This is a genomic window from Pseudomonas sp. GD03944, from assembly GCF_029839275.1.
Taxonomy (GTDB): Bacteria; Pseudomonadota; Gammaproteobacteria; order Pseudomonadales; family Pseudomonadaceae; genus Aquipseudomonas.
Window position 1 is genome coordinate 1 of the sequence record NZ_JAOCAH010000004.1, and the last position, 111582, is coordinate 111582.

The following is a 111582-nucleotide window of genomic DNA, read 5'->3' on the forward strand; positions in this document are numbered from 1 at the left end:
GCCAGTGCCCTGCATCAGACCTCCAACGGGACCAGCTCGAACCGCACCGCGTCACCGTCGATATGCAGCTGGGCCACGCTGATCGGCAGCTTGAAGCGTCGCGGGCCGGCGCTTCCGGGGTTCAGGTAGAGCACGCCGTCGCGGGTTTCCTTCAGCGGTTTGTGCGAGTGCCCGGCAATCACCACGTCGATACCTGAAGCTTTGGGGTCGATGCTCAGTTGCTTGAGGTCGTGCAGCACGTACAGGGTGACGCCCTCGAAACGCAGCGTCAGGTTCTCGGGGATGGTGTCGGCCCAGGTGTCCTGGTCGTTGTTGCCACGGACCACCGACAGCGGGGCAATGCGCTCCAGCTCCGCCAGAATCTGCGGGCCGCCGATGTCGCCAGCATGGATCAGGTGATCACAGCCTTGCAGCGCAGCCAACGCTTCGGGGCGCAGCAGGTTGTGGGTGTCGGCGATCAGGCCAATTTTCATGGTTCTCCCGCACAAGGCCGTAGCCTGGGTTGAGCAACGCGATACCCGGGACGGTAGCATGCCGTCGCAGGCCCTTTGCCGCGCCAGAAACGCAAAGCCCGGCACAGGGCCGGGCTTTGCGAACGGTGCGGTCGGGCGATCAGCCGTCCAGCAGCGCCTTGTCGCGTACCGCGCCCTTGTCGGCGCTGGTGGCGAGCAGGGCGTAGGCCTTCAGGGCGGTGGTCACCTTGCGTGGACGCTTCTCGACCGGCTTCCAGCCTTTCTTGTCCTGTTCCACACGGCGGGCCGCCAGCTCTTCGTCGCTGACCAGCAGGTTGATCGAGCGGTTGGGGATGTCGATCAGCACCTTGTCGCCGTCCTGCACCAGGCCGATGGCGCCGCCCGCTGCAGCTTCCGGCGAGGCATGGCCGATGGACAGGCCGCTGGTGCCGCCGGAGAAGCGACCGTCGGTCAGCAGGGCGCAGGCTTTGCCCAGGCCCTTGGACTTCAGGTAGGAGGTCGGGTAGAGCATTTCCTGCATGCCCGGGCCGCCTTTCGGGCCCTCGTAGCGGATGATGACGATGTCGCCTTCCTTCACTTCGTCGGCGAGGATGCCGCGCACCGCGCTGTCCTGGCTCTCGAAGATCTTGGCGTTGCCTTCGAACACGTGGATGGATTCATCCACGCCGGCGGTCTTCACCACGCAGCCGTCCAGGGCGATGTTGCCGTACAGCACGGCCAGGCCGCCTTCCTTGGAATAGGCGTGTTCGACACTGCGGATGCAGCCGTTCTGGCGGTCGTCGTCCAGGGTGTCCCAGCGGGTCGACTGGCTGAACGCGGTCTGGGTCGGGATACCCGCCGGGCCGGCCTTGAAGAAATGGTGCACGGCCTCGTCGTCGGTCTGGGTGATGTCCCACTTGGCGATGGCTTCTTCCAGGCTGCGGCTGTGCACGGTCGGCAGTTCGGTGTGCAGCAGGCCGCCGCGCGCCAGTTCGCCGAGGATGCTGACGATGCCGCCGGCGCGGTGCACGTCTTCCATGTGGTATTTCTGGATGTTCGGCGCGACCTTGCACAGCTGCGGCACCTTGCGCGACAGGCGATCGATGTCGCGCAGGTCGAAATCGACCTCGGCTTCCTGGGCCGCGGCCAGCAGGTGCAGGATGGTGTTGGTCGAGCCGCCCATGGCGATGTCCAGGGTCATGGCGTTCTCGAAGGCCTTGAAGCTGGCAATGTTGCGCGGCAGGACGTTGGCGTCGCCTTCGCCGTAGTAGCGTTTGCACAGCTCGACGATGGTGCGGCCGGCCTGCAGGAACAGCTGTTCACGGTCGGCGTGGGTGGCCAGGGTCGAACCGTTGCCCGGCAGCGCCAGGCCCAGGGCTTCGACCAGGCAGTTCATCGAGTTGGCGGTGAACATGCCGGAGCAGCTGCCGCAGGTCGGGCAGGCGCTGCGCTCGTATTCGGCGACTTTCTCGTCGGAGGCGCTGGAGTCGGCGGCGATGACCATGGCGTCGACCAGGTCCAGGCCATGGCTGGCCAGCTTGGTCTTGCCGGCTTCCATCGGGCCGCCGGAGACGAAGATCACCGGGATGTTCAGGCGCAGGGCGGCCATCAGCATGCCGGGGGTGATCTTGTCGCAGTTGGAGATGCAGACGATGGCGTCGGCGCAGTGGGCGTTGACCATGTACTCCACGGAGTCGGCGATGATCTCGCGGCTCGGCAGCGAATAGAGCATGCCGTCGTGGCCCATGGCGATGCCGTCGTCGACGGCGATGGTGTTGAATTCCTTGGCCACGCCGCCGTGTTTCTCGATCTCGCGGGCGACCAGCTGGCCCAGGTCCTTCAGGTGCACGTGGCCGGGCACGAACTGGGTGAAGGAGTTGGCGATGGCGATGATCGGCTTCTTGAAGTCCTCGTCCTTCATCCCGGTGGCACGCCACAGGGCGCGGGCACCGGCCATGTTGCGGCCGTGGGTGGAGGTTTTCGAACGGTAATCAGGCATGGCGGTCGGTCCTGCTGAGGCTATTCAGGTGGCGGGTTTCGACCCGCTGTATGGGTATGGTGAGCGCGCTGCACGCCGCTGGCAAACGCAAATGGCGGTTTGCCGGGCTTGAAGGCCGGTGGCTGGGCGGGATCACCGCTGGCTCGGCCGGCTCACGAATCCGCCTGGGGTGGGGCAGGAATGGGTCGATTCTATCCCCAGGCAGCGTATGGACGAAAGCGCGAGACGATGGCAGGGCGCCGTGTCAGGTGGGAATCTCGATGCCGCGCAGGCGTTCGGAGCGGCGGCGCAGCAGCTCGATGGTGACCAGCAGGGCGATGGACACCAGGATCAGCAGGGTGGCGATGGCCAGGATGCTCGGGTTGATCTGCTCGCGCAGGCCCGAGAACATCTGCCGGGGAATGGTGCGTTGCTGCGGGCCCGCCATGAACAGGATCACCACCACTTCGTCGAACGAGGTGATGAAGGCGAACAGCGCACCGGAGATCACCCCGGGGCGGATCAGCGGCATGATGATGTCGAAGAATACCCGGATCGGCGTGGCGCCCAGGTTCAGCGCGGCGCGGGCCAGGGAGTAGTCGAAGCCGCTCAGGGTCGCGGTCACGGTGATGATCACGAAGGGCGTGCCCAGGGCGGCGTGCGCCAGGATCACGCCCAGGTAGTTACCGGCCAGGCCCAGGTCCGAGTAGAAGAAGAACATGCCGGCGGCGGTGATGATCAGCGGGACGATCATCGGCGATAGCAGCAGGGCGGTGATCAGCCGGCGGAACGGCATCTCGTCGCGGGCCAGGCCGACGGCGGCGCAGGTGCCGAGCACCGTGGCCAGCAGGGTGGCGAAGATGCCGATGAAGAAGCTGTTCTGGATCGCCAGGACCCATTTCGGGTCGCTGAAGATTTCCCGGTACCAGCGCAGCGAGTAGGCCTCGGGCTGCAGGGTGAGCATGCCTTCGGTGAAGCTGAAGAACGGCTCGGCGTTGAACGACAGCGGCACGATGACCAGGATCGGCAGGATCAGGAACAGCAGCACCAGCCAGGAGCTGGTCTTGAGCAGCCAGTTGCCGAGGCGGTGCCAGAAGCCGTAGTAGCTGGGCAATTTCATCGTTGACTCATCCCAGTTTGATGTTGCTGGCGCCGACGAAGCGGTCGTACACCCAATAGAGCAGCAGGATCAGCGCCAGCAGCAGCGAACCCAGTGCGGCGGCCAGTTCCCAGTTGTTCGAGCGCTGCATGTGGAAGGCGATGATGTTGCTGATCATCTGCCCGTCGGTGCCGCCGACCAGGGCCGGGGTGATGTAGTAGCCGACCGAGATGATGAACACCAGCAGCGCACCGGCACTGAGGCCCGGCAGGGTCATGGGGAAGTAGATACGGGCGAACGCCGGGATCGGCCGTGCCCCCAGGGACAGCGCCGCGCGCAGGTAGCTGGGGTCGATGCCACGCATCACGCTGTACAGCGGCAACACCATGAACGGCAGCAGGATGTGGGTCATCGCCACCACCGTGGCGAACGAGGTGTAGAGCATCTCGAACGGCTGGCCGATCAGGCCCAGGCTGAGCAGGAACGAGTTGATCACGCCGTTGGTCTGCAGCAGCGCGATCCAGGCCGTGGTGCGCACCAGCAGGGACGTCCAGAAGGGCAGCAGCACCAGCACCAGCAGCAGGTTGGCGCGGTTCTCCGGCAGGCTGGCCAGGTAGTAGGACAGCGGGTAGCCCAGCACTGCGCAGAGCAGGGTGATGACCAGGGCCATGCTCAGCGTCTTGCTGTAGAGCTGCAGGTAGATCTGCGTGTCCTGGCGCACCTGAAGCCCCTCTTCGGGGTGCAGTTCCAGGTCCAGGGCCGTCAGGTAGTAATCGTAGGTGTAGACCTGGCCCGCGCGCTGGATGGCGTACCAGAGTTCAGGCTTTTCCCAGTTGCGGTGCGCGGCGAGCAGGGTCTCGACGCCCTTGGCCGGCAGCTCGTCGGTTTCCAGCCGGCCGACCCGGCGTGCCGTGGATTTGACCACGCTGGACATGCCCGTATAGGCGCGGTTGAACTCCTCGGAGAGCTTGCCGGACAGGCGCTGCTCGTTGAGCCCATGCAGTTCGCTGACGAAGACCTGCAGGGTCTGTTCGTCCGGCAGTTGCTTGTGATCTTCCCAGCGCTTGAGCTCGGCCAGGGTCAGCGGAATCATCTCGGCCACGGTCGGGTGGTGCACGCTGCGCCACAACATGCTGCCGATCGGGGCGACGAAGGTCAGCAGGATGAACGCCAGCAACGGCACCACGAACAGAAAGGCGGTGAGGCGTTTTTTGCGGCGGGCGCTGGCGGCCTGGCCGGCTTCGTGGGTGGTCAGGGATGACAAACTGCTTCTCCGGTGCGTTGTAGGGTGGGTTAGCCGCGCGGACCACCGAGCCAACTGGCGCCAGGGTGTCTGGGCGCGGCGTAACCCACCGAGCGGGATCAGGTGCGCCTCATCTGGTGGGTTACGGCGCAGCGGGTATAGCGTTTACCGACCGCTCCGCTTCCTGCGCCTAACCCACCCTACGGGGTGGATACCTTCAGTCGAGCATCAAGCCCCTCTCCCCGCGGAAAGGGGCCGCTCTGAGTTACTTCAGCAGCCACTCGTTGAACTTCTCGCCCAGCGACTCGCCGTAGTCGGCCCAGAACTCGGAGCCGGCCTGGATGCCCTTGTCGAGGTGGGCGGTCGGCAGGTGCGGCGTGGCGGTCTGGTCGGCCAGCGGCATGGACGACTTGCGGGTCGGGCCGTAGGCGACGTCCGGCATGCCGGCCAGCGGCTTGGAGCCCGTGGCGTACTTGATGAACTCCATGGCCAGGTCTTTTTTCTTCGAGCCCTTCACGATGGCCCAGGCGTCGAGGTCATAGACGTGGCCGTCCCAGACGATTTCGAAGGGCTTTTTCTCCTGCACGATGGCGTCGTAGAAGCGGCCGTTGGCCGACTGCACCAGTACCGCGCCACCGTCGTTCAGCAGTTGCGGTGCCTGGGACCAGGAGTCGAACCAGACGATGTCCTTCTTGATGCTGGCCAGTTTGTCGAAGGCGCGCTGCTGGCCTTCCGGCGTGGCCAGGACTTCATAGACGTCCTCAGGCGCTACGCCATCGGCCATCAGGGCCCACTCCATGTTCACCTGCGGGCGTTTGCGCATGGCACGCTTGCCCGGGATCTTGGCGGTGTCGAAGAAGTCTTCGATGCTCGCGGCCTTGGTGTCGCCGATGGTTTTCTGGTTGTAGGCGAACACCACCGACCAGACGATGTTGCCGACCGCGCACTCGCTGGCCAGGGCTTCGGGGATGAAATCCTTGTCGGCCGGGACGCCGTCGATGCCGGCTGGCAGAACGCTGTGGTCGAGGGTTTCCAGCAGGCCTTCGGAGCAGGCGCGTTCGAGGTCGATCACCTCGAAGTCGACCACGTCCCACTGGATGTTGCCGGACTCGACCTGAGCCTTGATCTCGGCCACGCCGCCGGAGTAGTCCTCGAACAGCACCTTGACCCCGGTGTCCTTCTGGTAGGGATCGACAACGTGTTTCTTCTGCGCCGCACCGTAGGAGCCGCCCCATGACACGACGGTCAGGCTGTCCGCCGCGCTGGCGGCGAAGGGCGCCGTGCCCAGCGCCGCAGCCAGTGCGAGGGTGGAAAAGCGGGTGGTCAGTGATCTAGCCATTGCTGTGCTCCATTCCTGTTGTTGTGGTGGTGTTAAGGCGTCGTGGTGACGACGGGCCGGTCCAGGGCCTGGCTGTCTTCGGGCAGCCAGGCCAGGGTGACCTCATCCCTGGCGCTGAATTGCGGGGCTGAACTGTCGTTCAGGTTCTTCACCACCAGTTCGGTGCCGTCGGCGGTTTCGAAGTGGTAGCGGATGTATTCGCCCACGTAGTGGCGGGTGATGAAGCGTGCCTTGACCTGGTTGCCGGTGGCGCCCAGGCGACCGGTGAAGGTGAGCTTTTCCGGGCGCACCGACACGGTGGTGGGCAAGCCAGCTTCGGTGCAGTTGGCCTTCAGGCAACTGACCAGCACGCCGTCGCTCAGGCGCACCGACACGGTGTCGTCGTCGACCGATTCGATGGTGCCGGCGAGTTTGTTGCTCTCGCCGATGAAATCGGCCACGAACAGGTTGGCCGGGCGCTCGTAGAGCACGTGGGGTGGCGCGCATTGCTGGACCACGCCGTTGTTGAACACGGCAATGCGGTCGCTCATGGTCAGGGCTTCGGTCTGGTCGTGGGTGACGTAGATCACCGTGAAGCCGAGCTGGTCATGCAGGCGCTTGATCTCGAACTGCATCTGCTCGCGCAGTTTCTTGTCGAGGGCGCCGAGGGGTTCGTCCATCAGCACGATGTCCGGGGCGAAGATCAGCGCACGGGCCAGGGCCACGCGCTGGCGCTGGCCGCCGGACAACTGCCCGGGGTAGCGGCCGCCAAAGGCCTGCAGCTCGACCAGGGCCAGGTATTCCTCGACCTTGGCGCGGATCTGGTCCTTGGGCAGTTTGCGGATCTTCAGGGGGTAGGCGAGGTTCTCGCGTATGGTCATGTGTGGGAACAGCGCGTACTGCTGGAAAACCATGCCGATGTTGCGGTCGTAGGGCGCGATGCTGGTGACCGAACGGCCGTTGATGAGGATCTCGCCGCTGGTCACGTCCTCGAAGCCGGCGAGCATCATCAGGCAGGTGGTCTTGCCCGAGCCGGAGGGGCCGAGCAGGGTGATGAACTCCCCCTTGGCGACGTCCAGGTTGAAGTTCTTGACCACCAGACTCTTGTGGTCGTAGGTCTTTTTCACATTGGTGAATTGCAGGAACGGTTTGTCCCCAGCCTGATCAGCCATAACCCTCCCCAACTTCCCATCAAACAGGCGCTCGCTTGTGGCGCGGCCTGACTGTCCCCTCAACCGTCTTGCGGTGCGTGCCAGCGGTTGTTATCGAATAGCCAAGAGCAATAAGCACGCCAGCCCTGGAGAAAAACACCGGCAACGGCTCTGCCGTGCCGCTTGAGTCTAGTCAAGGCGTGGATTCGTGCAGGGGCGCGGGTGTGGGCGGGGGTAACACTGGGTGGGAAAGAGGCACCGGTCGACACGCACCTGAGCGGTGCAACCCGGTAGCAATGGGGTGTGATTCGGTGCGAAGGCGAGGTGCGACCGGCGGGTGGAGCGCGGCCGTTGCCGGTGCGCCCGCAGCAGGGCGCACCGGCGTCGGTCATCAGCTGTTGGGCAGCAGGCGGACCGTCAGGCTCTTGATGTAGCGGGTCTCGATGATGGCCGGGTGCACCGGATGGTCCGGGCCCTGGGCGCCGCGCTCGAGCAGCTGGATGTTGCGGTCCAGGTGGCGGGCGCTGGTCAGCAGGATGTTCTGCAGGTTGTCTTCTTCCAGGTGCATGGAGCAACTGGCGCTGAACAGGATGCCGTCCTTGTTCAGCAGGCGCATGGCGGTTTCGTTGAGGCGGCGGTAGGCGGCCTCGCCGTTCTTGATGTCCTTCTTGCGCTTGATGAAGGCAGGCGGGTCGGCCACGATCACGTCGAAGCGCTCTTCGGCGGCCTTGAGCTGCTTGAGGGCTTCGAACACATCGCCTTCGACGCAGGCGACCTGGTCGGTCAGGCCGTTCAGGGCGGCGTTGCGCTCCACGCCGTCGAGGGCGAAGCCGGAAGCGTCCACGCACATCACGTCGCTGGCGCCGAAGGCCGCGGCCTGCACCCCCCAGCCGCCGATGTAGCTGAACAGGTCGAGCACACGCTTGCCCTTGACGTAGGGCGCCAGGCGCGCGCGGTTCATGCGGTGGTCATAGAACCAGCCGGTCTTCTGACCTTCGATCACCGGCGCTTCGAACTTCACGCCGTTCTCTTCCAGGGCGACCCACTCCGGCACCAGGCCGAACGGCGTGTCGACGTAACGCTCCAGGCCTTCGGCGTCACGAGCGGCCGAATCGTTCTTGAGCAGGATGCCGCGGGGCTTGAGCACCTGGACCAGGGCGGCGAGCACGTCGTCCTTGTGCTGCTCCATGGTGGCCGAGGCCAGTTGCACCACCAGGATGTCGAAGAAACGGTCGACCACCAGGCCCGGCAGCAGGTCGGAGTCGCCGTACACCAGGCGGTAGCAGGGCTGGTCGAACAGCCGTTCGCGCAGGCTCAGGGCCACGTTCAGGCGGTGCACCAGCAGGGATTTGTCCAGCACGTGCTTGACGTCACGCGACAGCAGGCGGGCGCAGATCAGGTTGTTCGGGCTGACGGCGACGATGCCCAGCGGCTTGCCGCCGGCGGCTTCGAGCACGGCCTGGGCGCCGGGGACGAAGCCGTTCAGCGGGGTGGCGGCGACGTCGATCTCGTTGCTGTAGACCCACAGGTGGCCGGCGCGCAGGCGTCGATCGGCATTGGCTTTCAGGCGCAAGCTGGGCAGGGACATGGGGACTCTCCGGGAAAAAGAGCGGGATTATAGCCCAGTCGCCTGCCCGAACGGCGGCCCCGCGTGGCGAATACTCAGGCCGCGAGGGATTCGATCAGCTCCTTGTTGAAGGCCGGGAGGTCATCCGGCTTGCGGCTGCTGATCAGCGTGCCGTCCTTGACCACTTCCTTGTCGATCCAGTAGCCGCCGGCGTTGACGATGTCGTCCTTCAGCGAGCTCCAGCTGGTCAGGGTCCGGTCCTTGACCAGGTCGGCCGATACCAGCAGCCAGGCGCCGTGGCAGATCACGGCGATGGTCATGTGGGCCTTGGCCGCCGCCTTGACCAGAGCCTGGGCCTCGGGAACGCTGCGTATCTGGTCGGAATTGAACACGCCACCGGGCAGCACCAGGGCGTCATAATCCTCGATACGGGCCTGCTCGAAGGTCTTGCTCACCTCGAACAGGTCGCCTGGCTTGTCGTGGTGCCAGCCACGGACCTGGCCGGCCTTGTTCGCCAGGATATCCGCCGTGGCGCCGGCCTGTTCCAACGCCTTCTTGGGTTCGGTGAGTTCGACCTGCTCGAAGCCATCGGTGACCAGCAGGGCGATGCGTTTGCCTTTCAGGGACTGTGTCATGGTGATCCTCGTTATCCGCGGACTGTTATAGGTCCGACCGGGCAGGGCCTGAAAGTTCAGACAAAGGAATGACAGCAAGGCCCCCGGCGCTCGGGTTAGACTCCCGGCTCCACCCCGTTCACGCCTCGATCGCCATGTCCAAGCACGTTTCCCCCGAACAGATTCAGAAAGCCCTGCAGGGCATCAGCGTGCCGCCGCAGCCGCAGATCATGGTCGACCTGCAGATGGAGCAGGTCATGCCTAACCCGGACCTGAAGGTCATCGCCCGGCTGATCAGCCAGGACCCGGGGTTGTCCGGTGCGCTGCTGAAGATCGTCAATTCGCCGTTCTTCGGCCTGACCAACCGTATCGCCTCGATCCAGCAGGCGGTGAACCTGCTGGGCTGCGACACGGTGATCAACCTGATCAACGCCCAGTCGATCAAGGGCGAGCTGAGCGACGAGGCGATCGTCACCCTCAACCGCTTCTGGGACACCGCCCAGGACGTGGCCATGACCTGCCTGACCCTGGCCAAGCGCATCGGCTACCACTCGCCGGACGAGGCCTACACCCTGGGCCTGTTCCACAATTGCGGCATCCCGCTGATGGTCAAGCGCTTCCCCAACTACATGGTCGTCCTGGAAGAGGCCTACTACAGCGCCAGCGCCGAGAACCGGGTGGTGGACACGGAAAACCGCCTGCTCAACACCAACCACGCGGTGGTCGGTTACTTCACGGCCAAGTCCTGGAACCTGCCGCTGCACCTGTGCGAGGCCATCGCCAGCCACCACAATGCCCTGTCGATCTTCAGCGACGAGGCCGGGGACGCCCAGCTCAAGACCCTGCTGGCGATCCTGAAAATGGCCGAGCACATCTGTGAAAGCCACCGCATCCTCGGTAACCAGCCCGAAGACCACGAATGGCAGAGCATCGAGCAGCGGGTGCTGGAATACGTGGGCCTGTCCGACTACGACTTCGAGAACCTGCGCGAGAGCATTCGCGAGCTGGGCGCCGCCTAGCGGCTGGCTCGTCGCTCCCGGGCAATCCTGCTAATGTGGCGGCCCGCCGTTGCAACCGATTGACCGTCCATGCCCGAATTGCCAGAAGTCGAAACCACCCGCCGGGGCATTGCCCCCTACCTGGAAGGCCAGCGCGTCAGCCGTGTGGTGGTGCGTGAGCGCCGCCTGCGCTGGCCGATTCCCGAAGACCTCGATATCCGCCTGTCCGGGCAGCGTATCGAGGGCGTGTCGCGCCGGGCCAAGTACCTGCTGATCAAGGCCGAGACCGGCAGCCTGATCAGCCACCTGGGCATGTCCGGCAGCCTGCGCCTGGTCGAATGCGGCCTGCCGGCGGCCAAGCACGAGCACGTGGACATCGAGCTGGAGTCCGGGCTGTCCCTGCGCTACACCGACCCGCGCCGTTTCGGTGCGCTGCTCTGGAGCGCCGACCCGCTGCAGCACGAGCTGCTCAGCAAGCTGGGGCCGGAGCCGCTGACCGCCCTGTTCGATGGCGAGCGGCTGTTTCAGCTGTCCCGCGGCCGTTCCATGGCGATCAAACCGTTCATCATGGACAACGCCGTGGTGGTCGGGGTCGGCAACATCTACGCCACCGAAGCGCTGTTCGCCGCCGGTATCGACCCGCGCCGCGAGGCCAGCTCCGTCTCCCGGGCGCGTTACCTGCGCCTGGCGCTGGAGATCAAACGCATCCTGGCCCATGCCATCGAGCGCGGCGGCACCACCCTGCGCGACTTCGTCGGTGGCGATGGCCTGCCGGGCTACTTCCAGCAGGAGCTGTTCGTCTACGGCCGGGGCGGAGAGTTCTGCAAGGTGTGCGGCAGCACCCTGCGTGAAGTGAAACTGGGCCAGCGCGCCAGCGTGTACTGCCCGCGCTGCCAGCGCTGAGCGCCTGGAACGTCCGATACAACAACAAGAAAATACCGAGGGTGTTCGATGTCCGGTAACTACCTGCCCCGCAGCCCGCTGACCGAGTGGGTCGGGCGCACTGTGCTGAAGGCCATGGGCTGGCGCATCGAGGGCGAACTGCCCCGGCTCGACAAGTTCGTGGCCATCGGCGCGCACCACACCTCCAACTGGGATTTCGTGATCTTTCTCGCGGTGAAATTCGTGCTGCGCCTCAATGCCCGCTGGTTCGGCAAGCACACGATCTTCCAAGGGCCCTTCGGCTCGCTGCTGCGCCGCTGGGGCGGCATCGCCATTCGCCGCGACCAGCAGCGCAACACCGTGGACCAGGCGATCCAGGCCTTCCACGAGCACCGGCAATTCATCCTGGTGCTGTCGCCGGAAGGCACGCGCAAGAAGGTCGAGCGCTGGAAAATGGGCTTCTACCACATCGCCCGTGGGGCGGGCGTGCCCATCGTGCTGGGGGCGCTGGACTTCCAGAATCGGCGCGTGGTGATCGGCCCGGCCTTCTGGCCCACCGGGGACGAGGCGGCCGATCTGCGGGAAATCCTGGCGTTCTACCGGCCATTTATCCCGAAAAAGCCGGAGTACGCCTTTCATGGCGATTGACGGCCGTCACGCTGACAATTGCCAGAGCACTGTTATAGTTAGGTTCACTGCCTCCTAACAACTGCCTCCTAATAGCTGAAGGATCGCCCCATGAAACTGTTTCGCTCAATCGCTGCTGTCCTGGCGCTGACCTCTGGCCTGCTGGCGCTGCCGGCGCAGGCTGAAGTGGTTCAGCAGAACACCAGCGGTGACCCTGTCTACACCGTCAATGCACCGAAGGGCTACGCGATGATCGGCGACCTGCTGATCGCCCGTCCGCTGCTGATCGGTGCCACCGTGATCGGCGCTGCCGCCTTCGTGGTCAGCCTGCCGTTCACCGCATTGGGCGGTAACGTCGGCGAAGCCGGCCAGGCGCTGGTCGTCGAGCCGGGCCGCGAGGCCTTCGTGCGCTGCCTGGGCTGCACCTCGAGCGGCTACAAGCAGGACTGATACCGCCCGTATCCGCTTCACGACGGCCCTTCGCCCCCAACCGGGCGAGGGGCCGTTTGCTTTGAGCCCCGCTAAAAGGACACGGTGGCAATGAAATACCTGCGTACGATGACCCTGCTGGTGGTGACCCTGGGACTGGTCGCCTCCTTCTGGCTGAGTGCCGGCTGGCTGCAGCTCTGCGGTGGCCTGGCGATGTTCCTGTTCGGCATGCAGTGCCTGGAAGAGGGCCTGCGGCAACTGGCCGGCAGCAAGCTGGAACAGGTGCTGGCGCGCAGCACCGCGACGCCGTTCAAGAGCCTGCTGTTTGGCGTGGGCGGCACCCTGCTGCTGCAATCCAGCACCCTGGTGTCGCTGCTCACCATCGCCTTCATCAGCACCGGCCTGATCCAGCTGGCGGGCGGTATCGCCATCCTGTTCGGCGCCAACCTGGGCGCCACCAGCGGCATCTGGTTGCTGGCGCTGGCCGGGCAGAACCTCAGCCTCAGCCCCCTGGCGCTGCCGCTGCTGGTGTTCGGCGTGCTGGCTGGCTTCTTCGGGGCCAAGAGCAAGGCGGCCGGGCGCATCGTGCTGGGCATCGCCTTCATCTTCCTGGGTATCGACCAGATCAAGGACGGCTTCGCCAGCTTCGGCGACGGCCTGGACATGAGTGCGTTGCAGGCAGACGGCGTGATGGGCGCGCTGCTGTTCACCGGCATCGGCATGCTGATTACCGTGGTGCTGCAGTCCAGTCACGCCACGCTGATGCTGACCCTGGCGGCCCTGGCCGGCGGCCAGCTGGAACTGGGGCAGAGCCTGGCCATCGCCATCGGCTCGAACATCGGCAGCAGCGTCACCACCGCCTTCGTCGGTTCCCTGGGCGGCAACCGCAGCGGCCAGCGACTGGCGCTGGCCCACGTGCTGTTCAACGTGCTCACCGGTGTGCTGGCCTTCACCCTGCTCGAACCCCTGGCCTGGCTGGTGCACGCCCTGGCCGAGCCGCTGGGACTGGGTGACAACAGCCTGATCCAGCTGGCGATGTTCCACACCCTGTTCAACGCCATGGGCGTGGCGCTGTTCTGGCCCTGGCAGGGGCGGCTGGCGCGCTACCTGATCCGCTGGCTGCCGGAGCGCCGCGAGCCGACGGTGCTGATCGCCGAACTGGCGCCTACGGTGGCGCAAGCGCCCGAGCCCACCCGGGCGCGTTACCTCAATGAACGGGCGCTGGATTCGGTGGAAGCCGCGTCCGGCGCCGTGGTGCAGGAGCTCAATCACCTCGGCCGCCTGAGCCTGGAGGTGATCTGCCATGCGCTGTACCTGCCGGTGGACCAACTGGACCGGGCCAAGGCCGACGAAGCCGTGCTGCAGGCCCGGCCGGTCCGCGACGGGGTGGATGCCGAGTACCTGTACCGCCAGCACATCAAGGGTGTGTACGGCGACCTGCTGAGCTTCATGGGGCGCATGGAGCAGCCCATGGACGAGGCGCACCAGCAGTTCTGGGTCAGTTGCCAACTGGCGGCGCTGCAACTGGTGGACGCGGTCAAGGATGCCAAGCACCTGCAGAAGAACCTTGGGCATTACCTCGATACGCCGCCATCGCCGGTGCGCGATGCCTACCAGGACCTACGTCGCCACCTGCTGTCGACCCTGCATGAGTTGCGTGAGCTGGCGCGTTCAGAGCTGCCCGAAGAAGCCTGGCAGCAGCGCCTGCGCTGGCTCGACGGCCAGGCGGCGGATTTCGACGGTCAATTCCGCCAGCGCCTGTTCGCCGCGGTGCGCAGCGGCGGACTGGATGGCCTGCAGACCAGCTCGCTGATGAATGACTTGGGGTATGTCAGCCGCATCTTTCAGAGCCTGCGCAACGTGCTGATGCTGGGGGCGGAACAGCCGCTGTTCCGCGAGCTGCGCCACCTGGCGGGCGACGAGGGGAGCCTGATTCAGCTCCCCTGAGGGTGGGTCACGGCGCGGGCGATACCGCGCTGGTGCCAATGCCCCGCGGGTCGCTGGCGGCCTCGACCTGCTGTTTCTGCTTCTGCCAGTACAGCACCTGCTGGTTGCCGTACTGCCGGTCCACCAGCTTGAGCTGATGGCCACGGGCCTGCAAGGCTGCCGCCTGCGCCGGGCTGAAGGTGCCCGGCTCGTGCTCGATCACGTCGGGCAGGAACTGGTGGTGGTAGCGCGCCACGGCGGGCCAACGGGCCACGGGCTGGCCGTCCAGGTACTCGAGAATGGACAGCAGCACCATGCTCGGGATGCGGCTGCCGCCCGGCGTGCCGAAACTGGTGAATTCACTCGGGCTTTCGATGAAGGTCGGGCTCATGCTCGACAGCGGTCGCTTGCCGGCGGCGATGGCGTTGGCGTGGCTGCCAGCCAGGCCATAGGCGTTGCTGCCCTGTACATCGGCGGCGAAATCATCCATTTCATCATTCAGCAGCACGCCGGTGCCCGGCACGGTGAAGGCCGCGCCGAACGGCAGGTTGATCGACAGGGTGGCCGCCACGGCGTTGCCCTCGGCATCCAGCACCGAGAAGTGGGTGGTGTGGTCGCCTTCGTGCCAGGTGCCGGCCGGTGGCAGGCTGGCGCTCGGGGTGGCCCTGTCGGCCTGGATGCCCTGGCGGAACGCGTGCAGGTAGGCCGGCGCGAGCAACCTGTCCAGCGGGTTGGCTACAAAGTCCGGGTCGCCCAGCAGACCCCGGTCGCGGTAGGCGCGGCGCAGGGTTTCCGCGACGTAGTGGGTGCGCTGCACCGCATCGGCCTCGCGCCAGGGCAGGTGCTGCAGGGTCAGCAGGCTCTGAGCCAGGATCAGGCCGCCGGCCGAGGGCGGCGGAGCGCTGATCAACTGGCGTTGGTCGGCCAGCTCGACCTGCAACGGCGCGCGCTCGACGATGCGGTACTCACGCAGGTCGCGCAGGGTCCAGATGCCGCCGGCCGCCTGCACGCCCATCACCAGTTTCTCGGCGGTTTCGCCGCCATAGAACCCGGCGTGGCCGTCGCGGGCCAGGCGTTCCAGGGTGCGCGCCAGGTCGGGTTGGCGCAGCAGGCCGAATTCGTCGGGAATCTCGCCGTCGTCGAGGAAGATGCGTGCGCTTTCCGGGTCATCGCGCAGGGCATCGAGGCGCCATCGCGCCCGTTCCCGGTACACGCGGTCGATGCCGACGCCGTCCCGGGCCAGGCGAATCGCCGGAGCCAGGGAATCGCGCAGCGGCAGGCGACCGAAACGCTGGGCCAGGTCGACCAGGGCGGCGGGCAGGCCGGGGATTGCCGCCGCCAGGGCGCCGTTCAGGGACAGGTGTTTCTGCACCTCGCCATCGCGCCGGTAGAGGTCGGCGTGGGCCTTCAGCGGTGCGCGCTCGCGGGCGTCGATGAAGCGGTAGGTGGGCGTGTCGCCGGCCTCACGCAGCAGGAAGAAGCCGCCACCACCGATGCCCGAGCCATAGGGTTCGACGACTGCCAGGGCTGCGCTGATGGCCACGGCCGCATCGAAGGCATTGCCGCCCAGGGCCAGGGTTTCCTGGCCGGCAACGGTGGCGGCGGGGTGGGCAGTGGCGATGGCCGAGCGGCCAGGGTGTTCGACGGCGTGGGCGTCGAGGGCGAGCAGCAAGAACAGCGAGCCGGCGATCGCTCGCCAGCGGGTGAAACGACGCCCGAGGGTCACCGGCGTCAGGCCTTTCCGGTGATTTTCATGTACTTCTGCATCAGTTGGTCCTTGGTCTCGACGCGGTTTTCATCGAGCGGGATGCAGTCGACCGGGCACACCTGCTGGCACTGCGGCTCATCGTAGTGGCCCACGCATTCGGTGCACAGGTTGGGGTCGATCACGTAGATCTCCTCACCTTGGGAAATCGCCGCATTCGGGCACTCAGGCTCGCAGACGTCGCAGTTGATGCAATCGTCGGTGATGATCAGGGACATGAACTAAACGCTCCTGCCGCGGTGAGTCACCACGGCATCTTACAAACATGGGCAGACAACGCTAGGCGAATTGTGCCGGATTGTCAGGGCAGGCGCCATGCCGCTGGCCAGCCCGGCCAGTGGGAATGCTCAGGCTGGAGGCGGTGTCAGCGTTTGAAGCGCTCGGTCAGGGCGCTGGCCACGGCAGGGTGGACGAACTGCGAGATGTCGCCGCCCAGTGCGGCGATTTCACGCACCAGCGTCGAGGAGATGAAGGAGTATTTCTCCGACGGCGTGAGGAACAGGCTTTCCACGTCCGGCGCCAGTTGGCGGTTCATGTTGGCCAGCTGGAATTCGTATTCGAAGTCCGACACCGCGCGCAGGCCGCGCAGGAAGACATTGGCTCCTTGCTCCTTGGCGAAGTGCGCCAGCAGCGTGGAGAACCCGACCACTTCGACGTTCGGCAGGTGCTTGGTGACTTCACGGGCCAGTTCGACGCGCTGCTCCAGGGAGAACAGGGGGTTTTTCTTGGGGCTGGCGGCTACCGCGATGATCACGCTGTCGAACAGACGCGCGGCGCGTTCGACCAAGTCTCCATGGCCCTTGGTGATGGGGTCGAAGGTGCCTGGGTATAACACTCGATTCATCGTGACGTCCTGGCGGATCGAAAGGGAGTCGGATGGTAGCGCAGCGATCCCCGGCGGCCAAGTCGAGCTGACGTTTCACCGTTCGGCGTGGTCGATGGCATACAGCACAAGGGCCAGCAGCAGACAACCCAGGGCCACCCAGTCGGCGATCACCACCCGGCGTATGGCGTCGTTGTAGCCGGGGCTGGCCCAGGCCACGTAGAGGAACGACAGCACGCTGATCAGGCCGCCGGCGAAGGCCACGGGCTGCAACAGCGGGCGGAACGCGGCGTAGATCAGCAGCGCGCCGAGCAGGCCGAACAGCACCGCGCGGCTGCGCATCAGGATCAGTGTGTTCGGTTCGTCGAACGACAGCCCATAGAGGGTGGCCAGGCGTTCGGCACCGAGCACGCCGCTGAGGGGCAGCAGGTGGATGATGCCGGCGACGATCAGCAGTCCGGCGATGAGTTTGCTCGTCACGGTCGTGTCCTCCGCTCAGGCCAGGCGGTCGGCCAGTGCGGTGGCCAGCTTGGCGGTGAGGCCATACACCGACAGCTGCGGGTTGGCGCCGATGCTGGTGGGAAACAGCGAGCCGTCGTGGATCGACAGGTTGCTGAGCTGATGGTGCCGCCCCAGGCTGTCGGTCACCGCCTGCTGCGGGTCTTCACCCATGGCGCAGCCGCCCATCACATGGGCACTGCCCAGGCGCGTGCGGTACAGCGACAGGTCGAGGCCGTCGATCAGTGCCTTGGCCTCGGCGGCAGTCTTCACGTAGTCGGCGTCGGCGTGCAGCGGCATCACCGCCTTGGCGCCGGCGGCGAGCTGGATCTCGGCCATGCTGTGGAAGGCCCGTTTGACCCCGTCCCAGGTGTAGTCGGTCATCTGGTAATCGAGCACCGGGCTGCCGTCGCCGCGCAGCTCCACCCTGCCTTCGGCGCTGTCCGGGTGGAAGCCGTCGCGCAGCAGCGCCAGCATCACGTTGGTGTGAGGCAACTGTTCCATGCGCAGGGCGTTGTCGATGCCGAAACGGCCGAGCAGGGTGGCGGTCAGGGCTGGCTGCAGGGGTGGCACTTCCAGTTTGTAGGAGAGGCGTCCGGCGGTGCCGTCGTCCCATTGGAAGTGATCGGTGTAGACCGACTGCGGCGCGCCGTGGAACGGGTTGATCACCTGCTCGAACTGCGCCGCGGAGAAATTCACCAGGTGCAGGTAGGTGCGTTTGCCGGTGCGCTGGTAGGGGTCGGGTGCGTCGGAGCGCAGCAGCAGCCCCGGTGTATTGATGCCGCCGCCGGACAGCACGTAGTGCCGGGCCTTGACCGTGATGGTGTGGCCGTTGGGCGCCACGCAGCGTTCATCCATGCCCAGGCACTGCAGGCCGACCACCTTGTCGCCCTCGATCAGCAGCTTGTCGGCGCGGGCGAGGTATAGCAGCTCCCCGCCTTTTTCCAGGGTCGCGGGGATGGTGGTGACCAGCATCGATTGTTTGGCGTTGGTCGGGCAACCCATGCCGCAGTAGCCGAGGTTCCAGCAGCCGCGCACGTTGCGCGGAATCACCTTCCAGTGATAGCCGAGCGCCTCGCAGCCGTTGCGGATCACGTCGTTGTTCGGGTTGGGCGGGATGGCCCAGGGGGCGACGCCCAGGCGCTGCTCCATGCGCTCGAACCAGGGCGCCATCTCGGCCGGGCTGTGGCCCTTGACCCCATGCTCCTTGGCCCAGTGCTCCAGGGTCGGGTCGGGGGTACGAAAGCTCGAGGTCCAGTTGATGAGGGTCGAGCCGCCGACCGCGCGGCCCTGCATGATGGTGATGGCGCCGTCCTTGCTCATGCGACCGATGCCTTCCTGGTACAGGGTGGCGTAGGCCTTGTCTTCGAGCATCTTGAAGTCGCTGCTGGTTTTGAGCGGGCCTTCTTCGATCAGCAGCACCTTGAACCCGGCGGCGCTGAGAATTTCCGCCGTGGTGCCGCCTCCGGCCCCGCTGCCGACGATCGCCACGTCGGCCTCGAGGGTCAGGTTCTTGTCCAGGCGTGAGCCATCGTGGGTCTTCCAACCCCGGGCCAGGCCTTCTTTGAAGCTATCGGGTACAGGCATTTCAAGGCTCTCTTTCTTGTGATTGCGCTGCATTCGAGGCTGAGCGCACCTGCAACGACGCCTGGCTGACGCGCAGCCAGCCGTCAGACCGTAGGCGGGCCGGGGTAGCCGCAGTGCGCCCAGGACTCCGGTCGGCTGTACCAGCTCATCATCACCAGTTGCAGCAGCGAGGCGTGGCCCATTTTCAGCAGGTCGAGGTAACTGTTCTGCCAGCGGTCGAGGAAGGCCTGGATATCGTCGTGCGAGGCGTTTTCCCAGCTGCCCCAGATGCCGGTCAGCGGGCCGCGGGTGATCGGCATGGACAGCACGTCGAACAGTTGCACGGTGAGCTTGAGCATCTCCGGCGACAGGTGGCTGAGGCTGTAGTCGAGGCTGGCGATGGTGTCCTCCACCGCCTTGGGCATGTTCTCCGGCGCCACGGCGCCTTCGAGCAGCACCGGGATCAGGGCACGCAGGAACGGCAGGTCACTGCTGCGCAGGATCAGCATGCCGGTGTGCGGGTGGCTCGCCGAGCAGCCGCTGAGCGTGGCGGTCACGCCGGCGGTGGCGAGGAAGGCCGAGCCGACCAGGCCGACCTTGAGCAGGCTGCGCCGCGACAGGTTCGCGGGTCCAACGGTGGTGTCGATCATTTTTATTATCACCAGCGCCGCGTGGGCGATTGTTGCAGGGGGTGCCGTGAGCCTCACCCCGGCCAGGGCGGGCTCACGGCGTACGGCGGGGTCAGCGCACGAACAGCTTGTAGACCAGTTTCAGCAGGGCCTTGTTGTACGGCGGGTAGATCAGGCGGGCGGCGTTGAAGCGCTGCTTGATGAACACGCCCTTGGCCTTGCTGAAGGTCAGGAACCCTTCGTGGCCGTGGTAGTGCCCCATGCCTGAGGGGCCGACGCCGCCGAAGGGCATGTCGTCCTGGGCCACGTGCAGCAGGGTGTCGTTCAGGCACACGCCGCCGGAGTGGGTTTCGTGCAGCACGCGCTGCTGCTCACCCTTGTCGTAACCGAAGTAGTACAACGCCAACGGCCGGGGGCGCTGGTTGATGTAGGCGAAGGCGTCTTCGATGCGGGTGTAGGGCACGATGGGCAGCAGCGGGCCGAAGATTTCGTCCTGCATGACCTTCATCTCATCGCTGACATTCAGCAGCACGCTGTGGGGCATGCGTCGGCCCTGGGCCTCGCTGAACAGCGGCACGAGGGTCGCGCCCTTGCTCTGCGCGTCACTGACGTAGCCGTCCAGGCGACTCTGCTGGCGCTCGTTGATGATCGCCGTGTAATCGGGGTTGTCCTTGAGCTGCGGGTAGAAGTTCAGCACCGCGCTGCGGTACGCCTCGACGAAGCCGTCGACCCGGTCGTGGGGCACCAGCACGTAGTCCGGAGCGACGCAGGTCTGCCCGGCGTTCAGGGTCTTGCCGAAGGCGATGCGCTCGGCGGCGTCCTGCAGCGGCACATCCTTGGAAACGATGGCCGGCGACTTGCCGCCCAGTTCCAGGGTCACCGGGGTCAGGTTCTCGGCGGCGGCGCGCATCACATGCTTGCCGATGCTGGTGGCGCCGGTGAACAGCAGGTGGTCGAAGGGTAGCTTGGAGAAGGCCATGCCGACTTCCGCTTCGCCGAGCACCACGCTGACCAGGTCCTCCGGAAAGATGCGCGCCAGCAGGTCCTTGACCAGTTGCGAGGTGGCCGGGGTCGATTCGCTCATCTTGATCATCACCCGGTTGCCGGCGGCCAGGGCGCCAGTCAGCGGGCCGATGGCGAGGAACAGCGGGTAGTTCCACGGCACGATCACCCCGACGACCCCGAGCGGCTGGTAGATCACCTTGGCCGAGGCCGGCATGAACTGCATGCCCACGCTGCGCCGCGACGGTTTCATCCATTTGCCCAGGCGTTTGCTGGCGTAGTGGATGCCGTGCAGGCTGGGCATCAGCTCGGCGAGCAGGGTCTCGTCGGCGGAGCGGTTGCTGAAGTCTTTGGAAATTGCCTGGATCAACGCATCGCGCTCGCTGCTCAGCAGCTCGCGCAGGGCCTTGAGCCATTCCCGGCGCTGTTCGGCAGAAGGCATCGGGTTGGCCTGGAAGGCCTGGCGCTGTGCACCGAAGGTCTGTTCCAGCTGGCTGAGCTGGAGTCGGTTCTGTTGCAGGCTTTGTTCCAGAAAAGCGATGTCGGCGACCATGGCGGGCTCCTCGGCAGTCCAGCGGGAAATCCGCTCGGTCCAAAGGGGGACGCCGCGGTTTTCGTGGGGTTGCTGGATTTTTAGAGCAATTACTCTAATGTGTCAAATAGCATGCCGCGGTATGGCCTGGGCCGCACCCCATCGAAAAGTGGGCGCGAGGCTCTGGCGCAAGGTTGGGTAACACCTTGGCCGTCTGCGCGTGTACCTTTGGCGGGCGCCCGTCGGGCGTTCTTCCTTGAGCCGAGTCGAGATCGAGTTGCGTATGGCGCCTCCCCAGAAAACCCGTGAGCGGATCATTCAGGCCAGCCTGGAGCTGTTCAATGCCCAGGGGGAGCGCAGCGTCACCACCAACCACATCGCCGCGCACCTGGGGATTTCCCCAGGCAACCTCTACTACTACTTCCGCAACAAGCAGGCGATCATCGCCGAGCTGTTCAGCCGTTACGAAGGGCATGTCGACGGGTTTCTGCAGGTGCCGCAGGACCGTGCCTTGACCATCGAGGACAAGACCTTCTACCTGGAGGCGCTGCTGGCCGCCATGTGGCATTACCGCTGCCTGCACCGCGACCTGGAGCACCTGCTGGAAAGCGATGCGCAGCTGGCCGAGCGCTACCGGCTGTTCTCCCAGCGCTGCCTGGAAAACGCCCAGCGCATCTACCAGGGCTTCGTCGACGCCGACATCCTGCGCATGACCCCGGGGCAGATCGAGGCACTGACACTGAATGCCTGGATCATCATGACTTCCTGGGTGCGCTTCCTGTGCACCACCCGCGGCGCGGCGGCCGACCTCAGCCAGGACATGCTGCGCCGCGGCATCTACCAGGTGCTGGCGCTGGAAAGCGGCCATGTCACCCCATCGGCCCGGGATGCGGTAGAGGCCCTCACCCACAAGTTGCATGTGCCGCTCAGTCAGGTGCTTTGACCCGGGCATCCTGAAACGCTGACAACAGCCCGCCGCAACGCGACAGTTTCCGTTAACGGCTTGACGATCGGGTCGAGTGAACTACAACAAAGAAAGGGGCGTCGTAATTGCTTGAAGCGAGAAGAAGTGGGCTTCTTAGTTCTGTCGGTTATTCATATTAAGTGTGCTGTTATAAGCACTTAGTTTGAAAATTACATGTCGATATATAAAAGCTAATTAACCCGCCTTTCTGGCGTCAAACTTGACGTCAAGCAATTGTCGTATCTATTTTTATTCAATAGAGGCATTTTGCTTGTACTGGCCATTTGTTTATGAATAATCGCGCAGCATTTCATGGATTTTCCTTTCGTTTCGTGTTGAGACAATCATGCTCGGTGTTACAGCGTTGCGTCATGGGGAAGAGCGTGGAGTTGTCTCGTCTGGATTGAATGTCACCTTCAGGAAGACGGTCATTCGCGCGTTTACCTGGCTTTTCAGCTTGTGTGCTGCACTGTCCGCCGTCGCTTCGCAGGCGGCGGCGTTGAGCCCTGCCGGCCCGCAAAGCGTAGCGTTCTGGTACGCCCCCAATCCTCCGTACTCCGAGTTGGCCCAGTTCGACTGGAGCGTGCTGGAGCCGTCGCACGTCCAGGCCAAGGACGTGGCGTTCCTGCGTGCGCAGGGCAATCAGCCCTTTGCCTACTTGTCGATTGGCGAGTTCGACGGCGACCTGGCCGCTGTCACCGGCAGTGCGTCCAACAGTGGTGCAAGTGCGGTACAGAACAAGGCATGGGGCAGCCAGGTCATGCACTTGTCCTCTCCCGAGTGGCGCGCCTACTTGTTGCGCCGCGCCGGCGAATTGCGCGAAGCCGGGTATGCCGGCCTGTTTCTCGATACATTGGACAGTTTCCAACTTCTGCCCGCCGCGGAACATGAAACTCAGCGCGCGGCCCTGCGTGATTTCCTGAGCGAGCTGAAACGTCAGGAGCCCGGTTTGAAGTTGTTCTTCAACCGCGGCTTCGAGGTGCTGCCGGAATTGCCGGGCGTGGCGGCCGCCGTGGCGGTCGAGTCGATCCATGCCGGCTGGGACGCCCAGCGCCGCACTTACCGGGTCGTGCCCCAGGCGGATCGCGACTGGCTCGACGGTCACCTGCAGCCCCTGCGCGACAAAGGCATTCCGCTGGTCGCCATCGAGTACCTGCCGCCCGACCGTCGCAACGAGGCACCGGCCCTGGTCGCCCGGCTCGTGAGCGAAGGCTTCGTGCCCTATGTCACCGTGCCCAACCTCGATTATCTGGGCGTCAGCACGGTCGACGTGCAGCCGCGCCGCATTGCGATGATCTTCGACCCCCGCGAGGGCACGCTCTACCAGAACCCCGGCCACATGTACGTCGGCGGGCTGCTGGAGTACCTCGGGTACCGCGTCGACTACTTCGAGGCGGATCAACTGCCCAACCGGCCCATGAGCGGGTTGTACGCGGGGGTAGTGGTGTGGATGACCAGTGGCCCGCCCGAGAATGCCCTGGTGTTCAACCAGTGGCTGTCGGCCCGGGCCGACGAGCATGTGCCCCTGGCGTTCCTCGCCGGCCTGCCGGTGGAGAACGACGGTGTGCTGCGCCGCTTCGGCCTGCGCCGTACCTTCACGCCGCTGACCGGCCCGGCCGAAGTGGTCCAGCAGGACGATGCGCTGATCGGCCATTTCGAGGCGCCGGTGGTGGTGCGTACCCGTGACCTGCCGTCCCTGACCACCCTGGACGGTGGCCCGACCCCGGTCCTTGGCCTGCGCGACAGCCAGCAGCGCATCTTCACCCCGGTGGCCATCGGCGACTGGGGCGGCATCGCGCTGTCGCCGTACGTGGTGGAAGAGGGCGCGGACCAGCGCCGCTGGATCATCGACCCCTTTGCCTTCCTGCAGAAAGCCCTGCGCCTGCCGGCCATGCCGCGCCCGGATACCACCACCGAGAACGGTCGGCGGGTGGCGACCGTGCACATCGACGGCGACGGCTTCGTGTCCCGTGCCGAGGCCGTGGGCACGCCGTATTCCGGCGACCTGGTGCTGCGTGACTTCATCAAGCCTTACCCGTTCCTGACCTCTGTCTCGGTGATCGAAGGCGAAGTGGGGCCCCGGGGTGCGTTCCCGCACCTGGCCCGCGAGCTGGAGCCCATCGCCCGCAAGATCTTCGCCGAGCCCAAGGTCGAAGTGGCGACGCACACCTTCAGCCACCCGTTCTTCTGGCAGCCGGAAGTGGCGGAGAAGCGCGAGGGCTTCAACCCCGAATACGGCTACATGATGAAGATCCCGGGCTACGACAAGCTGGACTTCAACCGCGAGATCGCCGGTTCCACGGCCTACATCAACCAGAACCTGACCACGCCGCAGAAGCCGGTGAAAATGGTGTTCTGGTCGGGTGACGCCATGCCGGACGAAGCCACCATCAAGCTGGCGTATGACAACGGGCTGACCAACGTCAACGGCGGCAATACCGCGCTGACCAATGCCTACCCGTCGCTCACCGGCCTGTACCCGCTGATCCGTCCGACCTCCGGCGGCATCCACTACTACGCACCGGTGATCAACGAGAACGTCTACACCAACCTGTGGACCGGCCCGTACTACGGCTTCCGTGGCGTGATGGAAACCTTCGCCCTGACCGACAAACCCCGTCGTCTGCGCGGGCTGCACCTCTATTACCACTTCTACTCTGGGACCAAGCAGGCCTCGATCCGGGTCATGAACGACATCTACAAATCGATGGCGGCCGAGCACCCGATCTCCCTGTGGATGAGCGACTACGTGCCGCGCATGCACGGCCTCTACCAGGCCAGCCTGGCCCGTCGCGCCGACGGTGCCTGGCAGATTCGCGGCCTGGACGGGCTGCGCACCGTGCGCCTCGATGCGGCCATGGGCTGGCCGGACCTCAGCCGCTCCAGCGGCGTGGCCGGGGTGCGTGACCTGCCCCAGGGGCGCTACGTGCACCTGGCCAGCGAACAGGCGGTGCTGGCCCTGCGTGACACCCGCGACCCGCGCCCGGCGCTGGAGGAGGCCAACCTGCCGCTGCTGGCCTGGACCTACCTGGACGACCACCGGGTGAAACTCTCGTTCGCCGGCAACATGCCACTGGAATTCAGCGTTCGGGCGCAGGGCACCTGCCGCCTCGAGATCGCCGGGAAATCGTATTCGGGTACCCGCCAGCAGGATCTATGGCGGTTCAGCTTGCCTATGGAGCGGGTGCTCGATGCACAACTCACCTGTCGTTAAACACACGCGCCTGCTCAGCCCCTGGACATTGCTGCTGGTCGCCCTGCTGATCGGCGCGCTGCTGGTGCTGACCTACAAGAGCGAAGACGTGTTCATGCCGGATGGCAAGACGCCCGACGCCGTGTCCGTCAGCTATGCCGAACTGCTGCTGGAAGCGCACCCGGAAAACCGCGAGCTGCGCCTGACCCTCATCGAACAGCTGATTGGCCTGGGCGACTACGTACGGGCCCGCAAGCATGTGCTGGAACTGACTGGTGCCGACACCGCCAGCCTGCCGTTCTACGAGCTGGAGCTGGACGTGCTGGAAGCCCTGGCCAACCCGGCCGGGATCGAGCCCGCCGCCAGCCAGGCGCTGGTCGAGCGGATGCGCCCGATCGCTGCTAGCGAGCTGTCGGACGAGCAGCGGGTGCGCCTGGCCAAGTACGCCTTGTCCCTGTCCGCCCCGGACATCGCCGCGCCGATCTATGCCGACCTGGCGACGCGCGACAGCGAACGCCATGTGGAGTGGCTGGCCGAAGCCGCCAAGTGGTACCTGGCTGCGGGCGATTCCCAGCGTGCCGCCACCCTCTACCTGCGCCTGATGAGCCTGGTCAAGGAGCCGGAGCAGCGCGTCGAATTCCTCGAGCAGGCGTTCTTCAGCCTGCTGGCTGCCAACCAGCCCGAGCAGGCGGCCGAGCTGATCGACCAGAACCTGGCCGAGCTGCGCGAAAGCGATTCCGACGTGCTGGAAGCCGCGGTGCGGGCGGCCATGGGCGCTCACCGGCTGGATCTGGCGGAGCGCTTCGTGCAGGTGTGGCGCACGTGGCGCCCGGACGACCAGCAAGCCCTGGCCATGCAGTTCCAGCTGCGCCTGGCCGCAGGCGACATCGAGGGCGCCTGGGAAACCAGCCAGCTGATGGTCGCCGCCCGGCCCGACGACGTCGAGCTGCTGAAGCAGGTCGCGCGCCTCGGCGAGTGGACCGGCCGTCCCCGTGAAGCCCTGGATTACTGGATTCGCCTGCTGTCGCTCGGCGAGGACACCGCCACCCGCGAACATGCCTGGCGCCTGGCGGCACAACTGTTCGACTTCGACCGGGCGATCCCGCTGCTGGCGATGCTGGCCGAACAGCGCCGGCTGACCGACGAAGAACTCGACGCCATCGTCTACAGCCACCAGTCCCGGGGCACGCCAGAGCAGGGCGAAGCCTGGCTGCGTGGCTACCTGCGCCAGTACCCGGACCAGAAGATCGCCTGGGTGCGCCTGCAGCAGATCCTCGAGCACACCCTGCAGTACGAGAAGGAAGCCCAGGTCTGGGCCGACATGGACAAGCGTTTCGGGCTGACCATCGCCCAGCGCCTGGATTGGGCCGAGGTGCACTGGAAACTGTTCGACGTGCCTACCGCCTGGAAGGTCCTGAACGACGTCGACAACAGCGACATCGAGGACGCCGGTTACTGGCGCCTGCGCGGCGACCTGGCCTGGGAGCTGGAGCAGGACGACGAGGTCCGCTACTCCTACGAGCGCCTGCTGGCCCTCGACCTGCCGCTGACCAGCGTTGCCGAAGAGCGCCTGATCGCGCTCTACAGCAAGCACGAGCCGGAAAAGGCCCTGGCCCTGCTGACCAAGAGCTGGCAGCGCACCCATGATCCGCGTCGCCTGAGCAGCGCCCTGCAACTTGCCGAGCAGTTGCAGGACTGGCCACGCCTGCAGGCACTGGTCGATGAAGCGAGCAAGCGCCCGGACAGCGCCAAGGTGCCTGCCTTGCTCAGCGCCCGTGGCTTCCTGGCGAGCCGTGCCGGCAATACCGCTGAAGCCGAGCGCCTGTACCAGCAGGGGCTGGTGCAGTTCCCACGGCAGAACATCTTCCGTCAACGCCTGCTGTGGCTGTACATCGATTCCGGCCAGCGCGCCAAGCTGCCGCCGCTGCTGCGCCAGTGGCAAGGCTTGGCCCAGCGCGATGGCGAATTGTGGCTGCCCTACGCCAGTGCCAGCATGCTGCTGAACCGCACCGGCGAAGCCCTGGCCTGGTTCCGCCTGTACCTGAACTCCAACCCCCGCGACTGGCTGGTGCAGTCGGCCTACGCCGACGCCCTGGAGAGCGCCGGGTACGCCGACAAGGCGCTGCGCCTGCGCACCTACCTGGTGGGGCGTATCGCGGCGCAGCCGCAGACCAGGGGCGGCATCGAGCGCTACAACATGTACCTGCGCCTGCTGACCAACACCCAGTCCCTGCGCGCCGCTGACCAGCAGGCCCAGCGCTGGCAGGATGGCTCGACGCCGATGCTGCAGGTCTGGTTCGAGCAGTTCATGGCCCAGCTCGACAGCACCAACCAGCCGGCGCTGAAGGACGAATGGCTGGTATGGGCCCGCCGTCAGGGGTTGGAAATCAGCCAGTACGAACAGCTGCAGGAAGCCCTGCGTAACCACCACCGGGAAAACCTCGAGCGTCTGCTCGCCGAGGGCGGCCTGGATCAGGCGCAGCGCGTCGAAGCCCTGACCCGCCTCGGTCACCGGGGCGAGGCCCTGGGTGAGGGGTTGAGCAGCCTGTCGGACGAGCAGCCCGGGGTCATCCGCCAGCAGCTGCTGCGCCAGACCGTCGAACTGCATGAGCGTACGCCCCAAGGCATCCAGCTGGGCTGGCAAAACCGTGACTTCGGCGGCCTCGACATCGAAGGCCCGCAGCTGCAGGTGGCGCGCTACCTGGGTGACGACTGGTACGCCGACCTGACCCTGGGCCAGGGCCGCTACGATGCCGACACCCTGGATGACAGCGTGATCGGCCGTGAAAACAACGCACGCCTGACCCTGCAGCGCGAATTAAGCGATGGCTTCTATGCCCTGACGCTCGACGGCAGCTGGCGCGATGATGAGGACCGCCTGGGCTTCGGCCTGTCCCGCGCCTGGGCGCTGTCGTCGCGCGACGAACTGCAGGTCAGCCTGGACTGGCACCGCGAAGCCGACCAGACCGGCCTGATGCGCGCCCTGGGCATGCGCGACGGGGTGACCGTCGCCGGGCGCCACAACCTCAGCGCCCGCGACCAGTTCATCTGGTCCCTGGCCCACAACCGCTACAGCACCCGCCAGGGCGATGCCCTGGGCAGCGGCCAGCAGGTGAACCTGGAGTACAACCACGCGCTGTTCTTCGAAGGGCCGACCTGGCTGCTGCGCACCGGGGTCAGCTACCAGAACAACGCGGTCAAGGATCGCCTGGACGATGAGCTGCTGGCGTCGCGGATCGAAGTCGATGCCCTGGGCAACGACGTGGTGGTCCCGCTGGGCGGTGCCCTGCGCCTGGATGGCGCCACGCCGGCCGACCTGCTGCAGGACCGCTTCGGCGAGTTGTACGTGGGCAGCACCTGGCGCCGTGGTTTCCCGGGGGCGCTCAACCGCGGGCGTGCCCAGTACACCTGGCTGGTCGACGTGCTCGCCGGCTGGCAGTGGACCGAACAACAATTCAGCTACGCCATCAACACAGGGGTGGGGCTGGAAGTGCTGGGCGATGACGAATTGGCGTTCACGGTGGGTTATCAGTCGGCGCCGCAAACCGGCGACGGTGAGGCCGGCGGAACGGTCGGTGTGACATACAGTGCCCGTTTCGGTCGCTGATCAAGGATTCAACAGGAGGAACGAACGATGCTATCCATCCGCTGCCTGGCCCTGGTGGCCATTGCCTTGCTGGCTACAGGCTGCTCCAGCTTCACCCGCGAAAGCGGCACGGCGCTGCCCCGGGATGCTCAGTGGGGGCTGGTGCCCCTGGTGAACTACTCGCAGGCGCCCCAGGCCGGCGAGCGCAGCGAGCAGATCCTGCTCAGCGTGCTCTCCGAACAGGGCCTGCGCCCGCGCGTCTACCCGGCGGTGAGCCAGGGCGACATCCCGCTGATCGACGACCGCGAGCGCCTGAACCAGGCGCTGGAATGGGCCCGCGAGCAGAACCTGGACTATGTCGTGGCCGGCAGCGTCGAGGAGTGGCAGTACAAGAGCGGCCTGGACGGCGAGCCGGCGGTGGGCATCAGCCTGCAGGTGATCGAGCTGGCCAGCGGCCGCGTAATGTGGAGCAACAGCGGCGCCCGCGCCGGCTGGTCCCGCGAGAGCCTGGCGGGCACCGCGCAGAAAGTCCTGCGTGAGCTTGTTGGCGACCTGTCGCTCGAGTAATGGCTATGGAATCGGCGCACAAGGATTACACCCTGGCACCCCGTGCCAGTGGGCGCGTGTCGTGGCTGGAAACCCTCCTGGTGAGCGGCCTGGCTATTGGCGTGGGCTACTGGCTGTCGCCGCAGGACCCGCTGCTGGTCGCTGCGTCCTTCCCCTGGGTCGTGCTGGCGCCGATGTTGCTGGGCATGCGTTACGGCTTCATGCAGGGCCTGATCAGTGCCGTGCTGCTGGTGCTGGCGGTCTTCGCCTACCGCGCCATGGGCCTGGAGGCCTACCAGGACATGCCGGCCTCGTTCATCGTCGGGGTGTTGATCACCGGCATGCTGGTGGGCGAGTTCCGTGACATCTGGGAGCGCCGCCTGGAGCGTCTGGACATGGCCAACGACTACCGCCAGTTGCGCCTGGACGAATTCACCCGCGCCCATTACATCCTGCGGATTTCCCATGACCGCCTGGAACAGCGGGTGGCCGGCAACGACCAGAGCCTGCGCAGTTCCCTGCTGGGCCTGCGCAGCCAGCTGCGTTCGCTGCCCCGTGGCGACGACCCTCTGGCAGCCCTGGGCGAGTCGGTGCTGGGCCTGCTGGCGCAGTACGGTTCGTTCCGCGTGGCCGGCCTGTACCGGGTCGATGCCAAGCGCCAGGTGCAGGTTCAACCCCTGAGCACCATCGGCGCCTGCAAGCCCATGCGCACCGACGACCTGCTGGTGCGCATGTGCCTGGAGCGGGGCGAGCTGGTCAGCGTGCGCGAGTCGCTGCTGGAGCGTGGCGAACACCGCCAGCACTCGCAGTTCCAGGTGTGCATCCCGGTGATGGACACCGAAGACCGCATCCTTGCGCTGCTGGCCGTGGAGCAGATGCCGTTCTTCTCGTTCAACGAACGCACCCTGAGCCTGCTGACGATCCTCGCCGGGCACATCGCCGACCTGATGCTCAGCGACCCGCATGCGCTGCAACTGGAAGACGCCGATGCCCAGGTGTTCAGCCAGAACCTCAAGCGCTGCCTGATCGACGCGCAGAACCATTCCCTCGATGCCTGCCTGTTCTCCTTCGAAGTGGGCGCCGAGGCCAACCAGGAAGAGCTGCTGCGCCTGATTGAGGACAGCCAGCGCGGCCTGGACCTGCAACTGCGCCTGAGCAACCCCCGTGGCACCTCGGTGCTGGTGCTGCTGCCGCTGACCTCGGCGGAGGGCGCCCAGGGCTACCTGCAGCGCCTGCAGAACATGCTGAGCGAGCGCTTCGGCCTGGAGCACAACCTCGAGAGCCTGGGCGTACGCACCTACAGCTACGACATCGGGCCTGGCAGCGAGCGCGAAGCCTTGCGCCATTTCCTCTTCAACGAGTGCGCGTTCAATGATCAGCAAGTGGCTATTTAGCGGCGCCTTCGTTTTCGAAGTCGGCAGCTGGGCGGCCCTCTTCGAAAGCATGCCGATCGGCCAGGCGGCGTTGCTGTACGCCACCGCCCACGGCATCAGCAGTGCGATGCTGACCGGCGGCGTGTGGCTGCTGCTGCCCCGGCGCTACAAGTTCCCGCTGCCGTGGAGCCCGCTGTTCATTTTCAGCCTGGCGTTCTTCGTGCCGCTGATCGGCGCGATCGGTGTGGCGGCGGCGGTGTTCCCGGCGCTGTACATGCCGCGCAAGCACCACGAGAAGACCTGGGACTCCATGGGCGTGCCGGACCTGCCATTCCGTCCCCAGGAGAAGCGTCGCGACCTGATGTTCAACGATGGCGGCCTGCAGGACGTGCTGCGTCATGCGCCCAGTGCGGAGAAGCGCGTGACCGCGCTGTTCGCCACGCGGCGCATGCCGGGCAAGGATTCCATCCCGATTCTCAAGCTGGCCCTGCGCGACCCGTCCGACGACGTGCGCCTGCTGGCCTACTCGATGCTCGACCAGCAGGAAAGCAAGATCAACCAGCGTATCGAAACCGCCCTGCAGCAACTGGCGGCCGCCGAAGAGAGCCAGAAAGCCGCGCTGCACGCGACCCTGGCGCGCTGGTACTGGGAGCTGGCCTACCTCGGCCTGGCCCAGGGCAGCGTCCTGAGCCACGTGCTCAACCAGGCCCGTGAGCACGCCGATACCGCCTTGTCCCTGGGCGCCAGCGAAGACACCCACCTGCTGGCCGGGCGCATCGCCATGGAGCTGGGGCAGCTGGACGTGGCCGAGGCGCACCTGTCGAGCGCCGAGGCCGCGGGCATCGACGTCGAGAAGCTGTTGCCGTTCCGCGCTGAAATCGCCTTCGTCCAGGGTCAGTACGAGGCCATTCCCGGCCACCTGGCAGAACTCCCCGAAGAAATACTGCAGCGGCCGCCGTTCGCGGCGCTGGCGAGATACTGGTTATGAACAACACACCCTCCGAGGCACCCGTTGCCGACATCTGCCTGCTGCTCGAGGGGACCTGGCCGTATGTGCGCGGTGGTGTGTCCAGCTGGGTGAACCAGCTGATCCTGGGCCTGCCCGAGCTGACCTTCTCGGTGTTCTTCATTGGCGGCCAGCGCGAGGCCTACGCCAAGCGCCAGTATGCGATTCCGCCGAACGTGGTGCACATCGAAGAACACTTCCTGGAAAGCGCCTGGCGCCCGGGCGATGCCGTGGTGGCAGCCAAGCGCGAAGGTCCGCGCAAGGTGATGCGCGAGATGCACGCGTTTCTCCACCACCCGGACGAACCGACCCTGGAGCAGGGCCAGGTCATGCTCGACCACCTGGCCAACGGCACGATCAGCCTCGACGACGTGCTGCACAGCCGCGCCAACTGGGAGGCCATCACCGATGGCTACGCCCACCATTGCAGCGACCCGTCGTTCATCAACTATTTCTGGACCCTGCGCACCATGCAGGCGCCGCTGGTGATGCTCTCCGAGGCCGCCCGGCGCCTGCCCAAGGCGCGGGTCCTGCACTCGATTTCCACCGGTTACGCGGGCCTGCTGGGTGCGATCCTGCAACGCCGCTGGCAGTGCTCCTACGTGATCAGCGAGCACGGCATCTACACCAAGGAACGCAAGATCGACCTGGCCCAGGCCAACTGGATTTCCGAAAGCCCGGACGAGGCGCTGCGCACCGGGCTGGATGCCGAGGTCAGCTACATCCGCCGGCTGTGGATTCGCTTCTTCGAGCGCATCGGGTTGCTGGCGTACCGCTCGGCCGACCCGATCATCGCCCTGTATGGCGGCAACCGGGAGCGGCAGATCGTCGATGGCGCCGACCCGGCCCGTACCCGGGTGATCCCCAACGGTATCGCCATGGGCGCCTGGTCGGGTGCCATGCAGCAGCGCCCGGAAGGCATTCCCAGGGTGGTGGGGCTGATCGGCCGCGTGGTGCCGATCAAGGACGTGAAGACCTTCATCCGCTCCATGCGTGGTGTGGTCAGCTCGATCCCGGACGCCGAAGGCTGGATCGTCGGACCCGAAGAGGAAGACCCGGAATACGCCAGTGAGTGCCACAACCTGGTGGTCAGCCTGGGCCTGGAAGGCAAGGTCAAGTTCCTCGGCTTCCGCCAGATCCACGACCTGCTGCCGAACCTGGGGCTGATGGTGCTGACCTCGATCAGCGAGGCCCAGCCATTGGTGATCCTCGAAGCCTGGGCCGCCGGTACGCCGGTGGTCAGCAGCGATGTGGGCTCCTGCCGCGAGCTGATCGAAGGCGCGCCAGGCGAGGACCGGGCACTGGGGCTGGCGGGGGAGGTGGTGGCGATCGCCGATCCACAGGCCACGGCCCGTGCCATCGTCGACCTGCTGAACAGCCCGAAACGCTGGCAGTCCGCCCAGGCAGTGGGCCTGGAGCGGGTCAATCGTTACTACACGGAAACGCTGATGCTGGAGCGGTACCGCAACCTGTACCACGAAGCCATGGGGGCAGTCTGAAATGGCGGGTATCGGATTCGAACTGCGCAAGATCCTGTCTCGCGACTCCTACTCGGCGACGCTGCGTGCCTATGTCTACGCCGGGCTGATCAGCTCGGGCCCCTGGGTGCTGTCGATCATCAGCGTGATGCTGATCGGGGTGATGAGCCTCGGGGTGGTGGTGCCGGACATCATCATCCGGCAGTTCCTGGTGACGGTGACCTACCTGATGGCCTGTTCGTTGATCTTCACCGGGGGCGCCCAGCTGTTCTTCACCCGTTTCATCTCCGACCGGCTGTTCGAGAAGAAGAACGACCGCATCCTGCCGAACCTGATCGGCATCCTGCTGCTGGTGACGATCAGCTCGGGCCTGTTGGCGATGCTGGTGATGGGGCTGCTGTTCGACGAGCCGTTCACCTACCGCCTGCTGGTCATGGCCAACTTCGTGGTGCTGTGCAACCTGTGGCTGGTGATCATCTTCCTGTCGGGCATGAAGGCCTACAACCGCATCCTGCTGGTGATGCTGGTGGGCTACACGCTGATGGTGGTCTGCGCCCTGATGCTGCGCTTCATGAAGATGCAGGGCCTGCTGCTGGCCCTGTTGATCGGCCACGCCAGCCTGCTGTTCATGTTCATGTTCGACATCCTGCGCGAGTACCCGGCCAAGCAACTGGTGGCCTTCGACTTCCTCAAGCGCCGCCAGGTGTTCATCAGCCTGCTGGCCACGGGGCTCTGCTACAACCTGGGGATCTGGATCGACAAGTTCATCTTCTGGTTCAACCCCGACACCTCCAGCCAGGTGATCGGCCCGTTGCGCGCCTCGATGCTCTACGACCTGCCGATCTTCCTCGCGTACCTGGCGATCATCCCGGGGATGGCGGTGTTCCTGGTGCGGATCGAGACGGACTTCGCGGAGTGGTACGAACGCCTGTACGCGGCCATTCGTGGTGGTGAGACGCTGCAGCACATCGGCCTGCTGAAGGAGCAGATGATCCTGTCGATCCGCCAGGGCCTGCTGGAAATCTGCAAGGTGCAGGGGCTGACGGTGGTGCTGCTGTTCCTGCTGGCACCGCAGTTGCTGGAATGGCTGGGGATTTCGTCCTACTACCTGCCGCTGTTCTACGTCGACCTGATCGGCGTGAGCATCCAGGTGGTGTTCATGGCGCTGCTGAACGTGTTCTTCTACCTCGACAAACGCACCATCGTGCTGGAGCTGTGCGTGCTGTTCGTGGTGCTCAACGCCGCGCTGACGCTACTCAGCCAGTACATGGGGCCGAGCTTCTTCGGCTATGGCTTCACCCTGTCGCTGCTGGTCTGCGTATTGCTGGGCCTGGTGCGTCTGTCCAACTCCCTGGAAGACCTCGAGTACGAGACCTTCATGCTCAGCCGCTGAGGCCGGGCGCCCGCCGTTCGCGCACCGCCTTAGGTGCGCGTGGCCAGCCAGTGCGGGATGCGCCGCTCCAGGTAGTAGCTGGGGCGCAGCGGCGAACCTTCGACGAAGCCCACATGCCCGCCGTGCTCCAGCAGCTCGAAGGTGATGCTGCCGGACAGCTCATCCGGCTCGGGCAGGCTGTGGCGAAAGACGAAGGGGTCGTCCGCCGCCTGGATCAGCAGCGTGGGCGTTTCGATCCGGCCCAGGAAATAGCGGCTGGAAGAACGCTTGTAGTAGTCCTCGGCGTCGGCGTAGCCATGCAACGGCGCGGTGATCCGCCCATCGAAATCCCAGAAGGTGCGCATGCCGTCCAGCGGGCCCAGGTTGTCGAGCGCCGCCAGGCGATCGGCCAGGCCCTGGTGGGCGAACAGGCGCTGCTTGGTCTTCACGTAGGCCACCATCTCGCGCATGAAGTGCGCCTGGTAGACCTTGGAGAAGCCCTGGCCGATGCGGTCGGCGCACTGGTCCAGGCGGAACGGCACGGAGACCGCCGTCGCGCCCTGCAGCTGGCTGTCCGGGCCGCTTTCCCCCAGGTACTTGAGCAGCACGTTGCCACCCAGCGAATAGCCGACCGCGTACAGCGGCGCCATCGGACGCTTGGCCCGCAGGTGGCGAATGGTTTCGGCCAGGTCTTCGCTGGCCCCGGAGTGGTAGCCCCGGGGCAGCAGGTTGGGCTCGCCCGAGCAGCCGCGCCAGTTCAGCGCCACGCTGGCCCAGCCGCGGGTGGCCAGCGCCTGCTGCAGGCCTACCACATAGTGCGAATCGGACGAACCGGTCAGGCCGTGCAACACCAGCACCAACGGCGCGGTGGCGTCATGCGGGCCGTGCCAGTCAAGGTCGAGAAAGTCCCCGTCTTCCAGCCACAGGCGCTCACGCTCCCGTGCCAGGTGGGCGGGTTTGCGGCACATCGGGTTCCACAGTGTCTGCAGGTGCGGGCCGGGCAGCCACCAGGCGGGCTTGAAGGGGAGGGGCGTCGGTTCTGTCATGGCGGGGGTTCAGGCCGTTCGTTCCCAGAGCGCGTAATGCACCTGGCCGGCCTTCTGCTCGCGGTGCAGGCGCCAGTTGCCGGGCATGCCCAGGCTCGACGGCGGGTTCTCGCTTTCGGTATAGACCCAGGCGTCGGCTGCCAGCCAGCCATTCTGCTCCAGCAGGGTACAGGCCGGCAGCAGCAGGTCCTGGCTGAACGGCGGGTCGAGGAACACCAGGTCGAACGGCGCGGGTGCCTGGGCCTGCAGGTAGGCCAGGGCATCGGTCTGCTGCACCTGGCCGTTGTCGCAGCGCAGGGTCTGCAGGTGGCCGCGCAGGCTGCTCACCGCCGCCGGGTTGAGGTCCAGGGCCAGGGCGCTGCCGGCACCGCGCGACAGCGCCTCGAGAAACAGCGCGCCGCTGCCGGTGAACAGGTCGAGCACCTTGGCCCCTTCGACGTAGGGCGCCAGCCAGTTGAACAGGGTTTCGCGCACCCGGTTGGGGGTCGGACGCAGGCCGGCCGCCATCGGGAAGTTGAACTGACGGCTGCGCCACTCCCCGGCGATGATCCGCAGTTGGCCATCGCCGCCGTGGGCGGGTGCTGCTTTGCTCGGCTTGCGCATCAGTGCTCCGGTACGCCAGATGGAAGCTCGGCGGGCTTGTCGGTGGGCGGCGGCAGTTCCTTCTGCTCGACGGTCGGACCGGCGGTGACGATCACCAGGGCGTCGGGGTCGAGGTGCCGGGCCATGGCGGCTTTCACCTGCTCCACGGTCAGCGCCTGGGTCTGGCTCATGAAGTCTTCCAGGTAAGTCAGGGGCAGGTCGTAGAAGCCCATGGAGCCGAGCTGGCCGACGATCGCCGCGTTGCTCGCGGTGGACAGCGGGAAGCTGCCGGCCAGCTCGCGCTTGGCCTTGTCCAGTTCTTCCTCGGTCGGCCCGTTGGCGATGAAGTCGCGCAGCAGCTCCTTGATCAGTTGCAGGGTACCTGAGCTCATGTCGGCGCGGGTCTGCAGGTTGATCATGAATGGGCCGCGTGCCTGCATGGCGCTGAAGCCGGAGTACACGCCGTAGGTCAGGCCACGCTTCTCGCGCACTTCTTCCATCAGCCGCGCGCCAAAGCCGCCACCGCCGAACACCTGGTTGCCCAGGTACAGGGCGGCGTAGTCCGGGTCGCGACGGTCGATGCCGAGCTGGGCGATCATCAGGTGGGTCTGGTTGGACGGGAACTCGATGTGCGTCGTGCCGGGCTTCGGCTTCTGGGGCTGGGCGATCTTCGGCAGGGCCGGGCCCTTGGGCAGGGAGGCGGACACCTGGGCGACCAGGGCCTCGGCTTCGCTGCGCGAGAGGTCGCCGACCAGGGCGATGACCGCGTTGCCGGCGGCGTAGGCCTTGGCGTGGAAGGCCTTCAGCTGCTCACGGGTGATGGTCGGGATCGACTCCGGGGTGCCGTCGCTGGGCTGGGCGTACGGGTGGTTGCCATACAGCTTCTCGAACAGCGCCAGGCCGGCGAGCTTGCCCGGGTTCTGCTTCTGGTACTCGAAGCCGGCCAGCACCTGGTTCTTGATGCGCGCCAGGGCGTCGGCCGGGAAGGTGGGCTGGCCGAGCACTTCATTGAACAGTTTCAGGGCCGGGTCGCGCTGTTCCTTGGCGCTCAGGCTGCGCAGACTGGCCACGGCCATGTCGCGGTAGGCGCCGTTGCCGAAGTCGGCACCGAGGCTTTCGAAACCGGCGGCGATGGCGCCGACGTCCTTGCCGGGCACGCCTTCGTTGAGCATGGCGTTGGTCAGCATGGCCTGGCCGGGTACCTGGTCGTGGCTGCTGCCGGCGGCGAAGGTCAGGCGCAGGTCGAACATGGGCAGTTCATGGGCTTCGACGAACAGCACCTTGGCGCCTTCGGCGGTCTGCCAGGTCTGGATGTCCAGGCTGCGGCGGCTCGGCGCCTGGTCATTCATTTCGGCCAGGGATTCGAGCGTGGTGTTGTCGGCCACCCGGGTTTCCGGGGCGGAGGTCTTGCAGCCCTGGATCATCAGGGCCATCAGCGCCAGGCCCAGCAGGCCATAGCGCATGCCGTTGCGCTCACTCATCGCGCTTCTCCTCGGGCAGAACGTGGGCGACGCTCAGGCGATCGCGGGTAAAGAAGGTCTGGGCGGCTTTCTGGATGTCGGCCGGGGTGACGGCTTCCAGTTCGGCCAGCTCCTTGTCCATCAGGGTCCAGGACAGGCCGACGGTTTCCAGCTGGCCGATGTCGGTGGCCTGGCGGGTGATCGAGTCGCGCTCGTACACCAGGCCGGCGATCACTTGGGCCCGCACGCGGGCGAGCTCGGCGGCGGACGGCGGGTTCTTCTGCAGGTCGTGCAGTTCGCGCCAGAGGCCGGCTTCGGTCTGTTCCAGGGTCTTGCCGGTCTGCTGGTTGGGCGTGGCGCTGAGGATGAACAGGCTGTCGCCGCGGGTGTAGGCGTTGTACCAGGCAGAGGCACCGGACACTAGTTCCTCGCCGCGCTCCAGGCGCGACGGCAGGCGTGCGCTGTAGCCGCCGTCGAGCAGGGCGCCGATCAGGCGCAGGGCATAGACCTGGCGCGGGGTGTCGGTGGTGGCCAGGCCGGGTACGTTGAAGCCCATGATCAGGCTCGGCAGCTGGGTCTTCACGTGAAGGATGATGCGTCGCTCGCCGGGGGTCGCCAGCTCGCGGGGAATCTTCGCCGGCGGCACCGTGCGGGTGGGGATGGCGCCGAAGAAGCGCTGGGCCAGGGTTTTCACTTCCTCGACGGTGACATCACCGACCACCACCAGGGTGGCGTTGTTCGGCGCGTACCAGGTTTCATACCAGGTGCGCAGCTCTTCGACGGTCATGCGGTTGAGGTCTGCCATCCAGCCGATGGTCGGGGTGTGGTAGCCGCTGGCCGGGTAGGCCATGGCCTTGAAGCGCTCGAAGGCCTTGCTCGACGGGTTGTCGTCGGTGCGCAGGCGACGCTCTTCCTTGATCACCTCGATTTCGCGCTTGAACTCGTCGGCCGGCAGCTTGAGGCTGGCCAGGCGATCGGCTTCCAGCTCCAGGGCGACGGGCAGGCGGTCGCGGGCCAGCACCTGGTAGTAGGCGGTGTAATCGTCGCTGGTGAAGGCGTTCTCCTCGGCGCCCAGCTCGCGCAGGATGCGCGAGGCTTCGCCGGGGCCGAGCTTGCGACTGCCCTTGAACATCATGTGTTCGAGGGCGTGGGAGAGGCCGGTGGAACCCGGGGTTTCGTAGCTGGAACCGACCTTGTACCAGAGCTGCGAGACCACCACCGGGGCGCGGTGATCCTCGCGGACGATGACCTTCAGACCATTGTCGAGGGTGAATTCATGGGTGGGCTGTGGTTCGGCGGCGATGGCCAGCAGCGGCAGACAAAGCACGCTGAGGCACAAGCCGGCGGCGCGGCGAGCAATCATTTTCATCAAGTGTCGACCTGTCGGACGGGCCCGCTGGGATTTAGCGTCGGCGGGCGCGGAGGTGCTAGGATACGCATCCGTTTTACTGGCGGCCACGTCTGGTATGTGATCTGGATATTTCTGCACGCTTTCTTCCAGATCCGACCCCCGGGTGCGTCGCTCCTTTGAGATAGCCGTCCTCCATGTTTGGTTCCAACGACGACAAGAAGACCCCAGCACCGGCCGCAAGCGCTGAAACCGGTGAAAAGAAGAGCCTGTTCGGCTGGCTGCGCAAGAAGCCGCAGGAGGCCGCGCCTGCGCCTCAGCCAGAGCCGCAGGCGCCGGTGGAAACGGTCGAGCCAGCCGCTCCCGTGGACCGCGTGGCGCCGACAGAACCGGCCCGGGAGCCGGTTGCCCCCGAGGTGCTTGCAGCGGTAGAGACTCCGGTGAGCCCGCCGGTGGTTGTCGAGGTGGTGCCTGCCGTAGCCGACGCGGTGGTGGTCGAACCGATCGCCGCCGAGCCAGTCATTCGCGAGCCGTCTGTGCTGATTTCGGTCATCTCTGAGCCGAGCCCGCCCGAGCCCGCGGTATCTCAGCCGGCCGCGCCCGAGCTGCCCGTGCCTCAGCCGGCAGCACCTGAGCCGGCCGCAGCGCCCGCTGTACAGAACAAACCGAGCGACAACCAGGGCGGCTGGTTCGCCCGCCTGAAGCAGGGCCTGTCGAAAACCAGTTCGAGCCTGGGCGAGGGCATGGCCAGCCTGTTCCTGGGCAAGAAGGCCATCGACGATGACCTGCTTGATGAAATCGAAACCCGTCTGTTGACCGCCGACGTGGGCGTCGAGGCCACCTCGGCGATCATCCAGAGCCTGACCCAGCGCGTGGCGCGCAAGCAGCTCACCGACAGCGGCGCGCTGTACAAGGCGCTGCAGGACGAGCTGGCGGCGCTGCTCAAGCCGGTCGAGCAGCCGCTGCGCATCGACACCGCCAAGCAGCCGTACGTGATCCTGGTGGTCGGCGTGAACGGCGCCGGCAAGACCACCACCATCGGCAAGCTGGCGAAGAAACTGCAGGGCGAAGGCAAGAAAGTCATGCTGGCCGCGGGCGACACCTTCCGCGCCGCGGCGGTGGAGCAGCTGCAGGTGTGGGGCGAGCGCAACCAGATCGCGGTCATCGCCCAGCACACCGGTGCGGATTCGGCGTCGGTGATCTTCGATGCGGTGCAGGCCGCCAAGGCCCGGGGCATGGATGTGCTGATCGCCGACACGGCGGGTCGCCTGCACACCAAAGACAACCTGATGGAAGAATTGAAGAAGGTGCGCCGGGTGATCGGCAAGCTGGACGACACCGCGCCCCATGAAGTGCTGTTGGTGCTGGACGCCGGCACCGGCCAGAATGCAATCAACCAGGCCAAGCAGTTCAACCAGACGGTGAACCTCACCGGCCTGGCGCTGACCAAGCTGGACGGCACCGCCAAGGGCGGGGTGATCTTCGCCCTGGCCAAGCAGTTCGGCTTGCCGATTCGTTACATCGGGGTAGGTGAGGGCATCGACGACCTGCGCACGTTCGAGGCCGAAGCCTTTGTCCAGGCGTTGTTCGCTGAACGGGAGCAGGGATGATTCGATTCGAGCAGGTCGGTAAACGTTACCCCAATGGTCACGTCGGACTGCATGAGCTGAGTTTTCGCGTACGACGCGGCGAGTTTCTGTTCGTCACCGGGCACTCCGGGGCGGGCAAGAGCACCCTGCTGCGCCTGTTGCTGGCCATGGAGCGTCCCACCAGCGGCAAGCTGCTACTGGCCGGCCAGGACCTCGGCCAGATCACCAACGCCCAGATTCCCTTCCTGCGCCGGCAGATCGGCGTGGTGTTCCAGAACCACCAGTTGCTGTTCGACCGCAGCGTGTTCGACAACGTGGCGCTGCCGTTGCAGATCCTGGGTCTGTCCAAGAGCGAGATCGGTTCCCGGGTCGGTGCGGCGCTGGAGCGTGTGGCGCTGGCGGAGAAGGCCGAGCAGTTCCCCGGCGACCTGTCCACCGGCCAGCAACAGCGGGTCGGTATCGCCCGGGCCATCGTCCACCGCCCGGCGCTGCTGCTCGCGGATGAGCCCACCGGTAACCTCGACCCGCGCCTGGCGGCCGAGATCATGGGCGTCTTCGAAGACATCAACCGGCTGGGCACCAGCGTGCTGATCGCCAGCCACGACCTGGCGCTGATCGCCCGCATGCGCCACCGCATGCTGACCCTGCAGCGCGGCCGCCTGATCGGTGATGGGGAGGCCGTCTGATGAGCGCGACCCGCATGCCGCCACCGCAGCCCGCTCAACGCGTGGGTGCGGCACCGAAAAAGAACGAACCGCAGACCCCGGACGACGGCCCGGACTTCCGCACCCAGGTCCACGCCTGGCTGGAAAGCCACCGCGCCAGCCTGGTGGACAGCCTGCGCCGCCTGGGCAAGCAGCCAATCGGCAGCTTCTTCACCTGCCTGGTGATGGCAGTGGCCCTGAGCCTGCCCATGGGGCTGGCGCTGCTGCTGGACAACGTCGAGCGCCTCGGCGGCTCCTGGCAGCGCGCGGCACAGATTTCCGTGTTTCTGCATATCGATGCCAGCGACGCCCAGGGCCAGGCCATGCGCGAAGAGATCGCCAGCATGAGCGACGTGGCGGAAGCCGAGTGGATCAGCCGTGAACAGGCCTTGACCGAGTTCCAGCAGCAAACTGGTCTGGGCGAGGCGCTCAAGGAGCTTCCTGAGAACCCGCTGCCCGGCGTGGTGCTGGTCACGCCCAAGGAAATCGACAAGGCCACCCTGGAAGCGTTGCGTCAGCAACTGAGCGAGTTGCCCCAAGTGCAGCAGGCCCAGCTCGACATGCTGTGGGTGGAGCGGCTGACCGCGATCCTCAAGCTGGGTGAGCGTTTTGTCTTCGGCCTGACCCTGCTGTTGGTGTTGGCGCTGCTGCTGGTGATCGGCAATACCATCCGCCTGCACATCGAGAACCGCCGCACCGAGATCGAGGTGATCAAGCTGGTGGGGGGCACAGACAGCTACGTACGGCGACCCTTCCTTTATATGGGTGCGCTCTACGGTTTTGGTGCCGGGCTGCTGGCCTGGGGCCTGCTGGCGTACGGGCTCGATTGGTTGAACAGCGCCGTGGTGCGGCTGTCCGGTCTGTATGGCAGCGATTTCGCCTTGGGCGGTGTGCCTGCGTCCGATGGTCTATCCCTGCTGCTCGGCGCGGTGTTATTAGGCTACATTGGGGCGTGGCTAGCGGTCGCACGTCACCTGAGCGAGCTTGCGCCTCGGTAGTAAGTTATTGATTTCATTGATATTGACTATCTGTAACGGAACTTGTAGGGCCGTTTCTAGTCGTATTGCGCAGTGCTACACTGCATGCGTTTCGTAAGTCGGAGGATTCAAATGTCCACTTCTTTGCAACCTGTTCATGCCCTAGTCCCAGGCGCCAACCTGGAGGCTTATGTGCACGCGGTGAACAGCATTCCGCTGTTGACCCCGGAGCAGGAGCGCGAGCTGGCCGAAAGCCTCTTTTACAAGCAGGACCTCGAAGCCGCTCGGCAGATGGTGCTCGCGCACCTGCGTTTCGTCGTGCATATCGCACGCAGTTATTCCGGTTATGGCCTGGCCCAGGCCGACCTGATCCAGGAAGGCAACGTCGGCCTGATGAAGGCGGTCAAGCGCTTCAACCCCGAGATGGGTGTGCGCCTGGTGTCGTTCGCGGTCCACTGGATCCGCGCCGAAATCCACGAATTCATCCTGCGCAACTGGCGCATCGTCAAGGTTGCGACCACCAAGGCGCAGCGCAAGCTGTTCTTCAACCTGCGCAGCCAGAAGAAGCGTCTGTCCTGGCTGAACAACGAGGAAGTGCACGCCGTGGCGGAAAGCCTGGGCGTGGAGCCGCGTGAAGTCCGCGAGATGGAGAGCCGTCTGACCGGGCACGACATGGCGTTCGATCCGGCCAACGATGCCGACGACGAAAGCGCGTTCCAGTCGCCGGCCCAGTACCTGGAAGACCACCGCTACGACCCGGCGCGCCAGCTGGAAGATGCAGACTGGAGCGACAATGCCACCAGCAACCTGCACGAGGCGCTGGAAGGTCTTGACGAGCGCAGCCGCGACATTCTCTACCAACGCTGGCTGGCCGAAGAGAAGGCCACGCTGCACGACCTGGCTGCCAAGTACAACGTGTCGGCCGAGCGTATCCGCCAGTTGGAAAAGAACGCGATGAACAAGCTCAAGGGCTCCATCGCGGCGTAAGCGACACGATGAAAGAACCGCACCCCAGGGTGCGGTTTTTTTTGGCCTGTGGAAAAGTCGACTAGCCTGCACTCATCCCCTCAGGGCAAGGATGGTGGCGATGTCCAGAACGCAGTATCAGGTCTTCGCAATCGCGGTAGCCCTCGGCTACCTCTATATCGCACTGCTGCTGTTCAAGCCCTATCCGCTGAGCTGGCTGCTCAAGCCGCTGCCGATGCTGCTGTTTGCCTGGCTGGTCTGGAGCCGCCCGGGTGGTACTGCCGGTGGTTGGCTGGCGCTGGGCTTCGCGGGTGCAGCGGCGGGGGATTTCTTTCTCGATTACGGCAACCGCGACGGCCTGTTCATGCAGGCGCTGCTGGCGTTCCTGGTGACTCAGGTCGCCTTTCTGGTGGCGTTTCTCTTGCTGGGGCGGGGCCGGCCGGTTCGTTGGGCCTGGTGCCTGCCGGTGCTGCTGTACACCGGTGTGATGATCGTCTGGATGCTGCCGGGTACCGGCGACCTGCGCCTGCCGGTGTTGGCCTATTTCATCGTGTTGCTGGCGATGGCCATGGCCGCCGCACGGGTGGAGGCGCAGCCAGGAACGCTCTACGCCGGGGCGGTGCTGTTCCTGGTGGCGGATTCGCTGATCGGTGTGAACAAATTCATCCAGCCGTTTCCGTTCGCCGTGCCGGTGATCGTCAGCGTCTATTTCACCGGGCAGGTACTGATTGCCCTGGGGTTGCTCAGATGTTCAGCCAGTCCGGCCACCACGACGGGCGCGGTGACTGCAACTGGTTGAGGTAGTGGCTGCCGCCCAGCTGCCACATCTGCTGGCGAATCCAGCCGGCGCGGCGGCTGACATGGCTGCCGGGGCGGCTGGCGCTCCACTCCCGAGGATTGGGTAGTACGGCGGCCAGCAGGCTGGCCTGCTGGCGGGACAAGTACGGCGCGCCCCTGCCGAAATGGTGCTGGGCGGCGGCTTCGGCACCGAACACCCCGACGTCCCATTCGGCGCTATTGAGGTACACCTCGAGAATCCGCTGTTTCGGCCAGAGCAGTTCGATCAGGCCAGTGAACCAGACTTCGATGCCCTTGCGCAGCCAGCTGCGGCCCGACCACAGGAACAGGTTCTTCGCCACTTGCTGGCTGAGGGTGCTGGCGCCGCGCACGGAGCCGCCCTGCCGGTTGTGGGAGATCGCCGCCTGGATCGCACCGATGTCGAAGCCCCAGTGGGCGGCGAATTTCTGGTCTTCGGCGGCGATGACTGCCAGCTTGAGGTCGTCCGGCAGCTCCCGCCACGGGCGCCAGGTGCGCTGCAGGTCGATGGGTTGGCCATCGATCCAGGATTCCACCTTGCGTTCGACCATCAGGGCCGTGCCGGGCGGCGGCACCCAGCGGAACAGCAGCACCAGGCCGGCCGAACCCAGGATGAGCCAGAGCATCAGTTTCAGCAGACGGCGGCGGAGGGTTCGGAACATGCGAGCTTGGCCGGGTTGAGTTTGCGCGCCATTATAACGGTCGATTTCCGCTTGTCTGGAGTGATGCATGGCACGCCTGTGGTTGTTGTTGTCCGCATTGGCCGGTTTTACCGGCGTTGGCCTGGGGGCATTCGCCGCCCATGGACTGAAAAAGAGCCTGACGCCCGAGTACCTCGCGGTGTTCCAGACCGGTACCCATTACCAACTGATCCATGCCCTGGCCCTGTTCGGCGTGGCGCTGCTGGCGCTCAAGCTGCCGAGCCGGGTGGTGAACCTGGCGGGTGGCTTCTTTGCCCTGGGCATCGTGCTGTTCTCCGGCAGCCTGTACCTGCTGACCCTCAGTGGCGTCACTGCACTGGGCATGATCACGCCGCTTGGTGGCCTGTCGTTCCTCGCCGGTTGGCTGTGCCTGGGGCTGGCGGCCTGGCGGATAAGCTGACCCTGGCGTCAGAAAGCAGGACGAATGGCGCCCTTTGACCTTGGTCATCGACCCTTATCGGGGCTAGAATGCCGGCCCCCTCTCCAGTTGTGACCGCTCCGTCATGCGTATTCAGTTGAACGGTGAACCTTTCGAACTGCCCGATGGCCAGTCCGTCGCCGACCTCATCGGTCGCCTGGACCTGGCAGGACGTCGTGTCGCGGTGGAACTCAACCTGGATATCGTGCCGCGCAGCCAGCACGTCAGCACTGTCCTCAAGGACGGTGATCAGGTCGAAGTGGTGCACGCCATTGGGGGTGGCTGACACCGCCGTGTCGCCACCCTGTCCCAGTCTCGAGGAATTCACGATGAGCCAAGTTCGCAGCGACAAGCCCTTCACCCTGGCCGGCCGTACCTACCAGTCCCGCCTGCTGGTCGGCACCGGCAAGTACAAGGATCTCGACGAAACCCGCGATGCCATCGAGGCCTCGGGTGCCGAGATCGTCACCGTGGCGGTGCGCCGTACCAACATCGGCCAGAACCCGGGCGAGCCGAACCTGCTGGACGTGATCTCCCCTGATCGCTACACCATCCTGCCGAACACCGCCGGTTGCTACGACGCGGTCGAAGCCGTGCGCACCTGCCGCCTGGCCCGTGAGCTGCTGGACGGCCACAACCTGGTCAAGCTGGAAGTGCTGGCGGACCAGAAGACCCTGTTCCCCAACGTCATCGAAACCCTGAAAGCGGCGGAAGTGCTGATCAAGGACGGGTTCGACGTCATGGTGTACACCAGCGACGACCCGATCATCGCGCGCCAGCTGGCCGAGATGGGCTGCATCGCGGTGATGCCGCTGGCCGGCCTGATCGGTACCGGGCTGGGCATCTGCAACCCGTACAACCTGCGGATCATCCTGGAAGAAGCCACCGTACCGGTGCTGGTCGATGCCGGCGTGGGCACCGCCTCGGACGCCACCATCGCCATGGAGCTGGGTTGCGAGGCCGTGCTGATGAACAGCGCCATCGCCCATGCCCAGCAGCCAGTGCTGATGGCTCAGGCGATGAAGTACGCCATCGAGGCCGGTCGCCTGGCCTACCTGGCCGGCCGCATGCCGAAGAAACTCTATGCCAGCGCCTCGTCGCCCATGGATGGCCTGATCTAGGGCGACACTGCCTGCCCATCGCTGGCGGGCCCGTTTTTCCGAACATTGAAGAACTGCCTGGCACCGGTGGCTCAGCCGCCGGTCCGGCACTGACAACGAGCACAGCATGACTGATTCGCACGACACCCCGACGACCACCGAAGACGGTCGCCAGCACCGCACCATCAAGAGCTTCGTGATGCGTGCCGGACGCATGACCGAAGGCCAGCAACGTGGCCTCGATCAGGGGTGGCCGAAATTCGGCCTGGAGCTGGCCGATGGCGCGCCGGATTTCGACGCGGTGTTCGGCCGTCAGGCGCCGCGTACCTTCGAGATCGGCTTCGGCATGGGCCATTCCCTGCTGGAAATGGCCGCGGCGGCGCCGGAGCAGGATTTCATCGGTGTCGAAGTACACCGGCCAGGCGTGGGCGCGCTGCTCAACGGCCTGATGACCCAGGGCCTGGGCAATGTGCGGGTCTACAGCTGCGATGCCCTGGAAGTGCTGCGCCAGTGCGTGGCCGACAACAGCCTCGACCGCCTGTTGCTGTTCTTCCCGGACCCGTGGCACAAGTCGCGTCACCACAAGCGTCGCATCGTCCAGCCGGCTTTTGCCGAGCTGGTGCGGCAGAAGCTCAAGGTCGGCGGCGTGCTGCACATGGCCACGGACTGGGAGCCCTACGCCGACTACATGCTGGAAGTGATGAACGTGGCCCCCGGCTACCGGAACCTGGCGGCCGATGGCGGTTGCGTGGAGCGCCCCAGCGAGCGCCCGACCACCAAGTTCGAACGCCGCGGCGAACGACTGGGCCACGGCGTGTGGGACCTGAAGTTCCAGCGCGAAAGCTGATTCACCCTTGATGACTCAGGGGACGCCGTTCGCGGCGCCTCCGGCTGCGTGCAGCCACATGGACGGTTACACAAGATCGGGATACCCGGCGCGCCAGGATGGCTCCTCACCGCAAGACGGCATCAATAAAGCACGGCCCTGGAGGCCGCTGCCTATAAAACGGTGACGCATGTTCATGCGTCGCGAGGAGAGCGCTGTGTTGAAATTTGTACCCATTCTGCTACTGGCGACTGTAACCCTGCAGGCCCAGGCCAAGATCGACAGCACCCAGGCATCGCGCCTGGGTGGTGACCTCACGCCCCTGGGTGGCGAGCTGGCCGGCAATGCCGCCGGCACCATTCCGGCCTGGACCGGTGGTCTGTCGCAGCCCCCGGCCAATTACACACCGGGCATGCACCACCCGGATCCGTATGCGGCCGATGCGCCGCTCTACCGGATCACCAGCCAGAACCTGGCGCAGCATGACAAACAGCTGCCGCTGGGCCTGAAAGCCCTGCTGGAAAAGAACCCGGACTACTTCCTGGAGGTCTACCCGACCCGCCGCAGTGCCGCGGCGCCGCAGCGCATCTATGACGCCACGCGCTTCAATGCCCTGAATGCCGAGCTGATTTCCGGCGGCAACGGTGTGGCCGGGGCGGCTGCCGGTATTCCGTTCCCGCTGCCGCAGAATGGCCAGGAAGCCATCTGGAACCACATCCTGCGCTACCGCGGCGACCAGATTCACTTCGTCACCAACCAGGCGGCGGTGCTGTCGAACGGCGCCTACAACCTGCTCAAGCTGGACCGTGACATCTACTTCCTCTATGGCCGTGAAGGCGTCAGCCCGAAGGACCTGGACAACACCCTGTTCTATTACAAGTACAAGGTGGTCGCGCCCGCCAAGCTCTCGGGTTCGGCCCTGGTGGTGCAGGAAACCCTCGACCAGGTCCTGGCGATCCGCAAGGCCTGGCGCTTCAACCGGGGCGAGCGCCGGGTGCGTCGCCTGCCGATGCTGGCCTATGACACCCTGCAGCCGGACACCAACGGCATGGCCACCGCGGACGTGGTCGACGCCTACAACGGCGCGCCCGATCGTTATGAGTGGACGCTGGTGGGCAAGCAGGAAATGCTGGTGCCGTACAACAGCTACAAGGTGCACCAGAAGGGCATCCCGTACGACACCATCCTCGGCCGCAACACGGTCAACCCTGACCTGCTGCGCTACGAGCTGCACCGCGTCTGGGTGGTCGAAGCCGAGCTGCGCAAGGGCTTCAGCCATCCGTATGCCAAGCGCCGCTTCTACATGGACGAGGACAGCTGGCAGATCCTGGCCGTGGACCTCTACGACAAGGACGGCAACCTGAGCGGCCTGCAGGAAAGCCACCCGATCAGCTACTACGACGTGCCGATGTTCGGCAGCACCCTGGAAACCATCTACGACTTCAAAGGCAGCCGCTATTTCGTCGATGGCCTGGATAACAACGAGCCGATGTACGACTTCAACGCCCCGCTGGGCCCGCGTGACTTCACGCCCCAGGCGCTACGCCGCGAAGGCAACTGAATGCCGGCGTGATGGAGAAGCCGCCCAAGGGGCGGCTTTTTTATGCCTGCGACCTGGCCAGGTGGGCGAGCTTGTCCGGGTTGCGCAGGATGTAGATGTTGCTGGCACGGCCGGCTTCATCGTAGGCGAACGTCACCAGGGCGACGATCTGGTCGTCCTCGGCGGCCAACAGGATGCCGCGGCCGCCATTGATCTCGATCTCCTGCCAGCGCAAGGGCGCCCAGTAGCCGCGCAGCGCTCCGTCGACGAAGGCCAGTACCTCGGCCTTGCCGTGCAGCGTTTCGCGCAGGCTCGGCACCTTGCCGCCGCTGTCCGCACAGAGTTCGACGTCTTCGCAGAGCAAGGCGGCGAAGTCCTGGCTGCTGCCGCTGGAGATGGCCTGCTGGAAGGCGTCGAGCAGTTGTGCCTGGCGCTCGCGCGGCGCCTGGTGCCGCGCCTTGTCCTGCGCCACGCTGGCGCGGGCACGCGACACCAGTTTGCGGCAGCCTTGCTCCTGCAGGCCCAGGGTGGCGGCGACCTCCGGGTAGTCCATGTCGAAGATGTCGTGCAGCAGGTAGGCGGCCCGTTCCTTGGGCGTGAGCCGTTCGAGCAGCAGCAGGAACGCCGTGGACAGCGACGTGGAAAGCGCCAGGGCCTGCTCCGGCGAGTCGTTCGCCTCGGCATGGATCGGTTCGGGCAGCCAGGTGCCCACGTACTCGACGCGCGCCTTGTGCGCCGAGCGCAGCAGGTCGATGCAACGCCGCGTGCACAGCGTCGTCAGCCAGGCACGGGGGCTTGCGATGTCGCCGGTCTCGGCCGTGTGCCAAGTGATGAAGATGTCCTGCAGCACATCCTCCGCCTCGCTGAACGAGCCGAGGATGCGGTAGGCGAGCCCCAGCAGAAAGGGGCGCGCCTGTTCGAACTGCAGCGTCTTGTCCGCATCCGCCATGTCAGTGCCTCGCGATCTGTACGCGGTTCCACAGGTTGATCATGGCGACGGTGGTGGTCAATACGCAGAGGGTCGTCTCGTCGAACTGCGTGCGCAGCTCATCGCGCAGGTGGGACAGCTCGGTACCGGGCTCGAGCTGCGTCAGCGCTTCGGTCCAGGCCAGGGCTGCGCGCTCGCGGTCGGTGAAGTGGGGGCTTTGTCGCCACTCGCTCAGGCTGGCCAGGCGCTCGTCGCGTTCGCCGTCTTCCCGGGCTTCACGGGTGTGCAGGCTGATGCAGTAGTGGCACTGGTTGAGCTGCGAGGCGCGCAGTTGCACGAGGTGCCGGAGCAGAGGCTCCAGGCCATGGCGGTCCATGGCGTGGTGTACCTGCCCCAGGGCCTGGATGACGTCGGGAATGCTGGTCTGGTAGTTCAGGGATGCTGTCATGGTGGGTGTCCGATTGAGGGAGTGACACCACCATGACGAACCAGCGGGCGGGTTTGTGACGCGACCGGCCGGCGTAGTGATCAGCTGCGGTCAGCCAGCACGCCGATGATGAAGAACACCAGCAACAGCACCGGGGCCAGGGTGTAGTTGTTGAAGTACGACAGGCCGTTGGCCAGCCAGGGTGTGAGGAAGACGATGGCCAGGCCGTAGCCGACAGCACAGAAGACCACGAACAGCAGGGTGCGCAGCACGAAGTTGAGGTTGCCGATGGTGCGCTGGACCCACGCGTTGATTCCCGGACCGAACAACACCAGCAGCGTTGCCATGATGGCCAGGGAGATGTCACCGAGGTGGCTGCGGCTCCAGCGCGACAGGGTGACGATCAGGTCCAGCAACATATCCATAGGGGTTCCTTCGTTGTCTTTCAGGCGTGTTCCACGCGGTTGCGACCGCCGCGCTTGGCCTGGTACAGCGCGGTGTCGGCTTGCTGGAGCAGCTGCTCCAGGCTCTGGCGTTCGTGGGCGGTCGCACAGCCGATGCTGGCCGTGAGCGGGTATTCGTTCTGCCCGTCGCGGTAGGGCGTGTCGGCGATGGCCTGGCGCAACCGCTCGGCGGTCGCGTTGGCATCGCGCGCCGGGGTATTGCGCAACAGGACGACGAACTCTTCGCCGCCATAGCGGCCCAGGGGCTCGTCGTGCCGGAGGTTGTCGGCCAGGGTGTGGACGAAATGCTTGAGCACGGCGTCACCGCCCTGGTGGCCCAGGCTGTCGTTGACCTGCTTGAAGTGGTCGATGTCCAGCAGCAGGAGGGAAATGGGGTGCTGGTTGCTGTCCAGTTCGCGCTGGGCGAGCTCGAAGATCATTGAGCGGGAGTAGGCGTTGGTCAGGGCGTCGTGGCTCAGCTGGTACTGCAGCCTGGCGTGCAGGCGCTCGTTGAGCATCAGGATGAAACCCACGGAAATGCAGATCGCCAGCAGGCTGTGGGTGGAGAAGTACAGGGCGTTGATCGGCGTGGGGGCGAGGAAGTCGCTGCCGCCGCTGGAGACGAACAGGGCGTTGATGATGCGAGCGCAGGACACCAGGACATCGAACAGCACGCTGAACGCGGTGAACAGGTAAGGAAAGCGCGCGCGATCTGCCTGCCGTGGCCGATGGATCAGCACATCCCTGCAGACCAGGAACAGCAGGACCCCGGAGACGGCCGAATAGACCACCACCCGGGCGGCGTAGTGGTCTTCCACGTACAGGAAATACAGCAAGGCCAGGTTGCTGACCACCAGGGCGGCGATCAGCGCCGGCTTGTGTCGTGGCAGGCCGAAGAAGGCGCGGCCGCCGCTGTACAGCAGGGCGACGGCGACCAGGCTGACCGCGTTGGCCAGCACCATGGAGAAGAAATCCGGGGCGAAGCCACGCAACCCGTAGAGCACGGAGGCGATCGATATGCCGAGCATGCCGATGCTCCAGTGACGCGCACCGCTCTGGCGGTCGCTCATCGAGCTCGGCATGGCCGAGAGCACGACGGCCATCAGCAGGCTCAGGGCGGCAAGAATGAAGACGATACTGCGTGGGTCGAGCACGACTGGGTTCCATGTCAGCGCCTACGAAGCACCATAGCCTACCGTATTCGCCGCGACCTGTGGGTGTCAGCCGTTCAGGACAGAAACAGTTGCAGCAGGTCGTTGAGGAACAGCTGTCCCTTGGGCGTGGCGGCCAGGCGCTGCGGGTCGGCCAGCAGCAGGCCGCGCTTCTCGGCCTCGCGGCGCCCCTCGGCCAGGTGCGACAGCGGCAGCCCGGTGCGCTGGGCGAACAGCTCGGCCGAGGTGCCGTCGGTGAGGCGCAGCACGTTCATCAGGAACTCGAAGGGCAGTTCATCCGGAACCAGCACGCGCTGGCCGGCGCTGAAACGCTTGTCCGGGGCCAGGTAATCCTTGGGCAGGCGGGTCTTCCAGCTGCGTGCGATCAACCCGTCCGGGCTGCTGGTCTTGGCGTGGGCGCCGGCACCGATGCCGAGGAAGTCGCCGAAGGTCCAGTAATTGAGGTTGTGCCGCGCAGCGCGGTCGGGCTGGGCATAGGCCGAGACCTCGTACTGGGCGTAGCCGTGCTCGGCGAGCAGGGCCTGGCCGGCTTCCTGGATGTCCCACAGGATGTCGTCTTCCGGCAGCACCGGCGGCTGGTTCCAGAACACCGTGTTCGGCTCCAGCGTCAGCTGGTACCAGGACAGGTGGGTCGGCGCCTGGGCGATGGCGGTGCGCAGGTCGCTCAGGGCGTCGTCGATGGACTGGTCGGGCAGGCCGTGCATCAGGTCCAGGTTGAAGTTGTCGAAGCCGGCGGCGCGGGCCATGTCTGCAGCGCGTATGGCTTCATCGCCGTCGTGGATACGGCCCAGCGCCTTGAGCTTGGCAGGCTGGAAGCTCTGCACGCCGATCGACAGGCGATTGATGCCCAGCCCGCGGTAGGCGGCGAACTTGGCCTGCTCGAAGGTGCCCGGGTTGGCTTCCAGGGTGATCTCGATGCCCGGTGCGAAGGGGATGCGCCGTTCCACGCCTTCGAGCAGGCGCCCCAGGGCCTTGGCCGAAAACAGGCTCGGGGTGCCGCCGCCGAAGAAGATCGAGGTCAACGGGCGGCCATGGGCCTGTTCCAGGTCGGCGTCGAGGTCGGCGAGCAGGGCATCGACGTAGGCGTCTTCAGGCAGCTCCGGGCCGGCGGCGTGGGAGTTGAAGTCGCAATAGGGGCATTTGCGCACGCACCACGGGATGTGGATGTACAGCGCCAGAGGCGGTAGCTGGAACATGGGGGCTCGGCAGGGCGGAGAGGCGATTCGGGGCGTTATCGTGGCACGACTTGGGCAAAGTACCAACGTGGGCAGACGAAGCGTCCCCCGGGCACTGGCTGCGCCGGGGGATTGCAGCCGGCCTTACAGGCCCAGACGCTGCTTCAGCAGGACCATGGCGCGCGCACGGTGGCTCACCTGGTTCTTCTCGGCGGGCGGCAGTTCGGCGCTGGAGCACTGGTGCTCCTCGACCCAGAACAGCGGGTCGTAGCCGAAGCCGTGCTCGCCACGGGCTTCATGCAGGATGCGCCCGTGCCACAGGCCTTCGCAGAGAATCGGCAGCGGGTCGTCGGCGTGGCGCACCAGCGCCAGGGCGCAGACGAATTGAGCGCCGCGTTCGGCATCGGGTACGTCTTTCAGGGCCAGCAGCAGCTTGGCGTTGTTCGCCGCGTCGCCCTGGCCGTCGGCGTAGCGTGCCGAGTAGATGCCGGGGGCGCCGCCGAGGAAGTCCACCGCCAGCCCGGAGTCGTCGGCCAGCGCCGGCAGCCCGGAGACAAGGGCGGCGTTGCGGGCCTTGAGGATGGCGTTCTCGACGAACGACAGGCCGGTCTCTTCCGGTTCGATGTCGCTGAACTCGCCGACCGAGCGCACGCGGACGCTGCCGCCGAGCATGGCCTGGAGTTCCTTGAGTTTGCCGGCGTTGTGGCTGGCGAGTACGAGTTCGGTGATGGTCATTGGTCGTCCGGGAAGAATTCCTGGTTGAAGTCGAGGCTGCGGGTTACCCCGTCACTGGCTTGGACCTTGATCGAGAAGCGCAGGACTTCCCGCGAATCGAAGGGAAACTGGGCCAGGTAATAGATGGCGGCGCCTTCCTTGACCTGCTTGAAATTCAGCGGGTAGCTGCGGCCCAGCAGGTTCTTCACTTCGCCGCTGACACCGGCGGTGATGGGCTTGCCGGCCTTGAGCACGGAAATGTTCATCACGCCCTGGGTCTTGCTGCGCACCAGGCCACTGGCGGCGGCGATGTCCGGCTGCAGGAAGCTGGAGTTGAAGGCGATGTAGTGCACGTCCAGGTCGCCGAAGCTCTGCTTGCGCTCGGCGAGCGCCGGCAAGCTCAGGCACAGGGACAGGAACAGCAGGGCAAGGTGGCGCATGATGATTCTCCTGAAGATGAGCCGGGCGGCGGCTCAGTTGGCGATCCCGACGTCCTGGGCGGTGCGGCCGCTGACGCGGTAGATGCCGATCTCTCCCAACAGATTAGGCCAGATACGGCTGGCCCAGCCGTGGCGGTGGGCACGGTCCACGGCCAGGCGATCCTTGATTCTGGCGCCCTGGGCGTGGCACAGGTTCTCGAAGTCTTCGAAGGTGCAGAAGTGGATGTTCGGCGTGTTGTACCAGGTGTACGGCAGGAAGTCGGACACCGGCATGCGGCCCTTGCTGGTGAGGTACCAGCGGCAGCGCCAGTGGGCGAAGTTGGGGAAGGTGATGATGCAGGTCTTGCCGACCCGCAGCATTTCCGCCAGCACTTTGTCCGGGAAGTGCAGGGCTTGCAGCGACTGGGTCATGACCACCACGTCGAAGCTGTCGCTGGCGAAGTTGTGCAGGCCCTCGTCGAGGTTCTGTTCGATGACGTTGACCCCGCGGTCGATGCACAGGGCGATCTTGTCCGGGTCGATTTCCAGGCCGTAGCCGCTGACCTGCTTGTTGTCGCGCAGCCAGGCGAGCAGCTCGCCATCGCCGCAGCCCAGGTCGAGCACGCGGCTGCCTGCGGGAATCCAGTCTTGGATGATGTCCAGGTCGGCTCTCATGCGTGCCTCATACTGCAATTCGGTTCATGTAGCTGCTGAGTGCCTGCAGGTAGCGCGGGATCGGCATCAGGAAGGCGTCGTGGCCCTGGGGGGCGTCGATTTCCAGGTAGCAGACGTTCTTGCGGGCGGCGGTCAGGGCATCGACGATTTCCCGGGAGCGGGCCGGGGAGAAGCGCCAGTCCGTGGTGAAGGACGCCACGAAGAAATCGGCGGTGACGTGGGCCAGGGTCTTGGCCAGGTCATCGTCGAACGCCGCGGCCGGGTCGAAGTAGTCCAGCGCCTTGGTCATCAGCAGGTAGGTGTTGGCATCGAAGCGCCCGGAGAACTCTTCGCCCTGGTAGCGCAGGTAGCTTTCCACCTGGAATTCCACGCTGTGGAAGTCGTAGTTGAGTTTTTCGCTCTTCAGCCCGCGGCCGAATTTCTCGCCCATGGCGTCATCGGACAGGTAGGTGATGTGGCCGACCATGCGCGCCAGCATCAGGCCGCGCTTGGGGATCACGCCCTTGTCCTGGAAGTGCCCGCCGTGGAATTCCGGGTCGGTGAGGATGGCCTGGCGCGCCACTTCGTTGAAGGCGATGTTCTGCGCCGAGAGCTTGGGCGCGGAGGCGATGGCCACGCAATGGCGCACGCGCTCCGGGTAGGTCATGGTCCACTGCATGGCCTGCATGCCGCCCAGGCTGCCGCCGACCACGGCGGCCCACTGCGAGATGCCCAGGGCATCGGCCAGGCGGGCCTGGCTGTGCACCCAGTCTTCCACGGTCATCACCGGGAAGTCGGCGCCGAAGGGTTTGCCGGTGGCCGGGTTGGTGCTGCTGGGGCCGGTGGAGCCGTTGCAGCCGCCCAGGTTGTTCAGGCTGACGACGAAGAATCTGTTGGTATCGATCGCCTTGCCGGGACCGATGCAGCTGTCCCACCAGCCAGGCTTGCGGTCGTCGGCACTGTGGTAGCCGGCGGCGTGGTGATGCCCGGACAGCGCGTGGCAGATCAGCACGGCATTGCTGCGCTCGGCGTTCAGCTCACCGTAGGTTTCGTACATCAGCTGGTAATCGGCCAGGCTGCGGCCGCAGGCCAGTGCCAGGGGCTCGGCGAAGTGCAGGACCTGGGGAGTGACCAGGCCAACAGAGTCTGGGGGAAAGGCAGTCGACATCGACCCTGCTCGTGAAAATGGGAAGTGCAGCAGTCTAAAGAGCGCCGCCCCACGCGGCAAGCGCGTGGGGCGGCAGGGAGACGCTCAGGCGCGGGGGGCGGTGGCTACTCGCCGCCGATCTGGCTGCGGGCCGCGACAGGCAGGGTGACCACCTTGGATTGGCGCTGGATCGGCGCGGGGCGGCGCAGGATGCGCAGCATGTCGGCCGCCTGGTTCAGTTGCTGTTGCAGCTCTTCGCTGTAGCCCGCCAGTTGCTGGCTGCGCTGGCGGGTCTGCTGGGTTTCCTGGGCCAGGGCCTTGAGCCGCAGCATGTGGGTTTCCAGCAGCTGTTTGTGTTCCAGGGTGTGTTGCATCAACGGCATCAGCGCGTCGCTGGCCCACTGCTCGGCTTCCTGGCGCAGGCGCTGGTGCAGGCCGATGACTTCCTGCACCAGGGTGGCGAAGAAGCGTTTGGTCAGGCTGCGCTGCTCGGTCAGCAGGGTCTTGAGGTGCAGGCGGAACTGGTCGGCCTTGGCCTGCTGCTGCTTGAGTTCGCGCAGGTAGCGCTTGACGTTGAACTGCGGGGCGTCGACGCCGTGCAGCGGGTTTTCCTCGTTGTGCCGGCGGTAGATGGCATCGACCATCTTGTTGGCCATCTCGGCCTCATGGGCCAGGCTGTCCAGGTCGCTCTCCACGGAGCGGAAGAAATGCAGGATGGCCTGGTTGATGCCCAGGGTGGTCCAGCTGCCGGTGAGGTTGCGGCGGACCTTGTTCAGGTGCTCGTCCAGGCGCTCCGGGCGCGCGGCGGCGCGCAGCAGGTCGCCCTGGCGCTTGAGCAGGCGCTGGTTGGTCTTCAGGCCGAGCAGGCGCTTGTGGTGCTGGCTGTGGTCGTCCTTGGTCTTGGCCGTCAGTTCGAACAGCAACTGGCCGTTGTCCTGCTGATGGTTGCTGAGCAGCGCCTGCTGTTCGTTGACCTTCTCCAGGCGCAGGTTGAGCACATGCTGGCTGTTTTGCAGCAGGGCCAGCACCTGATTGACCACGCGGGTTTCGATCAGGCGCTCTTTCTGGGTGACGATGCGCTCGCACAGCAGGTTTTCCAGGTTGCCCATCTGGCTGCGGCGCAGCAGGGCCTGGTCGTCGCGCACCTTGGCCAGCAGCGCCTGCTTGGCCGACAGCGGCAGCACGTCTTCGGCGTCGATGCCCAGTTGCCGGGCGGTGGTGGCCTGGATCTGGGCGATGGCGTTCTGCACGAAGGCGTCGCCCGCCAGGTCGTCCCACAGCACGTCGATCTTGTTCAGCACCGCGAACAGGCTGGTCTGGGTGTCTTCGTCGAGCTGGCGGATATGTTGTTGCCAGACGGCCATGTCACTGGCGGTGACGCCGGTGTCGGCCGAGAGCAGGAAGATGATCGCCTGGGCGCTGGGCAGCATCGACAGGGTCAGTTCCGGTTCGCTGCCCAGGGCGTTCAGGCCCGGGGTGTCGAGGATGCGCAGGCCCTGGCGCAGCAGCGGGTGGTCGAAGTTGACCATCGCGTGGCGCCAGGCCGGCACCAATACCTGGCCGGGCTTGCCGGTGCTTTCCAGCATGTCCGGGTGGAAGCCGAGCTGGATGGCCTGTTCCACCTGCATGGGTTTGGTCTTGGCGACCTGGGTGAAGGCCTGAACCATGTTGTCCGGGTCGCTGGGGTCCAGGGGAATGTTCACCCAGTGCCGCGGGATGCGTTTGAACTGCGACACGCTGGCTTCGGAGACGCGGGTCTCGATCGGCAGCAGGCGGATGTAGGAGCGCTCGGAGCGGGGGTCGAAGAACAGTTCGGTGGGGCACATGGTGGTGCGCCCGGCCTGGGAGGGCAGCATGCGCTGGCCGTACTCGGAGAAGAACAGGCTGTTGATCAGCTCGGTCTTGCCGCGGGAGAACTCGCCGACGAAAGCCAGGGTGATGTGGTCGGTGCGCAGCAGGCGCAGGGCGCGCTCGAGCTTGGCTTCCACCGCGTCGGAGTTGAGGCGATTGTTGATCAGCCAGCTGCGATAGCGGGTGATCTCTCGCATCAGCTCGCGTTTCCAGGCGACGTAGGCGTCGACCTGTTGGCTGAGACGTTCCATGCTCATCCCGGCATTCCTCCTGGTAGCGCGTCCATATGGGGCAGACCTTGGTGGTTCGCGTCAAGGCACTCCGCGTGTTCCGCGCCTGCGGTGAGGGCGGGGAACGAAAGGTTCAGGTGCTTGGTCGGCCCCGTAGAAAACGCGCGCAGGCCTGCCGGGCATTATGGGGCTCGGATGGCTTGCGTCAATTGGCTATTAAGAGAAGCCCGCCTTATGGTCACTCAGGCCGAACGAACGGTCAGGCCCAGGGCCTCGGACAGGTGCTGCGGGGCGCTGATGCGCACCCGCTTCTGGCGGCTCTGCAGGCCGCTTTCCAGGCTGACCTGGCTCTTGCTGACCGCGAACGCCTCGGCCAGGAAGGCCTGCAGGTGGGCGTTGGCCTTGCCGTCGACCGGCGGTGCGGTGAGGCGAATCTTCAGGCGCTCACCGTGCAGCCCGGCGAAGGCGTCGCGACTCGCCTTGGGCTGCAGGTGGCACTCGAGGATCAGGTCCTCGCCGTCCCAGCGAAAGTAACTCACAGGAACGGGCTGAGAATGCTCGGCATGCCGGTGGAGGTGGCCAGGGCACCGATCACGAAGCGGTCGATCAGGTTGATGGTGATGAAGGCGAAGATCGGCGAGATATCCAGACCGCCGAGGTTCGGCAGGAGCTTGCGGAACGGTGCCAGCAGCGGTTCGCAGATCTGCTGGACCAACTGCGCGCCGGGGTTGTAGCTGCCCGGGGCGACCCAGGAGAGGATCACGCTGATGATCAGGGCGAAGAAGAACACCTTGAGGAACAGCGAGGTGATGCCGATCACCGACCACACCAGCAACTGCGGGATGAAGCCGCCGACGTTGTAGCCCATCAGCGTCAGGGTCACGGCCATCAGCAGCAGTTGCACCAGGATGGCCAGCACCAGGGAGGCGAGGTCGAGGCCGGCGACGCTGGGAATGACCTTGCGCAGCGGCCTGAGCAGCGGGTGCGTGGCGCGCACGATGAACTGGCTGAGCGGGTTGTAGAAGTCCGCACGTACCAGCTGCAGGATGAAGCGCAGCAGCACGATCAGCAGGTACAGGCTGCCGAGCGTCTGGATGATATAGATGAGGGCTTCGATGAATCCGGACATGCTGTCTCCTTATTGACCCAGTTGTTCGGCGAGCTCGACGGAACGATTGGCGGCGGCGTTCAGCGCCTGTTGCACCAGGACCTCGAAACCGCCGGCCTGGAAGGTCTTGATCGCCGCTTCGGTGGTGCCGTTCGGCGAGGTGACGCGGCGGCGCAGCTCGGCGGCGTCGACGTCGCTCTCGCTGGCCATGCGCGCGGCGCCCAGGGCGGTCTGGATGCTCAGGTGCGCGGCGGTGTCGCGCGGCAGGCCAAGCTGCTCGCCGGCGGCGGTCATGGCCTCGATCAGCAGGAAGAAGTAGGCCGGGCCGCTGCCCGACACGGCGGTCACGGCGTCGATCTGGGCTTCGTCGTCCAGCCACAGGGCCAGGCCCACGGCGCTCAGCACCTGCTCGGCCTGGGCCTTTTGTGCGGCGTTGACGCTGGCGTTGGCGTACAGGCCGGAAACGCCCTGGCGCAGCAGCGCCGGGGTGTTGGGCATGCAGCGCACCACGGGAAGGGGCGCGTCGGCCCGCCCGCCCAGCCAGTTTTCCAGGCTGGCGCAGCTGATGCCGGCGGCGATGGAAATGATCACCTGGTCGGCACCGAGGTGCGGTGCCAGCTCCTGGCAGACGGTTTTCATCACCTGGGGTTTGACCGCCAGCACGATCAGTTGCGCACCGGCGATGGCCTCGGCGTTGCTGGCGAACATGGCGATGCCGTGTTCGGCGTGCAGGCGTTCGCGTTGCTCGGCGCCGGGCTCGCTGGCGCGGATGGCGCCGGCTGGTACGCCCTGGGCGCGGAGGCCGCCGATCAGGCTGGCGGCCATGTTGCCGGCGCCGATGAAGGCGATGGTCGGGTTGCTCATAAGGAGGCTTCCTTGATCAAGGGTTGGGCGTGCCATAGTCGCGGGCGCCGAACAGGGCGGTGCCGATGCGGACCCAGGTCGCGCCTTCGGCAATGGCGGCTTCCAGGTCATGGCTCATGCCCATGGACAGCGTGTCGAGGCCGAGGTCCAGGCCGTTCTGCAACTCGCGCAGGCGGGCGAAGGCCGCACGTTGCTGCACAGGGTCGTCGGTTGGCTCGGGAATTGCCATCAGGCCCCGCAGTTTCAGGTTGGGAAGTTGTGTCACGGCGTGTGCCAGGGCCGCCAGCTCGTCCGGGCTGCACCCCGATTTGCTGGCCTCCCCGCTGACATTCACCTGCAGGCAGATGTTCAGCGGCGCGAGGTGCGCAGGGCGCTGCGTGGACAGGCGTTCGGCGATTTTCAGGCGATCCACCGAGTGGACCCAGGCGAAGTGCTCGGCAATCGGCCGGGTCTTGTTCGATTGAATGGGGCCGATGAAGTGCCAGATCAAGGGCAGGTCGGTCAGGCTGGCCTGTTTGTCCAGGGCTTCCTGCAGGTAGTTTTCGCCGAAATCGTGCTGGCCGGCGGCGAAGGCTTCGCGAACCGCCTGCGCGGGCTTGGTCTTGCTCACGGCGAGCAGGCCGATGGACGCAGAATCTCGCCCCGAGGCTTGCGCCGCCTCACGGATGCGTGCTCCGACCTTTGCAATATTCTCTGCTATCGTGGACATTACTCGCGCCTACCGCCTGGCCATTCTGCGTTGGCGGCATTCTACCTGCTTGCTTGTCATTAGGGAGTCCCATGGATATCACTGAGCTGCTTGCCTTCAGCGCCAAGCAAGGCGCGTCGGACCTGCATCTCTCTGCTGGTCTGCCGCCGATGATTCGTGTCGACGGCGATGTGCGCCGGATCAACTTGCCGGCCCTGGATCACAAGCAGGTGCACGCGCTTATCTACGACATCATGAACGATAAGCAGCGCAAGGATTATGAAGAGTTCCTCGAGACCGACTTCTCCTTCGAAGTGCCGGGCGTAGCGCGCTTCCGGGTCAACGCCTTCAACCAGAACCGTGGCGCGGGTGCGGTGTTCCGTACCATTCCGTCCAAGGTGCTGACCATGGAAGACCTGGGCATGGGCGAGGTGTTCCGCAAGATCACCGACGTACCGCGTGGCCTGGTGCTGGTGACCGGCCCTACGGGTTCGGGCAAGTCGACCACCCTGGCGGCGATGCTCGACTACCTCAACGCCAACAAGTACCACCACATCCTGACCATCGAAGACCCGATTGAATTCGTTCACGAGTCCAAGAAGTGCCTGGTCAACCAGCGTGAAGTGCACCGCGACACCCTGGGCTTCTCCGAAGCCCTGCGCTCGGCACTCCGGGAAGACCCGGACGTGATCCTGGTGGGTGAGATGCGCGACCTGGAAACCATCCGCCTGGCGCTGACCGCCGCGGAAACCGGTCACCTGGTGTTCGGCACCCTGCACACCACCTCGGCCGCCAAGACCATAGACCGCGTGGTCGACGTGTTCCCGGCGGAAGAGAAATCCATGGTCCGCTCGATGCTCTCCGAGTCGCTGCAGGCGGTTATCTCCCAGACCCTGCTGAAGAAGATTGGCGGCGGCCGTGTGGCGGCCCACGAGATCATGATCGGCACACCGGCCATCCGTAACCTGATCCGCGAGGACAAGGTGGCGCAGATGTACTCGGCGATCCAGACCGGTGGCTCGCTGGGCATGCAGACCCTGGATGCCTGCCTCAAGGGCCTGGTTGCCAAGGGCCTGGTCAGTCGCGACAGCGCGCGCGAAAAATCCAAGAACCCGGAAAACTTCTAACGTTGCCTGGCCGGCCGCTGGCCGGCCGGTTTCAGGTTGCCGGCGAGACACGCGCCCCGGCAGCCGTTCGTTGATCAAGCGCGTGCTGGTGATCGCATGGAATTCGAAAAACTGCTGCGCCTGATGGTCGAAAAGGGCGGCTCCGACTTGTTCATTACCGCCGGTGTTCCGCCGTCGATGAAGGTCAACGGCAAGATCATGCCGGTCACCAAGACGGCGATGTCGCCAGAGCAGACCCGGGAAACCGTGCACTCGGTGATGAACGAGCAGCAACGCCGCGATTTCACCGAAAACCACGAGTGCAACTTCGCCATCAGCGCCCGCGGCGTTGGCCGTTTCCGCGTCAGTGCCTTCTACCAGCGCAACCTGGCAGGCATGGTGCTGCGCCGCATCGAGACCAACATCCCGACGCTGGACGACCTGAAGCTGCCGGAAATCCTCAAGAAGCTGGCATTGACCAAGCGCGGTCTGGTGCTCTTCGTGGGCGCCACCGGTACCGGTAAGTCGACCTCGCTGGCGGCCATGATCGGCTACCGCAACAAGAACAGCAGCGGCCACATCATCTCCATCGAAGACCCGATCGAGTACATCCACCAGCACCAGAACTGCATCGTCACGCAGCGTGAAGTGGGCATCGATACCGAATCCTTCGAAGTGGCCCTGAAGAACACCCTGCGCCAGGCGCCGGACGTGATCCTCATCGGTGAGGTGCGGACCCGCGAGACCATGGACCACGCCGTGGCCTTCGCCGAAACCGGTCACCTGTGCCTGGCGACTCTGCACGCCAACAATGCCAACCAGGCGCTGGACCGCATCATCAACTTCTTCCCGGCGGACCGGCAGAACCAGGTGTGGATGGACCTGTCGCTCAACCTCAAGGCCATCGTCGCCCAGCAGCTGGTGCCCACGCCGGATGGCAAGGGGCGTCGCGCGGTGATCGAGGTGCTGATCAACACCCCGCTGGCCGCCGACCTGATCCGCAAGGGTGAGGTGCACGAGCTCAAGGGTCTGATGAAGCGCTCCACCGAGCAGGGCATGCAGACCTTCGACCAGGCGCTCTACGCGTTGTACAGCCAGGGCGAGATCACCTACGAAGACGCGCTGCTGTACGCCGACTCGGCGAACGACCTGCGCCTGATGATCAAGCTGGGTTCCGAGACCGACGGCGACCATCTCGCCAGCATGTCCCAGGGGCTTTCCCTGGAGGTCAGCGAGGAGAACCCGGGGCGTCGCTTCCGCTGATCGGCGCCTTGCCGTTGTAGCGAATACGCTTGCCCTCCTGTCGCGCGACGGCCTCTGCCTGGCCGTCGCGTTGCGCGCCCGCCCGAGCCTGGCTCATCAGCTGCGGGATCAGCGGCCCTTCCGGCAGATTCTTCCAGAAACGCACCGGCATGTTGTTCTCCAGCACGCCGCGGTTGAGCCGCGCCGGGTTGAAGGTGCTGCCGTAATACGCCAGCCACAGCGCCTGTCCTTCGTCGTCCTCCGTCCGTGCCAGCTGCTGCCAGTGCGCCGGGCATGGGCGCTGGTGGTGCAGGGCTTGCCCGTCCCAATACACCCCGTCGTCGGGTGTTGCGATCAGCCAGCTGTGCGAGCCCATGCGGTCGGCGAAGTGCGGGCTGGCGCTGTGCAGGATGTCGTGGGCAGGTTCGTGCCAGGCAATGAACTCGGGCATGCCTTCCGGGCGCTCGTCGGTCGGCGGCGATAAAGGGCGAAAGCGCAGGAAAGCATGCAGGTGATGGGCCTCCCGGCGCACGGCTTTCAGGCGTCGGTGCAGCTCGCTGCCGTCCGCGTCGCCCGGCAACATGGCCGCGCGGTCGCCCTGTACCACCCGCCAGAGGATGCGATAGAGCAGGCTCCAGCGGTCGTCCATGCGGTACTGCGCCGCGTCTTCCAGTAGCTCGAGGAACTGCCGGGGGATGCGCAGGGCCGGGCCGGCCGAGACGGGGCTCGGTGCACTGGCGTCGTCGAACAACCCGCCGGGTGCTTCGCGCTCCAGCCAACTGATCTGATGGGGGGCGATGTCCTGTTGCAGCAGGTCCCTGGCGGCCTTGCGCCAACCGGCGAAGCTGCCATCGAAACGGACGTTGAACATTACCAGAGCGCCATCTGTGCCGGCTCCTCGCGCAATTGCTGGCGCAGCTGCAGGGAGTCATCGGTCGCCTGCCGGGGCCGGTAGTCCTGGGTGACGATGAAGGGTTTGGCTTTCTCCAGGGCGCAGCGCAGGCGATTGACGTCCTCGAAGCGGATGCGTTTCTGCCGCCGCAGGGCGACCAGGCGCTTGGCGCTGAGCACGCCGATACCGGGCACCCGGGCGATCAGCGAGGCATCGGCGCGGTTGAGGTCCACCGGGAAATGCTCGCGGTTGGCCAGGGCCCAGGCCAGCTTGGGGTCGATGTCCAACGCCAGGTTGCCTGGGCCATCGAGCAGCTCGCTGGCCTGGAAGCCGTAGCCGCGCAGCAGGAAGTCCGCCTGGTACAGCCGGTGCTCGCGCAGCAGCGGCGGGGCAGCGAACGGCACGCTGCCGGGGCTGTTGGGAATCGGGCTGAAGGCCGAGTAATAGACGCGGCGCAGGCGGTAGGTGCCGTACAGCGACTGGGCCGTGTGCAGGATGGTGCTGTCGTCGCTGGCATCGGCGCCGACGATCATTTGCGTGCTCTGGCCGGCCGGGGCGAAGCGCGGGGCGCGCACTTCCTGGGTGGCCTCCTGCTCGCCCAGGTGAATGGTGTGCATCGCCTGTTTGATGGTGACCACCTGTTTTTCCGGGGCCAGGCGGATCAGGCTGCTTTCGGTGGGCAGCTCGATGTTCACGCTGAGGCGATCGGCGTAGCGCCCCGCCTCCGCCACCAACAGCGGGTCGGCGTCGGGAATGGTCTTGAGGTGGATGTAGCCGCGAAACTCGTGTTCTTCGCGCAGCAGCTTGGCCACCCGCACCAACTGTTCCATGGTGTAGTCGGCGGAGCGGATGATGCCGGAGCTGAGGAACAGCCCGCTGATGCAATTGCGCCGGTAGAAATCGAGGGTCAGGGTGACCACTTCCTCAGGGGTGAAGCGCGCCCGTGGTACATCGCTGGAGCGGCGGTTGACGCAGTACTGGCAGTCATACAGGCAGAAATTGGTCAGCAGGATTTTCAGCAGCGCGACGCAGCGGCCGTCCGGTGTGAAACTGTGGCAGATGCCCATGCCATTGGTTGCGCCAATGCCGCTCTTGCCCTTGGAGCTGCGCGTCGGCGCACCACTGCTGGCGCAGGACGCATCGTACTTGGCGGCGTCGGCCAGTACGGTCAGCTTGTCGATCAATTGCATGGCATGGCTCGCGATACTGTGTATGCATACAGTATCGCGGATGCTTTGCGTCCGACAAGGTGTGGCGGGCTTCGCGCCTGTTCATTGGTCGGTAAACAATATGGCTACCGTGATGTCAGATAGAGATCACAGTCATCAGGAAACAGACATGCAGCGCCAGGACACTCACAGCAAAATCATCGGTTATCTCTTGTGGATCTTCGGATTCCTGGGAGCGCACCGCTTCTATTACGGCAAGCCGGTGACCGGGACGATCTGGTTCTTCACCCTGGGTTTGCTGTTCGTCGGCTGGATCATCGACCTGTTCCTGATCCCGGCCATGGACCGCGAGGCTGACCTGCGCTTCACCGCCGGCGAGACGGATTACAACGTCGCCTGGATCCTGCTGACGTTCCTCGGGGTCTTCGGGGTGCACCGCATGTACCAGGGCAAATGGATCACCGGGATCATCTACCTGTTCACCGGCGGCCTGTTCCTGGTCGGTGTGCTGTATGACTTCTGGACGCTGAACACCCAGGTGTCGGTCAAGAATGCGCAGGCGGCGCGCTAGGCGACTAGCTCAGGCGGAGTGACGTGCTTGCCGGGACGGGCAAGGCGTCCAAGACGCTCATGAAAAGGGCTTCAGCCGGCATGGCTGAAGCCCTTTTTGCGTCTGGCACGGTCGTCGGCTTACAGCTGGTAGCTGATGTGGCCGTCGACCAGGGTGTAGCGCACCGCGCCCGGCAGGCAGTGGTCGATGAAGGGGCAGTTGGCGCCGTTGGAGTGCCAGCGTTCCCCGGCCACGGTCGAGGCTTGCGGGTCGAACAGCAGGATGTCGGCAGCCGCGCCTTCGGCCAGGCGTCCGGCCGGCAGGCGCAGGGCCTCGGCCGGGCCGCTGGTCAGGCGTGCCAGCAGGGTCGGCAGGTCGAGCAGGCCGTCCTGCACCAGGGTCATGGCCAGCGGCAGCAGCAGTTGCACGCTGCTGATGCCCGGTTCGGTGGCGCCGAACGGGGCCAGCTTGGCGTCGCGCTCGTGGGGCTGGTGGTGGCTGGCGATCGCGCTGATAACGCCGCTTTTTACCGCCTCGCGCAGGCCCTGGCGGTCGGCCGCGGTCCGCAGCGGCGGCTGCACGTGGTACAGGCTGGAGAAGTCGATCAGCGCTTCGTCGGTGAGGATCAACTGGTACAGCGCGACATCCGCCGTCACCGGCAGGCCACGGGCCTGGGCATTGGCGATCAGCTCGGCGCCACGGGCGCTGGTCAGTTGGCTGAAATGCGCGCGCACGCCGGTCTGCTCGACCAGCAGCAGGTCGCGGGCCAGGGCCACGGTCTCGGCGGTTTCCGGGATGCCGGGCAGGCCGAGGAAGCTCGCGGTCGCGCCTTCGTGGGCCAGCCCACCTTCGGCCAGGTCGTGATCCTGGGAGTGGAAGATCACCGTCAGGTCGAAGGTGGCCGCGTATTCCAGCGCGCGGCGCAGGGTGCGGGCGTTGCGGAAACTGTCCAGGCCGTTGCCGAAGGCGACGCAGCCGGCGTCACGCAGGGCCACCAGTTCCGCCAGTTGCTCGCCGGCCAGGCCTTTGCTCAGGGCGCCGATGGGGAAGACCTTGGTGTGGCCCGCTTCCCGTGCGCGGTCGAGGATCAGCTCGGCGACCGCCGGGGTGTCCAGCGCCGGTTTGGTGAAGGGTGGGCAGCACAGGCTGGTGACGCCGCCGGCCGCGGCCGCCAGGGTCTCGCTGGCGATATTGCCCTTGCGGCTGTAGCCCGGCTCGCGCAGGGCGACATTGAGGTCGACCAGGCCGGGGGCGGCGATCAGGCCCTGGGCTTCGATTCGGCTCTGGGCCTCGAAGCCGGCTGGCGCCTGGCCGATGCCCGCGACTTTGCCGCCGTCTATATAAAGGTCGGCGATCTGGTCGAGACCGCTGCTCGGGTCGATGACCCGGGCTCCGAGGATTACGCTGCGCATCAGTTCTGCTCCTCGGCGTTGAGTTGGCGCTGGGCGTTCTGCCCGCTCATGGTCATCGACAGCACGGCCATGCGAATGGCGATGCCGTAGGTGACCTGGTTGAGAATGACCGATTGGGGGCCGTCGGCGACGGCGGATTCGATTTCCACGCCCCGGTTGATCGGGCCGGGGTGCATGACCAGGGCGTCCGGCTTGGCCAGTTTCAGGCGTTGCTCGGTGAGGCCGAACAGGCGGTAGAACTCGCCCTCGCTCGGCAGCAGGCCGCCCTGCATGCGCTCGCGCTGCAGGCGCAGCATGATCACTACATCGACGTCCTTCAGGCCTTCGGTCATGTCGCTGTAGACCTTGACCCCGTATTGTTCGATGCCGACCGGCAGCAGGGTCTTGGGCGCGATCACGCGGATGTCCGGGCAGCCCAGGGTCTTCAGGGCCAGCATGTTCGAGCGCGCCACCCGCGAGTGCAGGATGTCGCCGACGATGGCCACCGAGAGGTTCTCGAAGTTGCCCTTGTGGCGGCGGATGGTGAGCATGTCGAGCATGCCCTGGGTCGGGTGCGCGTGACGGCCGTCGCCGCCGTTGATGATCGCCAGGTTCGGGCACACGTGCTCGGCGATGAAGTGCGCCGCACCGGAGTCGGCATGGCGCACGACGAAGATGTCGGCGGCCATGGCTTCGAGGTTGCGCAGGGTGTCGAACAGCGTCTCGCCCTTGCTGGTCGAGCTGGTCGACACGTTGAGGCTGATGACGTCGGCCGACAGACGCTGGGCCGCCAGTTCGAAGGTGGTGCGGGTGCGCGTGGAGTTCTCGAAGAACACATTGCACACGGTCTTGCCGCGCAGCAGTGGGACCTTCTTCACGGCCCGGGCGCCGACTTCGAGGAAGGAGTCGGCGGTGTCGAGGATTTCCGTCAGCAGTTCGCGCGGTAGGCCGTCGAGGGACAGGAAGTGGCGCAACTGACCCTGGTCGTTCAGTTGCAGGGGACGCTTGGCATCAATCGGTGTCATGGGCGATCAGTCTCAGTTGGCAAGCGTTTGCAGGTCGAGGAGCAGGGGCGCGGGGCCGGTCAATTTTACTCGCTGCTCGGCGGTCAGCGACAGCGTGGCACCGACCACGTCCGGGCGCACGGGCAGCTCGCGGGCGTTGAGGTCCAGCAGGCAGACCAGGGTCACGCTGGCCGGGCGGCCGTAGTCGAACAGCTCGTTGAGCGCGGCGCGGATGGTGCGTCCGCTCATCAGTACGTCGTCGATCAGCACCAGGTGCTGGCCTTCGATCTCGAAAGGCAGCTCGGACGGCTGGACCTGGGGGTGCAGGCCGTTCTGGGTGAAGTCGTCGCGGTAGAAGGACACATCGAGCACGCCCAGGGCGTCGCTGCGGCCCAGTTGCTCGAGCAGGGCCTGGGCGACCCAGACGCCGCCGGTGCGGATGCCGATGAAGCGCGGCTCGCTGATCTGCCGCTGATTGAGGTGGCTCAGCAGGTCGCTGGCCATCTGGGGCAGTAATTCGGCAGGGTTGGGTAGGCTCATGACAACTCTCCAAATATAAGCAGAACAGTCCCTGTGGACCAGGCGGTCATCGGCAGGGCGCGGCGTCGCAGCGCGAGGGCGTGCCCAGGGGAGCGCGCAGTTTACGTGTTGTGCCGCCGTGTTGCTCGTGTCCGCTGTGAACGGACGCCGGCTTCATTCACTGAGGGTGTTCGGCCAGCCAGCCTTCCAGCAGCAGTGCCGCGGCCAGCGCGTCCACCGGGCGCTCGCGGTAACCGCCGCTCTGGCCCTGTTGCAGGCGCTCGCCCTTGGCCGCGTAGGTGGTCAGGCGCTCGTCGTGGGTGTGCACCGGCAGGTTGAAGCGGCCGTTCAGGCGGCGGGCGAATTTCTCCGCGCGCTCGCTCATGTCGCTGGGGCTGCCGTCCATGTTCAGCGGCAGGCCCACGACAATGGCATCGGGTTGCCATTCGCGCAGCAGGGCTTCGACCTTCTGCCAGTCCGGCACGCCGTTCTGCGCTTTGAGCACGCAGAGTTCGCGGGCCTGGCCGGTGATGACCTGGCCGACGGCCACGCCGATCTGTTTGGTGCCGTAGTCGAAACCGAGCAGCAGGCGCAGGGGCTTGGTGGTCTCGGTCATCAGGCGTGCCCGGCTTGCGAGGTCAGCAGGGACAGGTTGACCCCCAGTCGCGCCGCGGCTGCGTTCAGGCGCTGGTCGAAGGGCAGGTCGAACAGAATGGCGTTGTCGGCGGGGCAGGTGAGCCAGGCGTTACTGGCCAGCTCGGCCTCCAGCTGGCCGGCGTCCCAGCCTGCGTAGCCCAGGGTAATGAGGTATTTCTCCGGGCCGCTGCCTTCGGCAATCGCGAACAGCACGTCCTGGGAGGTGGACAGCCCCAGCTCACCAAGGGCCAGGGTCGCCTGGAATTGCGGGCCGGCCGGGTGGAGTACGAAGCCGCGGTCGGTCTGCACCGGGCCGCCAGAGAAGATTGGCAGGCTGCGGCACAGCACGGGTGGGTCGTCGTCCGGGCGCAATTGCTCCAGCACATCGGCCAGGTTGAGCCCGTTCGGCCGGTTGATCACCAGGCCCATGGCGCCCTGCTCGTTGTGGTCGACGAGGTAGGTGACGGTCTGCGCGAAATGGGGATCGTCCATGTGCGGCATGGCGATCAGGAAGTGGTGCTTGAGGTAGCTCGGGCTGGCGTCTTTCATGGCGCCTAGCTTAAAGCCTGTGGCCTGAGGCTGGAAGCCAAAACCGCGCGCCGTGGCCCTGGCCTCAGTTGCTCGACAGGCGGTCGCCGCGCTCGAAGCGCCAGGTGCGGATGATCTCCAGGCGGTCGATGTCGGCCAGGTCGCCAGTGAACGGGGCGAACGGTGCAGCCAGGCGCACGATGCGCAGGGCGGCCTGGTCGAGGGTGCGCTGCCCGGAGGACTCCAGAATCTGCACTTCATACAGGGTGCCGTCGCGGTTGATCGACACCAGCAGGCGCAGGCTGCCGTAGATCTGCTGGCGGCGGGCATCGTCCGGGTAGTTGAGGTTGCCGATGCGCTCGACCTTCTTGCGCCATTCGTCCTTGTACCAGGCGCCTTTGTCGCGCATGGTCGAGGCCGCGTTCAGGCGGTGGATCTTCGGACGCTTGGCGTATTGCTGGATGTCCTGGGCCAGTTCCGCTTCGAGACTGGCGATCTCCGAAGACAGCTGGGCGCTGTCGAATACCGGTGCCGGTGGGGCGGGTGGCGTGGGCTTGGCGTCTTCGCGTTTGTTCGGGGTCTTCTGCTGTTGTGGCGAGCGGGTCGCCACGGCGGCTTTCGGCGCTTCCTGCTGGGCGGCCGGCGGCTGGGGCGTGGAGGGCGGCGTGACGCGCTTGACCTCGGTGTCCTGGAAGGGCGCCTGTTCGGTGGTCTTGGGCGCGGCCTTGTGCTCCAGGGTGCCGCTGCCCTGCTGGTTGTCCTGGGCGAGGAAGTCGGCCTCTTTCGGCGCTTCGTCGCTCTTGAAGGTGGACAGGGTGATTTCCAGCGTCTTGCTGATCTGGCTCGGGTCGGCCAGGGTGAAGCCCACGCCAAGGATCAGCGCGGCATGCAGCACCGCCGCGAGAAACAGGGTGAAGCCGAGGCGATCCGCCGGGCGGACGCCGGCGGGGCTGATATCGGGTGGGCTAGCGGCTGCGTTCATCGTGTTCGGGGTCAGCTCAGGTTGCCGCGCAGTCTGCCGAGGGCGTATTGAAAAGTCTATGAAGCACTGCGCGCATTGAGCTTCTCGGCAATTTTATCCATCAGGCGGTCGCCGATGCGGGTGTCGAACGCGGCGTCGATCTCGCGGATGCAGGTCGGGCTGGTCACGTTGATCTCGGTCAGGTGCTCGCCAATCACGTCCAGGCCGACGAACAGCAGGCCCTTCTCGCGCAGGGTGGGGCCCACCGCCTCGGCGATTTCCCGGTCCCGGTCGCTCAGCGGGCGCGCTTCGCCCCGTCCGCCGGCGGCCAGGTTGCCGCGGGTCTCGCCGGCCGCCGGGATGCGCGCCAGGCAATAAGGAACGGGCTCGCCGTCGATCATCAGGATGCGCTTGTCGCCATCCTTGATCCCGGGCAGGTAGCCCTGGGCCATGATCTGCTGGGTGCCGTGGGCGGTCAGGGTCTCGAGGATCACCGACAGATTGGGATCGCCCTCGCGGTGACGAAAGATCATCGAGCCGCCCATGCCATCGAGGGGTTTGAGAATGATGTCACGCTGCTCTTTCGCAAAATCGCGCAGAATGTCGGATCGACGACTGACCAGGGTCGGCGGTGTGTATTGTGGAAACTGGGTCGCGAAGAATTTCTCGTTGCAGTCGCGCAGGCTCTGCGGACGATTGACCACCAGCACGCCGGCTTGTTCGGCCTGTTCGAGCAGGTAGGTGGAGTAGACGAACTCGTTGTCGAAGGGCGGATCCTTGCGCATCAGGATCACGTCCAGCTCGCTCAGCGGCATGTCCTGCTCCGGGCCCAGTTCGAACCAGCGCTGCGGGTCGTTGAACACGGTCAATGGGCAGAAGCGGGCACGTGCCTCGCCCTTGGCCTGGTACAGGTCTTTCTGCTCCATATAGAAGAGCGTCCAGCCACGCGACTGGGCGGCCAGCAACATGGCCAGCGAGCTGTCCTTCTTGAAGGCGATCTGGGCGATAGGGTCCATGACAATGCCGAGGCGAACGCTCATGGGGGTGTTTCTCCGTGATGGTGGGGCGGCAGGGAAGAGGCACCGCAGCTGACAGATGGCGTCAGGGTGGCGCTGACTACGCAGGTGGTCAAGGAAAAACCATGGTATTCCGCGGCTTATAGCTTGCACCTAGAGAGTGTGCTAAAAAGGCCCGACGATTGGGTTATGGCCAATCGATAGCAGGCCTCAGGCGCACTGATACATACGGAAAACAACGACTCACCGAGGCGATGGTAGGGCAAACATGGAACAGCATTCCGAAGGTTTGAGGGTGATGGTAATCGACGATTCGAAGACGATTCGTCGTACCGCGGAGACCCTACTGAAGAAGGTGGGTTGTGAGGTGATTACCGCGGTTGACGGTTTTGATGCCTTGGCAAAAATCGCTGATACCCACCCCAATATCATTTTTGTCGACATCATGATGCCGCGACTCGATGGCTATCAGACCTGTGCCCTGATCAAGAACAACAGTGCTTTCAAATCCACCCCGGTGATCATGCTGTCCTCCAAGGACGGTCTGTTCGACAAGGCCAAGGGCCGCATCGTCGGCTCTGATCAGTACCTGACCAAGCCCTTCAGCAAGGAAGAGCTGTTGGGTGCGATCAAGGCGCATGTGCCCGACTTCACCCCGGTGGAACAAGCATCCTGACGTCTGGCTGCATAGCCTTTAACAAGACGCCACTTCATGTATTGGGAAACACCATGGCTCGAATTCTGATTGTTGATGACTCACCGACCGAAATGTACAAGCTGACCGCCATGCTGGAAAAGCATGGTCATCAGGTACTCAAGGCCGAAAATGGCGCCGATGGCGTCGCCCTGGCTCGCCAGGAAAAACCCGACGCCGTATTGATGGATATCGTCATGCCAGGCCTCAATGGCTTCCAGGCGACCCGTCAACTGACAAAAGATGCCGACACCAGTCACATCCCGGTGATTATCGTCACCACCAAGGATCAGGAAACCGATAAGGTCTGGGGCAAGCGCCAAGGCGCGAAAGACTACCTGACCAAGCCGGTGGACGAAGAAACGCTGCTCAAAACCCTGAATGCGGTATTGGCCGGCTGACGCCGTGCCGGTCCGCTACTAGATAAGAAGAAGGCCACGGTTGGCATGTCGGACGCGCAGACACCTTTTCAGACTCTCCTAGAAATCGACCAGCGTTGTCGATTGCTGGCGGCTGGCCTGCCTTCGCAGCAGGCCGCCGTGCAGACCTGGAGCGGTATCGGTTTTCGCATGGGCGAGCGCTTTTTCGTCGCACCGATGGGTGAGGTCGGTGAAGTCCTGCACGAGCCGCGCTATACCTTGTTACCCGGCGTGAAAAGCTGGGTGAAGGGTGTGGCCAACGTGCGCGGTCGTCTCTTGCCGGTCATGGACCTGTGTGGGTTCTTCGGCAACGAGTTGTCGCCACTGCGCAAGCAGCGGCGGGTTCTGGTGGTCGATCACCAGGAAGTCTTCGCCGGCCTGACGGTCGATGAAGTGTTCGGCATGCAGCATTTTCCGGTGGACACCTTCTCCGAGCAGCTACCGCCGCTCGAAGCGTCCATCCAGCCGTTCATTCATGGGGTATTTCAACGCGAGCAACCCTGGTTGGTGTTCAGCCCTCACGCGCTGGCTCACCATCAGGGGTTTCTCGACGTTGCGTATTAACAGCTTTTCGGTTGGGTCGGCGTTGCCGGCCCTTTGGCGTTACATGGGAACCGTAGTGCGGTCGGTCCAGGCGGGGGCCAGATAATGAAAAAACTCAATACAGGCAATTTGTTAGCGGGTACGCGCAGTAGCACGCTGATCGCAGGGCTGTTTATCGTCCTGTTCGTCTCCATCGTGCTGTTGTTCGCCAACTTCGCCTACATCAACACGCAATCCAACTACGACACGGAATACATCAGCCACTCCGGTGAGCTGCGTGTTCTGTCCCAGCGTATCGCGAAGAACGCCACCGAAGCCGCCGCGGGTACATCCGCCGCGTTCGGTCTGTTGCGCGATGCGCGCAACGACTTCCAGACCCGCTGGGGCTACCTGACCGACGGTCACGTGGAAAGCGGCCTGCCGCCGGCACCTGCGTCCGTGCAGGCGCAGATGGCCACCGTGCAACAGGACTGGGACAGCCTGCGTCAGAACACCGACGCCATCCTGGCCAGTGAGCAAACCGTACTGTCCCTGCACCAGGTAGCGGCCACCCTCGCCGAAACCATCCCGCAGCTGCAGGTCGAGTACGAAGAGGTCGTCGACATCCTGCTGGAAAGTGGCGCGCCCGCTGCCCAGGTGTCGGTTGCCCAGCGTCAGTCGCTGCTGGCCGAACGTATCCTCGGCTCGGTGAACAAGGTACTGGCCGGTGACGAAGACTCCGTACAGGCCGCCGACATGTTCGGCCGCGACGCCAGCCTGTTCGGTCGCGTACTGAACGCGATGCTCGAAGGCAACGCCGCGATGGAAATCTCCCAGGTGACCGACGAGGAAGCCCTCGAGCGTCTGGCGGAAATTTCCGAGTTGTTCGAATTCGTATCCGGTTCGGTGGACGAGATCCTCGAAACCTCGCCGGAACTGTTCCAGGTACGTGAATCGGCGAACACCATCTTCACCGTGTCGCAGACCCTGCTGGACAAGGCATCCGACCTGGCCGCCGGCTTCGAAGACCTGGCCGATGGCCGTGGCCTGAACACCCTGATCGGTTATGTGCTCGGTGCCCTGGCACTGGGTTCGATCCTCCTCATCGGTCTGGTGATGGTGCGTGAAACCAACCGCCGTCTGGCCGAGACCGCTGAGAAGAACGAGCGTAACCAGGCGGCGATTCTGCGACTGCTCGACGAAATCGCCGACCTCGCGGACGGTGACCTGACAGTAGCGGCGACCGTAACCGAGGACTTCACCGGTGCGATCGCGGACTCCATCAACTACTCCATCGACCAGCTGCGTGACCTAGTAGCGACGATCAACCTGACCGCCGTTCAGGTAGCCGGTGCTGCCCAGGAAACCCAGGCCACGGCGATGCACCTGGCCGAAGCGTCCGAGCACCAGGCGCAGGAAATCGCCGGTGCATCCGCGGCGATCAACGAAATGGCCGTGTCGATTGACCAGGTATCGGCGAACGCCTCGGAATCCTCCGCGGTAGCGGAACGTTCTGTAGCCATCGCCAACAAGGGCAACGAAGTCGTACACAACACCATCACCGGCATGGATAACATCCGTGAGCAGATCCAGGACACCTCGAAGCGGATCAAACGCCTCGGTGAATCGTCCCAGGAGATCGGTGACATCGTTAGCCTGATTAACGACATTGCCGACCAGACCAACATCCTCGCACTGAACGCCGCGATCCAGGCCTCCATGGCCGGTGACGCGGGTCGAGGCTTCGCGGTGGTAGCGGACGAAGTACAACGCCTTGCAGAACGTTCCTCGGCGGCGACCAAGCAGATCGAGGCACTGGTAAAAACGATTCAGACCGACACCAACGAAGCGGTTATCTCCATGGAGCAGACCACTTCCGAAGTAGTGCGCGGTGCCCGCCTGGCACAGGACGCCGGGGTTGCACTGGAAGAGATCGAGAAGGTATCCAAGACCCTCGCGGCCCTCATCCAGAACATCTCCAACGCTGCACGCCAGCAGGCTTCGTCCGCAGGCCACATCTCCAACACGATGAACGTGATCCAGGAGATTACCTCGCAGACCTCGTCGGGTACGACCGCCACCGCCAAGAGCATTGGTAACCTGGCCAAGATGGCCAGTGAGATGCGCAAGTCGGTTTCCGGTTTTACCCTGCCGGAAGGGGAGCAGGCCTAAGCGAGAGCCGCGGTGGCCGCTTGCGGTCACCGTCCGCCGTCCTGGGTCTAGAACGAGGGGCACGACATGCAGTCAGGCGTCTGGGCCTTGCAACCCCTGGTGGACATGTCCATCACGGAGTTCCGCGATTGGCAGGCACTGCTCGAAGAGCGCACCGGCGTGGTGATCAACGAGCAGCGCCGGGCCTTTCTGCAGACCAACCTGAGTGCGCGGATGCGTGAGCTGGGAGTCGGCGACTACGCCACCTACTACCGGCAGGTCACGGATGGTCCGCGTGGTGCAGTCGAGTGGTCGACCCTGCTGGATCGGCTGACCGTGCAGGAAACCCGCTTCTTCCGTCATCGGCCCTCGTTCGAGGTGCTGGAGCGGTACCTGCGCGAGCGGCTCGAGCACGGCATGACCCGCCCTTGGGAATTGTGGAGCGTGGGTTGTTCCAGTGGTGAAGAACCCTATTCCCTGGCGATCACTGCCGCCGAAGTGCTGCAGGGCAGCGCCTACGCCGAACACTTCGCCGTGACCGGGACGGACATCAGCCTCAACGCCCTGAACAAGGCGCGTGAAGGCGAGTACGGCCCGCGCAAGCTGGAACAGATGGATGCAGACCTGTGTCAGCGGTATTTCGCGACCCAGGCCGATGGACGATTCAAGGTAGTGCCGAACCTGGCGGGGCGTGTGTGCTGCGCCAAGCTCAATGTGCTGGAGTTGGCGAAGGCGCCAATGTCCGGCATGGACGTCATTTTTTGTCAGAACTTGCTGATCTATTTTCGTCGCTGGCGCCGCCGCGAGATCCTCAACCGCCTGGCCGAGCGCCTGGCACCGGGTGGTCTGCTGGTGGTGGGAGTCGGTGAAGTGGCGGGTTGGCAGCACCCGGACCTGATTCCGGTGGCCGACGAGCGAGTGCTGGCGTTTACCCGTAAGGGAACGGTTTTATGAGTGGAGTCGCTATGGGTGATCGGCACGACTATGTCGCCCTGGAATGGGTCAAGGGCGAAATCGCCGAGACCCTGAAACAGGCACGCCAGGCCTTGGAAGCGTTCGTCGAGAATCCGCAGGATCCGACGCGGATGCGCTTCTGCCTGACCTATGTGCACCAGGTTCATGGCACCCTGCAGATGGTCGAGTTCTACGGCGCGGCCCTGCTCGCCGAGGAAATGGAGCATCTGTCCCAGGCGCTGATGGAAGGCCGCGTGGCCAACCAGGGCGAAGCACTGGAAGTGCTGATGCAGGCCATCCTGCAACTGCCTGTGTACCTGGACCGCATCCAGACCGCCCGTCGCGACCTGCCGATGGTCGTGCTGCCGCTGCTCAACGACCTGCGTGCGGCGCGCGGCGAAAAACTCCTCTCGGAAACCAGCCTGTTCTCCCCCGACATGTCCGGCCGCCTGCCGGCGCTGTCGGTCGAATCCCTGGCCCAACTGCGCACGGCCGAGCTGCCGGTGCTGCTGCGCAAGCTGCGGCAGATGCTGCAGATGGCCCTGGTCGGCGTCATCCGCAACCAGGACCTGGCCACCAACCTGGGCTACATGGCCCGGGTGTTCGCACGCCTGGAAACCCTCTGCAAGGAGGCGCCGCTGGGCCCGCTGTGGCAGATCGCTTCCGGTCTGGTCGAAGGCCTGGCCAATGGCAGCGTAGTCAACGGCACCTCGGTGCGCACCCTGCTGCGCCAGGTCGACAAGGAGCTCAAGCGCCTGGTCGAAGAAGGCGCGGACGGCATCAACCAGCCGGCCCCGGACGAACTGAGCAAGAACCTGCTGTTCTACGTGGCCAAGGCGCCGGCCCAGTCGCCACGTATCCGCAGCCTGAAAGAACAGTACCGCCTCGACGAAGCGCTGCCCGACAGCGAAGTCGTCGATGAAGAACGTGCCCGCCTGGCCGGCCCGGACCGCGATGCCATGCGCTCGGTGGTCGCCGCCCTGTGCGAAGAGCTGGTACGGGTCAAGGACAGCCTGGACCTGTTCGTGCGCAGCGACCGCAGCCAGGTCACCGAGCTGGACGCACTGCTCGCGCCCCTCAAGCAGATTGCCGACACCCTGGCCGTGCTGGGCTTCGGCCAGCCGCGCAAAGTGATCGTCGACCAGATCGACGTGGTGCACGGCCTGTCCCTGGGCAAGCAGGCACCAAGCGATGCCGTGCTGATGGATGTCGCCGGCGCGCTGCTGTACGTCGAAGCGACCCTGGCCGGGATGGTCGGGCCGGCGGAAGAGGGTGGCCGCGAAGAGAGCCACCTGCCGACCACCGACGTGGCGCAGATTCACCAACTGGTCATCAAGGAAGCGCGCAACGGCCTGGAACAGGCCAAGGACGCGATCATCGAGTTCATCGCCTCGCAGTGGAACCACGAGCACCTGGCCCGTGTGCCGGACCTGCTGACGCAGGTGCGCGGTGGCCTGGCGATGATTCCGCTGGCCCGTGCCGCCGAACTGCTGAGTGCCTGCAACCGCTACATCCAGGAACAGCTGCTGGCCCGCAAGGCCGTGCCGAACTGGCAGAACCTGGACACCCTGGCCGATGCCATCACCAGCGTCGAGTACTACCTCGAGCGCCTGGCCGAAGACCATGCGACCCAGGGCGACCTGATTCTGGACGTGGCCGAGGAAAGCCTGGAAAGCCTGGGTTACCCGCTGAAGGCCAAGCCGTCGATCCTCGATGCCGTCGAGCCGGTTGAAGAAGAACTGGCGCCGCTGGCCAATCCGCTGGACGAGATCGAAGTCATCGCCGACGAGCCGCTGGAACTCCAGCCCGCCGAGGAGTCGGTTGTCCTGGAAGCCCCGGTCCTCGAAGAAGAGCCATTTGCCGAGCTGGCGTTCGAGCCCGAGCTGGTCGAGGCGCAGCCTGTCGACTCGCCGTGGCAGGACAGCGAGCTGGAAATCGTCGATTTCAGCATCGACCAGCCCGCCGCCGAGCCAGAGCAACCGCAGGTTGCCAGCGAAGCGATCGACCTGCAGTTCGAAGAGCTGAGCCTGGAAGAACTGAACACCCCCGCGCAGTGGGACGAGGCCGAGCTGGCCTCGCTGGAACTGCCGGAAGTCGAGCTGCCAAGCGCGCCGGTCGTCGTCGAAGCGCCGGCCCCGGTGCAGGACAAACCGATGTCGATGGCGGACGTCATGGCCGCCCCCGTGCAGGCGATCAACCCGCCGGCCCACGACGTGCCGCCGAGCCTGTTGCCGCCGCCGGCGGACGAAGAGCCGGTGGACGAAGAGCTGCTCGAAGTCTTCATCGAAGAAGTCGGCGAGGTGCTGGAAACCATCGGTGAGTACTTCCCGAAATGGTGCGCCAACACCGAGGACAAGGATGCGCTGATCGAAGTGCGCCGGGCGTTCCACACCCTCAAGGGCAGTGGCCGCATGGTGCGGGCGCTGATCATCGGCGAGCTGGGCTGGTCCATCGAAAACCTGCTCAACCGCGTGCTGGACCGCAGCATCGAGCCGGGTGCCGCGGTGCAGCAGGTCGTGGCCGATGTGGTCGCCCTGATGCCGGCCCTGGTCGACGAGTTCGCCGCCAAGGCCCAGCGCCAACGCGATGATGTCGATCGTCTGGCTGCCACCGCCCACGCGCTGGCGAAGGGCCAACCGCTCCCAAAAACTGAAGCCCCGGCTGCGCTGGTAGCCGAGCCTGAGGGCTCAGTCGACGCTGCCGGGGTCGAGACCGATTCGCTCGATGGCGAGCCCCTCGAAGGCGAGCCCCTCAATGGTGAGCCCCTCGACCCACAACTGTTGGAAATCTTCCGCAACGAAGCGGAAACCCATCTGGATACCCTGGTCGGCTTCCTCGCCGACTGTGCCCAGGAGCTGCCTCAGCCTGTCACCGACAACCTGCAGCGCGCCCTGCACACCCTCAAGGGCAGTGCCTACATGGCCGGTATCCTGCCGGTGGCGGAAATTGCCGCGCCGCTGGAAAAGATGGTCAAGGAATTCAAGACCAACCTGATACAGATGGACCTGGCAGAAGCCGAGCTGCTGAGCAGCGCGGAGAAACTCTTCCGCCTGGGCCTCGAACAGCTGGAAACCCGTCCCCTGGCACCGCTGCCGGGTGCCGAGGAGTTCCTGCAGCGCGCCCACAAGTTGCACCATGACCGCCTGGAAATGGCGGAAAGCGAGCGTCAGGGCGAGCAGGGCGAGACCCGCGATCCCCAGTTGATCAGCATCTTCCTCGCCGAAGGCATGGACATCCTGCTGGACGCCGAGGACCTGCTGCGCAAATGGCGCGAGCACCCGTCCGAGCGTCAGGAGCTCAGCGCCCTGCTGGAAGAGCTGACCACCCTGGGACGTGGCGCCGAAATGGCCGAGCTGCCGCAGATCGATGAGCTCTGCGAGGCCCTGCTGGACCTCTACGGTGCGGTCGAGGAAGGCAGCCTGGCGGTCAGCGAGCGTTTCTTCAGCGAAGCCGAGCTGGCACACGAAGCCCTGATCAGTATGATGGATCAGGTCGCCGCCGGCCTGCAGGTTACTGCTCAGCCGGAACGTGTCGAGGCGCTTCGCACTCTCTTGGGCGAAGCCCTGGACCCGGGTGCCCTGGCCCTGCTCTCCAACGACGGCCAGATGGGCCTCGACGTGGTCGAGCTGGACGACGCCACGGCCGCCCTGGCGTTGGAGTCGGTCGACGAGGCGCCGGTGTTCGATATGTCCCTGGAGGACATCGCCGCTGACGCCCAGGACATCGTTGCCGATGAACCCGTTGAGCAGCCCGCTGCTCCGGTCGCTTCGGTAGAGGCTGTCGAAGAACCTGCTGTCGTCCATGAAGCGCTGGACGAGGAAATGGTCTCCATCTTCCTCGAAGAGGCGGTGGACATCCTGGAAAGCGCCGGCCAGTCCCTGGACCGCTGGTTGAGCGAGCCGGACAACAAGGCCGCGCTGTCTTCGCTACAACGCGATCTGCACACCCTCAAGGGCGGTGCTCGGATGGCCGAGATCCGCCCGATCGGCGATCTGGCCCATGAGCTGGAATCGCTCTACGAAGGCCTGATGGACCGCCGCTACAACCATTCGCCGTTGCTGGCCGACCTGCTTCAGCAGAGCCACGACCGCCTGGCACTGCTGCTGGACCAGCTGCAGAAGCGCGCGCCGCTGTATCAGCCGGTTGGCCTGATCGATGCCATTCGCTCCTTTCGTCAAGGCGGCACGCCGAGCTTGCCTGTAGCGGCCTTCGTGGCCGAGCCTGTTCTTGAAGCCGAAGCCGAAGCCGAAGCCGAAGCCGAAGCCGAAGCCGAAGCCGAGCTTCTGGTCGAAGTGGACGCAGAGGTTCAGGTCGAGCCGATCGAGCTGAGCGAAGAACTGCCACCGCTGCCGGACGTCGACGAAGCCACCGAGCTGAGCTTCGACGAGGTGCTGACACCGCGCGGCGACGAAGAACAACTGGTCGAGCTGGAACTGCTCGACCTCGAAACGCCTCCGGCGCCGGTCGAAGAGCCGGTCATCGAGACGCCGTCAGCGGCCGCCGCTGTGGTCGAAGATGACCGCGACCCCGAGCTGGTGGAGATCTTCCTGGAAGAAGGCTTCGACATCATCGACAGCTCCGGCGCCGCCTTGCAGCGCTGGATGGATGACGTCGACAACAGCCTCGAACTGGAAGCCCTGCAGCGCGACCTGCACACCCTCAAGGGCGGTGCGCGGATGGCCGAGATCCGGGAAATCGGTGACTTGGCCCACGAGCTGGAATTCCTCTACGAAGACCTGTGTGGCGGGCGCATGCGCGCCAGCCAGGACCTGTTCGGCCTGCTCCAGGCCTGCCACGACCGTCTGGCCGAAATGCTCGACGCGGTGCGCAGCAAGCGCGCGATCCCGAACGGCGACGCCCTGATCGACACGATCAAGCGCTTCCGGGCCAACCCCAACGAACAACTGAGCATGCCGTCCGCGGTGCAGCTCAAGGCGGTGGTCGAGGAGCCGGTCGACGACGATGCCGAATCCGACATCCTCGATATCTTCCTGGAAGAAGCCGATGACCTGCTGGAAGCCATGGAAGTGGCCATCGGTCGCTGGGAAGACAGCCGTGACGACAGCGGTGCCATCGATGACATGCTGCGCGTGCTGCACACCCTCAAGGGCGGTGCGCGCCTGGCCGGTCAGAAGCGCCTGGGCGACCTGACCCACGACCTCGAACAGCACCTCACCGAAGCGCAGCAACAGGGTGCGCCGTGGCCGGAAAGCCTGTTCCTCGACGTGCAGTCGGGCTTCGAAGGGCTGCAGAAAGAAACCGATCAACTGCGCCAGCGCCTGCAGGACAGCTTCCTCGCCGAGAGCGCCGAGCCGGCGCCGGTCGAAGCCGCGCCAGCGCGCCTGCCGGAGTTGAGCACGCCGATCGTTGCCGCCAGCGAGATGCCGGCCCAAGAACTGGTGGCCAAGGTGCTGCCGTTCGTCCGCCGTGCCGAAGAAGCCGCCCAGGACGCCGCCGCGCGCCGCGCGCCGCAGGAGCTGGTCAAGGTTCCGGCCGAGCTGCTCGAAGGCCTGGTCAACCTGGCGGGTGAGACGTCGATCTTCCGTGGTCGGGTCGAACAGCAGGTCAGCGACTTCGGCTTCACCCTGAGCGAGATGGAAGCCACCATCGACCGGGTGCGCGATCAGCTGCGTCGCCTGGACACCGAAACCCAGGCGCAGATTCTCAGCCGCTACCAGGCCGAGGCCGAGCGCGCCGGTTACGAAGACTTCGACCCGCTGGAAATGGACCGCCATTCCCAGTTGCAACAGCTGTCACGCGCCCTGTTCGAATCGGCGTCCGACTTGCTGGACCTGAAGGAAACCCTGGCCGCGCGTAACCGCGATGCCGAAACCCTGTTGCTGCAACAGGCCCGGGTCAACACCGAGCTGCAGGAAGGCCTGATGCGTACGCGCATGGTGCCGTTCGATCGCCTCGTGCCGCGTCTGCGCCGTATCGTGCGCCAGGTGGCGGGCGAGCTGGGCAAGCAGGTCGAGTTCGTGGTCGGTAACGCCGACGGCGAAATGGACCGGACAGTCCTCGAGCGCATCGTCGCCCCGCTGGAGCACATGCTGCGCAACGCCGTCGATCACGGTATCGAAACCGCCGACAAGCGCCGCGCGGCTGGCAAGCCTGAACAGGGCACCATCCGCCTGAACCTCGGCCGCGAGGGCGGTGACATCGTTCTGACCCTGGCTGACGACGGTGGCGGTATCCGCCTCGAAGCGGTCAAGCGCAAGGCCATCGAACGTGGCCTGATGGACGCCGACGCCGACCTGACCGACCACGAGATTCTGCAGTTCATCCTGGAAGCCGGTTTCTCCACGGCGGAAAAGGTCACGCAGATCTCCGGCCGTGGCGTGGGCATGGACGTGGTGCACTCCGAGGTCAAGCAACTCGGCGGCTCGATGAGCATCGAGTCGACCCAGGGCGTCGGCACCACCTTCCTGATCCGCCTGCCGTTCACCGTGTCGGTCAACCGCGCGCTGATGGTGCTGTCGGGTGAAGACCTGTACGCCATCCCGCTGAACACCATCGAAGGTATCGTGCGCGTTTCGCCGTATGAGCTGGAGGCCTACTACGGCCCGGATGCGCCGCGTTTCGAATACGCCGGCCAGGCCTACGAACTGCGTTACCTCGGCGACCTGCTGAACAACGGGCAACACCCCAAGCTGGTGGGCCAGAGCCTGCCGCTGCCGGTGATCCTGGTTCGCTCCAGCGAACACGCCGTGGCGGTGCAGGTCGACTCCCTGGCGGGTTCCCGCGAGATCGTGGTGAAGAGCCTGGGCCCGCAGTTCGCCGGCGTCCATGGCATCTCCGGTGCGACCATCCTCGGGGACGGTCGCGTGGTGGTCATTCTCGACCTGCTGGCGACCATCCGGGTGCTCCACGCGCACCTGCTCAACCAGTTGCACCCACGCCTGGTCGGCCATCAGCCGACCGCGGCGGAAGTCGAGGCGGACCGCCCGACCCTGGTCATGGTGGTGGACGACTCGGTCACCGTGCGCAAGGTCACCAGCCGCCTGCTGGAGCGCAACGGCATGAACGTGCTGACGGCCAAGGACGGGGTGGACGCCATCTCCCTGCTGCAGGAGCACAAGCCCGACGTCATGCTGCTCGACATCGAGATGCCGCGCATGGACGGCTTCGAAGTGGCCACGCTGGTGCGCCACGACGAGCGCCTGAAGGACCTGCCGATCATCATGATCACCTCGCGTACCGGTGAGAAACACCGCGAGCGGGCCATGTCCATCGGCGTCAACGAATACCTCGGCAAGCCTTACCAGGAGTCGCTGCTGCTCGGCACCATCAACCAGTTGGTTGACCGTTCCCAGTCGAACGACGCTTCCGCGAACAGTCAATCGGTCGAGCAGCCATGACAGAGAAAAGCGCAGCACGCATTGCGGTCATCGCCGACACCTCGCTGCAGCGCCATGTGCTGCAGCAGGCGCTGACCGGTAGCGGCTATCAGGTAGTGCTCAACAGCGACCCGGCGCGCCTGGACCAGGAAGCCCTGTTCGCTTGCGACACGGACCTGTGGCTGGTGGACCTGGCGCAGTCGGACGACTCGCCCCTGGTCGACAGCCTCATGGAGCAGGCCTCGGCACCGGTGCTGTTCGGCGAAGGGCATGCCCCCGAACGGCATTCGGAAAACTACCCGCGCTGGGAGCGCCGCCTGTTCGGCAAGCTGAAGAAGCTGGTCGGCGACCCGTCCCAGGCGGTCGGCCCCAGCCTGCAGGCCTTGCTGAGCGAAGCCCAGCGCCCGAGCCGCCTGGATTTGCCGGCGGCGTTGGCCAGCACCCCGTTGCAGGCCGGCGAGCCTGCCCGTCAGGTGTGGCTGCTGGCGGCATCGCTGGGCGGTCCGGCAGCGGTGAAGAGCTTCCTCGATGCGCTGCCCGGCGGTTTGCCGGTGGGCTTCATCTACGCCCAGCACATCGACGCCAGTTTCGAATCGGCCTTGCCCCAGGCCGTTGGCCGGCACAGCCAGTGGCACGTCAACCCCGCTCGTCACGGTGATCCGGTGCGCTGCGGTGAGGTGGTGGTCGCACCGATCAGTTACGAGCTGGGTTTCGCCGACGACGGCGCGATGCAGATCGCCGACCGTGGCTGGCCCGAGCCTTACAGCCCGTCCATCGACCAGATGATGCTCAACCTCGCCCAGCACTTCGGTGCCCTGTGCGGGGTCATCGCCTTCAGCGGCATGGGCAGTGACGGCAGCGCGGCCGCGGCCTACGTGAAACGCCAGGGCGCCGCCATCTGGACCCAGCGTGGGGACTCCTGCGCCAGCCCGAGCATGCCGGACAGCCTGCGCGAAGGCGGCTACAGCAGCCTCAGCGCGGACCCGCGCGAACTCGCCGAAGCCCTGGTCAACCACCTGGCCGAACAGTGCGCTTAATCCGGGGCATCGCCCTGCAGAGGACATATTCATGAGTCAAGCCGTAGCCACCCAGGACAGTGTCGGCAGCCTTACCGGGCTGCTGGTTCCGTTGGCTGATCGCACGCTGCTGCTGCCCAACGTCGCGGTGGCCGAGCTGATTCCCTACCGGGCGCCGCAGGTCAGCGCGGGCATGCCCGACTGGTTCCTGGGCCAGGTGGCCTGGCGTGACCTGCGCCTGCCGCTGCTCTCGTTCGAGGCGGCGTCCGGTGGTCAGGCCCAGACCGGCGCCGGCGCGCGGGTGGCGGTGATCAACGCCCTCGGCGGCCGGCCCAAGGTGAAATTCATCGCCCTGCTGGTGCAGGGTATCCCGCGTTCGATCAAGGTGGGCACCGACCTCGTCCGCGCCGATGCTGCCCTGGCCCCTCTGGAGCTGGATGCGGTGAGCTTCGGCGACGACGTGGCGAAGATCCCGGACCTGATCGGCCTGGAGCAGATGCTGGCGGATGCCGGTCTGATCTGAGCATTTCGGCCCCATGAAAAAAGCCCGCAACCGCGGGCTTTTTTCATGGTGTTCGCCGGGCTAGAAGTCGCCCCACAGTTGCTGCGCGACGCTCAGCGCCACCACCGGGGCGGTCTCCGTGCGCAGGACCCGCGGGCCCAGACGGGCGGCATGGAAGCCGGCAGCCTTGGCGCGTTCGACTTCATCGTCCGCCAGACCGCCTTCCGGGCCGATCAGAAACGCCAGGGACTCGGGTTTGGCGTGGCTGAGCAAGGGCTCGGCGACCGGGTGCAGCACCAGTTTCAGCTGGGCCTCGGTCTGCCGGAGCCAGTCGGCCAGCAGGATCGGCGGGTGAATGAGCGGAACCACCGAGCGCCCGCACTGCTCACAGGCGCTGATCGCCACCTGGCGCCAGTGGGCCATGCGTTTGTCGGCGCGCTCGTCCTTCAAGCGCACTTCGCAGCGTTCACTGATGATCGGGCTGATGACCTGGGCGCCGAGCTCGGTGGCCTTCTGAATCGCCCAGTCCATTCGCTCGCCCCGCGACAGCCCCTGGCCCAGGTGAATCTGCAACGGGGATTCGGGCATGCCCGCAAAGCATTCGCGCAGTTCGACGCGCACGCTCTTCTTGCCCACCTCGATCAGCTCGCCGAGAAACTCCTGGCCGCTGCCGTCGAACAGCTGCACCGCATCGCCCACCGCGTGGCGCAGCACCCGGCCGATATAATGCGCCTGGGTTTCCGGCAGTTCGTGTTGGCCGAGGCTCAGCGGTGCATCGATGAAAAAGCGGGATAGGCGCATGGCATCACTGTGGGTAGCAAGAAACGGAAGCGGGCAAGCTTAAAGCTTTCCAGGGGCGGACGAGTAGGGTGAATGACGCCCTTTTCATCCACCGCGCGTCGCTGCGATGGATTGGCAAGGCGTCATCGCCCCTTCAGCCCGGATCGCGGAACCCCGGGTAGTGGGGATTGCCCTGGGCCACACTGACCGAAGTACGGGTGGCCAGGTCGATGCCTTCGCTCGCCACCTCGGCGAGGAAGTCGATCTGCTCCTCGGTGATCACGTAGGGCGGCAGGAAGTACACCACGCTGCCCAGCGGCCGGAGCAATGCACCACGCGTCAGCGCATGCTGATACACCTGCAGGCCACGGCGTTCCTGCCAGGGGTAGGCGGTCTTGCTGGCCTTGTCCTGCACCATCTCGATGGCCAGGGCCATGCCGGTCTGGCGCACCTCGGCCACGTGCGGGTGATCGACCAGGTGTGCGGTGGCGCTGGCCATGCGCGTGGCGAGCCGCTTGTTGGCCTCGATCACGCCGTCCTGCTCGAAGATGTCCAGGGTCGCCAGGGCCGCCGCGCAGGCCAGCGGGTTGCCGGTGTAGGTGTGCGAATGGAGGAAGGCACGCAGGGTCGCATAGTCGTCGTAGAAGGCGCTGTAGACCTCATCGGTGGTCAGCACGGCAGCCATGGGCAGGTAGCCGCCGGTGAGGGCCTTCGACAGGACCAGGAAGTCCGGGGTGATGCCGGCCTGCTCGCAGGCGAACAGCGTGCCGGTGCGGCCGAAACCGACGGCGATCTCGTCGTGGATCAGGTGCACGCCGTAACGGTCGCAGGCTTCGCGCAACAGGGTCAGGTAGACCGGGTGGTACATGCGCATGCCGCCAGCGCCCTGGATCAGCGGCTCGACGATCACGGCGGCGACTTCGTGGTGATGCTCGGCCAGGGTCTGTTCCATGTGGGCGAACATCGTCCGCGAATGGTCTTCCCAGCTCACGCCTTCGGGGCGCAGGTAGCAGTCCGGGCTGGGCACCTTGAGGGTGTCGAGCAGCAGCGCCTTGTAGGTGTCGGTGAACAGCGCCACGTCGCCCACCGACATCGCCGCCACGGTTTCGCCGTGGTAGCTGTTGCTCAGGGTGATGAAGCGCTTCTTCGCCGCTTTGCCGCTGTTGAGCCAGTAGTGAAAGCTCATCTTCAGCGCCACCTCGATGCCCGAGGAGCCGTTGTCGGCGTAGAACACCCGGTTCAAACCGTCCGGTGTGAGGCGCACCAGGCGCTCGGACAGCTCGATCACCGGCTGGTGGCTGAAGCCGGCGAGCATCACGTGTTCCAGCTGGTCGACCTGGTCCTTGATGCGCTGGCTGATACGCGGGTTGGCGTGGCCGAACACGTTGACCCACCAGGAGCTGACCGCGTCGAGGTAGCGCTTGCCGTCGAAGTCTTCCAGCCACACGCCCTCGCCGCGTTTTATCGGGATCAGCGGCAGGCGCTCGTGGTCCTTCATCTGCGTACAGGGGTGCCAGAGGACCTCCAGGTCACGCTGCATCCAGTGGTCGTTCAGGCTCATCGGCGGTTCTCCCAATCATCTGCGGCAAGCCTACCAGATGGTCCGGCGGGGTGGGGCCGACAGGCCCGGAACAGGGCCGGTGAGAGCTGTGCCGCTGGTCGTCGATAACGCACCGCTGGGTGCCGCGCCAGGGAACTCGGATCGGCGCGTCTGGACTAATCTCAGTCATGGCAGAAGGCCAGAATACGCATCGTATTTCTCGATATTTCAAAGCGAAATTTTCCGCTTTTTATCGATAGGTTTGTTGTTAGTCTTGCCTCCATTATTCGCACCTGATTTTTCCTGCGGAGCCCTCTTTCATGCAGTTGCGCAACTCTTCCGACCGTTATGGCCTGGTCAGCATCCTGCTGCACTGGCTGGTGGCCCTGGCGGTTTTCGGCCTCTTCGGTCTCGGCTACTGGATGGTCGGTCTCGACTACTACAGCGGCTGGTACAAGACCGGCCCGGACCTGCACAAAAGCATCGGCATCGTGCTGTTCGTGGTGATGCTCGCCCGTCTGCTCTGGCGCTGGATCAGCCCGGCACCCCAGGCCCTTTCTTCCCATGGACGCATGACGCGCCTGGGGGCCAAGTTCGGCCACCTGTTCCTGTACCTGGGCCTGTTCGTGCTGATGATTTCCGGCTACCTGATCTCCACCGCCGATGGGCGCGGGATTCCGGTGTTCGGCCTGTTCGACGTGCCGGCGACCCTGACCAGCATTCCGGACCAGGAAGATCTGGCCGGCCTGGTGCATGAATACCTGGCCTGGGCACTGGTGATCTTCGCCGGTATCCATGGCCTGGCTGCCCTGAAACACCATTTCATCGACCGTGATCGCACCCTGACCCGCATGTTCGGACGCTGATCGCTCACACACCTGTTCACGGTGCACGAAGCGTTTCGTGCACCGGCTCGTCAACCTCACAAGGAGAACGCCTCATGTTGAAGAAAACCCTCGCAGCTCTGGCTCTTGGTACCGCTTTGCTTGGCGCAGGCCAGGCAATGGCTGCCGATTACGCGATCGACAAGCAAGGCCAGCACGCTTTCGTCAATTTCAAGATCAGCCACCTGGGCTACAGCTGGCTGTACGGCACGTTCAAGGACTTCGACGGCAGCTTCAGCTTCGATGAGAAGAACCCCGAAGCCAGCAAAGTCAACGTGACCCTGAACACCACCAGCGTCGACACCAACCACGCCGAGCGTGACAAGCACATCCGCAGCGGCGACTTCCTGAACGTCAGCAAGCACCCGACCGCGACCTTCGAGTCCACCTCGGTCAAGTCCACTGGCGAAGGCGCTGCCGACATCACCGGCAACCTGACCCTGAACGGCGTGACCAACCCAGTCGTCATCGCCGCCAAGTTCGTTGGCCAGGGCGATGACCCATGGGGCGGCTACCGCGCCGGTTTCGAAGGCACCACCACCCTGAAACTGAAGGACTTCGACATTCAGAAGGACCTCGGCCCGGCTTCCCAGGAAGTGGAGCTGATCATCTCGATCGAAGGCGTACGCAAGTAAGCACCGCCGATGCCGAGCCTCCGCAAGGAGGTCGCTGCAAAACCCCGGAACGCCCGATGACTGCATCGGGCGTTCTGCTTTACGGGTTTCGAGGGTGAGTCCACCTTTCGTATGCGCACAAAAAAGCCGCCTCTAGGGGCGGCTTTTTTGTGGTGGCTGCTGTGTTACTCGTCGCGGTTGCGCGTCAGCAGCGCAGGCTTCTCGCCCCTTGGGCGGCTGCTCGACAGCTCGTCCAGTTGCTCCGGCGTCGGGAAGCGGTCCAGGCGCGAGCCCTTGTGCATGATCACCGGTTGCTTCTCGCGCGGGTTGCGGACCGCAGCGCCTTCCTGGCGCGGCAGCTCGTCGCGGTTCAGCGTGGTGGTGCGGGTGTCGCGTGGAGGGCGATTGCGCGAGGCGCCGTTACGGCCCTGGGCGCCTTGGCCCTGGCCACCGCCCTGACGACGACCCTGGCCCTGGGCCTGACCGCCGCCATTGTTGTTCTGGCGCGGAGCCTTGCCAGCGGGACGCTGGGCGCTGCCATTGTTCGCGCCAGCCGCCGCGCCGTTACGGCGGCCACGGTTCTGTTGCTTGTTCTGGTGTGGGCTGACGTAATCGACACGGTTGCCGAAGTTGTCGATGTCGTCATCACGGAATTCGTCGGGGGCGCGATCCGGCGGCAGTGCCGGCGCCGCGGCACCGGCTGCCGGGGCTGCGCCACGTGGGTTCTGCGTGCGCCCGCCGCGCTGGCGGTTGCGGTTGTTGTCCTTGCCGCTGTCCTTGCCCTTGTCCTTGCGGCCACCGCCATGGCGCTCGCCTTCGGGCTTGGCACCACGGGGCTGACGGGGTTTCTGCGGCTCGCGCACTTCCGGGCGCTCCGCTTCGACCTTGCTGGCGTCGAAGCCCATCATGTCGCCGTCCGGGATCTTCTGCTTGGTCATCCGCTCGATGCTCTTGAGCAGCTTCTCTTCGTCCGGGGCGACCAGGGAGATGGCTTCACCGCTGCGGCCTGCACGACCGGTACGGCCGATGCGGTGAACGTAATCTTCCTCCACGTTCGGCAGCTCGAAGTTGACCACGTGCGGCAGCTGGTCGATATCCAGACCGCGGGCGGCGATATCGGTGGCGACCAGGATACGGACCTTGTTCGCCTTGAAGTCGGCCAGGGCCTTGGTGCGGGCGTTCTGGCTCTTGTTGCCGTGGATCGCCACGGCGGGCAGGCCGTGTTTGTCCAGGTACTCGGCCAGGCGGTTGGCGCCGTGCTTGGTGCGGGTGAATACCAGCACCTGTTCCCAGGCGCCGCTGGTGACCAGGTGGGCGAGCAGGGCGCGCTTGTGGCTGGCCTGCAGGCGGAACACGCGTTGCTCGATGCGCTCGACCGTGGTGTTTGGCGGCGTGACTTCGATGCGCTCCGGGTTGTGCAGCAGCTTGCCGGCCAGGTCGGTGATGTCCTTGGAGAAGGTCGCCGAGAACAGCAGGTTCTGGCGCTTGGCGGGCAAGCGGGCGAGGACCTTCTTCACGTCATGGATGAAGCCCATGTCGAGCATGCGGTCGGCTTCGTCGAGCACGAGGATTTCCACGTGCGACAGGTCGACGCTGCCTTGCCCGGCGAGGTCGAGCAGTCGACCGGGGCAGGCCACCAGGACGTCGACGCCCTTGGCCAAGGCCTGGACCTGCGGGTTCATGCCAACGCCGCCGAAGATGCAGGCGCTGACGAATTTCAAATCGCGGGCATACAGCTTGAAGCTGTCATGCACCTGGGCGGCCAGTTCGCGGGTCGGTGTCAGGACCAGTACGCGCGGCTGCCGTGGGCCGTGGCGGTGTTCGCGATCCGGGTGACCGTTGGGGAACAGTCGCTCGAGGATCGGCAGGGCGAAGCCGCCCGTCTTACCTGTACCCGTCTGGGCCGCCACCATCAGGTCGCGACCTTGCAACGCGGCGGGAATGGCCCGCTGTTGCACCGGAGTGGGTTGGGTGTAGCCGGCGGATTCGACCGCACGGACTAGTGCCTCGGAGAGACCGAGGGAGGCAAAGGACATGTGTAATCCTGTCTAGTGAGGGCGAAGCCCTATGGGGTGTATTGCCTGGCTTGAATCGCGCGTGGGGCGCGCAATCCCGTCCGGTACTGCTGGTCGCTGGGGACTAGCATCCGGGCGCAAGCCTGGCGGGAAGGCCCGAGTATAACAGAGCCATGGGGTTGCGCAGCGTTCGACTGCTTAACGGTTTTCAGCGAAGGTTGGCGGGGGCTGCGGCCTTTGGCGCCGTGGCGGCGTAGCGCTCGAGCAGCGCGGCGTAGGCCGGCTCGCGTTTGAAGCGCTTGAGCTCCTGGGCGAAGCGTTCGGCCAGGTCGTCCAGCCCGGCGTTGCGGCGGATGCCCAGGTACAGGCTGTCGCGGCTGATGACCGTGGGGTGATGATCGAGCTGCTGCTCCAGGCCCATCTGCGTCATCAGGTAGCGCCCGGACAGGCGATCGTTCACCAGCATGTCGACGCGGTTGCGCAGCAGCTTGCCGAAGCTGGCCTCGTGGCTGGGGGCGGGTTCGCGGGTGAACAGCGGGGATTCGCGGAACTGGCGGTTGGCGTACCAGTAACCCGCCGAGACGCCGATCTTCAGGCCCCGCAGGTCGTCCAGTTTCTTGAAGGGGTAGGGGTGGGCCTTGTTGTAGAACAGCACCAGTTCGATCCGCGACATCGGTTCGCTGGGGAAGAGGATCGTGGCGTCGCGTTCGGGGGTGTGGAAGATGTCCAGAATAGCATCCGCCTGCCCCTGTTCCAGGGCCAGCAGGCAGCGTTTCCACGGCAGCAGTTGCCAGGTGGCCTCGATACCCAGGCGCTGCAGCACGACAGTCGCCGCCTCGTAGTCGAGCCCGCGCAACACGCCCTGTTCTTCGTGGATGTAGGGTGGCCAGGCTTCGCTGACGATGCGCAGAACCTGGCCCTGGACGGGCAGGTGCAGGCACAGGAGGAAAAGGGCTGCGAACAGCAGGCGCGGGAGTGGTGGCATGTCGCCAGACTATCCGTGTCATCTGCGCTTGAGTAGTGACCGGCGTCACACGGCGAATCGCAGTGTGTGCCCGGTCACAGAATACGCCTGGCGGGCGACCAGGCGTCGGAGGCGCTACTTCACCAGGCGGTAGCAGGGCACGTAGGGCGTGTTGCCCGGCAGCTTCATCCGGTGCTGCTCGACGAAGGACTGCAGCAGTTGGTCGAGCTGCTGCATGATGTCCGGATCGCCGGTGATCTCGTACGGGCCGTGCTGCTCGATCAGGCGGATACCCTTGTCCTTGACGTTGCCCGCGACGATGCCCGAGAACGCCCGGCGCAGGTTCGCCGCCAGTTCGTGCACGGGCTGGTTGCGGGTCAGGTTCAGGTTGGCCATGTTCGCGTGGGTGGGCTCGAACGGGTGCTGGAAGGTCTCGTCGATCTGCAGCAGCCAATTGAAGTGGAAGGCGTCGTTCTGGTCGCGGCGGAACTGCTTGACCGCCTTGATCCCCTGGGCCATTTCCTGGGCCACCCGCTCCGGGTCGTTGGCGATGATGCTGTAGCGTTCCTGCACGGCGCGGCCGAGGGTGGCGCCGATGAAGTCATCGAGCTGCTGCAGGTAGGCGTTGGCGCTGCGCGGGCCGGTGATGATCAGCGGGAACGGGATCTTCTCGTTGTCCGGGTGCATGAGGATGCCCAGCAGGTACAGCAGCTCCTCGGCCGTGCCGGCGCCGCCCGGGAAGATGATGATGCCGTGTCCGACGCGGACGAAGGCTTCCAGGCGTTTCTCGATGTCCGGCAGGATCACCAGCTCGTTGACGATCGGGTTCGGCGCTTCGGCGGCGATGATCCCCGGCTCGGTCAGGCCCAGGTAGCGGCCGCTGACGTTGCGCTGCTTGGCGTGGGAAATGGTGGCGCCCTTCATCGGTCCCTTCATCACGCCCGGGCCGCAGCCGGTGCAGATATCCAGGCCGCGCAGGCCCAGCTCGTGGCCGACCTTCTTGGTGTACTTGTATTCCTCGGTGCTGATCGAGTGACCGCCCCAGCACACCACCATCTTCGGCTCGACGCCGGCACGCAGGGTGCGGGCATTGCGCAGCAGGTGGAACACGTAGTCGGTGATGCCCTGGGAGCTGTCGAAGTCGACCCGTTTGTTTTCCAGCTCGCTCTGGGTGTAGACGATGTCGCGCAGGGCGCTGAACAGCATCTCCCGGGTGCTGGCGATCATCTCGCCATCGACGAAGGCGTCGGCGGGGGCGTTGAACAGTTCCAGGCGGATGCCGCGATCCTGCTGCAGGATGCGGATCTCGAAGTCCGGGTAGGCTTCCAGGATGGTCTTGGCGTTGTCGCTGTGCGAGCCGGTATTGAGGATCGCCAGGGCGCACTGACGGAACAGGGCGTAGACGCTGCCCGAACCGGTTTCGCGCAGTTGCTGCACTTCGCGTTGCGAGAGGGTTTCCAGGCTGCCCTTGGGCGAGACTGTGGCATTCGTGGTTTTGCGTGCGGTCATGTAACGCTCCGTGGGAAGGGGGCCGCGCAAGCCTGGCCGGGCGTCCTGCTGCCTGCCTGGCCGGACAGGTCTGAGGACAAGCCTACCAGCCTGCGTCGCGGCTTTCGCGCAGCGTTTTATGACCAGCGGGGAGCGAACAAGTGCCGCACCTGCGCCAGGCAGGTGCGGCGGGGCCTCAGCGTGGCAGCTTGAGGTTGTTCCAGATGGCCAGGCTCGGGTCGGCCTGGTTCAGCGTGTAGAAATGCAGACCTGGTGCGCCACCCTGCAGCAGGCGTTCGCACATCTCGCTGATCACCTGCTCGCCGTAGGCCTGGATGCTGTCGATGTCATCACCATAGGCTTCCAGCTGCTTGCGCACCCAGCGCGGGATTTCCGCACCGCAGGCGTCGGAGAAGCGGGCCAGCTTGCTGTAGTTGGTGATGGGCATGATGCCCGGCACGATCGGCAGGTCCACACCCAGCTTGCGCACGCGCTCGACGAAATAGAAGTAGCAGTCGGCGTTGAAGAAGTACTGGGTGATGGCACTGTCGGCGCCGGCCTTGGCCTTGCGCACGAAGTTGGCGATATCGTCTTCGAAATTGCGCGCTTGCGGGTGCATCTCCGGGTAGGCGGCGATTTCGATGTGGAAATGATCACCGGTTTCCGCGCGAATGAACTCGACCAGCTCGTTGGCGTAGCGCAGCTCGCCGCTGGCCATGCCCATACCCGAAGGCAGGTCGCCGCGCAGGGCGACGATGCGCTTGATGCCGGCGCTCTTGTACAGGGCCAGCAGCTCGCGCAGTTCGGCCTTGCTGTCGCCGACGCAGGACAGGTGCGGTGCGGTCGGCACCTTCACTTCGCCATCGAGCTGCAGCACGGTGTTCAGCGTGCGGTCACGGGTGGAGCCCCCGGCACCGTAGGTGCAGGAGAAGAAATCGGGGTTGTAGCCGGCCAGCTGGCGGGCCACGTTCATCAGTTTTTCATGCCCGGCTTCGGTCTTTGTCGGGAAGAACTCGAAGCTGTAACGGCGTTCCTGAGACATAACGACATTCCGTGGGGCGGGCCAGCCAAGGGCCGACCCGCCGTGAATCCCGACGGGTCGACCGGGGTGCGGTCAACCCGTCCTGCGCATCAGTAGCGGTAGGTGTCCGGCTTGAACGGGCCTTCCACGGTCACGCCGATGTAGTCGGCCTGCTGCTTGGTCAGCTGGGTGACCACGCCGCCGAAGCCCTTGACCATTTCCAGCGCGACTTCTTCGTCGAGCTTCTTCGGCAGCACTTCCACGGTCAGGCGCTCGGCTTTCTTCTCGGCGGAGAGGTCAGCGAACTTCTGCTCGAACAGGAAGATCTGCGCCAGCACCTGGTTGGCGAAGGAGCCGTCCATGATGCGGCTCGGGTGGCCAGTGGCGTTGCCCAGGTTCACCAGGCGGCCTTCGGCCAGCAGGATCAGGTAGTCGTCGTTGGTCGGGTCGAAGGCGCCCGCGCCGGTGCGGTGGATCTTGTGCACCTGCGGCTTGACCTCTTCCCACGCCCAGTTCTTGCGCATGAAAGCGGTGTCGATCTCGTTGTCGAAGTGACCGATATTGCACACCACGGCGCGCTTCTTCAGGGCCTTGAGCATGCCGGCGTCGCAGACATTGACGTTACCGGTGGTGGTGACGATCAGGTCGATCTTGCCCAGCAGGGCGCCGTCGACGCTGGCTTCGGTGCCGTCGTTGAGGCCGTTCTTGTACGGGGAGACCAGCTCGAAGCCGTCCATGCAGGCCTGCATGGCGCAAATCGGGTCGACTTCGGACACCTTGACGATCATGCCTTCCTGACGCAGCGACTGGGCCGAGCCCTTGCCCACGTCACCGTAGCCGATGACCAGCGCCTGCTTGCCCGACAGCAGGTGGTCGGTGCCGCGCTTGATGGCGTCGTTCAGGCTGTGACGGCAGCCGTACTTGTTGTCGTTCTTGCTCTTGGTGACCGCGTCGTTGACGTTGATCGCCGGGACTTTCAGGGTGCCGGCCTTGAGCATGTCGAGCAGGCGGTGCACACCGGTGGTGGTTTCTTCGGTGACACCGTGGATGCGGTCGAGCATCTGCGGGTATTTCTTGTGCAGGATCTCGGTCAGGTCACCGCCGTCGTCCAGCACCATGTTGGCGTCCCACGGCTGGCCGTCCTTGAGGATGGTCTGCTCGATGCACCACTCGTACTCTTCTTCGGTCTCGCCCTTCCAGGCGAACACCGGGATGCCGGCAGCGGCGATGGCAGCGGCGGCCTGGTCCTGGGTGGAGAAGATGTTGCACGACGACCAGCGCACTTCGGCGCCCAGGGCGGTCAGCGTCTCGATCAGGACGCCGGTCTGGATGGTCATGTGGATGCAGCCGAGGATCTTCGCGCCTTTCAGCGGCTGGCTGGCGGCGTATTTGCGGCGCAGGCCCATCAGTGCCGGCATCTCGGATTCGGCGATGATCAGCTCTTTGCGGCCCCAATCGGCCAGGGAAATGTCGGCGACTTTGAAATCATTGAAAGCCATGCAATAGCACTCCATTCGTTGTCTGCGAATGGGCGCCGTTGATGCGTATGGTTAACGCCCCATCCGAGCCTGACAGTCTGGAGGGCTGATTCGAATCTGCCTCGGAGCATTGCTGGAATGCGGAGCTGGGGATTCGAAACAGATCTTTCAGGCTGCTGCAGCGCCCCTCGGACAGGTGGCGGGAGCGACCGAGGCGGAGCCGGTCGCGTTGAAGCCGGGCGATTATAGCCGCGCCTCGGCGCGAGCCCAAGGTTTTCCGTCGCTCCACACAGGCTAATTGTGCGCTGTGACCGAACGGCTACAGTGTTGTTTTCTCCCCTGAATGGAATCTGTCATGACCCTCGCATACTGGTGCGTACTGATTGCCCTCTTCCTGCCCTACGTCGCCACGGTGGTGACCAAGGCCCTCAGCGGTGGCTTCGCGCCCCGGCACAATCACCACCCGCGCGCCTTCCTGGCCACTCTGGAGGGGCGCGCCGCACGGGCCAACAGCGCCCAGCTCAATGGCTTCGAAACCTCGCCGGCCTTAGCAGTGGCGGTGATCATCGCCCACCTGGCCGGTGGTGCGGCGCAGTCCACCCTGGATGCGCTGGCCGTGGCGTTCATCGTCAGCCGGGTGCTCTATCTGATCTGTTACGTGGCGGACTGGGCGCCATTGCGTTCGCTGGTGTGGTTCGTCGGCATGGGCCTGATCGTCAGCCTGTTCGTCGTGGCGGCCTGACGGCAATCCTCTTCTTGCACCAAAAGTGTGCGACGGAATGCCCGTCACGGTGCAAGACGGTCGCTATCCGCGGGATCATTGAGCGAGATCAAGGCGATCGTGGGCCACGGCCTGCGATGCTGGCGGCTGGCCATATTCTTGCTTCGCCCAGGTCATGGGCGGTCTTTTGGCCGTCATGCCGAGGAGCTTCCCATGCCTGTCACGTCCCTGTTCGATTCGCTGCTGCGCACCCTTGGTCTGCGTACGCTGAACCACCAGTTCCTGTTTTCCTATGCGCTGATGTTCCTCCTGGCGGTGGTTGCGTCGGTGGCCCTGTACCTGAGCATGTCGGTGTCGCCGGAAACCATCAACGTGGCCGGTGCCCAGCGCATGCTCAGCCAGAAGATGACCAAGGAGGCGCTGCTGCTGCGCAACCAGGCGGTGCCGCGCGCCACGCTCGACGCCACCATCGCCCAGTTCGACCAGGCCCACCGTGACCTGCTGTCCGGCAATCCTGCGCGCAATATCAGCACCCTGGAAACACCGGCCATCCAGGCGCAAATGGCAACGGTGGGGCAGCTGTGGCAGGGCTTCCGGGCGCAGCTGGAGGCCATCGCCGGAGGTACCGCCGAGGTCGACCTGGCACAGCTGGAGCAGCAGTCGACCACCCTGTTGCGCGAGATGAACAAGGCCGTGGGCATGATGAGTGCCCACGCGGAAAGCCAGCAGCGCACCCAGATGTGGCTGGCCTTCGGTTGCGTGTTGGGCATCCTGATCCTGGTGGTGCTGGGGCGCCAGTTCGGCCTGGGACCGCTGATGGCCAACCTGCGGGCGGTGGAGGGGGCGCTGACCCGGGTCGGCGAGGGCGATTTCACCCAGGGCCTGTCGGGGCAGCACCAGGACAACGAGATCGGTCGCATCTTCAACGGCTACAACCGCATGCAGCAGCAGGTGCGTGTTCTGCTGGCCGAGGTCAAGGACACCGGGGCACGGACCGGCCGGCACGTCGAGTCTGTGGTGGGCGCAGCTCAGGCCGCCGGGGGCGGCGTGCGGCGCCAGCACGAAGACCTGGATCAGGTGGCTACGGCAATGAATGAAATGACCGCCACCGTCGCCGAGGTGGCGCGCCACGCGGCCCATGCGGCGGACTCGGCGCGGGGCGCGGATCGCTTCGTGCAGGCCGGGCAGGGTGCGGTGCAGCGCAGTGCCGAGCTGGTGGCGGCGCTGTCGGAACAACTGCGGCGCAGCGGTGACCAGGTGCAGCGCCTGGAGCAGGAAACCGCCGGGGTAGGCAAGGTGCTGGAGGTCATCACCGGCATTGCCGAGCAGACCAACCTGCTGGCGCTCAATGCCGCCATCGAGGCGGCTCGGGCGGGCGAGGCGGGGCGCGGGTTCGCCGTGGTGGCGGACGAAGTGCGCACCCTGGCCAGCCGCACCCAGCAATCGACCGGCGAGATCCAGGCGATCATCCAGCGTCTGCAGGGCGGTGCCCGGGATGCGGTATCTGCCATGCAGCAGAGCGAATCGCTGGCGCGGGACAACCTGGCCAACATCCAGGAAGCCACCACCGTGCTGGACAACATAGTCGGCGCGGTGGACGACATCAATGCCCTGAACGCACAGATCGCCACGGCGGCTGAGGAGCAGAGCCAGGTCGCCCAGGACATCGATCAGCGTGTCACCCACATCTCCACCCTGGCCGAGCAGACCCACGACGATGCCGAGCGGGTCATGGAGGCCAGCGCGCAGATCCAGGGCGAAGTGGTGCAACTCAACCAGCACCTGGGGCGTTTCCGCACCTGAGGCAGAGGCGCCCGAAGGGGCGCAGAAACCTTTACTGATGATCTGCGCTTGGCCTCACGGGGCTGAGTGGGGATACTGGCGGCCTTTTTTACGTGCCTGCCCCGAGACCGATGAAAGCCAGAAACCTTGTCCTCGCCGCATTCGCCTGCCTGACCCTTGCCGCCTGTGGCGGTGTCGATCCCGACTCTCCGATGGGGCAGCGTCAGGCGATTTTCAAACAGATGCTCAAGACCAGCGAAGACCTGGGCGGCATGCTGCGTGGCCGTGTGCCGTTCAACGAGCAGCGCTTCGTGGAGGGCGCCGCCGAGCTGGACCGGATTTCACGCACGCCGTGGCAGCACTTCCCGCAGGTCAAGGACGAGGGCGATACCCGCGCCAAGGATGAGGTGTGGCAGCGCCAGGCGCGCTTCCAGGAACTGGCTCGTGAAACCGAGGCGGCCACCGCCGCGCTGGTTGCCGCGACCACCGCCACGCCGCTGAACAGCACAGAACTGGTGGCACCCATGCAGCGGGTCGAAGACAGCTGCAAGGCGTGCCACGAGGAATTCCGCGCCTACTGACCGCCAGGTTCAGCGATTGAGCTGAGCCTCGGCGCTCTTCAGTTCTTCACGCGCTTCGGCCAGCTTGGCCTGGCGCGTGGCGATCTTCTCCGCATCGCCTTTGGCCTGGGCTTCCTTCAGGTCATTTTCCCGCTCCAGGACCTCAGCCTGGGCTTCGCGCACATCGGCTTCCCGCTCCTGGCGCAGGGATTCGTCGGTGCAGTTCGCCTTGACCTCGGCCAGGGCTTTTTCCAGGCCATCCACGCGATGGCTGTTGCCCTGGGCCTTGGCTTCCTGGATCTGCCGCTCGATGGACTGTTGCTTGCCCGCACAGCCGGTTTTCATGTCGCCGGCCAGTGCCACAGGGGCGGCCAGGGCGCTGGCGAGCAGCGCGGCAAGCAGGGGGCTGGTGTATCGCATCACGAGATTCCTTCTGGTGTCGGTTACAGGCGAGGAGTGTAGCCCTTAGGGCCTGTCTGCAGCGGGGCCGCTATCTAGGAGTCCGGCCAGGCGCAAGCGTTCCGCTAGCGTCTGCACCTCGGGGTGCTGGAAGAACGCCTGCAACTGCCGGGCGCGGTGCGGACCGACCCCCGGTTCGCGCTGCCAATCGGCCAGGCCGCGTTGCGCCAGTTCGTGCCAGGGCTGGTCGAGCGCCGCATCACCGCTGGGCGGCAGGCCGAGGGCCAGCAGCCAGGCGCGCTGCGGGCGCGTGTGCGCCAGCTCGAGGCTGCGCATCAGGTTGGCGGCGCTGCGCTCGCCGAACCCTGGCAGCTCGCGTACCTGCGCCTCGGACAGGCTCATCCAGTCGAGCAGGCCGTCGATCGCGCCTGCGTCCAGCAACTTGCTCCATGTACCCGGGCCGACGCCGGGCAGTGCCAGGCCGCCCGGGCCGCTGAGCCAGGTCAGGCGTGCGTGAAACTGGCGGGCGCAGGTGGGCGTGGCTCGCCAGCAGCTCAGCGGGTGGTGGTGCTCGGCTTGCGGTACGGCCAGTGGCGCGCGTTCCCGGGTTTGCCAGACCACGCTGTCCAGCCGGGGGATGGTGAGCCCGGCCAGCTGCACCGCCACTTGGTCGCCGGGGCGGATGTCCAGGCGCTGCCAGCGCTTGAGCGAACCGACGCTGACGTACTCGACCGTGCGGTCGTCGAGGCGAACCGGGTGCAGGCGCAGCACCGGGGTGATGCGGCCGTGGCGACCGATGCGGAAATCCACCGCCTGCACCGCGGCCAGGGCCTGGCTGGCCGGGTATTTCCAGGCCATGGCCCAATGCGGCGGCTCGGCCTGCCAGCGGTTGGCGTCGGGGCGCGTACCCTGGCGCAGCACCACGCCGTCGCTGGCGAACGGCAGCGGGGTGCGGTACCAGTGCTGGCGCCAGCGTTCGGCCTGCTCGGTCGTTTCGATCGGGTGGGTGAGCTGGCGGCTGTCGGCGAAGCCCAGCTGTTCCAGCTGCTGCAGGCGGGTCGGCATGTCGCCCGGGCCATTCGGCCAGTCCCAGACGAACAGGCCGATACCGGCCGCATCGCTGTCATCCAGCTGATGCCGGGCCAGCAAACCCGCCACGGTGCTGCGTGCGCCGACACTGCCGGAGGTGGCCTGCACGTGGGCCGCGAGGCGCCAGTACAGCTCGCCCTGCAGGACCATCGGTTGCGTGGTCGCCAGGGTCTGGGGAATGGCAGCGATGCGTCGTGCCTGGGCGGTCCAGTCCTGGCCGTGGCGGCCGTCCCCGCGGCTGATCAGCCGATCCAGATGCCCGTCGCGATAGACCAGGGTCACCGCCACCCCATCCACCTTGGGTTGTATCCACAGGTCGTCGCGGGTGGCGATCCAGCGCTGGACCGCGTGTTTGTCGGCCAGCTTGCGCAGCCCGGTCTGGGCGACGGGGTGTTGGGTCTTTCCCGTGCTGCCGGCCAGCGGGTCCGGGATGGCTGGTGCGGCATGGGTGGGGAAGCAGGCGTGCCAGCCGCCCAGGCGCTCCCGGGCCTGGTCATACAGCTCATCGGCGATCAGCGAGACGCCCTGGCGGTGGTAGGCGTCGTCCCAGAGGGCGATCTGTCGGGAGAGGCTGGCGATTTCATCCGAGGCGCGCTCGGGTGGCCAGTCGGGGCAGGCGGCCCAGGTGGGCAGGGAACAGGCAAACAGGAACAGCGTAGTCCAGCGTTTCATCGAGAGCGTCCTTGCTCAGGTCATGATGCCCAGAGCCTAGCCGCTTTTTCGTCGTGCAACGAAAAAGCCCCGCCGGATGGCGGGGCTTCTCGTGTCGCTGCCGGGTGTTACAGGCCGGCGGCGGCGCGCAGGGCGTCGACCTTGTCGGTCTTTTCCCAGGTGAAGGTGCTGAAGGTGTCGTCGCCCACGGTCTTCTGCTCCGGGGTGCGGCCGAAGTGGCCGTAGGCCGCGGTGGCCTGGTACATCGGGTGCAGCAGGTCGAGCATCTTGGTGATGGCGTACGGACGCAGGTCGAACACTTCACGCACCAGCTTGATGATCTTGTCTTCGGCAATCTTGTGGGTGCCGAAGGTGTTGATCGAGATGGAGGTCGGCTGGGCCACGCCGATGGCGTAGGACACCTGGATCTCGCAGCGATCGGCCAGGCCGGCGGCCACGATGTTCTTGGCCACGTAACGACCGGCGTAGGCGGCCGAACGGTCGACCTTGGATGGGTCCTTGCCGGAGAACGCGCCACCGCCGTGACGGGCCATGCCGCCGTAGCTGTCGACGATGATCTTGCGACCGGTCAGGCCGCAGTCGCCCACCGGGCCGCCGATCACGAAGTTGCCGGTCGGGTTGATGTGGAACTGGGTGTCCTTGTGCAGCAGTTCGGCCGGCAGCGCGTGCTTGATGATCAGCTCCATCACGCCTTCACGCAGGTCGCTCAGCGAAACTTCCGGGTTGTGCTGGGTGGAGAGCACCACGGCGTCGATGCCGACGACCTTGCCGTTCTCGTACTGGCAGGTGACCTGGGACTTGGCGTCCGGGCGCAGCCAGGTCAGCAGACCGGACTTGCGGGCTTCGGCCTGGCGCTCGACCAGGGCGTGGGAGAAGCGGATCGGGGCCGGCATCAGCACGTCGGTTTCGTTGCTGGCGTAGCCGAACATCAGGCCCTGGTCGCCAGCGCCCTGGTCTTCCGGCTTGGCGCGGTCGACACCCTGGTTGATGTCCGGGGACTGCTTGCCAATGATGTTCATCACGCCGCAGGTGGCGCCGTCGAAGCCGACGTCGGAGCTGGTGTAGCCGATGTCGCAGATCACGTCACGGACGATCTGCTCCAGGTCGACCCAGGCGCTGGTGGTGACTTCGCCGGCGACGATGGCCACACCGGTCTTGACCAGGGTTTCCACGGCCACGCGGGCGTGTTTGTCCTGGGCGATGATGGCGTCCAGCACCGCGTCGGAGATCTGGTCGGCGATCTTGTCCGGATGGCCTTCGGAGACGGATTCGGAAGTGAAGAGAGAATATTCGCTCATCTATCGGTTTTCCTGTTTTACCGGTGAGAGAGAGTGGCTGGTAGGCCGTTCGTGTTCATCTGGTTTGGCGAAGTGCCGCACCTGAATCTGGAAACCATTGCGCAGGCCCACGTACTGGCTTTCGCCACTCGTCAGGCCGGCTGCGACCGCCCAGCGGGCCAGGTCGTCCTGCTCGAAGCCCAGCCAGAGGTCGCCGCAGGCCTGGCGGGCCCAGCTCTGGTTGTGGCTGCACAACTCGGTGATGATCAGGTGGCCGCCGGGCGCGAGCCGCTGGGCCAGGTGTTTCAGGGCCTCGGCCGGGGCGGCGAAATGGTGCAGGACCATGTTCAGCACCACGCAGTCGGCAGCCGGGCAGGTGTCGGTGAGGGCATCGGCCAGGCGCAGCTCGACGTTGTCCAGACCGGCCTGCTGGCAGCGCAGGCGCGCCAGCTCCAGCATTGCCGGGCTGTTGTCCAGGGCGATGACCTGGTGGAAGCGGCGCGCCAGGTCGGGCAGGAAGCTGCCGTCCCCCGGGCCGATTTCCAGGGCGGTGACCTGTGGGGCAATGCCCAGGGCGTCGAGTAGGGCCAGCACGCTGTCGCGGTACTGCGGCAGGCCGGCGATCAGGTCCTGCTGGGCCTGGAAGCTGGCGGCGCTGCGGGCGAAGAAATCCTGGCTGGTGGCGGCGCGTTGCTGGTGCACGGTGGCGATGCGCAGTTGCACGTCGGCCGGCAGCGGCAGTCCGTCCACCTCATCGAGCAGAGCGGCGTGCAGGGTACCGCCGAGCTGATCGCCCTGGGCCAGCGCGCGACGGTAGAAGATCGCGTTGCCTTCGCGGCGGGTGGCCACCAGGCCGGCCTGGGCCAGCACCTTGAGGTGGTGGCTCATGCCCGATTGGCCGATGGCGAAGATCTGCGCCAGCTCCAGCACGCCGAACGAATCGTTGGCGAGTGCGCGCAAGACGTTCAGGCGCAACGGATCGCCGCCAGCCTTGCACAGGGCGGCCAGGTCATCGGCGGGCTCGAAACGCAGCTGAGGTACACGCATGTTCATAGGGGGCGCAGTCTAGTCGGTCAAATTTCATACAGCAATACCAATATCAAAAAGTTTTGATATTGGTTGTGGGGCGGCCTGCGGCGGGAAAAGCCGGCGATTCGGCGATAAATCGTTGCGTCTGCGACCATCTGTCATTGCCCCCGCGTGCTCGGCTGGGCGAAAATGGCCGCCTTTTTTCGATCCGCTGTCTTGATCAAGCAGCCCCGCAGGAGATTCACCGATGCCCAGCCGTCGCGAGCGAGCCAATGCCATTCGTGCCCTCAGCATGGATGCCGTGCAGAAAGCCAACAGCGGCCACCCGGGTGCCCCGATGGGCATGGCCGATATCGCCGAAGTGCTGTGGCGCGACTACCTCAAGCACAACCCGAGCAACCCGACCTTCGCGGACCGTGACCGCTTCGTGCTGTCCAACGGCCACGGCTCGATGCTGATCTACTCGCTGCTGCACCTGACCGGCTACGACCTGGGTATCGAAGACCTCAAGCAGTTCCGTCAACTGCACAGCCGCACCCCGGGCCACCCGGAATACGGCTACACCCCGGGCGTGGAGACCACCACCGGCCCGCTCGGCCAGGGCATCGCCAATGCCGTGGGCTTCGCCATCGCTGAAAAGGTGCTGGGCGCGCAGTTCAACCGCGACGGCCACAGCATCGTCGATCACTACACCTACGCCTTCCTGGGCGACGGCTGCATGATGGAAGGCATCAGCCATGAAGTCTGCTCGTTGGCCGGCACCCTGGGCCTGGGCAAGCTGATCGCGTTCTACGATGACAACGGCATCTCCATCGACGGCGAAGTCGAAGGCTGGTTCACCGATGACACGCCGAAGCGCTTCGAGTCCTACGGCTGGCAGGTGATCCGCAACGTCGACGGCCATGACGCCGAAGAAATCAAGATCGCCATCGAGACCGCACGCAAGAGCGAGCAGCCGACCCTGATCTGCTGCAAGACCACCATCGGTTTCGGTTCGCCCAACAAACAGGGCAAGGAAGAGTGCCACGGCGCGCCGCTGGGCAACGACGAGATCGCCCTGACCCGCGCCACCCTGGGCTGGAACCACGGTCCATTCGAAATCCCGGCCGACATCTACGCCGAGTGGGATGCCAAGGAAGCGGGCGCAGCTGCCGAGGCCGAGTGGAACCAGCGTTTCGACGCCTACGCCGCCGCCCACCCGGAGCTGGCCGCCGAGTTCAAACGCCGTATCGCGGGCGAGCTGCCGGCCGATTTCGCCGAGAAAGCCGCTGCCTACATCAAGGACGTGGCCGAGAAGGGCGAGACCATCGCCAGCCGCAAGGCCAGCCAGAACACCCTGAACGCCTTCGGCCCGCTGCTGCCGGAATTCCTCGGTGGTTCGGCCGACCTGGCCGGTTCCAACCTGACCCTGTGGAAAGGCTGCAAGGGCGTGTCGGCGGAGGACGCGTCCGGCAACTACATGTTCTACGGCGTGCGTGAGTTCGGCATGAGCGCGATCATGAACGGCGTGGCCCTGCACGGTGGTTTCGTGCCGTACGGCGCGACCTTCCTGATCTTCATGGAATACGCCCGCAACGCGGTGCGCATGTCGGCGCTGATGAAAAAACGCGTGCTGTACGTGTTCACCCACGACTCCATCGGTCTGGGCGAAGACGGCCCGACCCACCAGCCGATCGAGCAGCTGGCCAGCCTGCGTGGCACGCCGAACCTCGACACCTGGCGCCCGTGCGACGCCGTCGAATCCGCCGTGGCCTGGAAACACGCCATCGAGCGCAACGACGGCCCGAGCGCGCTGATCTTCAGCCGCCAGAACCTGCCGCACCAGGCGCGTGAAGCCCAGCAGGTGGCCGACATTGCCCGCGGTGCCTATGTGCTGAAGGACTGCGCCGGCGAGCCCGAGCTGATCCTGATCGCCACCGGTTCCGAAGTCGGCCTGGCGGTCTCTGCCTACGACAAACTGACCGCTGCCGGCCGCAAGGTGCGCGTGGTGTCGATGCCGTCGACCAGCGTCTTCGACCAGCAGGACGCCGGCTACAAGCAGGCCGTTCTGCCGCTGCAGGTCGGTGCGCGTATTGCCATTGAAGCCTCGCACGTCGACTACTGGTACAAGTACGTGGGCCTGGAAGGTCGCGTCATCGGCATGTCCACCTTCGGTGAATCCGCCCCGGCGCCGGCCCTGTTCGAACACTTCGGCATCACCGTCGACAACGTCGTCGCCACCGCCGAAGAACTGCTCGACGCCTGACCCCGGTCGCTGTCACCGGGGAAACGAGCCTGCACCCGCACCGGGTGCAGGCTCGGGCTGCGTACCTCGAGTCTCCCGTGATCGTTTCCTGCCGAGATCGCCTATGTCCCACCGCCCCTATCGCGTCGCCCTGAACGGTTATGGCCGCATCGGCCGCTGCGTGCTGCGCGCGCTGCACGAGCGCGGGGCCGGGGCAGCGCTGGAAATCGTCGCGCTCAACGACTTGGCCGACCAGGCCAGCATCGAATACCTGACGCGCTTCGACTCCACCCACGGGCGGTTCCCGGGCGAGGTGCGGGTCGAGGGCGACTGCCTGCACATCAACGGCGACTGCGTGAAGGTGCTGCGCCAGGCCACGCCGGAAGGGATCGACTGGGCCGCGCTGGACATCGACCTGCTGCTGGAATGCTCTGGCCAGTACACCACCCGTGACGACGCGCAGCGTTTCATCGATGCCGGCGTGCCGCGCGTGCTGCTGTCGCAGCCGATGGCCAGCGAGGCGGACGTTGACGCCACCGTAGTGTTCGGCGTCAACCAGCAGAGCCTGACCGGCGGCGAGCGCATCGTGTCCAACGCCTCCTGCACCACCAACTGTGGCGTGCCGCTGTTGAAGCTGCTCGACGAGGCCGTGGGGCTGGAGTACGTGTCCATCACCACCATCCACTCGGCGATGAATGACCAGCCGGTGATCGACGCCTACCACCACGAAGACCTGCGCCGTACGCGCTCGGCCTTCCAGTCAGTGATTCCGGTGTCCACCGGCCTTGCGCGCGGCATCGAGCGTCTGTTGCCGGAACTTGCCGGGCGAATCCAGGCCAAAGCCATTCGGGTGCCGACGGTCAACGTGTCCTGCCTGGATATCACCTTGCAGACCGCCCGCGACACCAGTGCCACCGAGATCAACCGCGTGCTGCGCGAGGCGGCCGAGAGCGGCCCGCTCAAAGGGCTGCTGGCCTACACCGAGTTGCCGCACGCCAGTTGCGATTTCAACCACGATCCGCACTCGGCGATCGTCGACGGCAGCCAGACCCGTGTGTCCGGCCCGCGCCTGGTCAACCTGCTGACCTGGTTCGACAACGAGTGGGGCTTCGCCAACCGCATGCTCGACGTGGCCGAACACTTTCTTGCTGTATCCACTGTTCAACCAGTTTCCGCGAAGGACTGATTTCATGACCGTTCTGAAAATGACTGACCTCGACCTCCAGGGTAAGCGCGTACTGATTCGCGAAGACCTCAACGTGCCAGTCAAGGATGGCGTGGTGAAGAGCGATGCGCGCATCCTCGCTTCCCTGCCGACGATCAAACTGGCGCTGGAGAAAGGCGCTGCGGTCATGGTCTGCTCGCACCTCGGGCGCCCGACCGAGGGCGAGTTCTCCGAGGAGAACAGCCTCAAGCCGGTGGCCGACTACCTGAGCAAGGCCCTGGGCCGCGACGTGCCGCTGGTGGCCGACTACCTGGGCGGTATCGAGCTCAAGGCCGGCGACGTGGTGCTGTTCGAGAACGTGCGTTTCAACAAGGGCGAGAAGAAGAATGTCGACGAGCTGGCCCAGCAGTACGCCGCCCTGTGCGACGTCTTCGTGATGGACGCCTTCGGTACTGCCCACCGCGCCGAGGGGTCGACCCACGGCGTGGCCAAGTTCGCCAAGGTGGCCTGCGCCGGCCCGCTGCTGGCAGCCGAGCTGGACGCACTGGGCAAGGCCCTGGGCAACCCGGCCAAACCGATGGCCGCCATCGTCGCCGGCTCCAAGGTGTCGACCAAGCTGGACGTGCTCAACAGCCTCAGCCAGGTCTGCGACCAGTTGATCGTCGGTGGCGGCATCGCCAACACCTTCCTTGCCGCTGCCGGTTTCCCGGTGGGCAAGTCGCTCTACGAAGCCGACCTGGTGGACACCGCCAAGGCCATCGCGGCCAAGGTCAGCGTGCCCCTGCCGGTGGACGTGGTGGTGGCCAAGGCATTTGCCGAAGACGCCGAAGCGACCGTCAAGCTGGTGGCTGACGTGGCCGAGGACGACATGATCCTCGATATCGGCCCGCAGACCGCTGCCCAGTTCGCGGACCTGCTGAAATCGTCGAAGACCATCCTCTGGAACGGTCCGGTCGGTGTGTTCGAATTCGACCAGTTCGGCGAAGGCACCAAGGCCCTGGCCCTGGCGATCGCCGACAGCTCGGCGTTCTCCATCGCTGGCGGTGGCGACACCCTGGCGGCGATCGACAAATACGCGGTGGCCGACCGCATTTCCTACATCTCCACCGGTGGCGGTGCGTTCCTCGAATTCGTGGAAGGCAAGGTACTGCCGGCGGTGGCGATCCTGGAGCAACGCGCTCAGTAAGCGGCTAGGGTGAACGGGACGCGTGCCTGTTCACCTGCCGATGCGATGGGTAAGGGCGCGGGCCTGTTTCAACCACAAGGAGAGACTGCCATGAGAAATGCCGCCATTACTGTGTTGGTGTGTGCCGGGTTGATCGGCTGTTCGTCCGGGCCGTCAGGCGAGCGGGCGTGCGAGGTCTTCAGCCCTGCCGAGATCGATCTGCCGACCACGCAGAACGACCAGCGCATCGACAACCAGAGCACCGGCGACCCGACGCCCACCGGGCGTGAACAGGATTGCTGATCGCCGGTCAGATGCTGCACCACGAGGACAGGAAACCGATGATGAACAGGGTCGTTGCCAGCCTCGTGCTGCTTCTGCTGGCCGGGTGTTCCAGTTCGCAGGTCGAGCGCGACGAGTGGGTGCGCTGGGTCTGCGACAGCCAGGTCGAGGTGCTCTGGCGCCTCGCCGACAGCCGCGGTGAGCAGGTCGATGTACGCCTGGGCGGGGACGATACGGTGTATCGCCTCACGCAGGAGCCAGCCGGTTCGGGTGTGCTGTACAGTGACGGCCGTTTGTCCTTCCACACCAAGGGCGATCAGGGGCTGGTCTACTGGACGGCCAATGACGACCTGATCGGCCGAGGGTGCCAGGCACCCTGACGGCAGGGCAGCGATGCCGTGCCGATGAATGATTGTTGCACCCTTCGCCGGAACGCGAAGCGGCGGAGTGGGGCCACGAGCCTTGCTCCGCAGTACTTGAACAGCACCTGCTCCTGCGGCAGGCTTGCACGATTAATGACCTCCATAGCGGGAGACAGGAAACCATGGCACTTATCAGCATGCGCCAGATGCTCGACCACGCCGCCGAATACGGCTACGGCGTGCCGGCCTTCAACGTCAACAACCTCGAGCAAATGCGCGCCATCATGGAAGCTGCCGACAAGACTGATTCCCCAGTCATCGTCCAGGCTTCCGCCGGTGCCCGCAAATACGCCGGCGCGCCGTTCCTGCGCCACCTGATTCTGGCCGCCATCGAAGAATTCCCGCACATCCCGGTGTGCATGCACCAGGACCACGGCACCAGCCCGGACGTCTGCCAGCGCTCGATCCAGCTGGGCTTCAGCTCGGTGATGATGGACGGCTCGCTGAAAGAGGACGGCAAGACCCCGGCCGACTACGACTACAACGTGCGCGTCACTCAGCAGACCGTTGCCTTCGCCCACGCCTGCGGCGTCTCGGTGGAAGGTGAGCTGGGTTGCCTGGGCAGCCTGGAAACCGGCATGGCTGGTGAAGAAGACGGCGTCGGCGCCGAAGGCGTGCTGGACCACAGCCAACTGCTGACCGATCCGGAAGAAGCGGCCGACTTCGTCAAGCGCACCCAGGTCGATGCCCTGGCCATCGCCATCGGTACCAGCCATGGCGCCTACAAGTTCACCAAGCCGCCAACCGGCGACGTGCTGTCGATCGAACGCATCAAGGAAATCCACAAGCGCATCCCCAACACCCACCTGGTGATGCACGGTTCCTCCTCCGTTCCGCAGGAATGGCTGAAGGTGATCAACGAGTTCGGCGGCGACATCAAGGAAACCTACGGCGTGCCGGTCGAAGAAATCGTCGAAGGAATCAAGCACGGCGTGCGCAAGGTCAACATCGACACCGATCTGCGCCTGGCCTCCACTGGCGCCATCCGCCGCATGATGGCCGAGCACCCGAGCGAGTTCGACCCGCGCAAGTTCTTTGCCCAGACCATCGTCGCCATGCGTGATATCTGCATCGCCCGCTACGAAGCCTTCGGCACCGCCGGCAACGCCTCCAAGATCAAGCCGATCTCTCTGGAAGGCATGTTCCAGCGCTACGCCAAGGGCGAGCTGACCGCCAAGGTCAACTGAGCCTGATGCGTCACCCGGAGCCCCGCCTTTGCGGGGCTCTTTCATTGTGGGAGCATGACAGTGTCGAAGAGCGTCCTGACCCTTCTGGCGTTGCTGCTGCTGAGCGGGTGCGTGCATTCGCCACCGGCCGAGCCCACCGCCCCGGCACCGGTCGTGGTGGTCGATCCGCTGTACTGTGGCAGCCGCGCGGACTGCACGACCAAGGTGTCGCGCACCCTGTTGTTCGTCTTCGACTACGCGGCTGCTGGCGCGCCACTGGTGCAGCGCGAGGGCCGGCTGCTGTTCACGCCGCGCGACGCGGCGCCAAGTGGCTGGCCGGCGATCCGTATCCACCTGGCGGAGCCCGCCGACAGCCGCTTCGAATTCGAGGCGCAGTGCAGGGCGTTGCACTGCCGTCATGACGCGGCGCAGCTGCTGCGGGTCTACCGCAGCTACCTGGCGGGAGCGCCGTGTTCGTTACGCGATGACGAGATCGAGCGCTGTGGCGATTAATCAGTCAGGCAGTACGGCTCGCCGGCATCTACCAGTTGCCCGGGAGCTGCCGAAGCGCTCAGCAGCACCTGTTGGCAGTAGCCACCTTCGACGCTGTATTCGCTGATCAGGTCTGGCTGTCCATCGCGGTCCAGGTCGCCCGCCCAGACCAACTGCCAGGAACCGTTGGGTGGCTCTTCGCCCGGCAGTGTCTGGCTGCGCTCGCCGTTGCTCAGCCGCAGGTGGTACTGCCCTTGCACTTCACCCTGGCATTCCAGTGCATAGTCGTCGGTCTGCAGCAGTGTCTGGACGAATACCTTCGGCTCATGGGCGTCGTTGTAGCAGGTGCTGTTTGTACCAAGCGGTAGTGAAGTGACAGCGCCAGGTCGCAGGCGCGCGTCGACCAAGTTAATGGTGGCATCTGTGACGGTGCTGCGGATCTCCGCAAGTGCACCTAACTCATCGACATAGGATTGCAGTTGGGTTGGTGTCAACTGCCAGTTGTCATCACGTTCTACCAGGGCCATGGCCGCAACGGGCTCGCCTGCAGGCATGCTTTCGGCAGCGGCTTGCAGAGGGAGCAGCAGTAGGGGAAGCAGTAGTCGGTTCATAGCAGTTCTGCTTCTCGCGGTGGAGAGTGGCAATGGGATGTGCAGTGTCTCATTGATACCGCTCCTGTTGGTGATCGCAACGCGAACTCCCATTTTTGAACTTTAGGGGCCTGCCTTGCCCAGCCGCTACCCGCCAGCCCGAAGCGCAGCGTAAAACCCTGTAAAACTACGGCAACCTTGCGTGTGCCGGGCTGAGCCATACTGGCGGTACTGCCGTTCCAGGATCGTGTCATCCATGTCGCTGACTTCCCGCGCCTTGCTGCATTTTCTGTTCGCCGTGCTGCTCGCCACTGCCGTCGGCACCATTGCCCAGACGCAATTCAACCTGGCCGCCATCCAGGCCATCGGCGCGCCGATCCCGCTGGACGTACGCTTGCAAACCACCGCTCTGGACCTACTCGGGTTCAGCCCGACCTTCGGCGCTCTGGTGCTGGTGGGCTTTCTGTTCGCCATCCCGGCGGCAGCCTGGAGCAGCCGTGGGCTGCCGGCCCTGCGCTGGCTGGTGTTTGCCCTGGCCGGCGCCCTGGCCGTGCTGGCGGCGCTGATGCTGGCCAATGCCCTGGCTCCGATGCCGACCCTGATCGGCGCCAACCGCACGCTGTTCGGCACCCTGGCGCTGATGG

At 65.4% G+C, this 111582-nt stretch carries 102 protein-coding genes and 1 riboswitch (1 of these 103 only partly in view); of the genes, 47 read left to right on the plus strand and 55 right to left on the minus strand.

Annotated elements, in window-relative coordinates; genetic code table 11:
* Window positions 1-14: 14 nt before the first annotated feature.
* The 8 genes from N5C28_RS08265 to N5C28_RS08300 form a co-directional block, all read right to left on the minus strand.
* Window positions 15-473: a metallophosphoesterase family protein gene (locus N5C28_RS08265; RefSeq protein ID WP_279821557.1), complete on the minus strand. Its 459-nt coding sequence runs from the start codon at window positions 471-473 to the stop codon at window positions 15-17.
* Between the two features lie 139 nt (window positions 474-612).
* Complete coding sequence (gene ilvD, locus N5C28_RS08270; RefSeq protein ID WP_279821559.1) at window positions 613-2451, minus strand: dihydroxy-acid dehydratase; 1839 nt, start codon at window positions 2449-2451, stop codon at window positions 613-615.
* Window positions 2452-2695: 244 nt separating this feature from the next.
* The gene (locus N5C28_RS08275; RefSeq protein ID WP_279821561.1) at window positions 2696-3550 is read right to left on the minus strand and encodes an ABC transporter permease; all 855 of its coding nucleotides are present in this window, start codon (window positions 3548-3550) and stop codon (window positions 2696-2698) included.
* Between the two features lie 7 nt (window positions 3551-3557).
* Window positions 3558-4793, minus strand: coding sequence for an ABC transporter permease (locus tag N5C28_RS08280; protein WP_279821563.1), 1236 nt, complete (start codon window positions 4791-4793; stop codon window positions 3558-3560).
* Window positions 4794-5037: 244 nt separating this feature from the next.
* On the minus strand, window positions 5038-6111 hold the full coding sequence (locus N5C28_RS08285) for an ABC transporter substrate-binding protein (RefSeq protein WP_279821564.1): 1074 nt from the start codon (window positions 6109-6111) through the stop codon (window positions 5038-5040).
* A gap of 32 nt (window positions 6112-6143) precedes the next feature.
* Complete coding sequence (locus N5C28_RS08290; protein ID WP_279821566.1) at window positions 6144-7262, minus strand: ABC transporter ATP-binding protein; 1119 nt, start codon at window positions 7260-7262, stop codon at window positions 6144-6146.
* Window positions 7263-7632: 370 nt separating this feature from the next.
* Window positions 7633-8829, minus strand: coding sequence for a class I SAM-dependent rRNA methyltransferase (locus N5C28_RS08295; RefSeq protein WP_279821568.1), 1197 nt, complete (start codon window positions 8827-8829; stop codon window positions 7633-7635).
* A 74-nt stretch (window positions 8830-8903) separates the two neighbouring features.
* Complete coding sequence (locus N5C28_RS08300; protein WP_279821569.1) at window positions 8904-9443, minus strand: type 1 glutamine amidotransferase; 540 nt, start codon at window positions 9441-9443, stop codon at window positions 8904-8906.
* Between the two features lie 188 nt (window positions 9444-9631).
* Here N5C28_RS08300 and N5C28_RS08305 point away from each other — a divergent pair, with 188 nt between their 5' ends.
* From N5C28_RS08305 to N5C28_RS08325, 5 genes are all read left to right on the plus strand, one after another.
* Window positions 9632-10441, plus strand: a complete 810-nt coding sequence (locus N5C28_RS08305) for an HDOD domain-containing protein (RefSeq protein WP_279821889.1) — start codon at window positions 9632-9634, stop codon at window positions 10439-10441.
* A 69-nt stretch (window positions 10442-10510) separates the two neighbouring features.
* Entirely contained in the window at window positions 10511-11323 is an 813-nt protein-coding gene (gene mutM, locus N5C28_RS08310) for a bifunctional DNA-formamidopyrimidine glycosylase/DNA-(apurinic or apyrimidinic site) lyase (RefSeq protein WP_279821571.1), read from the plus strand.
* A gap of 48 nt (window positions 11324-11371) precedes the next feature.
* Complete coding sequence (locus N5C28_RS08315; RefSeq protein ID WP_279821573.1) at window positions 11372-11950, plus strand: lysophospholipid acyltransferase family protein; 579 nt, start codon at window positions 11372-11374, stop codon at window positions 11948-11950.
* Window positions 11951-12040: 90 nt separating this feature from the next.
* Window positions 12041-12379, plus strand: coding sequence for a multidrug transporter (locus N5C28_RS08320; protein ID WP_279821575.1), 339 nt, complete (start codon window positions 12041-12043; stop codon window positions 12377-12379).
* Between the two features lie 90 nt (window positions 12380-12469).
* On the plus strand, window positions 12470-14305 hold the full coding sequence (locus N5C28_RS08325) for a Na/Pi symporter (protein ID WP_279821577.1): 1836 nt from the start codon (window positions 12470-12472) through the stop codon (window positions 14303-14305).
* Between the two features lie 7 nt (window positions 14306-14312).
* Here N5C28_RS08325 and ggt read toward each other — a convergent pair whose 3' ends face one another.
* From ggt to N5C28_RS08360, 7 genes are all read right to left on the minus strand, one after another.
* The gene (gene ggt / locus N5C28_RS08330; RefSeq protein ID WP_279821890.1) at window positions 14313-15974 is read right to left on the minus strand and encodes a gamma-glutamyltransferase; all 1662 of its coding nucleotides are present in this window, start codon (window positions 15972-15974) and stop codon (window positions 14313-14315) included.
* Between the two features lie 41 nt (window positions 15975-16015).
* Window positions 16016-16267, minus strand: a complete 252-nt coding sequence (locus N5C28_RS08335) for a YfhL family 4Fe-4S dicluster ferredoxin (protein ID WP_279821578.1) — start codon at window positions 16265-16267, stop codon at window positions 16016-16018.
* A 146-nt stretch (window positions 16268-16413) separates the two neighbouring features.
* The gene (coaD, locus tag N5C28_RS08340) at window positions 16414-16893 is read right to left on the minus strand and encodes a pantetheine-phosphate adenylyltransferase (protein WP_279821579.1); all 480 of its coding nucleotides are present in this window, start codon (window positions 16891-16893) and stop codon (window positions 16414-16416) included.
* A 75-nt stretch (window positions 16894-16968) separates the two neighbouring features.
* Window positions 16969-17352, minus strand: coding sequence for a phosphopantetheine adenylyltransferase (locus N5C28_RS08345; RefSeq protein WP_279821580.1), 384 nt, complete (start codon window positions 17350-17352; stop codon window positions 16969-16971).
* 15 nt (window positions 17353-17367) lie between these two features.
* Window positions 17368-18957, minus strand: coding sequence for a GMC family oxidoreductase (locus tag N5C28_RS08350; protein WP_279821581.1), 1590 nt, complete (start codon window positions 18955-18957; stop codon window positions 17368-17370).
* Between the two features lie 83 nt (window positions 18958-19040).
* Window positions 19041-19586, minus strand: a complete 546-nt coding sequence (locus N5C28_RS08355) for a twin-arginine translocation pathway signal protein (RefSeq protein WP_279821582.1) — start codon at window positions 19584-19586, stop codon at window positions 19041-19043.
* 91 nt (window positions 19587-19677) lie between these two features.
* Window positions 19678-21120 carry a coniferyl aldehyde dehydrogenase gene (locus N5C28_RS08360; protein WP_279821583.1) on the minus strand — a complete coding sequence of 481 codons (1443 nt, stop codon included), beginning with the start codon at window positions 21118-21120 and terminating at the stop codon, window positions 19678-19680.
* A gap of 262 nt (window positions 21121-21382) precedes the next feature.
* On the opposite strand from N5C28_RS08360, the gene N5C28_RS08365 reads away from it, so the two are divergent.
* From N5C28_RS08365 to pelG, 8 genes are all read left to right on the plus strand, one after another.
* A complete protein-coding gene (locus tag N5C28_RS08365; protein WP_279821584.1) occupies window positions 21383-22042 on the plus strand; it encodes a TetR/AcrR family transcriptional regulator in 660 nt (219 codons plus the stop codon).
* 367 nt (window positions 22043-22409) lie between these two features.
* On the plus strand, window positions 22410-25277 hold the full coding sequence (locus N5C28_RS08370; protein WP_279821585.1) for a bifunctional glycoside hydrolase 114/ polysaccharide deacetylase family protein: 2868 nt from the start codon (window positions 22410-22412) through the stop codon (window positions 25275-25277).
* Window positions 25255-28863 carry a tetratricopeptide repeat protein gene (locus N5C28_RS08375; protein ID WP_279821586.1) on the plus strand — a complete coding sequence of 1203 codons (3609 nt, stop codon included), beginning with the start codon at window positions 25255-25257 and terminating at the stop codon, window positions 28861-28863. Before N5C28_RS08370 ends, N5C28_RS08375 begins: the two co-directional genes overlap by 23 nt.
* 27 nt (window positions 28864-28890) lie before the next feature.
* A complete protein-coding gene (locus tag N5C28_RS08380; RefSeq protein WP_279821587.1) occupies window positions 28891-29409 on the plus strand; it encodes a penicillin-binding protein activator LpoB in 519 nt (172 codons plus the stop codon).
* A gap of 5 nt (window positions 29410-29414) precedes the next feature.
* Entirely contained in the window at window positions 29415-30782 is a 1368-nt protein-coding gene (locus N5C28_RS08385; protein ID WP_279821588.1) for a PelD GGDEF domain-containing protein, read from the plus strand.
* A complete protein-coding gene (locus N5C28_RS08390; protein WP_279821589.1) occupies window positions 30760-31749 on the plus strand; it encodes a HEAT repeat domain-containing protein in 990 nt (329 codons plus the stop codon). Before N5C28_RS08385 ends, N5C28_RS08390 begins: the two co-directional genes overlap by 23 nt.
* Window positions 31746-33266: a GT4 family glycosyltransferase PelF gene (gene pelF, locus N5C28_RS08395; RefSeq protein WP_279821590.1), complete on the plus strand. Its 1521-nt coding sequence runs from the start codon at window positions 31746-31748 to the stop codon at window positions 33264-33266. The genes N5C28_RS08390 and pelF overlap by 4 nt, the downstream gene beginning before the upstream one ends.
* A 1-nt stretch (window position 33267) precedes the next feature.
* Window positions 33268-34638 (plus strand): exopolysaccharide Pel transporter PelG, encoded by a 1371-nt coding sequence (gene pelG, locus N5C28_RS08400; RefSeq protein WP_279821591.1) that lies wholly within the window; start codon window positions 33268-33270, stop codon window positions 34636-34638.
* A 29-nt stretch (window positions 34639-34667) separates the two neighbouring features.
* On the opposite strand, the gene N5C28_RS08405 is transcribed toward pelG, so the two are convergent.
* Genes N5C28_RS08405 through N5C28_RS08420 form a run of 4 tightly spaced genes read right to left on the minus strand, consistent with a single transcriptional unit; the run spans window position 34668 to window position 39074 of the window.
* Window positions 34668-35663, minus strand: coding sequence for a hydrolase (locus N5C28_RS08405; protein WP_279821593.1), 996 nt, complete (start codon window positions 35661-35663; stop codon window positions 34668-34670).
* Between the two features lie 9 nt (window positions 35664-35672).
* Window positions 35673-36266, minus strand: a complete 594-nt coding sequence (gene rsmD / locus N5C28_RS08410) for a 16S rRNA (guanine(966)-N(2))-methyltransferase RsmD (RefSeq protein WP_279821595.1) — start codon at window positions 36264-36266, stop codon at window positions 35673-35675.
* Window positions 36266-37669 (minus strand): pitrilysin family protein, encoded by a 1404-nt coding sequence (locus tag N5C28_RS08415; RefSeq protein WP_279821891.1) that lies wholly within the window; start codon window positions 37667-37669, stop codon window positions 36266-36268. Before N5C28_RS08415 ends, rsmD begins: the two co-directional genes overlap by 1 nt.
* Window positions 37670-37718: 49 nt before the next feature.
* A complete protein-coding gene (locus N5C28_RS08420) occupies window positions 37719-39074 on the minus strand; it encodes a pitrilysin family protein (RefSeq protein ID WP_279821597.1) in 1356 nt (451 codons plus the stop codon).
* Window positions 39075-39250: 176 nt separating this feature from the next.
* Here N5C28_RS08420 and ftsY point away from each other — a divergent pair, with 176 nt between their 5' ends.
* From ftsY to N5C28_RS08445, 5 genes are all read left to right on the plus strand, one after another.
* A complete protein-coding gene (gene ftsY / locus N5C28_RS08425; protein ID WP_279821599.1) occupies window positions 39251-40663 on the plus strand; it encodes a signal recognition particle-docking protein FtsY in 1413 nt (470 codons plus the stop codon).
* Complete coding sequence (gene ftsE, locus N5C28_RS08430; RefSeq protein ID WP_279821600.1) at window positions 40660-41328, plus strand: cell division ATP-binding protein FtsE; 669 nt, start codon at window positions 40660-40662, stop codon at window positions 41326-41328. The genes ftsY and ftsE overlap by 4 nt, the downstream gene beginning before the upstream one ends.
* Complete coding sequence (ftsX, locus tag N5C28_RS08435; protein ID WP_279821602.1) at window positions 41328-42344, plus strand: permease-like cell division protein FtsX; 1017 nt, start codon at window positions 41328-41330, stop codon at window positions 42342-42344. The genes ftsE and ftsX overlap by 1 nt, the downstream gene beginning before the upstream one ends.
* Before the next feature lie 111 nt (window positions 42345-42455).
* Window positions 42456-43310 carry an RNA polymerase sigma factor RpoH gene (gene rpoH / locus N5C28_RS08440; RefSeq protein WP_279821603.1) on the plus strand — a complete coding sequence of 285 codons (855 nt, stop codon included), beginning with the start codon at window positions 42456-42458 and terminating at the stop codon, window positions 43308-43310.
* A gap of 100 nt (window positions 43311-43410) precedes the next feature.
* Window positions 43411-44088, plus strand: a complete 678-nt coding sequence (locus N5C28_RS08445) for a lysoplasmalogenase (RefSeq protein WP_279821605.1) — start codon at window positions 43411-43413, stop codon at window positions 44086-44088.
* Here the strand turns inward: N5C28_RS08445 and mtgA are convergent.
* Window positions 44033-44767, minus strand: a complete 735-nt coding sequence (gene mtgA, locus N5C28_RS08450; protein ID WP_279821606.1) for a monofunctional biosynthetic peptidoglycan transglycosylase — start codon at window positions 44765-44767, stop codon at window positions 44033-44035. The two genes, N5C28_RS08445 and mtgA, sit on opposite strands and share 56 nt — an antisense overlap.
* A gap of 67 nt (window positions 44768-44834) precedes the next feature.
* Here mtgA and N5C28_RS08455 point away from each other — a divergent pair, with 67 nt between their 5' ends.
* The 5 genes from N5C28_RS08455 to N5C28_RS08475 all read left to right on the plus strand — a co-directional run bounded on the left by N5C28_RS08455 (window position 44835) and on the right by N5C28_RS08475 (window position 48711).
* Complete coding sequence (locus tag N5C28_RS08455; protein WP_279821607.1) at window positions 44835-45206, plus strand: DUF423 domain-containing protein; 372 nt, start codon at window positions 44835-44837, stop codon at window positions 45204-45206.
* A gap of 103 nt (window positions 45207-45309) precedes the next feature.
* Window positions 45310-45510: a sulfur carrier protein ThiS gene (thiS, locus tag N5C28_RS08460; protein WP_279821608.1), complete on the plus strand. Its 201-nt coding sequence runs from the start codon at window positions 45310-45312 to the stop codon at window positions 45508-45510.
* A 43-nt stretch (window positions 45511-45553) separates the two neighbouring features.
* Window positions 45554-46345 carry a thiazole synthase gene (locus N5C28_RS08465; protein ID WP_279821610.1) on the plus strand — a complete coding sequence of 264 codons (792 nt, stop codon included), beginning with the start codon at window positions 45554-45556 and terminating at the stop codon, window positions 46343-46345.
* A 106-nt stretch (window positions 46346-46451) separates the two neighbouring features.
* The gene (trmB, locus tag N5C28_RS08470; protein ID WP_279821611.1) at window positions 46452-47171 is read left to right on the plus strand and encodes a tRNA (guanosine(46)-N7)-methyltransferase TrmB; all 720 of its coding nucleotides are present in this window, start codon (window positions 46452-46454) and stop codon (window positions 47169-47171) included.
* A gap of 196 nt (window positions 47172-47367) precedes the next feature.
* A complete protein-coding gene (locus N5C28_RS08475) occupies window positions 47368-48711 on the plus strand; it encodes a DUF1329 domain-containing protein (RefSeq protein WP_279821612.1) in 1344 nt (447 codons plus the stop codon).
* A gap of 40 nt (window positions 48712-48751) precedes the next feature.
* On the opposite strand, the gene sigJ is transcribed toward N5C28_RS08475, so the two are convergent.
* The 14 genes from sigJ to N5C28_RS08545 all read right to left on the minus strand — a co-directional run bounded on the left by sigJ (window position 48752) and on the right by N5C28_RS08545 (window position 60531).
* The gene (gene sigJ / locus N5C28_RS08480) at window positions 48752-49639 is read right to left on the minus strand and encodes an RNA polymerase sigma factor SigJ (RefSeq protein WP_279821613.1); all 888 of its coding nucleotides are present in this window, start codon (window positions 49637-49639) and stop codon (window positions 48752-48754) included.
* A 1-nt stretch (window position 49640) separates the two neighbouring features.
* Window positions 49641-50066, minus strand: coding sequence for a carboxymuconolactone decarboxylase family protein (locus tag N5C28_RS08485; protein ID WP_279821614.1), 426 nt, complete (start codon window positions 50064-50066; stop codon window positions 49641-49643).
* A gap of 80 nt (window positions 50067-50146) precedes the next feature.
* The gene (locus tag N5C28_RS08490) at window positions 50147-50470 is read right to left on the minus strand and encodes a DUF3392 domain-containing protein (protein WP_279821615.1); all 324 of its coding nucleotides are present in this window, start codon (window positions 50468-50470) and stop codon (window positions 50147-50149) included.
* Between the two features lie 20 nt (window positions 50471-50490).
* Window positions 50491-51642: a GGDEF domain-containing protein gene (locus N5C28_RS08495; RefSeq protein ID WP_279821616.1), complete on the minus strand. Its 1152-nt coding sequence runs from the start codon at window positions 51640-51642 to the stop codon at window positions 50491-50493.
* A 74-nt stretch (window positions 51643-51716) separates the two neighbouring features.
* Window positions 51717-52856 (minus strand): radical SAM family heme chaperone HemW, encoded by a 1140-nt coding sequence (gene hemW / locus N5C28_RS08500; protein WP_279821617.1) that lies wholly within the window; start codon window positions 52854-52856, stop codon window positions 51717-51719.
* 123 nt (window positions 52857-52979) lie between these two features.
* Window positions 52980-53570, minus strand: coding sequence for an RdgB/HAM1 family non-canonical purine NTP pyrophosphatase (rdgB, locus tag N5C28_RS08505; protein WP_279821618.1), 591 nt, complete (start codon window positions 53568-53570; stop codon window positions 52980-52982).
* Window positions 53567-53989: a DUF4426 domain-containing protein gene (locus N5C28_RS08510; RefSeq protein ID WP_279821619.1), complete on the minus strand. Its 423-nt coding sequence runs from the start codon at window positions 53987-53989 to the stop codon at window positions 53567-53569. The genes rdgB and N5C28_RS08510 overlap by 4 nt, the downstream gene beginning before the upstream one ends.
* Before the next feature lie 33 nt (window positions 53990-54022).
* Window positions 54023-54643 (minus strand): methionine biosynthesis protein MetW, encoded by a 621-nt coding sequence (metW, locus tag N5C28_RS08515; protein ID WP_279821621.1) that lies wholly within the window; start codon window positions 54641-54643, stop codon window positions 54023-54025.
* Between the two features lie 7 nt (window positions 54644-54650).
* The gene (locus tag N5C28_RS08520; protein WP_279821622.1) at window positions 54651-55790 is read right to left on the minus strand and encodes a homoserine O-acetyltransferase; all 1140 of its coding nucleotides are present in this window, start codon (window positions 55788-55790) and stop codon (window positions 54651-54653) included.
* A gap of 104 nt (window positions 55791-55894) precedes the next feature.
* Window positions 55895-57877 (minus strand): dynamin-like GTPase family protein, encoded by a 1983-nt coding sequence (locus tag N5C28_RS08525; protein ID WP_279821623.1) that lies wholly within the window; start codon window positions 57875-57877, stop codon window positions 55895-55897.
* 215 nt (window positions 57878-58092) lie between these two features.
* Window positions 58093-58389: a DUF167 domain-containing protein gene (locus tag N5C28_RS08530; RefSeq protein WP_279821624.1), complete on the minus strand. Its 297-nt coding sequence runs from the start codon at window positions 58387-58389 to the stop codon at window positions 58093-58095.
* Window positions 58386-58979: a YggT family protein gene (locus N5C28_RS08535; protein ID WP_279821625.1), complete on the minus strand. Its 594-nt coding sequence runs from the start codon at window positions 58977-58979 to the stop codon at window positions 58386-58388. Before N5C28_RS08535 ends, N5C28_RS08530 begins: the two co-directional genes overlap by 4 nt.
* Before the next feature lie 9 nt (window positions 58980-58988).
* Window positions 58989-59822: a pyrroline-5-carboxylate reductase gene (proC, locus tag N5C28_RS08540; RefSeq protein ID WP_279821626.1), complete on the minus strand. Its 834-nt coding sequence runs from the start codon at window positions 59820-59822 to the stop codon at window positions 58989-58991.
* A gap of 16 nt (window positions 59823-59838) precedes the next feature.
* Window positions 59839-60531: a YggS family pyridoxal phosphate-dependent enzyme gene (locus tag N5C28_RS08545; protein WP_279821627.1), complete on the minus strand. Its 693-nt coding sequence runs from the start codon at window positions 60529-60531 to the stop codon at window positions 59839-59841.
* Window positions 60532-60602: 71 nt separating this feature from the next.
* Here N5C28_RS08545 and pilT point away from each other — a divergent pair, with 71 nt between their 5' ends.
* Complete coding sequence (gene pilT, locus N5C28_RS08550; protein ID WP_279821628.1) at window positions 60603-61637, plus strand: type IV pilus twitching motility protein PilT; 1035 nt, start codon at window positions 60603-60605, stop codon at window positions 61635-61637.
* A 96-nt stretch (window positions 61638-61733) separates the two neighbouring features.
* The gene (locus N5C28_RS08555; protein ID WP_279821629.1) at window positions 61734-62879 is read left to right on the plus strand and encodes a PilT/PilU family type 4a pilus ATPase; all 1146 of its coding nucleotides are present in this window, start codon (window positions 61734-61736) and stop codon (window positions 62877-62879) included.
* Here N5C28_RS08555 and N5C28_RS08560 read toward each other — a convergent pair.
* Together N5C28_RS08560 and N5C28_RS08565 are read right to left on the minus strand one after the other, a co-directional pair.
* Complete coding sequence (locus N5C28_RS08560; protein WP_279821630.1) at window positions 62845-63729, minus strand: TIGR03915 family putative DNA repair protein; 885 nt, start codon at window positions 63727-63729, stop codon at window positions 62845-62847. The genes N5C28_RS08555 and N5C28_RS08560 overlap by 35 nt on opposite strands.
* On the minus strand, window positions 63729-64940 hold the full coding sequence (locus N5C28_RS08565) for a putative DNA modification/repair radical SAM protein (protein WP_279821632.1): 1212 nt from the start codon (window positions 64938-64940) through the stop codon (window positions 63729-63731). The genes N5C28_RS08560 and N5C28_RS08565 overlap by 1 nt, the downstream gene beginning before the upstream one ends.
* A gap of 148 nt (window positions 64941-65088) precedes the next feature.
* Here N5C28_RS08565 and N5C28_RS08570 point away from each other — a divergent pair, with 148 nt between their 5' ends.
* Window positions 65089-65490, plus strand: coding sequence for a TM2 domain-containing protein (locus tag N5C28_RS08570; protein ID WP_279821633.1), 402 nt, complete (start codon window positions 65089-65091; stop codon window positions 65488-65490).
* A gap of 119 nt (window positions 65491-65609) precedes the next feature.
* Here N5C28_RS08570 and N5C28_RS08575 read toward each other — a convergent pair whose 3' ends face one another.
* From N5C28_RS08575 to gshB, 7 genes are all read right to left on the minus strand, one after another.
* Window positions 65610-66881 carry a dihydroorotase gene (locus tag N5C28_RS08575; protein ID WP_279821634.1) on the minus strand — a complete coding sequence of 424 codons (1272 nt, stop codon included), beginning with the start codon at window positions 66879-66881 and terminating at the stop codon, window positions 65610-65612.
* On the minus strand, window positions 66881-67885 hold the full coding sequence (locus N5C28_RS08580; protein WP_279821636.1) for an aspartate carbamoyltransferase catalytic subunit: 1005 nt from the start codon (window positions 67883-67885) through the stop codon (window positions 66881-66883). The genes N5C28_RS08575 and N5C28_RS08580 overlap by 1 nt, the downstream gene beginning before the upstream one ends.
* Before the next feature lie 12 nt (window positions 67886-67897).
* Window positions 67898-68404, minus strand: a complete 507-nt coding sequence (gene pyrR, locus N5C28_RS08585; RefSeq protein ID WP_279821637.1) for a bifunctional pyr operon transcriptional regulator/uracil phosphoribosyltransferase PyrR — start codon at window positions 68402-68404, stop codon at window positions 67898-67900.
* 157 nt (window positions 68405-68561) lie between these two features.
* Window positions 68562-68999, minus strand: a complete 438-nt coding sequence (ruvX, locus tag N5C28_RS08590) for a Holliday junction resolvase RuvX (protein WP_279821638.1) — start codon at window positions 68997-68999, stop codon at window positions 68562-68564.
* Entirely contained in the window at window positions 68999-69568 is a 570-nt protein-coding gene (locus tag N5C28_RS08595; protein ID WP_279821639.1) for a YqgE/AlgH family protein, read from the minus strand. The genes ruvX and N5C28_RS08595 overlap by 1 nt, the downstream gene beginning before the upstream one ends.
* Before the next feature lie 64 nt (window positions 69569-69632).
* The gene (locus tag N5C28_RS08600) at window positions 69633-70529 is read right to left on the minus strand and encodes an energy transducer TonB (RefSeq protein ID WP_279821640.1); all 897 of its coding nucleotides are present in this window, start codon (window positions 70527-70529) and stop codon (window positions 69633-69635) included.
* Window positions 70530-70585: 56 nt separating this feature from the next.
* Window positions 70586-71548, minus strand: coding sequence for a glutathione synthase (gshB, locus tag N5C28_RS08605; protein WP_279821641.1), 963 nt, complete (start codon window positions 71546-71548; stop codon window positions 70586-70588).
* Window positions 71549-71792: 244 nt separating this feature from the next.
* Between gshB and pilG the strand changes: the two genes are divergently transcribed.
* The 8 genes from pilG (at window position 71793) to N5C28_RS08645 (ending at window position 85140) form a co-directional block, all read left to right on the plus strand.
* Window positions 71793-72200: a twitching motility response regulator PilG gene (gene pilG, locus N5C28_RS08610; protein ID WP_108094981.1), complete on the plus strand. Its 408-nt coding sequence runs from the start codon at window positions 71793-71795 to the stop codon at window positions 72198-72200.
* Window positions 72201-72253: 53 nt separating this feature from the next.
* On the plus strand, window positions 72254-72619 hold the full coding sequence (gene pilH, locus N5C28_RS08615) for a twitching motility response regulator PilH (RefSeq protein ID WP_090446512.1): 366 nt from the start codon (window positions 72254-72256) through the stop codon (window positions 72617-72619).
* A 45-nt stretch (window positions 72620-72664) separates the two neighbouring features.
* Window positions 72665-73201 (plus strand): chemotaxis protein CheW, encoded by a 537-nt coding sequence (locus tag N5C28_RS08620; protein WP_279821642.1) that lies wholly within the window; start codon window positions 72665-72667, stop codon window positions 73199-73201.
* Between the two features lie 84 nt (window positions 73202-73285).
* Complete coding sequence (locus N5C28_RS08625; RefSeq protein ID WP_279821643.1) at window positions 73286-75331, plus strand: methyl-accepting chemotaxis protein; 2046 nt, start codon at window positions 73286-73288, stop codon at window positions 75329-75331.
* A gap of 66 nt (window positions 75332-75397) precedes the next feature.
* Complete coding sequence (locus N5C28_RS08630; protein ID WP_279821645.1) at window positions 75398-76264, plus strand: protein-glutamate O-methyltransferase; 867 nt, start codon at window positions 75398-75400, stop codon at window positions 76262-76264.
* A gap of 11 nt (window positions 76265-76275) precedes the next feature.
* Window positions 76276-83622: an Hpt domain-containing protein gene (locus N5C28_RS08635; RefSeq protein ID WP_279821892.1), complete on the plus strand. Its 7347-nt coding sequence runs from the start codon at window positions 76276-76278 to the stop codon at window positions 83620-83622.
* Complete coding sequence (locus N5C28_RS08640) at window positions 83619-84638, plus strand: chemotaxis protein CheB (protein ID WP_279821647.1); 1020 nt, start codon at window positions 83619-83621, stop codon at window positions 84636-84638. The genes N5C28_RS08635 and N5C28_RS08640 overlap by 4 nt, the downstream gene beginning before the upstream one ends.
* 31 nt (window positions 84639-84669) lie before the next feature.
* Window positions 84670-85140: a chemotaxis protein CheW gene (locus N5C28_RS08645; protein WP_279821648.1), complete on the plus strand. Its 471-nt coding sequence runs from the start codon at window positions 84670-84672 to the stop codon at window positions 85138-85140.
* Between the two features lie 60 nt (window positions 85141-85200).
* Here N5C28_RS08645 and N5C28_RS08650 read toward each other — a convergent pair whose 3' ends face one another.
* Window positions 85201-85920 (minus strand): 16S rRNA (uracil(1498)-N(3))-methyltransferase, encoded by a 720-nt coding sequence (locus tag N5C28_RS08650; RefSeq protein ID WP_279821649.1) that lies wholly within the window; start codon window positions 85918-85920, stop codon window positions 85201-85203.
* A gap of 133 nt (window positions 85921-86053) precedes the next feature.
* Window positions 86054-87460, minus strand: a complete 1407-nt coding sequence (locus N5C28_RS08655) for an adenosylmethionine--8-amino-7-oxononanoate transaminase (RefSeq protein WP_279821650.1) — start codon at window positions 87458-87460, stop codon at window positions 86054-86056.
* Between the two features lie 299 nt (window positions 87461-87759).
* On the opposite strand from N5C28_RS08655, the gene N5C28_RS08660 reads away from it, so the two are divergent.
* Window positions 87760-88305: a cytochrome b gene (locus N5C28_RS08660; RefSeq protein ID WP_279821651.1), complete on the plus strand. Its 546-nt coding sequence runs from the start codon at window positions 87760-87762 to the stop codon at window positions 88303-88305.
* A gap of 74 nt (window positions 88306-88379) precedes the next feature.
* Window positions 88380-88958, plus strand: coding sequence for a YceI family protein (locus N5C28_RS08665; protein WP_279821652.1), 579 nt, complete (start codon window positions 88380-88382; stop codon window positions 88956-88958).
* 164 nt (window positions 88959-89122) lie between these two features.
* Here the strand turns inward: N5C28_RS08665 and N5C28_RS08670 are convergent, their stop codons facing one another.
* The 5 genes from N5C28_RS08670 to ahcY form a co-directional block, all read right to left on the minus strand.
* Complete coding sequence (locus tag N5C28_RS08670; RefSeq protein WP_279821654.1) at window positions 89123-90973, minus strand: DEAD/DEAH box helicase; 1851 nt, start codon at window positions 90971-90973, stop codon at window positions 89123-89125.
* Window positions 90974-91160: 187 nt separating this feature from the next.
* A complete protein-coding gene (locus N5C28_RS08675) occupies window positions 91161-91937 on the minus strand; it encodes a transporter substrate-binding domain-containing protein (protein ID WP_279821656.1) in 777 nt (258 codons plus the stop codon).
* A gap of 114 nt (window positions 91938-92051) precedes the next feature.
* Window positions 92052-93425: a nucleotide 5'-monophosphate nucleosidase PpnN gene (gene ppnN, locus N5C28_RS08680; RefSeq protein WP_279821657.1), complete on the minus strand. Its 1374-nt coding sequence runs from the start codon at window positions 93423-93425 to the stop codon at window positions 92052-92054.
* A gap of 175 nt (window positions 93426-93600) precedes the next feature.
* Window positions 93601-94446 carry a methylenetetrahydrofolate reductase [NAD(P)H] gene (gene metF / locus N5C28_RS08685; RefSeq protein WP_279821659.1) on the minus strand — a complete coding sequence of 282 codons (846 nt, stop codon included), beginning with the start codon at window positions 94444-94446 and terminating at the stop codon, window positions 93601-93603.
* Window positions 94447-94535: 89 nt separating this feature from the next.
* Window positions 94536-95924 carry an adenosylhomocysteinase gene (ahcY, locus tag N5C28_RS08690; protein WP_279821660.1) on the minus strand — a complete coding sequence of 463 codons (1389 nt, stop codon included), beginning with the start codon at window positions 95922-95924 and terminating at the stop codon, window positions 94536-94538.
* Window positions 95925-95947: 23 nt separating this feature from the next.
* A riboswitch (S-adenosyl-L-homocysteine riboswitch) is annotated at window positions 95948-96099 on the minus strand.
* Between the two features lie 159 nt (window positions 96100-96258).
* Between ahcY and N5C28_RS08695 the strand changes: the two genes are divergently transcribed.
* From N5C28_RS08695 to N5C28_RS08705, 3 genes are all read left to right on the plus strand, one after another.
* Window positions 96259-96645: an MAPEG family protein gene (locus N5C28_RS08695; RefSeq protein ID WP_279821662.1), complete on the plus strand. Its 387-nt coding sequence runs from the start codon at window positions 96259-96261 to the stop codon at window positions 96643-96645.
* 192 nt (window positions 96646-96837) lie between these two features.
* A complete protein-coding gene (locus N5C28_RS08700) occupies window positions 96838-98427 on the plus strand; it encodes a methyl-accepting chemotaxis protein (protein WP_279821663.1) in 1590 nt (529 codons plus the stop codon).
* Between the two features lie 110 nt (window positions 98428-98537).
* Window positions 98538-98987 (plus strand): cytochrome c, encoded by a 450-nt coding sequence (locus tag N5C28_RS08705; protein ID WP_279821664.1) that lies wholly within the window; start codon window positions 98538-98540, stop codon window positions 98985-98987.
* 9 nt (window positions 98988-98996) lie between these two features.
* On the opposite strand, the gene N5C28_RS08710 is transcribed toward N5C28_RS08705, so the two are convergent.
* The 4 genes from N5C28_RS08710 to N5C28_RS08725 all read right to left on the minus strand — a co-directional run bounded on the left by N5C28_RS08710 (window position 98997) and on the right by N5C28_RS08725 (window position 103456).
* Window positions 98997-99386, minus strand: coding sequence for a DUF1090 domain-containing protein (locus tag N5C28_RS08710; protein WP_279821665.1), 390 nt, complete (start codon window positions 99384-99386; stop codon window positions 98997-98999).
* Window positions 99387-99431: 45 nt separating this feature from the next.
* The gene (gene ligB, locus N5C28_RS08715) at window positions 99432-101126 is read right to left on the minus strand and encodes an NAD-dependent DNA ligase LigB (protein ID WP_279821666.1); all 1695 of its coding nucleotides are present in this window, start codon (window positions 101124-101126) and stop codon (window positions 99432-99434) included.
* A 107-nt stretch (window positions 101127-101233) separates the two neighbouring features.
* On the minus strand, window positions 101234-102424 hold the full coding sequence (gene metK / locus N5C28_RS08720; RefSeq protein ID WP_279821667.1) for a methionine adenosyltransferase: 1191 nt from the start codon (window positions 102422-102424) through the stop codon (window positions 101234-101236).
* Window positions 102425-103456 carry a metalloregulator ArsR/SmtB family transcription factor gene (locus tag N5C28_RS08725; RefSeq protein WP_279821668.1) on the minus strand — a complete coding sequence of 344 codons (1032 nt, stop codon included), beginning with the start codon at window positions 103454-103456 and terminating at the stop codon, window positions 102425-102427.
* A 223-nt stretch (window positions 103457-103679) separates the two neighbouring features.
* On the opposite strand from N5C28_RS08725, the gene tkt reads away from it, so the two are divergent.
* The 7 genes from tkt (at window position 103680) to N5C28_RS08760 (ending at window position 110369) form a co-directional block, all read left to right on the plus strand.
* Window positions 103680-105677, plus strand: a complete 1998-nt coding sequence (gene tkt, locus N5C28_RS08730) for a transketolase (protein ID WP_279821669.1) — start codon at window positions 103680-103682, stop codon at window positions 105675-105677.
* Between the two features lie 103 nt (window positions 105678-105780).
* Window positions 105781-106842 carry an erythrose-4-phosphate dehydrogenase gene (gene epd, locus N5C28_RS08735; RefSeq protein WP_279821671.1) on the plus strand — a complete coding sequence of 354 codons (1062 nt, stop codon included), beginning with the start codon at window positions 105781-105783 and terminating at the stop codon, window positions 106840-106842.
* 4 nt (window positions 106843-106846) lie between these two features.
* Window positions 106847-108007, plus strand: coding sequence for a phosphoglycerate kinase (locus N5C28_RS08740; RefSeq protein WP_279821672.1), 1161 nt, complete (start codon window positions 106847-106849; stop codon window positions 108005-108007).
* A 90-nt stretch (window positions 108008-108097) separates the two neighbouring features.
* Window positions 108098-108289, plus strand: a complete 192-nt coding sequence (locus N5C28_RS08745; RefSeq protein WP_279821673.1) for a hypothetical protein — start codon at window positions 108098-108100, stop codon at window positions 108287-108289.
* A gap of 41 nt (window positions 108290-108330) precedes the next feature.
* On the plus strand, window positions 108331-108648 hold the full coding sequence (locus tag N5C28_RS08750) for an MliC family protein (RefSeq protein ID WP_279821674.1): 318 nt from the start codon (window positions 108331-108333) through the stop codon (window positions 108646-108648).
* 164 nt (window positions 108649-108812) lie between these two features.
* On the plus strand, window positions 108813-109877 hold the full coding sequence (fba, locus tag N5C28_RS08755) for a class II fructose-bisphosphate aldolase (protein ID WP_279821675.1): 1065 nt from the start codon (window positions 108813-108815) through the stop codon (window positions 109875-109877).
* A gap of 54 nt (window positions 109878-109931) precedes the next feature.
* Window positions 109932-110369 (plus strand): hypothetical protein, encoded by a 438-nt coding sequence (locus N5C28_RS08760; RefSeq protein ID WP_279821677.1) that lies wholly within the window; start codon window positions 109932-109934, stop codon window positions 110367-110369.
* On the opposite strand, the gene N5C28_RS08765 is transcribed toward N5C28_RS08760, so the two are convergent.
* Window positions 110366-110959 carry a hypothetical protein gene (locus N5C28_RS08765; RefSeq protein ID WP_279821678.1) on the minus strand — a complete coding sequence of 198 codons (594 nt, stop codon included), beginning with the start codon at window positions 110957-110959 and terminating at the stop codon, window positions 110366-110368. The two genes, N5C28_RS08760 and N5C28_RS08765, sit on opposite strands and share 4 nt — an antisense overlap.
* Before the next feature lie 235 nt (window positions 110960-111194).
* Here N5C28_RS08765 and N5C28_RS08770 point away from each other — a divergent pair, with 235 nt between their 5' ends.
* A protein-coding gene (locus N5C28_RS08770) for a hypothetical protein (RefSeq protein WP_279821679.1) crosses the window boundary here: on the plus strand, window positions 111195-111582 show its 5' portion. The gene runs 62 nt beyond the window's last position; 388 of the gene's 450 nt are visible here — the first part of the coding sequence; it begins with the start codon at window positions 111195-111197; its stop codon lies off the right edge, out of view.

Excerpts from the sequence above, each read along its gene's own strand:
- N5C28_RS08265 (WP_279821557.1), bottom strand. The coding sequence starts at position 473 with ATGAAAATTGGCCTGATCGCCGACACCCACAACCTGCTGCGCCCCGAA.
- ilvD (WP_279821559.1), bottom strand. The coding sequence starts at position 2,451 with ATGCCTGATTACCGTTCGAAAACCTCCACCCACGGCCGCAACATGGCC.
- N5C28_RS08275 (WP_279821561.1), bottom strand. The coding sequence starts at position 3,550 with ATGAAATTGCCCAGCTACTACGGCTTCTGGCACCGCCTCGGCAACTGG.
- N5C28_RS08285 (WP_279821564.1), bottom strand. The coding sequence starts at position 6,111 with ATGGCTAGATCACTGACCACCCGCTTTTCCACCCTCGCACTGGCTGCG.
- N5C28_RS08290 (WP_279821566.1), bottom strand. The coding sequence starts at position 7,262 with ATGGCTGATCAGGCTGGGGACAAACCGTTCCTGCAATTCACCAATGTG.
- N5C28_RS08295 (WP_279821568.1), bottom strand. The coding sequence starts at position 8,829 with ATGTCCCTGCCCAGCTTGCGCCTGAAAGCCAATGCCGATCGACGCCTG.
- N5C28_RS08300 (WP_279821569.1), bottom strand. The coding sequence starts at position 9,443 with ATGACACAGTCCCTGAAAGGCAAACGCATCGCCCTGCTGGTCACCGAT.
- mutM (WP_279821571.1), top strand. The coding sequence starts at position 10,511 with ATGCCCGAATTGCCAGAAGTCGAAACCACCCGCCGGGGCATTGCCCCC.
- N5C28_RS08315 (WP_279821573.1), top strand. The coding sequence starts at position 11,372 with ATGTCCGGTAACTACCTGCCCCGCAGCCCGCTGACCGAGTGGGTCGGG.
- N5C28_RS08320 (WP_279821575.1), top strand. The coding sequence starts at position 12,041 with ATGAAACTGTTTCGCTCAATCGCTGCTGTCCTGGCGCTGACCTCTGGC.
- N5C28_RS08325 (WP_279821577.1), top strand. The coding sequence starts at position 12,470 with ATGAAATACCTGCGTACGATGACCCTGCTGGTGGTGACCCTGGGACTG.
- N5C28_RS08335 (WP_279821578.1), bottom strand. The coding sequence starts at position 16,267 with ATGTCCCTGATCATCACCGACGATTGCATCAACTGCGACGTCTGCGAG.
- coaD (WP_279821579.1), bottom strand. The coding sequence starts at position 16,893 with ATGAATCGAGTGTTATACCCAGGCACCTTCGACCCCATCACCAAGGGC.
- N5C28_RS08350 (WP_279821581.1), bottom strand. The coding sequence starts at position 18,957 with ATGCCTGTACCCGATAGCTTCAAAGAAGGCCTGGCCCGGGGTTGGAAG.
- N5C28_RS08355 (WP_279821582.1), bottom strand. The coding sequence starts at position 19,586 with ATGATCGACACCACCGTTGGACCCGCGAACCTGTCGCGGCGCAGCCTG.
- N5C28_RS08360 (WP_279821583.1), bottom strand. The coding sequence starts at position 21,120 with ATGGTCGCCGACATCGCTTTTCTGGAACAAAGCCTGCAACAGAACCGA.
- N5C28_RS08365 (WP_279821584.1), top strand. The coding sequence starts at position 21,383 with ATGGCGCCTCCCCAGAAAACCCGTGAGCGGATCATTCAGGCCAGCCTG.
- N5C28_RS08370 (WP_279821585.1), top strand. The coding sequence starts at position 22,410 with ATGCTCGGTGTTACAGCGTTGCGTCATGGGGAAGAGCGTGGAGTTGTC.
- N5C28_RS08375 (WP_279821586.1), top strand. The coding sequence starts at position 25,255 with ATGCACAACTCACCTGTCGTTAAACACACGCGCCTGCTCAGCCCCTGG.
- N5C28_RS08380 (WP_279821587.1), top strand. The coding sequence starts at position 28,891 with ATGCTATCCATCCGCTGCCTGGCCCTGGTGGCCATTGCCTTGCTGGCT.
- N5C28_RS08385 (WP_279821588.1), top strand. The coding sequence starts at position 29,415 with ATGGAATCGGCGCACAAGGATTACACCCTGGCACCCCGTGCCAGTGGG.
- N5C28_RS08390 (WP_279821589.1), top strand. The coding sequence starts at position 30,760 with ATGATCAGCAAGTGGCTATTTAGCGGCGCCTTCGTTTTCGAAGTCGGC.
- pelF (WP_279821590.1), top strand. The coding sequence starts at position 31,746 with ATGAACAACACACCCTCCGAGGCACCCGTTGCCGACATCTGCCTGCTG.
- pelG (WP_279821591.1), top strand. The coding sequence starts at position 33,268 with ATGGCGGGTATCGGATTCGAACTGCGCAAGATCCTGTCTCGCGACTCC.
- N5C28_RS08405 (WP_279821593.1), bottom strand. The coding sequence starts at position 35,663 with ATGACAGAACCGACGCCCCTCCCCTTCAAGCCCGCCTGGTGGCTGCCC.
- rsmD (WP_279821595.1), bottom strand. The coding sequence starts at position 36,266 with ATGCGCAAGCCGAGCAAAGCAGCACCCGCCCACGGCGGCGATGGCCAA.
- N5C28_RS08415 (WP_279821891.1), bottom strand. The coding sequence starts at position 37,669 with ATGATCCAGGGCTGCAAGACCTCCGCCCCGGAAACCCGGGTGGCCGAC.
- N5C28_RS08420 (WP_279821597.1), bottom strand. The coding sequence starts at position 39,074 with ATGAAAATGATTGCTCGCCGCGCCGCCGGCTTGTGCCTCAGCGTGCTT.
- ftsY (WP_279821599.1), top strand. The coding sequence starts at position 39,251 with ATGTTTGGTTCCAACGACGACAAGAAGACCCCAGCACCGGCCGCAAGC.
- ftsE (WP_279821600.1), top strand. The coding sequence starts at position 40,660 with ATGATTCGATTCGAGCAGGTCGGTAAACGTTACCCCAATGGTCACGTC.
- ftsX (WP_279821602.1), top strand. The coding sequence starts at position 41,328 with ATGAGCGCGACCCGCATGCCGCCACCGCAGCCCGCTCAACGCGTGGGT.
- rpoH (WP_279821603.1), top strand. The coding sequence starts at position 42,456 with ATGTCCACTTCTTTGCAACCTGTTCATGCCCTAGTCCCAGGCGCCAAC.
- N5C28_RS08445 (WP_279821605.1), top strand. The coding sequence starts at position 43,411 with ATGTCCAGAACGCAGTATCAGGTCTTCGCAATCGCGGTAGCCCTCGGC.
- mtgA (WP_279821606.1), bottom strand. The coding sequence starts at position 44,767 with ATGTTCCGAACCCTCCGCCGCCGTCTGCTGAAACTGATGCTCTGGCTC.
- N5C28_RS08455 (WP_279821607.1), top strand. The coding sequence starts at position 44,835 with ATGGCACGCCTGTGGTTGTTGTTGTCCGCATTGGCCGGTTTTACCGGC.
- thiS (WP_279821608.1), top strand. The coding sequence starts at position 45,310 with ATGCGTATTCAGTTGAACGGTGAACCTTTCGAACTGCCCGATGGCCAG.
- N5C28_RS08465 (WP_279821610.1), top strand. The coding sequence starts at position 45,554 with ATGAGCCAAGTTCGCAGCGACAAGCCCTTCACCCTGGCCGGCCGTACC.
- trmB (WP_279821611.1), top strand. The coding sequence starts at position 46,452 with ATGACTGATTCGCACGACACCCCGACGACCACCGAAGACGGTCGCCAG.
- sigJ (WP_279821613.1), bottom strand. The coding sequence starts at position 49,639 with ATGGCGGATGCGGACAAGACGCTGCAGTTCGAACAGGCGCGCCCCTTT.
- N5C28_RS08485 (WP_279821614.1), bottom strand. The coding sequence starts at position 50,066 with ATGACAGCATCCCTGAACTACCAGACCAGCATTCCCGACGTCATCCAG.
- N5C28_RS08490 (WP_279821615.1), bottom strand. The coding sequence starts at position 50,470 with ATGGATATGTTGCTGGACCTGATCGTCACCCTGTCGCGCTGGAGCCGC.
- hemW (WP_279821617.1), bottom strand. The coding sequence starts at position 52,856 with ATGTTCCAGCTACCGCCTCTGGCGCTGTACATCCACATCCCGTGGTGC.
- rdgB (WP_279821618.1), bottom strand. The coding sequence starts at position 53,570 with ATGACCATCACCGAACTCGTACTCGCCAGCCACAACGCCGGCAAACTC.
- N5C28_RS08510 (WP_279821619.1), bottom strand. The coding sequence starts at position 53,989 with ATGCGCCACCTTGCCCTGCTGTTCCTGTCCCTGTGCCTGAGCTTGCCG.
- metW (WP_279821621.1), bottom strand. The coding sequence starts at position 54,643 with ATGAGAGCCGACCTGGACATCATCCAAGACTGGATTCCCGCAGGCAGC.
- N5C28_RS08520 (WP_279821622.1), bottom strand. The coding sequence starts at position 55,790 with ATGTCGACTGCCTTTCCCCCAGACTCTGTTGGCCTGGTCACTCCCCAG.
- N5C28_RS08525 (WP_279821623.1), bottom strand. The coding sequence starts at position 57,877 with ATGAGCATGGAACGTCTCAGCCAACAGGTCGACGCCTACGTCGCCTGG.
- N5C28_RS08535 (WP_279821625.1), bottom strand. The coding sequence starts at position 58,979 with ATGTCCGGATTCATCGAAGCCCTCATCTATATCATCCAGACGCTCGGC.
- proC (WP_279821626.1), bottom strand. The coding sequence starts at position 59,822 with ATGAGCAACCCGACCATCGCCTTCATCGGCGCCGGCAACATGGCCGCC.
- N5C28_RS08545 (WP_279821627.1), bottom strand. The coding sequence starts at position 60,531 with ATGTCCACGATAGCAGAGAATATTGCAAAGGTCGGAGCACGCATCCGT.
- pilT (WP_279821628.1), top strand. The coding sequence starts at position 60,603 with ATGGATATCACTGAGCTGCTTGCCTTCAGCGCCAAGCAAGGCGCGTCG.
- N5C28_RS08555 (WP_279821629.1), top strand. The coding sequence starts at position 61,734 with ATGGAATTCGAAAAACTGCTGCGCCTGATGGTCGAAAAGGGCGGCTCC.
- N5C28_RS08560 (WP_279821630.1), bottom strand. The coding sequence starts at position 63,729 with ATGTTCAACGTCCGTTTCGATGGCAGCTTCGCCGGTTGGCGCAAGGCC.
- N5C28_RS08565 (WP_279821632.1), bottom strand. The coding sequence starts at position 64,940 with ATGCAATTGATCGACAAGCTGACCGTACTGGCCGACGCCGCCAAGTAC.
- N5C28_RS08570 (WP_279821633.1), top strand. The coding sequence starts at position 65,089 with ATGCAGCGCCAGGACACTCACAGCAAAATCATCGGTTATCTCTTGTGG.
- N5C28_RS08575 (WP_279821634.1), bottom strand. The coding sequence starts at position 66,881 with ATGCGCAGCGTAATCCTCGGAGCCCGGGTCATCGACCCGAGCAGCGGT.
- N5C28_RS08580 (WP_279821636.1), bottom strand. The coding sequence starts at position 67,885 with ATGACACCGATTGATGCCAAGCGTCCCCTGCAACTGAACGACCAGGGT.
- pyrR (WP_279821637.1), bottom strand. The coding sequence starts at position 68,404 with ATGAGCCTACCCAACCCTGCCGAATTACTGCCCCAGATGGCCAGCGAC.
- ruvX (WP_279821638.1), bottom strand. The coding sequence starts at position 68,999 with ATGACCGAGACCACCAAGCCCCTGCGCCTGCTGCTCGGTTTCGACTAC.
- N5C28_RS08595 (WP_279821639.1), bottom strand. The coding sequence starts at position 69,568 with ATGAAAGACGCCAGCCCGAGCTACCTCAAGCACCACTTCCTGATCGCC.
- N5C28_RS08600 (WP_279821640.1), bottom strand. The coding sequence starts at position 70,529 with ATGAACGCAGCCGCTAGCCCACCCGATATCAGCCCCGCCGGCGTCCGC.
- gshB (WP_279821641.1), bottom strand. The coding sequence starts at position 71,548 with ATGAGCGTTCGCCTCGGCATTGTCATGGACCCTATCGCCCAGATCGCC.
- pilG (WP_108094981.1), top strand. The coding sequence starts at position 71,793 with ATGGAACAGCATTCCGAAGGTTTGAGGGTGATGGTAATCGACGATTCG.
- pilH (WP_090446512.1), top strand. The coding sequence starts at position 72,254 with ATGGCTCGAATTCTGATTGTTGATGACTCACCGACCGAAATGTACAAG.
- N5C28_RS08620 (WP_279821642.1), top strand. The coding sequence starts at position 72,665 with ATGTCGGACGCGCAGACACCTTTTCAGACTCTCCTAGAAATCGACCAG.
- N5C28_RS08625 (WP_279821643.1), top strand. The coding sequence starts at position 73,286 with ATGAAAAAACTCAATACAGGCAATTTGTTAGCGGGTACGCGCAGTAGC.
- N5C28_RS08630 (WP_279821645.1), top strand. The coding sequence starts at position 75,398 with ATGCAGTCAGGCGTCTGGGCCTTGCAACCCCTGGTGGACATGTCCATC.
- N5C28_RS08635 (WP_279821892.1), top strand. The coding sequence starts at position 76,276 with ATGGGTGATCGGCACGACTATGTCGCCCTGGAATGGGTCAAGGGCGAA.
- N5C28_RS08640 (WP_279821647.1), top strand. The coding sequence starts at position 83,619 with ATGACAGAGAAAAGCGCAGCACGCATTGCGGTCATCGCCGACACCTCG.
- N5C28_RS08645 (WP_279821648.1), top strand. The coding sequence starts at position 84,670 with ATGAGTCAAGCCGTAGCCACCCAGGACAGTGTCGGCAGCCTTACCGGG.
- N5C28_RS08650 (WP_279821649.1), bottom strand. The coding sequence starts at position 85,920 with ATGCGCCTATCCCGCTTTTTCATCGATGCACCGCTGAGCCTCGGCCAA.
- N5C28_RS08655 (WP_279821650.1), bottom strand. The coding sequence starts at position 87,460 with ATGAGCCTGAACGACCACTGGATGCAGCGTGACCTGGAGGTCCTCTGG.
- N5C28_RS08660 (WP_279821651.1), top strand. The coding sequence starts at position 87,760 with ATGCAGTTGCGCAACTCTTCCGACCGTTATGGCCTGGTCAGCATCCTG.
- N5C28_RS08665 (WP_279821652.1), top strand. The coding sequence starts at position 88,380 with ATGTTGAAGAAAACCCTCGCAGCTCTGGCTCTTGGTACCGCTTTGCTT.
- N5C28_RS08670 (WP_279821654.1), bottom strand. The coding sequence starts at position 90,973 with ATGTCCTTTGCCTCCCTCGGTCTCTCCGAGGCACTAGTCCGTGCGGTC.
- N5C28_RS08675 (WP_279821656.1), bottom strand. The coding sequence starts at position 91,937 with ATGCCACCACTCCCGCGCCTGCTGTTCGCAGCCCTTTTCCTCCTGTGC.
- ppnN (WP_279821657.1), bottom strand. The coding sequence starts at position 93,425 with ATGACCGCACGCAAAACCACGAATGCCACAGTCTCGCCCAAGGGCAGC.
- metF (WP_279821659.1), bottom strand. The coding sequence starts at position 94,446 with ATGTCTCAGGAACGCCGTTACAGCTTCGAGTTCTTCCCGACAAAGACC.
- ahcY (WP_279821660.1), bottom strand. The coding sequence starts at position 95,924 with ATGGCTTTCAATGATTTCAAAGTCGCCGACATTTCCCTGGCCGATTGG.
- N5C28_RS08695 (WP_279821662.1), top strand. The coding sequence starts at position 96,259 with ATGACCCTCGCATACTGGTGCGTACTGATTGCCCTCTTCCTGCCCTAC.
- N5C28_RS08700 (WP_279821663.1), top strand. The coding sequence starts at position 96,838 with ATGCCTGTCACGTCCCTGTTCGATTCGCTGCTGCGCACCCTTGGTCTG.
- N5C28_RS08705 (WP_279821664.1), top strand. The coding sequence starts at position 98,538 with ATGAAAGCCAGAAACCTTGTCCTCGCCGCATTCGCCTGCCTGACCCTT.
- N5C28_RS08710 (WP_279821665.1), bottom strand. The coding sequence starts at position 99,386 with ATGCGATACACCAGCCCCCTGCTTGCCGCGCTGCTCGCCAGCGCCCTG.
- ligB (WP_279821666.1), bottom strand. The coding sequence starts at position 101,126 with ATGAAACGCTGGACTACGCTGTTCCTGTTTGCCTGTTCCCTGCCCACC.
- metK (WP_279821667.1), bottom strand. The coding sequence starts at position 102,424 with ATGAGCGAATATTCTCTCTTCACTTCCGAATCCGTCTCCGAAGGCCAT.
- N5C28_RS08725 (WP_279821668.1), bottom strand. The coding sequence starts at position 103,456 with ATGAACATGCGTGTACCTCAGCTGCGTTTCGAGCCCGCCGATGACCTG.
- tkt (WP_279821669.1), top strand. The coding sequence starts at position 103,680 with ATGCCCAGCCGTCGCGAGCGAGCCAATGCCATTCGTGCCCTCAGCATG.
- epd (WP_279821671.1), top strand. The coding sequence starts at position 105,781 with ATGTCCCACCGCCCCTATCGCGTCGCCCTGAACGGTTATGGCCGCATC.
- N5C28_RS08740 (WP_279821672.1), top strand. The coding sequence starts at position 106,847 with ATGACCGTTCTGAAAATGACTGACCTCGACCTCCAGGGTAAGCGCGTA.
- N5C28_RS08745 (WP_279821673.1), top strand. The coding sequence starts at position 108,098 with ATGAGAAATGCCGCCATTACTGTGTTGGTGTGTGCCGGGTTGATCGGC.
- N5C28_RS08750 (WP_279821674.1), top strand. The coding sequence starts at position 108,331 with ATGAACAGGGTCGTTGCCAGCCTCGTGCTGCTTCTGCTGGCCGGGTGT.
- fba (WP_279821675.1), top strand. The coding sequence starts at position 108,813 with ATGGCACTTATCAGCATGCGCCAGATGCTCGACCACGCCGCCGAATAC.
- N5C28_RS08760 (WP_279821677.1), top strand. The coding sequence starts at position 109,932 with ATGACAGTGTCGAAGAGCGTCCTGACCCTTCTGGCGTTGCTGCTGCTG.
- N5C28_RS08765 (WP_279821678.1), bottom strand. The coding sequence starts at position 110,959 with ATGAACCGACTACTGCTTCCCCTACTGCTGCTCCCTCTGCAAGCCGCT.